Annotated in this window: 112 protein-coding genes, 1 tRNA gene and 2 pseudogenes (1 of these 115 running past the window's edge); 77 read left to right on the top strand and 38 right to left on the bottom strand. The window is 66.7% G+C overall.

All coding sequences use genetic code 11. The features are described 5' to 3' along the window. From CRM90_RS11385 to CRM90_RS11415, 7 genes are all read right to left on the bottom strand, one after another. Positions 1–988 carry the 5' portion of a DUF4012 domain-containing protein gene (locus CRM90_RS11385; RefSeq protein ID WP_102807081.1) on the bottom strand. Its footprint begins 839 nt before the window's first position, so only the first 988 of its 1827 coding nucleotides appear in the window; the start codon lies at positions 986–988; its stop codon lies beyond the left edge, outside the window. A gap of 119 nt (positions 989–1107) precedes the next feature. Next, positions 1108–1614, bottom strand: coding sequence for a hypothetical protein (locus CRM90_RS11390; RefSeq protein WP_102807082.1), 507 nt, complete (start codon positions 1612–1614; stop codon positions 1108–1110). A gap of 277 nt (positions 1615–1891) precedes the next feature. Continuing rightward, positions 1892–2953 (bottom strand): alpha/beta hydrolase, encoded by a 1062-nt coding sequence (locus tag CRM90_RS11395; protein WP_102807083.1) that lies wholly within the window; start codon positions 2951–2953, stop codon positions 1892–1894. Positions 2954–3016: 63 nt separating this feature from the next. Further along, entirely contained in the window at positions 3017–3910 is an 894-nt protein-coding gene (locus CRM90_RS11400) for a cyclopropane mycolic acid synthase family methyltransferase (RefSeq protein ID WP_102807084.1), read from the bottom strand. Between the two features lie 138 nt (positions 3911–4048). After that, positions 4049–4933, bottom strand: a complete 885-nt coding sequence (locus tag CRM90_RS11405) for a cyclopropane mycolic acid synthase family methyltransferase (protein WP_102807085.1) — start codon at positions 4931–4933, stop codon at positions 4049–4051. Positions 4934–5070: 137 nt separating this feature from the next. Then, entirely contained in the window at positions 5071–5979 is a 909-nt protein-coding gene (locus CRM90_RS11410) for an alpha/beta fold hydrolase (protein WP_102807086.1), read from the bottom strand. Further along, entirely contained in the window at positions 5979–7325 is a 1347-nt protein-coding gene (locus tag CRM90_RS11415; RefSeq protein ID WP_102807087.1) for an ABC1 kinase family protein, read from the bottom strand. The genes CRM90_RS11410 and CRM90_RS11415 overlap by 1 nt, the downstream gene beginning before the upstream one ends. Before the next feature lie 98 nt (positions 7326–7423). On the opposite strand from CRM90_RS11415, the gene CRM90_RS11420 reads away from it, so the two are divergent. Continuing rightward, a complete protein-coding gene (locus CRM90_RS11420) occupies positions 7424–7768 on the top strand; it encodes a nuclear transport factor 2 family protein (protein ID WP_102807088.1) in 345 nt (114 codons plus the stop codon). A gap of 4 nt (positions 7769–7772) precedes the next feature. Here the strand turns inward: CRM90_RS11420 and CRM90_RS11425 are convergent, their stop codons facing one another. After that, the gene (locus CRM90_RS11425) at positions 7773–8369 is read right to left on the bottom strand and encodes a DinB family protein (RefSeq protein WP_102807089.1); all 597 of its coding nucleotides are present in this window, start codon (positions 8367–8369) and stop codon (positions 7773–7775) included. Positions 8370–8395: 26 nt separating this feature from the next. Then, entirely contained in the window at positions 8396–8944 is a 549-nt protein-coding gene (locus CRM90_RS11430) for a DinB family protein (protein WP_102807090.1), read from the bottom strand. A gap of 61 nt (positions 8945–9005) precedes the next feature. Between CRM90_RS11430 and CRM90_RS11435 the strand changes: the two genes are divergently transcribed. The 12 genes from CRM90_RS11435 to CRM90_RS11495 all read left to right on the top strand — a co-directional run bounded on the left by CRM90_RS11435 (position 9006) and on the right by CRM90_RS11495 (position 30870). Continuing rightward, positions 9006–9959: a helix-turn-helix transcriptional regulator gene (locus tag CRM90_RS11435; RefSeq protein ID WP_102807091.1), complete on the top strand. Its 954-nt coding sequence runs from the start codon at positions 9006–9008 to the stop codon at positions 9957–9959. Positions 9960–10006: 47 nt separating this feature from the next. Continuing rightward, positions 10007–10774, top strand: a complete 768-nt coding sequence (locus tag CRM90_RS11440) for an endonuclease/exonuclease/phosphatase family protein (protein WP_102807192.1) — start codon at positions 10007–10009, stop codon at positions 10772–10774. 27 nt (positions 10775–10801) lie between these two features. Next, on the top strand, positions 10802–14965 hold the full coding sequence (locus tag CRM90_RS11445; RefSeq protein WP_102807193.1) for a glycoside hydrolase family 38 N-terminal domain-containing protein: 4164 nt from the start codon (positions 10802–10804) through the stop codon (positions 14963–14965). Next, positions 14962–15567 (top strand): DUF7158 domain-containing protein, encoded by a 606-nt coding sequence (locus CRM90_RS11450; RefSeq protein WP_199189862.1) that lies wholly within the window; start codon positions 14962–14964, stop codon positions 15565–15567. The genes CRM90_RS11445 and CRM90_RS11450 overlap by 4 nt, the downstream gene beginning before the upstream one ends. Then, the gene (locus CRM90_RS11455) at positions 15567–16466 is read left to right on the top strand and encodes an ROK family protein (RefSeq protein WP_102807092.1); all 900 of its coding nucleotides are present in this window, start codon (positions 15567–15569) and stop codon (positions 16464–16466) included. Before CRM90_RS11450 ends, CRM90_RS11455 begins: the two co-directional genes overlap by 1 nt. 244 nt (positions 16467–16710) lie before the next feature. Continuing rightward, positions 16711–17250: a 50S ribosomal protein L10 gene (gene rplJ, locus CRM90_RS11460; RefSeq protein ID WP_036343445.1), complete on the top strand. Its 540-nt coding sequence runs from the start codon at positions 16711–16713 to the stop codon at positions 17248–17250. Positions 17251–17287: 37 nt separating this feature from the next. Continuing rightward, positions 17288–17680, top strand: a complete 393-nt coding sequence (gene rplL / locus CRM90_RS11465) for a 50S ribosomal protein L7/L12 (protein WP_099249671.1) — start codon at positions 17288–17290, stop codon at positions 17678–17680. A 234-nt stretch (positions 17681–17914) separates the two neighbouring features. Further along, positions 17915–18937 carry an ABC transporter ATP-binding protein gene (locus tag CRM90_RS11470; protein WP_102807093.1) on the top strand — a complete coding sequence of 341 codons (1023 nt, stop codon included), beginning with the start codon at positions 17915–17917 and terminating at the stop codon, positions 18935–18937. A gap of 332 nt (positions 18938–19269) precedes the next feature. Then, a complete protein-coding gene (locus CRM90_RS11480; protein ID WP_142391360.1) occupies positions 19270–22197 on the top strand; it encodes a lipocalin family protein in 2928 nt (975 codons plus the stop codon). Positions 22198–22580: 383 nt separating this feature from the next. Continuing rightward, entirely contained in the window at positions 22581–26069 is a 3489-nt protein-coding gene (gene rpoB, locus CRM90_RS11485) for a DNA-directed RNA polymerase subunit beta (RefSeq protein ID WP_370509322.1), read from the top strand. Positions 26070–26106: 37 nt separating this feature from the next. Continuing rightward, positions 26107–30063 carry a DNA-directed RNA polymerase subunit beta' gene (locus tag CRM90_RS11490; RefSeq protein ID WP_102807097.1) on the top strand — a complete coding sequence of 1319 codons (3957 nt, stop codon included), beginning with the start codon at positions 26107–26109 and terminating at the stop codon, positions 30061–30063. Between the two features lie 159 nt (positions 30064–30222). Further along, entirely contained in the window at positions 30223–30870 is a 648-nt protein-coding gene (locus tag CRM90_RS11495) for a dihydrofolate reductase family protein (RefSeq protein ID WP_102807098.1), read from the top strand. A gap of 1159 nt (positions 30871–32029) precedes the next feature. Here CRM90_RS11495 and CRM90_RS11500 read toward each other — a convergent pair. After that, positions 32030–32425 (bottom strand): hypothetical protein, encoded by a 396-nt coding sequence (locus CRM90_RS11500; RefSeq protein ID WP_102807099.1) that lies wholly within the window; start codon positions 32423–32425, stop codon positions 32030–32032. A 13-nt stretch (positions 32426–32438) separates the two neighbouring features. Between CRM90_RS11500 and CRM90_RS31560 the strand changes: the two genes are divergently transcribed. From CRM90_RS31560 to CRM90_RS11520, 4 genes are all read left to right on the top strand, one after another. Continuing rightward, complete coding sequence (locus tag CRM90_RS31560; protein ID WP_199189863.1) at positions 32439–37241, top strand: beta strand repeat-containing protein; 4803 nt, start codon at positions 32439–32441, stop codon at positions 37239–37241. Positions 37242–37355: 114 nt separating this feature from the next. Next, positions 37356–38291, top strand: a complete 936-nt coding sequence (gene purU, locus CRM90_RS11510) for a formyltetrahydrofolate deformylase (protein WP_199189864.1) — start codon at positions 37356–37358, stop codon at positions 38289–38291. Between the two features lie 26 nt (positions 38292–38317). Next, the gene (locus CRM90_RS11515) at positions 38318–39070 is read left to right on the top strand and encodes a deoxyribonuclease IV (RefSeq protein WP_102807101.1); all 753 of its coding nucleotides are present in this window, start codon (positions 38318–38320) and stop codon (positions 39068–39070) included. Between the two features lie 2 nt (positions 39071–39072). Then, positions 39073–39903, top strand: coding sequence for an extracellular catalytic domain type 1 short-chain-length polyhydroxyalkanoate depolymerase (locus CRM90_RS11520; RefSeq protein ID WP_102807102.1), 831 nt, complete (start codon positions 39073–39075; stop codon positions 39901–39903). Between the two features lie 32 nt (positions 39904–39935). Here the strand turns inward: CRM90_RS11520 and CRM90_RS11525 are convergent, their stop codons facing one another. Beyond that, complete coding sequence (locus tag CRM90_RS11525) at positions 39936–40271, bottom strand: cupin domain-containing protein (RefSeq protein WP_102807103.1); 336 nt, start codon at positions 40269–40271, stop codon at positions 39936–39938. 62 nt (positions 40272–40333) lie between these two features. On the opposite strand from CRM90_RS11525, the gene CRM90_RS11530 reads away from it, so the two are divergent. Genes CRM90_RS11530 through CRM90_RS11545 form a run of 4 tightly spaced genes read left to right on the top strand, consistent with a single transcriptional unit; the run spans position 40334 to position 44395 of the window. Then, entirely contained in the window at positions 40334–41962 is a 1629-nt protein-coding gene (locus tag CRM90_RS11530; protein WP_102807104.1) for an acyl-CoA dehydrogenase family protein, read from the top strand. Next, positions 41959–42867, top strand: a complete 909-nt coding sequence (locus tag CRM90_RS11535; protein WP_102807105.1) for a crotonase/enoyl-CoA hydratase family protein — start codon at positions 41959–41961, stop codon at positions 42865–42867. The genes CRM90_RS11530 and CRM90_RS11535 overlap by 4 nt, the downstream gene beginning before the upstream one ends. A 23-nt stretch (positions 42868–42890) precedes the next feature. Beyond that, entirely contained in the window at positions 42891–43604 is a 714-nt protein-coding gene (locus CRM90_RS11540) for a PaaX family transcriptional regulator C-terminal domain-containing protein (RefSeq protein ID WP_102807195.1), read from the top strand. Further along, positions 43601–44395 (top strand): crotonase/enoyl-CoA hydratase family protein, encoded by a 795-nt coding sequence (locus tag CRM90_RS11545; protein ID WP_102807106.1) that lies wholly within the window; start codon positions 43601–43603, stop codon positions 44393–44395. The genes CRM90_RS11540 and CRM90_RS11545 overlap by 4 nt, the downstream gene beginning before the upstream one ends. A gap of 11 nt (positions 44396–44406) precedes the next feature. Here CRM90_RS11545 and CRM90_RS11550 read toward each other — a convergent pair whose 3' ends face one another. Further along, entirely contained in the window at positions 44407–44805 is a 399-nt protein-coding gene (locus CRM90_RS11550; RefSeq protein ID WP_102807196.1) for a DUF3060 domain-containing protein, read from the bottom strand. Between the two features lie 23 nt (positions 44806–44828). After that, a pseudogene (locus tag CRM90_RS30950) lies at positions 44829–44984 on the bottom strand (DUF3060 domain-containing protein); the annotation flags it as partial. 219 nt (positions 44985–45203) lie between these two features. On the opposite strand from CRM90_RS30950, the gene CRM90_RS11560 reads away from it, so the two are divergent. From CRM90_RS11560 to CRM90_RS11600, 9 genes are all read left to right on the top strand, one after another. Then, positions 45204–45842 carry a TetR/AcrR family transcriptional regulator gene (locus CRM90_RS11560; RefSeq protein WP_102807107.1) on the top strand — a complete coding sequence of 213 codons (639 nt, stop codon included), beginning with the start codon at positions 45204–45206 and terminating at the stop codon, positions 45840–45842. Positions 45843–46173: 331 nt separating this feature from the next. Further along, positions 46174–46548: a 30S ribosomal protein S12 gene (rpsL, locus tag CRM90_RS11565; RefSeq protein WP_036343468.1), complete on the top strand. Its 375-nt coding sequence runs from the start codon at positions 46174–46176 to the stop codon at positions 46546–46548. Further along, positions 46548–47018, top strand: a complete 471-nt coding sequence (gene rpsG / locus CRM90_RS11570) for a 30S ribosomal protein S7 (RefSeq protein WP_036343469.1) — start codon at positions 46548–46550, stop codon at positions 47016–47018. The genes rpsL and rpsG overlap by 1 nt, the downstream gene beginning before the upstream one ends. 82 nt (positions 47019–47100) lie before the next feature. Continuing rightward, positions 47101–49203: an elongation factor G gene (gene fusA, locus CRM90_RS11575; protein ID WP_102807108.1), complete on the top strand. Its 2103-nt coding sequence runs from the start codon at positions 47101–47103 to the stop codon at positions 49201–49203. A 77-nt stretch (positions 49204–49280) separates the two neighbouring features. After that, complete coding sequence (gene tuf / locus CRM90_RS11580) at positions 49281–50471, top strand: elongation factor Tu (protein ID WP_036343471.1); 1191 nt, start codon at positions 49281–49283, stop codon at positions 50469–50471. Between the two features lie 115 nt (positions 50472–50586). Further along, positions 50587–50886: a hypothetical protein gene (locus tag CRM90_RS11585; protein WP_102807109.1), complete on the top strand. Its 300-nt coding sequence runs from the start codon at positions 50587–50589 to the stop codon at positions 50884–50886. A gap of 104 nt (positions 50887–50990) precedes the next feature. Further along, on the top strand, positions 50991–51842 hold the full coding sequence (locus CRM90_RS11590; RefSeq protein WP_102807110.1) for an SHOCT domain-containing protein: 852 nt from the start codon (positions 50991–50993) through the stop codon (positions 51840–51842). Between the two features lie 3 nt (positions 51843–51845). Continuing rightward, complete coding sequence (locus CRM90_RS11595; protein ID WP_102807111.1) at positions 51846–53291, top strand: basic amino acid/polyamine antiporter; 1446 nt, start codon at positions 51846–51848, stop codon at positions 53289–53291. Positions 53292–53308: 17 nt separating this feature from the next. Continuing rightward, positions 53309–54556: an arginine deiminase gene (locus CRM90_RS11600; protein ID WP_102807197.1), complete on the top strand. Its 1248-nt coding sequence runs from the start codon at positions 53309–53311 to the stop codon at positions 54554–54556. A 6-nt stretch (positions 54557–54562) separates the two neighbouring features. Here the strand turns inward: CRM90_RS11600 and CRM90_RS11605 are convergent, their stop codons facing one another. Continuing rightward, positions 54563–54814, bottom strand: a complete 252-nt coding sequence (locus CRM90_RS11605; protein WP_102807112.1) for a hypothetical protein — start codon at positions 54812–54814, stop codon at positions 54563–54565. 252 nt (positions 54815–55066) lie between these two features. On the opposite strand from CRM90_RS11605, the gene CRM90_RS11610 reads away from it, so the two are divergent. Beyond that, positions 55067–55921 (top strand): mycofactocin-coupled SDR family oxidoreductase, encoded by an 855-nt coding sequence (locus CRM90_RS11610; protein WP_102807113.1) that lies wholly within the window; start codon positions 55067–55069, stop codon positions 55919–55921. A gap of 3 nt (positions 55922–55924) precedes the next feature. Here the strand turns inward: CRM90_RS11610 and CRM90_RS11615 are convergent, their stop codons facing one another. The 4 genes from CRM90_RS11615 to ddaH are packed head-to-tail and all read right to left on the bottom strand — an operon-like array spanning position 55925 to position 60414. Then, positions 55925–56806, bottom strand: coding sequence for a universal stress protein (locus tag CRM90_RS11615; protein ID WP_102807114.1), 882 nt, complete (start codon positions 56804–56806; stop codon positions 55925–55927). Then, a complete protein-coding gene (locus CRM90_RS11620; protein ID WP_102807115.1) occupies positions 56803–58299 on the bottom strand; it encodes an amino acid permease in 1497 nt (498 codons plus the stop codon). The genes CRM90_RS11615 and CRM90_RS11620 overlap by 4 nt, the downstream gene beginning before the upstream one ends. A 34-nt stretch (positions 58300–58333) precedes the next feature. Beyond that, positions 58334–59572, bottom strand: a complete 1239-nt coding sequence (gene rocD, locus CRM90_RS11625; protein WP_199189865.1) for an ornithine--oxo-acid transaminase — start codon at positions 59570–59572, stop codon at positions 58334–58336. Further along, entirely contained in the window at positions 59569–60414 is an 846-nt protein-coding gene (gene ddaH, locus CRM90_RS11630) for a dimethylargininase (protein WP_199189866.1), read from the bottom strand. Before ddaH ends, rocD begins: the two co-directional genes overlap by 4 nt. Positions 60415–60537: 123 nt before the next feature. Between ddaH and CRM90_RS11635 the strand changes: the two genes are divergently transcribed. Together CRM90_RS11635 and CRM90_RS11640 are read left to right on the top strand one after the other, a co-directional pair. Beyond that, positions 60538–60984 carry an Rv2324 family transcriptional regulator gene (locus CRM90_RS11635; protein WP_036343479.1) on the top strand — a complete coding sequence of 149 codons (447 nt, stop codon included), beginning with the start codon at positions 60538–60540 and terminating at the stop codon, positions 60982–60984. A 59-nt stretch (positions 60985–61043) separates the two neighbouring features. Continuing rightward, on the top strand, positions 61044–62231 hold the full coding sequence (locus CRM90_RS11640; protein ID WP_102807118.1) for an NAD(P)/FAD-dependent oxidoreductase: 1188 nt from the start codon (positions 61044–61046) through the stop codon (positions 62229–62231). On the opposite strand, the gene CRM90_RS11645 is transcribed toward CRM90_RS11640, so the two are convergent. The 3 genes from CRM90_RS11645 to mftR all read right to left on the bottom strand — a co-directional run bounded on the left by CRM90_RS11645 (position 62228) and on the right by mftR (position 64707). Next, a complete protein-coding gene (locus CRM90_RS11645; RefSeq protein WP_102807119.1) occupies positions 62228–63484 on the bottom strand; it encodes a VOC family protein in 1257 nt (418 codons plus the stop codon). The genes CRM90_RS11640 and CRM90_RS11645 overlap by 4 nt on opposite strands. Beyond that, on the bottom strand, positions 63481–63996 hold the full coding sequence (locus CRM90_RS11650; RefSeq protein ID WP_036343482.1) for an RNA polymerase sigma factor: 516 nt from the start codon (positions 63994–63996) through the stop codon (positions 63481–63483). Before CRM90_RS11650 ends, CRM90_RS11645 begins: the two co-directional genes overlap by 4 nt. Before the next feature lie 69 nt (positions 63997–64065). Next, positions 64066–64707: a mycofactocin system transcriptional regulator MftR gene (gene mftR / locus CRM90_RS11655; RefSeq protein WP_102807120.1), complete on the bottom strand. Its 642-nt coding sequence runs from the start codon at positions 64705–64707 to the stop codon at positions 64066–64068. Between the two features lie 92 nt (positions 64708–64799). Between mftR and mftA the strand changes: the two genes are divergently transcribed. The 7 genes from mftA to mftG all read left to right on the top strand — a co-directional run bounded on the left by mftA (position 64800) and on the right by mftG (position 71301). Beyond that, positions 64800–64895, top strand: a complete 96-nt coding sequence (gene mftA, locus CRM90_RS11660; RefSeq protein ID WP_102807121.1) for a mycofactocin precursor MftA — start codon at positions 64800–64802, stop codon at positions 64893–64895. Positions 64896–64897: 2 nt separating this feature from the next. Further along, on the top strand, positions 64898–65212 hold the full coding sequence (gene mftB, locus CRM90_RS11665; protein WP_370509344.1) for a mycofactocin biosynthesis chaperone MftB: 315 nt from the start codon (positions 64898–64900) through the stop codon (positions 65210–65212). Next, complete coding sequence (mftC, locus tag CRM90_RS11670) at positions 65209–66378, top strand: mycofactocin radical SAM maturase (RefSeq protein ID WP_036343488.1); 1170 nt, start codon at positions 65209–65211, stop codon at positions 66376–66378. Before mftB ends, mftC begins: the two co-directional genes overlap by 4 nt. A 3-nt stretch (positions 66379–66381) precedes the next feature. Continuing rightward, positions 66382–67575 (top strand): pre-mycofactocin synthase MftD, encoded by a 1194-nt coding sequence (gene mftD / locus CRM90_RS11675; protein WP_102807122.1) that lies wholly within the window; start codon positions 66382–66384, stop codon positions 67573–67575. A gap of 126 nt (positions 67576–67701) precedes the next feature. Next, a complete protein-coding gene (gene mftE, locus CRM90_RS11680; protein WP_102807123.1) occupies positions 67702–68445 on the top strand; it encodes a mycofactocin biosynthesis peptidyl-dipeptidase MftE in 744 nt (247 codons plus the stop codon). Next, entirely contained in the window at positions 68442–69854 is a 1413-nt protein-coding gene (gene mftF, locus CRM90_RS11685) for a mycofactocin biosynthesis glycosyltransferase MftF (RefSeq protein WP_102807124.1), read from the top strand. The genes mftE and mftF overlap by 4 nt, the downstream gene beginning before the upstream one ends. Positions 69855–69858: 4 nt before the next feature. Next, positions 69859–71301, top strand: a complete 1443-nt coding sequence (mftG, locus tag CRM90_RS11690; protein ID WP_102807125.1) for a mycofactocin dehydrogenase MftG — start codon at positions 69859–69861, stop codon at positions 71299–71301. A 45-nt stretch (positions 71302–71346) separates the two neighbouring features. On the opposite strand, the pseudogene CRM90_RS11695 reads toward mftG, so the two are convergent. Next, positions 71347–71577 (bottom strand): annotated as a pseudogene (locus CRM90_RS11695) (MFS transporter); the annotation flags it as partial. A 153-nt stretch (positions 71578–71730) separates the two neighbouring features. Between CRM90_RS11695 and CRM90_RS11700 the strand changes: the two are divergent. Beyond that, positions 71731–72381: a TetR/AcrR family transcriptional regulator gene (locus tag CRM90_RS11700; protein WP_102807126.1), complete on the top strand. Its 651-nt coding sequence runs from the start codon at positions 71731–71733 to the stop codon at positions 72379–72381. On the opposite strand, the gene CRM90_RS11705 is transcribed toward CRM90_RS11700, so the two are convergent. Further along, entirely contained in the window at positions 72347–73597 is a 1251-nt protein-coding gene (locus CRM90_RS11705) for a cytochrome P450 (protein WP_102807127.1), read from the bottom strand. The two genes, CRM90_RS11700 and CRM90_RS11705, sit on opposite strands and share 35 nt — an antisense overlap. 179 nt (positions 73598–73776) lie before the next feature. Here CRM90_RS11705 and CRM90_RS11710 point away from each other — a divergent pair, with 179 nt between their 5' ends. Further along, positions 73777–75360, top strand: a complete 1584-nt coding sequence (locus CRM90_RS11710; protein WP_102807128.1) for a carboxylesterase/lipase family protein — start codon at positions 73777–73779, stop codon at positions 75358–75360. On the opposite strand, the gene CRM90_RS11715 is transcribed toward CRM90_RS11710, so the two are convergent. Genes CRM90_RS11715 through CRM90_RS11730 form a run of 4 tightly spaced genes read right to left on the bottom strand, consistent with a single transcriptional unit; the run spans position 75357 to position 78281 of the window. Next, complete coding sequence (locus CRM90_RS11715) at positions 75357–75971, bottom strand: TetR family transcriptional regulator (protein WP_102807129.1); 615 nt, start codon at positions 75969–75971, stop codon at positions 75357–75359. The genes CRM90_RS11710 and CRM90_RS11715 overlap by 4 nt on opposite strands. Continuing rightward, entirely contained in the window at positions 75968–76753 is a 786-nt protein-coding gene (locus tag CRM90_RS11720; protein ID WP_102807130.1) for an SDR family NAD(P)-dependent oxidoreductase, read from the bottom strand. The genes CRM90_RS11715 and CRM90_RS11720 overlap by 4 nt, the downstream gene beginning before the upstream one ends. Then, entirely contained in the window at positions 76740–77207 is a 468-nt protein-coding gene (locus CRM90_RS11725; protein ID WP_286145628.1) for a VOC family protein, read from the bottom strand. Before CRM90_RS11725 ends, CRM90_RS11720 begins: the two co-directional genes overlap by 14 nt. A 3-nt stretch (positions 77208–77210) precedes the next feature. Continuing rightward, a complete protein-coding gene (locus tag CRM90_RS11730; protein ID WP_233209285.1) occupies positions 77211–78281 on the bottom strand; it encodes an NAD(P)H-dependent amine dehydrogenase family protein in 1071 nt (356 codons plus the stop codon). A gap of 109 nt (positions 78282–78390) precedes the next feature. Between CRM90_RS11730 and CRM90_RS11735 the strand changes: the two genes are divergently transcribed. The 25 genes from CRM90_RS11735 (at position 78391) to rplO (ending at position 93552) form a co-directional block, all read left to right on the top strand. Further along, positions 78391–79074, top strand: coding sequence for a hypothetical protein (locus CRM90_RS11735; RefSeq protein WP_102807132.1), 684 nt, complete (start codon positions 78391–78393; stop codon positions 79072–79074). Positions 79075–79515: 441 nt separating this feature from the next. Then, positions 79516–79821: a 30S ribosomal protein S10 gene (rpsJ, locus tag CRM90_RS11740; protein WP_003883485.1), complete on the top strand. Its 306-nt coding sequence runs from the start codon at positions 79516–79518 to the stop codon at positions 79819–79821. A 19-nt stretch (positions 79822–79840) separates the two neighbouring features. Further along, a complete protein-coding gene (rplC, locus tag CRM90_RS11745) occupies positions 79841–80494 on the top strand; it encodes a 50S ribosomal protein L3 (RefSeq protein WP_036343506.1) in 654 nt (217 codons plus the stop codon). Continuing rightward, positions 80491–81147 (top strand): 50S ribosomal protein L4, encoded by a 657-nt coding sequence (gene rplD, locus CRM90_RS11750; RefSeq protein WP_102807133.1) that lies wholly within the window; start codon positions 80491–80493, stop codon positions 81145–81147. Before rplC ends, rplD begins: the two co-directional genes overlap by 4 nt. Next, positions 81147–81449 (top strand): 50S ribosomal protein L23, encoded by a 303-nt coding sequence (gene rplW, locus CRM90_RS11755; protein WP_036343508.1) that lies wholly within the window; start codon positions 81147–81149, stop codon positions 81447–81449. Before rplD ends, rplW begins: the two co-directional genes overlap by 1 nt. 40 nt (positions 81450–81489) lie before the next feature. Then, entirely contained in the window at positions 81490–82326 is an 837-nt protein-coding gene (gene rplB, locus CRM90_RS11760) for a 50S ribosomal protein L2 (RefSeq protein ID WP_036343509.1), read from the top strand. A gap of 15 nt (positions 82327–82341) precedes the next feature. Next, positions 82342–82623 (top strand): 30S ribosomal protein S19, encoded by a 282-nt coding sequence (gene rpsS / locus CRM90_RS11765; RefSeq protein WP_003892827.1) that lies wholly within the window; start codon positions 82342–82344, stop codon positions 82621–82623. Next, the gene (gene rplV, locus CRM90_RS11770) at positions 82620–83126 is read left to right on the top strand and encodes a 50S ribosomal protein L22 (protein WP_102807134.1); all 507 of its coding nucleotides are present in this window, start codon (positions 82620–82622) and stop codon (positions 83124–83126) included. Before rpsS ends, rplV begins: the two co-directional genes overlap by 4 nt. Next, positions 83126–83968 carry a 30S ribosomal protein S3 gene (rpsC, locus tag CRM90_RS11775; protein WP_102807135.1) on the top strand — a complete coding sequence of 281 codons (843 nt, stop codon included), beginning with the start codon at positions 83126–83128 and terminating at the stop codon, positions 83966–83968. Before rplV ends, rpsC begins: the two co-directional genes overlap by 1 nt. A 3-nt stretch (positions 83969–83971) precedes the next feature. After that, on the top strand, positions 83972–84388 hold the full coding sequence (rplP, locus tag CRM90_RS11780; RefSeq protein WP_036343514.1) for a 50S ribosomal protein L16: 417 nt from the start codon (positions 83972–83974) through the stop codon (positions 84386–84388). Beyond that, a complete protein-coding gene (gene rpmC / locus CRM90_RS11785) occupies positions 84388–84621 on the top strand; it encodes a 50S ribosomal protein L29 (protein ID WP_036343516.1) in 234 nt (77 codons plus the stop codon). The genes rplP and rpmC overlap by 1 nt, the downstream gene beginning before the upstream one ends. Further along, entirely contained in the window at positions 84621–84917 is a 297-nt protein-coding gene (rpsQ, locus tag CRM90_RS11790) for a 30S ribosomal protein S17 (RefSeq protein WP_036343518.1), read from the top strand. Before rpmC ends, rpsQ begins: the two co-directional genes overlap by 1 nt. Positions 84918–85048: 131 nt before the next feature. Beyond that, positions 85049–87400 (top strand): arylsulfatase, encoded by a 2352-nt coding sequence (locus CRM90_RS11795; protein ID WP_102807136.1) that lies wholly within the window; start codon positions 85049–85051, stop codon positions 87398–87400. A gap of 21 nt (positions 87401–87421) precedes the next feature. Beyond that, complete coding sequence (locus CRM90_RS11800; protein ID WP_102807137.1) at positions 87422–88126, top strand: hypothetical protein; 705 nt, start codon at positions 87422–87424, stop codon at positions 88124–88126. Positions 88127–88130: 4 nt separating this feature from the next. Continuing rightward, a complete protein-coding gene (locus tag CRM90_RS11805) occupies positions 88131–89009 on the top strand; it encodes a formylglycine-generating enzyme family protein (RefSeq protein WP_102807138.1) in 879 nt (292 codons plus the stop codon). Between the two features lie 262 nt (positions 89010–89271). Then, positions 89272–89640: a 50S ribosomal protein L14 gene (rplN, locus tag CRM90_RS11810; protein WP_003892852.1), complete on the top strand. Its 369-nt coding sequence runs from the start codon at positions 89272–89274 to the stop codon at positions 89638–89640. Then, positions 89641–89958 (top strand): 50S ribosomal protein L24, encoded by a 318-nt coding sequence (rplX, locus tag CRM90_RS11815; protein ID WP_036343525.1) that lies wholly within the window; start codon positions 89641–89643, stop codon positions 89956–89958. A gap of 5 nt (positions 89959–89963) precedes the next feature. Further along, the gene (gene rplE, locus CRM90_RS11820) at positions 89964–90527 is read left to right on the top strand and encodes a 50S ribosomal protein L5 (protein ID WP_036343526.1); all 564 of its coding nucleotides are present in this window, start codon (positions 89964–89966) and stop codon (positions 90525–90527) included. A gap of 4 nt (positions 90528–90531) precedes the next feature. Then, positions 90532–90717, top strand: coding sequence for a type Z 30S ribosomal protein S14 (locus CRM90_RS11825; protein WP_019510998.1), 186 nt, complete (start codon positions 90532–90534; stop codon positions 90715–90717). Positions 90718–90805: 88 nt separating this feature from the next. Next, positions 90806–91204: a 30S ribosomal protein S8 gene (rpsH, locus tag CRM90_RS11830; protein WP_071947464.1), complete on the top strand. Its 399-nt coding sequence runs from the start codon at positions 90806–90808 to the stop codon at positions 91202–91204. Positions 91205–91225: 21 nt separating this feature from the next. Continuing rightward, positions 91226–91765 (top strand): 50S ribosomal protein L6, encoded by a 540-nt coding sequence (gene rplF / locus CRM90_RS11835; RefSeq protein WP_102807139.1) that lies wholly within the window; start codon positions 91226–91228, stop codon positions 91763–91765. Between the two features lie 3 nt (positions 91766–91768). Further along, positions 91769–92176, top strand: a complete 408-nt coding sequence (gene rplR / locus CRM90_RS11840) for a 50S ribosomal protein L18 (RefSeq protein ID WP_036343534.1) — start codon at positions 91769–91771, stop codon at positions 92174–92176. Positions 92177–92201: 25 nt separating this feature from the next. Continuing rightward, a complete protein-coding gene (gene rpsE, locus CRM90_RS11845) occupies positions 92202–92915 on the top strand; it encodes a 30S ribosomal protein S5 (RefSeq protein ID WP_172507332.1) in 714 nt (237 codons plus the stop codon). Positions 92916–92917: 2 nt separating this feature from the next. After that, on the top strand, positions 92918–93112 hold the full coding sequence (gene rpmD / locus CRM90_RS11850; RefSeq protein WP_102807140.1) for a 50S ribosomal protein L30: 195 nt from the start codon (positions 92918–92920) through the stop codon (positions 93110–93112). After that, complete coding sequence (rplO, locus tag CRM90_RS11855; protein ID WP_102807141.1) at positions 93109–93552, top strand: 50S ribosomal protein L15; 444 nt, start codon at positions 93109–93111, stop codon at positions 93550–93552. Before rpmD ends, rplO begins: the two co-directional genes overlap by 4 nt. Positions 93553–93610: 58 nt before the next feature. Here rplO and CRM90_RS11860 read toward each other — a convergent pair whose 3' ends face one another. Then, on the bottom strand, positions 93611–94537 hold the full coding sequence (locus tag CRM90_RS11860; RefSeq protein WP_102807200.1) for an LLM class flavin-dependent oxidoreductase: 927 nt from the start codon (positions 94535–94537) through the stop codon (positions 93611–93613). Positions 94538–94596: 59 nt separating this feature from the next. Here CRM90_RS11860 and sppA point away from each other — a divergent pair, with 59 nt between their 5' ends. Further along, a complete protein-coding gene (sppA, locus tag CRM90_RS11865; protein WP_102807142.1) occupies positions 94597–96402 on the top strand; it encodes a signal peptide peptidase SppA in 1806 nt (601 codons plus the stop codon). On the opposite strand, the gene CRM90_RS11870 is transcribed toward sppA, so the two are convergent. The 4 genes from CRM90_RS11870 to CRM90_RS11885 are packed head-to-tail and all read right to left on the bottom strand — an operon-like array spanning position 96383 to position 100050. Continuing rightward, the gene (locus tag CRM90_RS11870) at positions 96383–97297 is read right to left on the bottom strand and encodes a class I SAM-dependent methyltransferase (protein ID WP_102807143.1); all 915 of its coding nucleotides are present in this window, start codon (positions 97295–97297) and stop codon (positions 96383–96385) included. The genes sppA and CRM90_RS11870 overlap by 20 nt on opposite strands. After that, the gene (locus tag CRM90_RS11875) at positions 97297–98223 is read right to left on the bottom strand and encodes a class I SAM-dependent methyltransferase (RefSeq protein WP_102807144.1); all 927 of its coding nucleotides are present in this window, start codon (positions 98221–98223) and stop codon (positions 97297–97299) included. Before CRM90_RS11875 ends, CRM90_RS11870 begins: the two co-directional genes overlap by 1 nt. A 4-nt stretch (positions 98224–98227) precedes the next feature. Beyond that, positions 98228–99133, bottom strand: coding sequence for a class I SAM-dependent methyltransferase (locus CRM90_RS11880; RefSeq protein WP_102807145.1), 906 nt, complete (start codon positions 99131–99133; stop codon positions 98228–98230). Next, a complete protein-coding gene (locus tag CRM90_RS11885) occupies positions 99130–100050 on the bottom strand; it encodes a class I SAM-dependent methyltransferase (protein WP_102807146.1) in 921 nt (306 codons plus the stop codon). Before CRM90_RS11885 ends, CRM90_RS11880 begins: the two co-directional genes overlap by 4 nt. A gap of 284 nt (positions 100051–100334) precedes the next feature. Between CRM90_RS11885 and secY the strand changes: the two genes are divergently transcribed. From secY to CRM90_RS11915, 6 genes are all read left to right on the top strand, one after another. Continuing rightward, complete coding sequence (gene secY / locus CRM90_RS11890; RefSeq protein WP_102807147.1) at positions 100335–101660, top strand: preprotein translocase subunit SecY; 1326 nt, start codon at positions 100335–100337, stop codon at positions 101658–101660. Then, positions 101657–102202, top strand: a complete 546-nt coding sequence (locus CRM90_RS11895) for an adenylate kinase (protein WP_102807148.1) — start codon at positions 101657–101659, stop codon at positions 102200–102202. The genes secY and CRM90_RS11895 overlap by 4 nt, the downstream gene beginning before the upstream one ends. A 6-nt stretch (positions 102203–102208) precedes the next feature. Next, positions 102209–103006 (top strand): type I methionyl aminopeptidase, encoded by a 798-nt coding sequence (map, locus tag CRM90_RS11900; protein WP_102807149.1) that lies wholly within the window; start codon positions 102209–102211, stop codon positions 103004–103006. A 141-nt stretch (positions 103007–103147) separates the two neighbouring features. Continuing rightward, a complete protein-coding gene (locus CRM90_RS11905; RefSeq protein WP_083120617.1) occupies positions 103148–103663 on the top strand; it encodes a sigma-70 family RNA polymerase sigma factor in 516 nt (171 codons plus the stop codon). Beyond that, positions 103660–104379: an anti-sigma factor family protein gene (locus CRM90_RS11910; RefSeq protein WP_102807150.1), complete on the top strand. Its 720-nt coding sequence runs from the start codon at positions 103660–103662 to the stop codon at positions 104377–104379. Before CRM90_RS11905 ends, CRM90_RS11910 begins: the two co-directional genes overlap by 4 nt. A gap of 148 nt (positions 104380–104527) precedes the next feature. Then, positions 104528–105037, top strand: coding sequence for a MarR family transcriptional regulator (locus CRM90_RS11915; RefSeq protein WP_102807201.1), 510 nt, complete (start codon positions 104528–104530; stop codon positions 105035–105037). Here CRM90_RS11915 and mmsB read toward each other — a convergent pair. The 5 genes from mmsB to CRM90_RS11940 form a co-directional block, all read right to left on the bottom strand. After that, positions 105034–105903 (bottom strand): 3-hydroxyisobutyrate dehydrogenase, encoded by an 870-nt coding sequence (gene mmsB, locus CRM90_RS11920; RefSeq protein WP_102807151.1) that lies wholly within the window; start codon positions 105901–105903, stop codon positions 105034–105036. The two genes, CRM90_RS11915 and mmsB, sit on opposite strands and share 4 nt — an antisense overlap. A gap of 16 nt (positions 105904–105919) precedes the next feature. Then, positions 105920–107086 carry an acyl-CoA dehydrogenase family protein gene (locus CRM90_RS11925; protein WP_102807152.1) on the bottom strand — a complete coding sequence of 389 codons (1167 nt, stop codon included), beginning with the start codon at positions 107084–107086 and terminating at the stop codon, positions 105920–105922. Between the two features lie 7 nt (positions 107087–107093). Then, entirely contained in the window at positions 107094–108614 is a 1521-nt protein-coding gene (locus tag CRM90_RS11930) for a CoA-acylating methylmalonate-semialdehyde dehydrogenase (protein WP_102807153.1), read from the bottom strand. Positions 108615–108755: 141 nt separating this feature from the next. Next, complete coding sequence (locus CRM90_RS11935) at positions 108756–109433, bottom strand: response regulator (protein ID WP_102807154.1); 678 nt, start codon at positions 109431–109433, stop codon at positions 108756–108758. Further along, entirely contained in the window at positions 109430–110902 is a 1473-nt protein-coding gene (locus CRM90_RS11940) for a sensor histidine kinase (RefSeq protein ID WP_233209292.1), read from the bottom strand. The genes CRM90_RS11935 and CRM90_RS11940 overlap by 4 nt, the downstream gene beginning before the upstream one ends. 165 nt (positions 110903–111067) lie before the next feature. On the opposite strand from CRM90_RS11940, the gene CRM90_RS11945 reads away from it, so the two are divergent. Continuing rightward, positions 111068–112444, top strand: a complete 1377-nt coding sequence (locus CRM90_RS11945) for a cation:dicarboxylate symporter family transporter (protein ID WP_102807156.1) — start codon at positions 111068–111070, stop codon at positions 112442–112444. Positions 112445–112571: 127 nt separating this feature from the next. On the opposite strand, the gene CRM90_RS11950 is transcribed toward CRM90_RS11945, so the two are convergent. Beyond that, positions 112572–113469, bottom strand: a protein-coding gene (locus tag CRM90_RS11950) for an IS5 family transposase (protein ID WP_502693261.1) whose coding sequence is annotated in 2 segments (ribosomal slippage) — positions 112572–113124 and positions 113123–113469 — 900 coding nt in all. Because the reading frame shifts where the segments join, the coding sequence is not laid out codon by codon here. Between the two features lie 271 nt (positions 113470–113740). Between CRM90_RS11950 and CRM90_RS11955 the strand changes: the two genes are divergently transcribed. Next, positions 113741–113815 (top strand) — tRNA-Leu (locus tag CRM90_RS11955). A 234-nt stretch (positions 113816–114049) separates the two neighbouring features. Continuing rightward, the gene (locus CRM90_RS11960; protein WP_233209286.1) at positions 114050–115201 is read left to right on the top strand and encodes a tyrosine-type recombinase/integrase; all 1152 of its coding nucleotides are present in this window, start codon (positions 114050–114052) and stop codon (positions 115199–115201) included. Positions 115202–115343: the final 142 nt, after the last annotated feature.

Genomic DNA, 115343 nt, shown 5'->3' on the forward strand with positions numbered 1-115343 from the left:
CATCGACTTTCATACCCGACTCCTGGGCCCACATCTCCCTCCAGATCTGGGCCGCGTACGGGAAGTGCGAGCTCTGATTGCTGTTACGGAAATCTGTGGTGGGGTTGGTGAACCCGTACTGCTCGTCGAACTCCTGGTTGATCGAGAAGGGTTTGAACGGTTTGGCGAGATCCCAGTTCGGCCCCAGGTTGTCGACGCTTGGCTTGCCCGCGTCGAAGCGGAGGACCCCGAATCCGCCGAGTAGTCCACCAGTTCCCCGCGCCTCCGCGTTGGTCTGGAAGGCCATGAAGTACGACCTCGGGCCGTCAGCGCCCATCATGGATGGTGCGATCTGCGCGGCCAGGGCCGTGTTTCCCAGCAACTTGGCCAGATCGGATGTCTGCGCTTGAAGCTGTGTCCGTGCCCCGGCGATGGCAGAGACGTACCGCGGATCCGAAATTGCCTGTGCGGCGTCGTTGAGGCGAGCTGCGTCTGCCGCGATCTTGCTCAGCACAGGTTCTTCTTTGCGCAGCGCCGCCACATCCAGCCGGCCGTTGGCGAGCAGTTGGTCAGGCGCGACAGTGGTACCGGCATCGGCGGTGGGCTTCAAGACTTCCGCGGCCAAGCCCAGGACCACGTCCGATATCTGCTGCCCGGTCTTGAAAGGACTCCCGATCCAGGGGAGCGCGGACACGATGTTCCACGGCACCGAGTGGGTTGCGTCCCGCGCGTCCTGCGCATGTGACTTCGCGTCGGACGCGTAGCGTGACGCATCCTTCGTATTTCCTTGCAGCAGTGCCTCTTTGGCTTGCTGCGCACTGCTGCGGGCTTCTTCGAGACTGATTTTGGCTGCTTGTGCGCGGATGCCGAGCCAGCACACGAACGCGACCGCTACGGCCAAGATGCCAACCGCGCCGTAGACAACCTCGCGCCGCCGAAACCAGCGCCGCTCGTCGCCGTGGTCTTCGCCCGGCTCATCATTGGACGGTCGTCGCGAAAAGAACTTCACTCAGTCAATTCCCCATGCTCCAGTGCGTCTGCGTTAGTGCAGCCGCGTCGGCCGACCAACAAAAAACGACTCGGCAGCTGTCGATTGACAACAACTGACGAGTCGTTTTCGTAGATTGCTTAGCTCGATGTGGAGTAGGGGCCGATCTTGATGGCCTTCGCAACATTGTTGGCCGCGTTGTCGAATCCGTTGCCAATATTCGTGAACGCGTCACCGAGCGGGCCCGGAAGGATCTGGCCGGCGAGGTTGAAGGCAAGCCCAGTGAAAGCCAACCCGCCGTAGACGAACGTTCCGAAGTACTGGACGCCTGCCTTAACGGCGCTCTGCGCGGCATCGACGAACCCGGAGATGAAGGTCTGGATGACCTGCGCGGGAGGCGTGGCGTTGGCCGCCGCCTTCTTGTTGGAGCCGGGTGTTGCGACCGCGGCACTCGGAGTGTCGACGATGACCACGGGGTCGACGAGGAGTTCGGCGGAGTTACCCAGGCCCTCGGAGATTGACGCCAGACTCGGTGCGGCATGGGCGACAGCCGGCGTGATCGCAGCAGCAGTGGCGACCGCCACGGCCGCAGTACCCACCTGAAGCTTGGTCGACATGGCCGAGATCTTGCTTGCTGCAGTACTCATCTGAACCCCCCTTATAAATTTTGCTGTGGATTCCTGAGGCTGTTGCTAGGCAGTGCCTTAGAAGTCAAGGAAAGAGTCCCATACCACCCAGGTCCTGTCAACCGAAAAGTGGCGCCCGTTGCCAGGAATTTTCCTGCGTAACAACCCTCGATCGCGTTGGCGCAGGGTGTGCGGATTGACGGTAAGCGGCCTACGGCCACCCTCTTCCAGCACCGTCTCGTGAGCCGGTATTTTGTTAACTAGGCGGTTGGCTGGCGAGAAGGGGTGCGACAGACCATCACCGCGTCAGCGACCATGCGAAGCCGCTGACATCGCGCACGGACGCGTCGAAGACGTCCGGCATAGTTGCTGGGAACAGCAGATCTCCCCCGTGACAGGTTCCCGCTACGACTCGGCCGACGGCCGGAACACCGGCCGTCAGCAAACGTCGGTAGTACAGCAAGCCTTCGTCGCGCAGCGGATCAAGTTCGTTCACCGAAATCACGTGCGGTGGTAAACCAGCAAGATCCGGGTCGGTGGCCGCACCGGCCCAGCAGGTGGCGTCTCCGGCGTGCGTAGTGTTGGGATCGTAGATCGAGCCCAGCAGGGCGGCCTGCTGACAACTGATGAAGTATCCGTCGTTCTCCCGAAGCGACGGCAGATCGTCGGGGTAGTTCAGCCAGCGGTTGGAGATATAGGGGCAGTGGGCGTAGGCGCCGGCGATCTCGTCGAGCCATCCCTCTCGCTTGGCCTTGTGGACGGTGGTCAGCGTGAGGTTCCCGCCGCCGGACTCGCCGCACACGATCAGCCGGCTCACGCCGAGGTCCGCGGCATTGGCGTGCACCCACCGGGTCGCGGCCGCGCAGTCGTTCAGTCCGGCCGGGTACGGATGTGCGCCGAGGCGGCCGCCGGAGTTGCGGAATTCCACGCCGACCACCACCAGGCCGGTCGCGGCCATGCTCTCCCGTATGTGCCGGTACCCGGCGTCCGCGGCGCTGGCGATCGCCATTGCACCGCCGTGGAAATGCACCACCGCCGGAAGAGGACCGTCGGCGCGATCCGGCCGACTGACGAACAGCGTGATCTCGTGGCCCTCGGCGCCCGGGATGGTCACCGTGGTGGTGCTGACACCTGCCGGCGACGGAGCCGCGGAAGCCAGCATCGAGATCACTCCACCGACCGCTTCCTCGGCGGCCGCCGCGTACGCCAACCGATCCGTCAACGGCGAGTCGATGGTCAGCGGCGCATCCGGAAGCACGTCAGCCAGCCCGAGTGGGGCGAGCGCCGCCACCATCCGGGGATCCGATCGCGGATCGGTGCCCAGGGTGCAATTCGGATCAGCGAGCCGCCCAACAGCCATGGGCCCGAGATTAACTCGGGCCCATGGACTGCACTCGGAGATTCGCCGAGGGAGAAATCCCTGCTAGGCGGCGGCCCCCGGCTTGAGGTAGGTGACGAGACTGACGTCGAGCGCCTCGTCGACGTAGTAGTACTGGCAGCCGGTCAGATACCGCATGTAGTTGTTGTAGCTGTCCTCGCCGGCCGCGGCGATCGCCTCATCCTTGTGCTGCTCCAGGCGCGCGGCCCAGATGCCCAGGGTCTTGATGTAGTGATTGCGCAGCGACAGCGGCTCGGGGACGACGAAGCCCGCCTTCTGGCCGTGCTCGACGAGCATCTTGGTGCTCGGGATACGGCCGCCGGGGAAGATCACGTCGACCATGAATTTGGCGAAGCGGGCCAACTCGAAGGTCAGCTTCTTGCCCCGAGCCTGCAGATCGTACGGGTGGTAGCCGCAGCTGCTCTGTATCGTCATCCGGCCGTCCTCGGGCAGGATGTCGAAGCTGTTCTTGAAGAAGTCGTCGAAGCGCTCGAATCCGAAATGCTCGATGGCCTCGATAGAGACGATCCGGTCGACGGGTGAGTGGAACTGCTCCCAGCCCTCGAGACGGACGTCGAACGATCGCTCGCTGTCGATCCCGGCCAACAGCTGATCGCAATAGGCCTTCTGGTTCTTGGACAACGTCAGTCCGATGACGTTGACGTCGTACTTCTCCATTGCGCGCTGCAACGTCAGGCCCCAGCCGCAGCCCACCTCGAGCAGCGTCATTCCCGGTTTGAGCTCGAGGGCGTCGAGATGCTGATCTACATTGGCGACCTGCGCCTCGGAGAGGGTGACATCGGGCCCGGTGAAGTACGCACAGCTGTACTTGCGGGTCGGATCTTGGAACAACCCGAAGAAGTCATCCGAGAGGTCGTAGTGAGCCTGGATGTCCTCGAAATGGGGCCGCATGTCCTTGGTTTCAGTTGCCTCGGGCATGAGAGTTACAGCCTTCCTGATTCTGCTTATCTGCCTGCATCACGGCCCCCGCACGTGATTTTTGCGCGCGCACCAGTATGCACTTTGTGATCTGGACCATACCGTCTCGGCTCACCTAAACGATGGCCAAACAGTGCCCTAACCGGGCGTTTCTTTCGCCTGCTTCTCAAGCGTGAACTGGTCAACGTCGATGTACCCTACCCGGAATCCGTGCGCGCAGCCGGTGAGGTACTTCATGTACCGGTCGTAGACCTCCTCGGACTGCACCTCAATGGCCTTGTCGCGGTTGGCCTCCAGCGCCTCCGCCCAACAATCCAGCGTGCGAGCGTAGTGGGGCTGCAGCGACTGGACCCGCGTGAGCGTGAAGCCGGCCTTGGTCGAATGCTCTTCCACTTTCTCGACGGTCGGCAGCCGCCCGCCCGGGAAGATCTCGGTGAGCATGAACTTCACGAACCGCGCGATCTCGAACGTCAACGGCAGACCGCGCTCCGTCATCTGCGGAAGCGTGAACGAGGTGATGGTGTGCAACAGCATCACGCCGTTGTGGGGCAAGACTTTGTAGGCCATGGAGAAGAAGTCGTCATAGCGGTCGAAGCCAAAGTGCTCGAAGGCGCCGATCGACACGATCCGGTCGACGGGCTCGTGGAATTCTTCCCAGCCCATGAGCTCGATGCGCTTGTCCCGAGGACTGCCGGACTCGGCGAACGCCTGCTCGACGTGATCACGCTGATTCTTCGACAGCGTGAGGCCGATGACGTTCACGTCGTACTTCTCCAGCGCGCGCAACATCGTTGCGCCCCAGCCGCAGCCCACGTCCAGCAAGGTCATCCCTGGCCGCAAGCCCAGCTTGCCCAGAGCCAGGTCGATCTTGGCGATCTGAGCCTGCTCGAGGGTGTAGTCCTCTTTCTCGAAGTACGCGCAGCTGTACGTCTGAGTGGGGTCAAGGAAGAGTCGGAAGAAATCATCAGACAAGTCGTAGTGGGCCTGTACATCCTCGAAGTGAGGTTTCAGCCGTTTGGCCATGTCGGTGTGCCTTTCGCATGAATGCTTTAGGCAGCAACCACAAATCCCCCCCGTGGGATGGGCGATCACCGCTGTGCAACCCCGATGCTAGCCGGTCAGGCTGGGAGCAGACGATTCCGAAAGATAACCGTCATTACCTAGCTGACCTCGGCAAACGTGGTCTTGAGCTCGCCGGCGATGTCGTCCCAGAGGGCTTCGGGCAGGTCATGCGCCATGCCGTCGAACAGCACCAGGCGCGCATTCGGGATCGTCGAGGCGATCGAGCGACCACCCGAGGGGCGCATCAGCTTGTCGGCGCGGCCGTGGATGACGACGGTCGGTGCGGTGATCTGACGGTCGTAGTGCTTCAGGCTGCCGCTGCCCAGTATCGCGGCGAAATGCCGTGCGATTCCTTGCGGATAGTGACACCGGTCATAGGCCTCGATCGCATTGGCGCGCGCCTGCTCGTCGGGAACGGGATAGCCGGGGCTACCGAGAATCCTGCCGACCCGCACCACGTTTTCGACGATCACATCGCGCGGTGCATTCGGTGGCGGACCGGTGATCAACGACAGCAGTGACCGGGGCGCCGGGGGAGGAAGGAACGCAGAGTTGTTGGACGAGAAGATGATTCCCAACGCTTTGGTGCGCCGGCTGTATCGCGCCGCGAAGATCTGCGCGATCATCCCGCCCATTGAGGCGCCGACGATGTGCGCCTGTTCGACCCCGAGGTGATCGAGCAATGCCGCGGCGTCGTCGGTCATATCCTCCAGCGTGTACACCGATGAACTGGGCCGCCCGACATAGGACTTCGCCAGCTTGGGCACCAAACCGCCGCCGGCCCGTTGACCGTGCAGCTTGGTGGACAGCCCGACATCGCGGTTGTCGTAGCGGATCACCCGGTAGCCTTGGTCGACCAGCTTCTCGCAGAAACCGTTGCGCCACAACAGAAGCTGTGCGCCGAGCCCCATGATCAGCAACACTGCCGGGTCGCCGGGGTTGCCCAGTTCCTCGTAGTACAGCTCGATGTCTTCGGCGACGGTGGCTGTGCCGGTGCGGATTTCCATCAGACCTCGACGTCGCTCTGGTGCTCGCGGCTGACCTCGACCATGAAGTTGGCGAAGTATCCGCCGAACTGCGGGTCGTTCATCATCTGCCACTTGGGTGCCAGCAGTTTCATGTACCGCTCGACATACAGGAACTGCTTACCGATCAGCACCAGCTCGCGCGGCAGCTTGACGTCATAGGCGTCGGCCAGGGTGGAGAGCTGTTTGCCGATCTCGGCGTAGGACATGTCGCCGAGCGTCTTCAGCGTGAGGGGAGCCGCGAACTCTTCGAGATCTTTGGCGGCTTCCTTCTCCGGTTTGGTGGTGCCCACCGCGCCCAGCAGCACGACGATCTTGCCCGCCGCCGCGTGATCCTTCTTGACCAGAAGTGCATACACGAGTTCGCGCAGCAGCCAGCGGGTCCGCGGGTCGATGCGACCCATGATCCCGAAATCCAGAAAGACGATCCGGCCGTCGTCGTCGACCAGCAGGTTGCCGGCGTGCAGGTCACCGTGGAACAGGCCGTGCCGAAGGCCGCCCTCGAACGTGGAGAACAGCAGCGCCTTGACCAGCGCGGTGCCGTCGAACCCCTTCTTGCGGATCTCCTTCACGTCATCGATACGCACGCCGTGCACGCGTTCCATGGTCAGCACGCGCTCGCTGGTGAACTCCCAGTGCACCTGCGGAACCCGGATGTTGCGGCCCAGCGGCGACCCGTGCAGACCCGAGACCCACGCCTCCATCGACTGCGCCTCGATACGGAAGTCGAGCTCTTCGGCGAGATTGTCGGAGAAGTCGGCCACCACATCCTGGGCCGACAACCGCCGGCCCAGCTTGGCGAGCTCGACGAGCTGGGCGAAGCGCTTGAGGATCTGCAGGTCGGCAGCCACCCGGCGGCGGATGCCCGGCCGCTGGATCTTGACCACGACCTCCTCACCGGTGTGCAGCGTCGCGAAATGCACTTGGGCGATCGAGGCCGACGCGAACGGCTGCTCGTCGAACTTCGCGAAGAGCTTGGCCGGGTCTCCACCGAGCTCCTGTTGCAGCAGCTTGTGCACCTCGACGGTGTCCGCGGGCGGCACCGAGTCCAGCAGGCCGCGGAACTCCCGGCTCAGATTCTCACCGAAGGCACCGGGGCTGGACGCGATGATCTGACCGAACTTCACATAGGTGGGTCCGAGGTCGGAAAAGGTCTGCGGGATCTCCTTGATGACCTTGTCCTGCCAGCGGCCACGCCCGGGCAGTTTGGTGAGCACTCGTGCGCCGGTGCGGGTGAGCTGCCACCCGGTTGTGCCGATGCGGGCAGCCTCGACCGGCAACGGAACGCGATCGAGCTTGGCTACTTCGCGGTGTTTGGTCGAATTCATTCTTGCCAGTCTGCCAAAAATGCACGTGGTACCCCAATTTCTGCTGGCACATTGGGGTAGTGGATTGTGCGCAAACCCATGAATTCGCATGTCGTCTGATGGACGAAATCTGGCGCCGGCTGGACTCGACCGACGTCGCCGACTTCTACCACCACGACGTGGTGGGACACCACGACAGCCCGCGTGGATCGGATCAATTGGGGTATGACGACGTGGTCCACCGGCTGGATTTCGACCGGAAAACGTTTATCGACCCGGTTTATGAGATCGGCGATCTGATTGCCGGCGACGACCGCTTCGCAATTCGCTTTCACTACAGCGCCACGTTGATCAGCACCGGCGAGCGATATCGATCAGAGGCCGCGTACTTCTACCATCTGCGGGACGGCAAGATCGCCGAATTCTGGCTGCTGGCCGACGTCGACTTCGATTACAAGGAGTGACCCGTCACCCGTTGGCGCGCCACGGGGCCAGCCACGGCTGGGGTGCCATGCCTTCGGCCGCCGCGACCAGCTCGTACATCGTTGCGCCGTCGATGGATTCACGGATGATGTCGGCATGGCCCGCGTGCCGCGCCAACTCCGAGATCAGGTGCTCGAGGACCCACCTCACCGACCAGGCGTCGACATCTTTCGGGAACCACGGTGCGTCGCGCGGCACCGGCACCGCGGCGTCGAGATCGGCGGTCTCGACCAACCGCAGCGACGCGGCGTTCTGGGCAACGAGATTCTCCATGAGCTGGGCCAGGGTCTCGTCGGGCTGCATCAGGTATTGCTCCTGGTACTCCTGCGCACGCTCCTCGAACGGGCGGTCATCGGCCTGCGGTTCGTCAGGGGCCGCGGCCACCCGCTGCATCCAGGACTGCTGCACCCCGGTCACGTGTTTGATCAACCCTCCGATCGACAGCGAACTGACGGTCGGCGTCGCTCGAGCCTGCTCATCGGTGAGGCCGTACGCGACGGCTACGAACGCGCTCTGGTGGTAGGCGAGGAATTCGCGCAGCGCGTGCCGTTCATCGCGGACAGGTGGGGCGAGGGTGGGCATGACGGTCCTTTCGGTGGTTCCCGGGGTCATCGATGGGCGTAAATATCTCGGAGACAAGCAATTTCGGCACCGTGATGGATGACCTCACGGTTGATGTGCAAGACCAGTTCGGATAGCGCGTAATCGGCGTAGGGGCCTTCGGCCGGCCCGCACGGTCGGGCGAGGTCGTCGTCGGACAACCCCCGTACGCCGGTGATCCAACGCGTGTAGGCGTCGTCGAGTTGGACCAGTGCCGTCCCCGCGTCCGTGGCGTAGGGCCAGCTCTGATAATCGGCAGCCGGGCCGCCGAAGTGCGAGTGATTGCGCATCGCGAGAACGCCGACGACGACATGGGCCAGGCGCCACGCGATCGTGGTGACGGGTTCGGGCTGCGGCGGCGGGTAGGCGAAGTCGATCCGAATTGGCCCCGGGTCGCTTCGCTCCAGCCCGCCGGGGCGCCCTTCCCCGTGCACGGTCCAGCAGTCGGCGACCGGCTCCCAGAAGTACTCGTCATCGGTCAGCCCGTCCAGGCGGGGCCGCAGGGCGTTGGACCAGTGCCAGTCCAGCTGGTCGGCAAGCTGCGTCGTCCACGTCATATCCCTAGGCTTGCACGTATTGCGGACAGCTTCTGTCCGCAGAGTGCGCGAGACTGAAGCAATGTCCGCCACGACGAGCCGGGTGCTGCAGCTGCTGGGCCTGTTGCAATCACGCCGGGTGTGGCCCGGAGCGGAGCTGGCAGAGCGGCTCGGGGTGACCGCCCGAAGCGTGCGCCGCGACGTGGAGCGGCTGCGCGACCTCGGGTATCCCGTCCACGCCAGCACCGGCCACGGCGGTGGCTACCAACTCGGTGCGGGGGCCGCGTTGCCGCCGCTGCTGCTGGACTCCGACGAAGCCGTCGCCATGGCCGTCTGTCTGCGGCTGGCCGCGGGTGGCAGCGTCGCCGGCGTGGGGGAGGCGGCGCTGCGCGCACTGACCAAGCTGGATCAGGTGATGCCGGGCAGGCTGCGTTCACAGGTCGCCGCCGTGCACGATGCCACCGTCACGCTGACCCCCGAAGCCGAGTCGCCGGTGGATCCCGAGGTGTTGATGACGCTGGCGCGGGCCTGCCGGGACTCTGAACACGTCGGCGTCAACTACGTCGACCGGGCTGGTGCCTCGACCAGCCGGCGCCTGGAGCCCTACCAGCTGGTGACCACCGGCCGGCGGTGGTACCTGCTGGCCTACGACCGCGACCGCGACGACTGGCGCAGCCTGCGGCTGGACCGGATGGCCCAGGTTCACGCGAAAGGGAGCACCTTCATCGCGCGGGACGCCCCCGACGCCGCCGCCTACGTCCGTCGCGCCATCACCGCGTCGCCCTACCGCCATGTCGCCCGGGTGCGCTACCGGGCCGCGAAAAGCGTTATGGAACAGCACTTCTCGCCTACCACGGTAACCATCGAGGATGACGGGCCCGGCACCTGCATCGTCGTCACCGGTGCCGACAACCCCATGGCGTTGGTGCTGTATCTGGCGATGCCCGGTATCGCGTTCGAGATCCTCGAACCCGCCGAGGTCGTCGACGCGGCGCGGGCGGTGTCGGCGTTACTTGCCGCCGCCGTCAGGCGGTGATGCCGAGCGAAGTCTTCAACTCGGGCCTGCACGGGTACCTGGTACCCATGCGGATGGCCACCTTCAACATCTTGCACGGTCGCAGCTTGGATGACGGGCAGGTCAATCTGGAGCGGTTGTCCGAGTGCATTCACCGGCTGAACCCTGACGTGCTGGCCCTGCAGGAAGTCGACTGCGATCAACCGCGCTCGTCGCTCGCCGACCTCACCGCGATCGCGGCCGCGGCGATGGGCGCCGTCGCGCACCGATTCGTCGCCGCGATCTCCGGCACGCCGGGAGCGACCTGGATGGCCGCCACCGGCAGCGAGCAACCGGGGACGGCCGGCTACGGCATCGCGCTGCTGTCGCGCTATCCGGCGATCTCCTGGCAAGTGCTACGGCTGCCCCGGATTCCGGCGCGCTTCCCGATGTATCTCCCCGACCCCAACCGGGTGCAGATCGTTCACGAGGAGCCGAGGGCGGCGATGCTCGCACAGCTGGACACCCCGCTCGGCGTGATGACCGTCGCCAACACACACCTGTCGTTCGTGCCGGGGTGGAACCGAGTCCAGCTGCGCCGCCTCACTCGTGACCTGAAGGGCCTGCCCGGGCCGCGGGTGCTGATGGGCGACCTGAACATGTCGGGGGCGTCGCCGAGCCGGCACACCGGTTTGCGTTCGCTGGCCAGCGCGCCGACGTTTCCGCTGCACTGCCCGGACCGTCAGCTCGACCACATCCTCACCGACCACGACGGTCTGGTGGCCCGCGAGGCGGGCACGCCGGTGCTGCCCATCTCCGACCATCGCCCGCTCGTGATCGACGTGTCGCTCCGCTGACCGATGGTGGGGCCGTACATTGCTGGCGTGCGGATAACCTCCGCGGAGTCGACGGAGCTCTTCGTCGGACCGCCCGATGCGCCGCTTCAGGTGGTCCGTGTCGGCTACCGCGCGGCCGACGCCGGCGTCGTGCGGATTCTCGGCGACGGCGTGCACTCCGAGGACGTTGCGGTGCCGCGCGGCGACGGCGTGGTGGAGGTCCCGGTCCGGATCGAGCGCCCGGTGCCCGGCGCGCGTCGAACAGCCCGCGCCGTCGGCCACGATGCCGAATTCCCATTCCAGCTCACCGTCGCCGAGCCGGGCTGGACCATGTACATGGTCAGCCACTTCCACTACGACCCGGTGTGGTGGAACACCCAGGCCGCCTACACCAGCGTGTGGACCGAGAACCCGCCAGGACGTGCCCGGCAGAACAACGGGTTCGCGTTGGTGGCCGCCCACCTCGAAATGGCCCGCCGCGACCCGGATTACAAGTTCGTGCTCGCCGAAGTGGACTATCTGAAGCCCTATTTCGACACCCACCCGCAAGACCGTGCCGATCTGCGCCGGTTCATCGCCGACTCGCGGGTGGAGGTGATGGGCGGGACCTACAACGAGCCGAACACCAACCTGGTCGGCGCCGAGACCGCGATCCGCAACTTCGTGCACGGCGTCGGCTACCAGCGCGACGTGCTGGGTGCCGACCCCGCGACCGCCTGGCAGCTCGACGTGTTCGGTCACGACCCGCAATTCCCCGGCATGGCCGCCGACGCCGGGCTGACGTCGAGCTCGTGGGCCCGCGGACCGCACCATCAGTGGGGGCCGATGGCAGCCGAGGGCGACCCCAGACGTATGCAGTTCCCAAGCGAGTTCGAGTGGATCGCGCCGTCGGGACTCGGGCTGCTGACGCACTACATGCCCGCGCACTACTCGGCCGGCTGGTGGATGGACTCCGCGGCGACGCTCGCCGACGCCGAGCAGGCCACCTATCACCTGTTCGCCGAACTGAAATCGGTGGCACTGACCCGCAATGTGCTGCTGCCGGTCGGCACCGACTACACCCCGCCCAATGCCTGGGTCACCGAGATCCATCGTGACTGGAACGCCCGCTACACCTGGCCGCGGTTCGTCTGCGCCCTGCCGTCGGAATTCTTCGCCGCCGTGCGCGCCGAGATTGCACAGCGCGGGGTGACGCCGTCACCGCAGACCCGGGACATGAACCCGATCTACACCGGCAAGGACGTGTCGTACATCGACACCAAGCAGGCCAACCGGGCCGCCGAGGATGCGGTGCTGGGCGCCGAGCGGTTCGCGGTGTTCGCGGCGCTGCTCTCCGGTGCCCGCTATCCGGAAGCCGCCCTGGCCAAGGCCTGGGTACAGCTGGCTTACGGCGCCCACCACGACGGCATCACCGGCTCGGAATCAGATCAGGTGTACCTCGACCTGCTGACCAGCTGGCGCGACGCGTGGGAGCTCGGCTCGACCGCCCGATCCGGGGCGCTGGATCTGCTGTCGCGGGCCGTCGCGCCCGAGCCTGGTTCGGTCGTCGTATGGAATCCCTTGGCGCACAAGCGAACCGATATAGTGACCGCCCGGCTGACGACGCCGTTCGGCCCCGGAGTGGCGGTGGTGGACTCCGCGGGGGTGACGCATCCCGCCGTCGTCTCCGCCGACGGCCACCTGGTGAGCTTTCGGGCCGACGGCGTCGATTCCCTCGGCTGGCGCAGCTACCAGCTGGTGGCCACGTGGGAGCCGACCGGGTGGTTTCCCGTCGACGGCGTCGAGATCGCCAACTCCCGCCACAGGTTGCGGGTCGACCCGGCTCGCGGGGGCGCCGTGGTGTCGCTGGTGGAGGTGGCGACCGATCGCGAACTCATCGCCAAGGGTCGCGTCGGCAACGAACTGGCCGTCTACGAGGAGTATCCGGCGCACCCGCAGGCAGGGGAGGGGCCATGGCATCTGCTGCCGACCGGCCCCGTGACGTGTTCGTCTGCAGCCGTTGCGGATTCGGTTCAGGCGTATCACAGCCCGCTCGGTGAGCGGATCATCGTGACCGGCCGCATCGGCGAGCTGCTGCGCTACACCCAGGTGCTCACGCTCTGGCACGGCATCGACCGGGTGGACACCAGCACCACCATCGACGAGTTCACCGGAGCCGACCGGCTGGTGCGGCTGCGCTGGCCCTGTCCGGTACCCGGTGCGCTGCCGGTCAGCGAGGTCGGTGACGCCGTGATCGGACGCGGGTTCGGGCTGCTGCACGACCACGCGTCGGGGGAGGATCGCGCTGTCGACTCCGCTGAACATCCATGGACACTGGACAATCCGGCGCAAGGCTGGTTCGGCCTCTCGTCGGCGGCCCGCATCCAGGTCGGCTCCGGCATACGGGCCGTGTCGGTGGCCGAAGTGATCGTCCCCACCGAGGACACCTCCGAGGCCCGCGAGCTGATGGTCGCCCTGGTGCGCGCCGGAGTGACGGCGACTTGCAGCGCTGCCGGACACCCGCGCTACGGGCACCTCGACGTCGACTCCAACCTGCCGGACGCCCGGATCGCGGTCGGCGGCCCCGAGGACAACGCGTTCACCGCGGCGGTGCTCGCCGCGGCCGATCCCGCCTACACCACCGAACTGCGCCAACAACTTTCGCAATCCGGGCGGGCGCGGGTGTGGGTCCCGGCGCGTGAGTCGCTAACGGCGGTATGGCAGCCCGACGCCGACCTTCGCGGCGTGCTCGCGTTGCCGGTGCTGATCGTCGCAGGGGACGGGGCCGTCGCCACCGTCGTCGAGGACCTCGGCGACGCCCAGATCGACGTCAGCCAGGACGCGCCGTCCGGCCTCGGCGAGTTCGAATCACGCACCGTCGCCCTGCTCAACCGCGGCGTGCCGGGCTTCGCCGTCGAACCCGACCAGACGCTGCACAGCTCGCTGATGCGCTCGTGCACCGGCTGGCCGTCCGGGGTGTGGATCGACCCGCCGCGGCGCACAGCTCCCGACGGATCCAACTTCCAGCTGCAGCATTGGACCCACACCTTCGACTTCGCCCTGGTGTCCGGACGCGGTGACTGGCGGTCCTGTGAGATGCCCTCTCGCAGTGCCGAGTTCGCCCACCCGATGGTGTGCGTGGTGGCGGATCAGGGGGTCGAAACCCTCTCTGCCGACGGCTCGTTGCTGCGCGTCGAACCGGCCGGCGCACTTCATCTTGCCGCGCTCAAGATCGGGGGCAACCCGACCGCCACCGGAAGTTCCGCCGCCGTCGACCCCGAGGACGTCACCATCCGGCTGGTCGAAACTCGTGGTACGACAACCCAAGTCGCACTGTCGTCCGGGGTGGGCGCAGTGTCGGCGGTGGTGTCAGCCGACCTGCTGGAAGCTGCCCGTGGTTGCGACGAGCCACCCCTGCGGCTGCACGGCTACCAGATCGCGACCCTGCTGGCCCGGCTGAACGTCCACGCCGTGCTGGACGCCGACGGTGCCGCACTGGCCCCGGACACCGAGAACGCGCAGCCGTTGTACGCCCGCTACTGGCTGCACAACCGCGGCCCGGCCCCGCTGGGCGGTCTACCTGCCGTCGCGCACCTGCACCCCGAGGCCGTCACCGTCGAGCCCGGCCGCCAGGTGCGGCTGCGACTGACCGCCGCCAGCGACTGCAGCGACGCCACCCTGGCCGGGCAGGTGCGCCTGCGCGGACCGCGCGGGTGGACGGTCGAACCCGATGTGCTGCCCTTCGAACTGACCACCGGCCATCACCGCGAAGCGGAGGTCGCGGTGACCGCGCCGCCGGATGCGGAATCCGGCGACTACCCCATCCGCGCACAGCTCACGTTGTCCGGTGACGTGCCCGCGGCGTGGAAACAACCGGTCGAAGACGTCTGCGTGGTCTCGGTGGGTAGCCCCGGCACGCTGGTGGGCTTAGTCGGTGAACCGTCCGACATCGTCGTCACCGCGGGGGAGCAGGCCCGCCTGGCCGTCACCGTCGCCAGCGCCGCGCGCACCGACCTGTCCCTGGAAGCCCACGTAATCAGCCCGTGGGGGACCTGGGAGTGGATCGGGCCCGCGTCGTGCGGCGCCGTCGTCGGCGCGGGATCGGAAATCGAGGTCGCCTTCGATGTTGCGCCGCCGCCGTGGACGACACCCGGGCAGTGGTGGGCGGTGGTCCGGATCGGATGCGCGGGCCGGCTGCTCTACACACCGGCGGTGGCGGTGACGGTCCGATGAGTTTGGTCGCGACCGTCGCCGGGGTGGATGTCGCGGTCGGCGAGGTCGACGACCGCGAAGCCGCACTGCGCGCCGCACCCCAAGTCGTGGCACTGCCCCGACCGCACACCAGTGAAGGACGCCAGCTGCGGCGCTGGCTCACCCAACTGCTGGTCGCCGAGAAGCTGGTGGCCCGCGAAGCGGAGGCGCTCGGGGTGAGCGTGACGGAGTCGACGCCCGACGAGGACGACCTGCTGCCCGACTCCACCGCGCGGCTGGAGATCGGCAGCATCGCCGCCGCGGTGCTGGCGGCCCCGATCGCCCGGGCGGTTTTCGCGCACATCACCGGTGCCGTCGAGGTCGACGCCGACGCCGTGACGGACTTTCACGCCAGAAATCCGCGGCGGTTCCTGCGCTTCGCCGACACTGGTGGCTGGCGGGTGGCCAGCGAGCCCGCTCTGGCCGACGTTCGCCCACTGATCGCGGCGGTGCTGCTCGGTGCGGCCCGGCGGCGCCACTTCCGGATGTGGCTCGGTCAGCGTCATGCCGACCTGGTGTGGCTGGCCCCCGGCTACGAACACCCCGGCGACCCGCGCCAGCCCGACAACACCCACAAACACTGATGGTCACGACACTCGCAGTCGACATCGGCGGCACGAAGATCGCCGCCGGCCTCGTCGACGCCGACGGCAAACTGTCGTACGAAACCCGGCAACCCACCCCGCACACCGACGACCCCGATCAGGTGTGGGCCGCGGCCGGTCGCGCCATCGCCGACGCGCTCACCGCCGCCGGCGGCCCCGTTGACGGTGTCGGCATCTCGTCGGCCGGCCCGATCCACCTGCCCGACGGAACCATCAGCCCCATCAACATCCCGGCATGGCGCAACTTCCCGGTCGTCGAACGCGTGGTCGCGGCGGTCCCCGATGTGCCGGTGCGCCTCGGCGGCGACGGGCTGTGCATGGCGCTCGGCGAGCATTGGCGCGGGGCCGGCCAGGGTGCGGCGTTCCTGCTCGGCATGGTCGTGTCCACCGGGATCGGCGGCGGACTGATCCTCGACGGTGCGCCCTATCACGGGCGCACCGGCAACGCCGGTCACGTCGGCCACGTCGTCGTCGACACCGACGGACCGCCCTGCACCTGCGGCGGCCGCGGCTGCGCGGAAGCGATCGCCAGCGGACCGCATCTGGCGCAGTGGGCCCGCGCGCAGGGCTGGGACGGTGCCGACGCCAAGGAACTGGCCGAGGTCGCTGCCACCGGAAATCAGGTGGCCGTGGCGGCGTTTCGCCGTGGCGCCCGTGCCATCGCCGCGATGATCGCCTCGGTGGGTGCGGTCTGCGACCTGGACCTCGTCGTCCTCGGTGGTGGCGTGGCCAAGGCCGGGCCGGTGCTATTCGACCCGCTACACGAGGAACTGCGCACCTTCGCCGGACTGGAGTTCCTGTCCGGGCTGCGGGTGGTCCCTGCCGCGCTGGGCGGGGAGGCGGGCCTGGTGGGGGCGGCCGCGCTGCTGCGTGGTTGACCAGCTGTTCCCGTCCGTTTTGGCTGATCCGGGGAGTGCACGCTATTCTTGCTCAGTTCCACCGAAGACCGTCGGTCACCGAGCAATCGGTTGAAGGTCCCGGATTCCCGGGCGGCCCGCGCAGGAGGACGAGGTAACAGTATTTTTCTGTGCGCCCCGACCAGTCCTGTGTCGGGGCGTTTGTGATTTCTGGCTTTCTCGCTCGTCGGTTGGTGGACGTCCCAACCATCACGAGGAGGCAAGCATGGCTAAGCCTGAAAAGGCCACCGCGGTCGCCGACATCGCCGAGAAGTTCAAGGAGGCGACGGCCACCGTCGTCACCGAGTACCGCGGCCTGACGGTGTCCAACCTTGCCGAGCTGCGTAGGTCGCTGGGTGCCGGAACCAGCTACACCGTTGCCAAGAACACCTTGGTGAAGCGGGCGGCGTCCGAGGCGGGTGTCGAGGGTCTCGACGAACTCTTCGCCGGTCCGACCGCCATCGCGTTCATCCAGGGCGAACCCGTTGACGCCGCCAAGGCGATCAAGAAGTTCGCCAAGGAAAACAAGGCACTGGTCATCAAGGGCGGCTACATGGACGGTCGCGCGCTGACCGTCTCCGAGGTCGAGCGCATCGCCGATCTCGAGTCGCGCGAGGTGCTGCTGTCCAAGCTGGCCGGCGCAATGAAGGCGAAGCAGTCCCAGGCCGCGGCGCTGTTCGTGGCGCCCGCGTCCCAGGTCGCACGCCTGGCCGCAGCTCTGCAAGAGAAGAAGGCTGCAGAGGGTTCCGCCGAACCCGCTGCCTAAGACAAACCACCACAAAGCACACAGATAAGGAATCACCATGGCAAAGCTGTCCACCGACGAACTGCTCGACGCGTTCAAGGAAATGACCCTGCTGGAGCTCTCTGAGTTCGTGAAGCAGTTCGAGGAGACCTTCGACGTCACCGCCGCCGCTCCGGTCGCCGTTGCGGCTGCCGGCCCCGCCGCCGGTGGCGCTGCCGCCGAGGCCGCCGAGGAGCAGTCGGAATTCGACGTCATCCTCGAGGGTGCCGGCGACAAGAAGATCGGCGTCATCAAGGTCGTCCGTGAGATCGTCTCCGGCCTGGGCCTCAAGGAAGCCAAGGACCTCGTCGACGGCGCCCCCAAGCCGCTGCTCGAGAAGGTCAACAAGGAGGCCGCCGACGACGCCAAGGCCAAGCTCGAGGCCGCTGGCGCGACGGTCACCGTCAAGTAGTTTCGGTATCACCGAAGGAGGCCCCCGGATTCGTCCGGGGGCCTTCTCGTTGTCGGCGCTTTTGTGCAGTTACCGCAACGGCTCGCGCGGGGGCCGGACGCGACCATCACAGTTTTACGAGCGTCAATAACCGTAGTGACACAACCCGAGTGGCAGGAGTGGCCGTGCGCTACAGTGACTCAAACCACAGGCCATCGAGGCAGTGGCTGACCGGTGTGGGCGGAAGGATCTGGCGTGGGTATTGCTATTCAGGTCGAGGGGCTGACTAAGTCATTCGGTTCCCAGCGAATTTGGGAAGACGTCACCCTCGATATCCCCGCCGGTGAGGTCAGCGTGCTGCTGGGCCCGTCGGGTACCGGTAAATCCGTGTTCTTGAAGTCGTTGATCGGTCTGCTGCGCCCCGAGCGCGGCAAGATCATCGTCGACGGCACCAACATCATCGAGTGCTCGGCCAAGGAGCTCTACGAGATCCGCACGCTGTTCGGCGTCATGTTCCAGGACGGCGCGCTGTTCGGCTCGATGAACCTCTTCGACAACACCGCCTTCCCGCTTCGTGAGCACACGAAGAAGAAGGAAAGCGAAATCCGCCAGATCGTCATGGAAAAGCTCGACATGGTCGGCTTGGGTGGCGACGAGAACAAGTTCCCCGGTGAGATCTCCGGCGGCATGCGCAAGCGTGCCGGCCTGGCCCGCTCACTGGTGCTCGACCCGCAGATCATCCTCTGCGACGAGCCCGACTCCGGTCTGGACCCGGTCCGCACCGCGTACCTGAGCCAGCTGCTGATCGACATCAACGCTCAGATCGACGCCACGATCCTGATCGTGACGCACAACATCAACATCGCCCGTACGGTTCCCGACAACATCGGCATGCTGTTCCGCAAGCACCTGGTCATGTTCGGTCCCCGCGAGGTGCTGCTGACCAGTGACGAGCCGGTGGTGCGTCAGTTCCTCAACGGTCGCCGTATCGGCCCGATCGGCATGTCGGAGGAGAAGGACGAGTCGACGATGGCCGAGGAGCAGGCCTTGGTCGATGCCGGTCACCACGACGGCGGTGTCGAGGAAATCGAGGGCGTGCCGCCGCAGCTGACGGTCACCCCGGGCATCCCGGAACGCGACGCCGTTCGACGCCGCCAGGAGCGGGTGCGCCAGATCCTGCACACCCTGCCCCCGGCCGCCCAGGAGGCCATCCGCGATGACCTCGACGGCACCCACAAGCTGCCCAGCCATACCTTCGCCGGCGAAGAGGGCAACTGACCTGAGCTAACTATCAGCGAAAGGCCCCAACCGAAATCGGTTGGGGCCTTTCGCTTTTCGGGTGAGAATCCGGATCCGCACGTTCGACTGCGGCGCTCGCAGGAAATGACGCTTTGGCCAATTCGCATTATTGCGGCGATTTGCTGGGTTAGCGTTTGGCCCGATCGCGCAGGAGGAGGCGACTAGGTGCTACGCGACCGTCGGGTTTGGTGGGCTCGATCGCCGCCTGACGAATCGATGACATCCCGGCCCGCGGATGGGATTTCGATCCCGAAATGGGCTGGCACTGAGTAGCTTTTGCCGGATCGTCAATTTGGGGAGGCGGGTCAGCGATGACGCAACGTCAGGTCTTGTTGGGCACCGGCGCGATGGTGGTGGGGTTGGGTGCGGCCCTGCTGTCCGGCTCCGCGGTGGCCCATGCCGACAACGGCGACAGCTCCGGTTCGAAAGCGTCGTCGAAGGCGTCGTCCTCGGCTGCGGGCAAGTCCACCGGCGCGAGCAAGCGGACGTCCACGCCGTCGTCGGCCACGCGCACCGCGCGCTCGTCTCTCGCCGCCCAGAAAGCCGGCCCCACGGCTGCCGCCACATCCGCGCCGACGACCGTCACCGCCGGCGTCGCCACCTCACGTCGCGCCGGGATGCGATCGCTGGCCGCGGCACCCTCGGCACCGGCATCCGATCTTCTGGCCAGCGCGGCGCTCAGCGTGCTCGCCAACCTGGGGGCGGTGCCGCGCACCACCATCCCCGCCGCCACGACCGCGCCGAGCGCTCCGGTGAGCACAGCGACCACGCTGCCGGTGGCACCGACCAACGGCGTGACCGGTGTGCTTGTCGGTCACTCCCGGCTGGACCTGCCCGGGGCATTCATCGGTAAGACCGTCGCCGCCGATTGGTACTTCCCGACCCAGGCCGACGGCAGCGTCGACGCCCAGGGCGTCATCTGGCTCCAGCACGGCTTCGGGGCCACCAACACCTTCTACTCGGCGCTGGCCAAGGACTTGGCGCAGCAGACCAACAGCATCGTGGTGGCGCCGACCCTGTCCTCTATTCCGATGACATTCTCGGGCGGCTGCCTCACCTGCGTGGTCACCGAACAGGACGCGGCGGCTCTGCTCGGACCGAACCGCGCCACCCTGCTGAGCAGCGCCACCGCGGCCGGCTTCACCGGGGCGGCACTCCCGGAGCGCTTCCTCCTGGCCGGCCACTCGGCAGGGGGCGGCTTCGCCACCGCCGTCGCCGACGACTATCTGGACGGCGCCGACGCCCAGTACGACCCGTCCGATCTGGTGGGCGTGCTGATGTTCGACGGCGTGTCCAACGGCGCGCTGACCGGATCCTTCGCCAGCCAGGTCGCCGACCTGGCCGCCGCGGGCAAGCCGATCTACCAGATCGCCGCACCGGCGCAGAGCTGGAACCTGTTCGGCGCGACCACCAATGTCCTGGCGGCGACCCTTCCCGACACGTTCATCGGCGTGGTCCTGCAGAACGGCTCGCACGTCGACTCCATGCTGGGGGTCAACCCACTGTTCAACGTGGTGCTGCAGTTGGTGACCAAGCGGGTGCCCGCCGGAAACACCGCGGCCGTCTACACCCTGAGCAACGGCTGGATCAACGACATGTACGCCGGGGCGACCCCCGAGGCCCCGCAGTACGGCTTCTATCCGGCGGCCAACCAGCAGATCATCATGGGACCGACCGCCGCGGTCGGGCTGCCCGCCGCGGAGGCCAACCAACTGGGACCGGTCGACAAGCTCGTCAAAGGGTTGGTCGACACGGTCGCCAGACTTTTCGGCGCCCAGCTGCCTGCGCCGGTCAACAGCGGTGACAACGGGCAGAACCCCGACAATCCCGTCGTCTCGGTCGGCAACGGCGTCACCGGAGTCCGGTTCGGGTCGTCGGTGCTGAACATCCCGTGCGGCCCGAACGGCTACGCCGCCCCGGCCAACTGGTACTTCCCGACGCAGGCCGACGGCACCGTCGCAGCCAACGGGGTGATCTGGCTTCAGCACGGGTTCCTCGGCTTCAACGACTGGTACGGCACCGCGGCCCAGCAGTTGGCCCAGGAGACCAACAGCATCGTGGTGGTGCCGGACATCTTCTGGTTCAACACCCCGCTGTGCCCGGGCTGCTACCTGGGCGGCGCGGAGATGCGCGAGGCGGTCGCCGGCATGTTCCAGGGCAGCCGCTCGGCGCTGAACATCAGCGCCAACGCTGCCGGTCTCAGCGGCACCCTGCCGGAGAAGTTCCTGCTCACCGGCCATTCCGCCGGCGGCAATTTCGCCACCGCGGTCGGCGCGCTGATCACCCAGACCGACCAGGTGGACAACCTGCTCGGCGTGGTGATGTTCGACGGCGTCTCGCGCGACCCGTTGTTCACCGACTCGCTGACCGCCCTGGCCGGTGCCGGTATCCCGGACTACCAGATCGCCGCGCCGCCGCAGCGCTGGAACGCCTACGGGGTGGCCACCGAATTGATGCAGGCGTTCTACGGCAACCAGTTCTACGGCGTGCAGATCGACAACGGCTCACACACCGACGTCATCGCCGGCAACAACCCCTTCGGGCTGCTCGGCGAGCTGCTCAGCACCATCATCGTCAAGCCGTCCCCGCCCGGCGGCAAGACGGCGGTACGAACGTTCGCGTCGGGCTGGATCAATGACATCTATGCGGGCAAGGGTCCGACCGATCCGGTCTACGGCATCTACGGCAGCCCCAACGACGGCACGTACGTCCCCAACCAGCCGATCGTGATGGGCCAGGCCGGGGCGGCCACCCTGCCGGCGCCGCCGCCGGTCGACGTCACCCAGTACGCCAACGGTCAGCCCTGGTACGAGCAGGGCAGTGTGAAGCTGCCGTTCGCCTGGGGGCTGGTCAACACCAAAGCGGTGTATACCCTGAACACCGACGGCTCGGTCGGGGTGCAGAACTCCGGCAACTACATCGGACCCAACGGCCCGGCGAGCCAGATCACCGGAACCGCGGTCTCGGTCAACGCCGGCGTGAACACGCGTCTGGACGTCGCCTTCTTCAACCAGACGCCGAACACCGCCGAACCCGGGAACTACTGGATCCTCGACTACGACCCCAGCTATCAATGGGTGATCGTCAGCGATCCGACCGGATTCTCCGGCTACATCCTCACCCGGGACCAGAGCGTCCCGAGCGACGAGTACAGCGCGCTGGTGACCCGGGCCCGGCAACTCGGGGTGTGGGGACCGATCACCCGGACGCGGCAGTACCCGTCGACGGTGAGCGTCTGAGGCGGTCCAACCGGCAATTTTCCACACCAAACGCCGCGTTATCCCTTGACGGAAAGGCGCAAACGGGTCAGTCTGTTCCCAGCATGTGTGCATGGGTAGCTAGATCGCCAGCCAGCGCCAGCCCGCCCGGCATGAGCTTGTTGAGGAATGCGCCGTCTTCCGCTATTGTTGGACGTTGCGCTGGCTGCCTCCTGCCCACCTCAACCTGCACCTGACAAACCGGTCCTCAAGTCTGAGTCACGACGTTCCAGCTCGAGACCTGTTTCATGTCGCGTGCGTCCCGGGGAAAGGCCGGGCCTCGAGTAGGCCAGCCGAACCGACGCAGATATCGCGACCTCCCGGATGCTTCCGGTCTGTCGCATTAGGTGCTGGAAGGATGCATCTTGGCAGTCTCTAGCCAGAGCAAAACGACTACTACTTCTAACTCCGTTCCCGGAGCACCAAAACGAATTTCATTCGCGAAGCTGCGCGAGCCGCTAGAAGTACCCGGCCTGCTCGACGTCCAAACGGAGTCGTTCGAGTGGCTGATCGGCTCGCCGCGCTGGCGTGCGATCGCGGAGGCGCGCGGTGACGTCAACCCGGTGGGTGGCCTCGAAGAGGTCCTGACCGAGCTGTCGCCGATCGAGGACTTCTCCGGCTCGATGTCGCTGAGCTTCTCCGACCCGCGTTTCGACGAGGTCAAGGCTCCGGTCGACGAGTGTAAAGACAAGGACATGACGTACGCGGCCCCGCTGTTCGTCACGGCCGAGTTCATCAACAACAACACCGGCGAGATCAAGAGCCAGACGGTCTTCATGGGCGACTTCCCGATGATGACCGAGAAGGGCACCTTCATCATCAACGGCACCGAGCGTGTCGTGGTGAGCCAGCTGGTCCGTTCGCCGGGTGTGTACTTCGACGACAGCATCGATAAGTCCACCGAGAAGACGCTGCACAGCGTCAAGGTGATCCCCGGCCGCGGTGCGTGGTTGGAATTCGACGTCGACAAGCGCGACACCGTGGGTGTGCGCATCGACCGCAAGCGCCGCCAGCCGGTCACCGTGCTACTCAAGGCGCTCGGGTGGACCAACGAGCAGATCCGGGAGCGCTTCGGCTTCTCCGAGATCATGATGTCGACGCTGGAGAAGGACAACACCGCAGGCACCGACGAGGCGCTGCTGGACATCTACCGGAAGCTGCGCCCGGGCGAACCGCCGACCAAGGAGTCGGCGCAGACCCTGCTGGAGAACCTGTTCTTCAAGGACAAGCGCTACGACCTGGCCCGGGTGGGTCGCTACAAGGTCAACAAGAAGCTGGGCCTCAACGCGGGCCAGCCGATCACCAGCTCGACGCTGACCGAAGAGGACATCGTCGCGACCATCGAGTACCTGGTGCGCCTGCACGAGGGCCAGACCACGATGACCGCTCCCGGCGGCGTCGAGGTCCCGGTCGAGGTCGACGACATCGATCACTTCGGCAACCGTCGCCTGCGCACCGTCGGCGAGCTGATCCAGAACCAGATCCGGGTCGGCCTGTCCCGCATGGAGCGTGTCGTCCGCGAGCGGATGACCACTCAGGACGTCGAGGCGATCACGCCGCAGACCCTGATCAACATCCGTCCCGTCGTGGCGGCGATCAAGGAGTTCTTCGGCACCAGCCAGCTGTCGCAGTTCATGGACCAGAACAACCCGCTGTCGGGTCTGACCCACAAGCGCCGCCTGTCGGCGCTGGGCCCGGGTGGTCTGTCCCGTGAGCGCGCCGGCCTCGAGGTCCGCGACGTGCACTCCAGCCACTACGGCCGGATGTGCCCGATCGAGACTCCTGAGGGTCCGAACATCGGTCTGATCGGCTCGCTGTCGGTGTACGCCCGGGTGAACCCGTTCGGCTTCATCGAGACGCCCTACCGCAAGGTCGAGGGCGGCAAGGTCACCGACGAGATCCACTACCTGACCGCCGACGAGGAGGACCGCCACGTCGTGGCGCAGGCCAACTCGCCGACCGACGGCGACGGCCGCTTCACCGAGAGCAAGGTGCTGGTCCGCCGTAAGGGCGGCGAGGTCGAGTACGTCGACGCCACCGAGGTCGACTTCATGGACGTCTCGCCGCGCCAGATGGTGTCGGTCGCGACGGCGATGATCCCGTTCCTCGAGCACGACGACGCCAACCGTGCCCTGATGGGTGCCAACATGCAGCGCCAGGCGGTTCCGCTGGTGCGTAGCGAGGCACCGCTGGTGGGTACCGGCATGGAGCTGCGTGCGGCCATCGACGCCGGCGACGTCATCGTCACCGACAAGGCCGGTGTGGTCGAGGAGGTCTCCGCCGACTACATCACCGTGATGGCCGACGACGGCACCCGGCACACCTACCGGATGCGCAAGTTCGCCCGCTCCAACCACGGCACCTGCGCCAACCAGCGTCCGATCGTGGACGCCGGGCAGCGCGTCGAGTCGGGCCAGGTGCTCGCCGACGGTCCGTGCACCGAGAACGGTGAGATGGCGCTGGGCAAGAACCTGCTCGTCGCCGTCATGCCGTGGGAGGGCCACAACTACGAGGACGCGATCATCCTCTCCAACCGTCTGGTTGAGGAGGACGTGCTCACCTCGATTCACATCGAAGAGCACGAGATCGATGCCCGCGACACCAAGCTGGGCGCCGAGGAGATCACCCGGGACATCCCGAACGTCTCCGACGAGGTGCTGGCCGATCTCGACGAGCGCGGCATCATCCGCATCGGCGCCGAGGTCCGCGACGGCGACATCCTGGTCGGCAAGGTCACCCCGAAGGGTGAGACCGAGCTGACCCCGGAGGAGCGGCTGCTCCGCGCGATCTTCGGTGAGAAGGCGCGCGAGGTCCGCGACACGTCGCTGAAGGTGCCGCACGGTGAGTCCGGCAAGGTCATCGGCATCCGGGTGTTCTCCCGCGAGGACGATGACGAGCTGCCCGCCGGCGTCAACGAGCTGGTCCGCGTCTACGTGGCCCAGAAGCGCAAGATCTCCGACGGCGACAAGCTCGCCGGACGCCACGGCAACAAGGGCGTCATCGGCAAGATCCTGCCCGTCGAGGACATGCCGTTCCTTCCGGACGGCACCCCGGTGGACATCATCCTGAACACCCACGGTGTGCCGCGCCGGATGAACATCGGCCAGATCCTGGAGACCCACCTCGGGTGGGTGGCCAAGGCCGGCTGGAACATCGATGTGGTCGGCGGGACGCCCGAATGGGCTGCCAACCTGCCGCAGGACATGCTCGCGTCGGAGCCGAACAGCATCGTCTCGACGCCGGTGTTCGACGGTGCTCGTGAAGAGGAGCTGCAGGGTCTGCTGAGCTCGACGCTGCCCAACCGTGACGGCGAGGTTCTCGTCAACGGTGACGGCAAGGCTGTGCTGTACGACGGCCGCAGCGGCGAACCGTTCCCGTACCCGGTGACGGTCGGCTACATGTACATCCTCAAGCTGCACCACCTGGTGGATGACAAGATCCACGCCCGCTCGACCGGTCCGTACTCGATGATCACCCAGCAGCCGCTCGGTGGTAAGGCGCAGTTCGGTGGTCAGCGGTTCGGTGAGATGGAGTGCTGGGCCATGCAGGCCTACGGCGCGGCGTACACGCTGCAGGAGCTCTTGACCATCAAGTCCGACGACACCGTCGGCCGGGTCAAGGTCTACGAGGCGATCGTCAAGGGCGAGAACATCCCCGAGCCGGGCATTCCGGAGTCGTTCAAGGTGCTGCTCAAGGAGCTGCAGTCGCTGTGCTTGAACGTTGAGGTGCTGTCTTCGGACGGCGCGGCAATCGAGATGCGTGACGGTGACGACGAGGACTTGGAGCGGGCTGCCGCGAACCTCGGAATCAACCTGTCCCGCAATGAATCTGCGTCCGTCGAGGATTTGGCCTAATTAGTATTTCTAGTCCCGAAAGGGGAAAGGGAGTTACGTGCTAGACGTCAACTTCTTCGATGAACTCCGGATCGGTCTTGCGACCGCGGACGACATCCGCACCTGGTCCTTCGGTGAGGTCAAGAAGCCGGAGACCATCAACTACCGCACGCTCAAGCCAGAGAAGGACGGCCTGTTCTGCGAGAAGATCTTCGGACCGACTCGCGACTGGGAGTGCTACTGCGGTAAGTACAAGCGCGTCCGCTTCAAGGGCATCATCTGCGAGCGCTGCGGCGTCGAGGTCACTCGCGCCAAGGTGCGCCGCGAGCGGATGGGCCACATCGAGCTGGCCGCACCGGTCACGCACATCTGGTACTTCAAGGGCGTTCCGTCGCGCTTGGGCTATCTGCTGGACTTGGCGCCGAAGGATCTCGAGAAGATCATCTACTTCGCCGCCTACGTGATCACCGCGGTCGACGACGAGATGCGCCACAACGAGCTCTCCACTCTCGAAGCCGAGATGGAGGTGGAGAAGAAGGCTGTCGCCGATCAGCGTGACTCCGATCTGGAGGCCCGCGCCCAGAAGCTCGAAGCCGACCTGGCCGAGCTCGAGGCCGAGGGTGCCAAGTCCGACGTGCGCCGCAAGGTGCGCGACGGTGGCGAGCGCGAGATGCGTCAGCTGCGCGACCGGGCCCAGCGTGAGCTGGACCGGCTCGACGAGATCTGGACGACCTTCACCAAGCTGGCCGTCAAGCAGCTCATCGTCGACGAGAACCTGTACCGCGAGCTGGTCGACCGCTACGGCGAGTACTTCCAGGGCTCGATGGGTGCGGAGTCGATCCAGAAGCTCATCGAGACCTTCGACATCGACGCCGAGGCCGAGAGCCTGCGCGACACCATCCGTAACGGCAAGGGGCAGAAGAAGCTTCGCGCCCTCAAGCGCCTGAAGGTGGTCGCCGCGTTCCAGCAGTCGGGCAACTCGCCGATGGGCATGGTCCTCGACGCGGTGCCGGTGATTCCGCCGGAGCTGCGCCCGATGGTCCAGCTCGACGGTGGCCGCTTCGCGACCTCCGACCTCAACGATCTGTACCGCCGCGTGATCAACCGCAACAACCGGTTGAAGCGACTGATCGACCTCGGGGCTCCCGAGATCATCGTCAACAACGAGAAGCGGATGCTGCAGGAGTCGGTCGACGCGCTGTTCGACAACGGCCGTCGCGGCCGGCCCGTCACCGGGCCGGGCAACCGTCCGCTGAAGTCGCTGTCCGATCTGCTCAAGGGCAAGCAGGGCCGGTTCCGTCAGAACCTGCTCGGTAAGCGCGTCGACTACTCGGGCCGTTCGGTCATCGTGGTCGGTCCGCAGCTCAAGCTGCACCAGTGCGGTCTGCCGAAGCTGATGGCTCTCGAGCTGTTCAAGCCGTTCGTGATGAAGCGTCTGGTCGATCTCAACCACGCGCAGAACATCAAGAGCGCCAAGCGGATGGTGGAGCGTCAGCGTCCCCAGGTGTGGGATGTCCTCGAAGAGGTCATCGCCGAGCATCCGGTGCTGCTGAACCGTGCACCCACGCTGCACCGCCTCGGTATCCAGGCCTTCGAGCCGCAGCTGGTGGAGGGTAAGGCCATCCAGCTGCACCCGCTGGTCTGTGAGGCGTTCAACGCCGACTTCGACGGCGACCAGATGGCGGTTCACCTGCCGCTGAGCGCCGAGGCGCAGGCCGAGGCCCGCATCCTGATGCTGTCGAGCAACAACATCCTGTCCCCGGCGTCGGGCAAGCCGCTGGCCATGCCGCGTCTGGACATGGTCACCGGGCTGTACTTCCTGACCACGCTGGTTGCCGGCGAAAAGGGTGAGTACACCGCTGCCGCCAAGGATGCGCCGGAGACCGGTGTGTACAGCTCGCCGGCCGAGGCGATCATGGCGATGGACCGTGGTGCACTGTCGGTTCGCGCTCAGATCAAGGTGCGCCTGACGCAGCTGCGTCCGCCGCACGAGGTCGAGAACGAGCTGTTCGGCGAGAACGGCTGGCGCCCGGGCAATGCCTGGACCGCCGAGACCACGCTGGGCCGGGTGCTCTTCAATGAGCTTCTGCCGCAGGGGTATCCGTTCGTCAACGAGCAGATGCACAAGAAGGTCCAGGCCCGGATCATCAACGATCTGGCCGAGCGCTACCCGATGATCGTGGTCGCGCAGACCGTCGACAAGCTCAAGGATGCCGGTTTCCACTGGGCCACCCGTTCGGGTGTGACGGTGTCGATGGCGGACGTCATCGTGCCGCCGGAGAAGCAGGAGATCCTCGAGCGTTACGAGGCCGAAGCCGACGGGATCGAGAAGAAGTACCAGCGCGGCGCGCTCAACAAGCAGGAGCGCAACGACGCTCTTGTCGAGCTGTGGAAGGAAGCCACCGAAGAGGTCGGTAACGCGTTGCGGGCGCACTACCCCAACGACAACCCGATCATCACGATCGTGGATTCCGGTGCGACGGGTAACTTCACCCAGACTCGGACGCTGGCCGGCATGAAGGGTCTGGTGACCAACCCGAAGGGTGAGTTCATCCCGCGGCCGATCAAGTCCTCGTTCCGCGAGGGCCTGACGGTGCTGGAGTACTTCATCAACACCCACGGCGCCCGAAAGGGTCTGGCGGACACCGCACTTCGTACCGCCGACTCGGGTTACCTGACCCGTCGTCTGGTGGACGTCAGCCAGGACGTGATCGTGCGTGAGCACGACTGCGGTACCGAGCGCGGCATCCTGGTCGACCTGGCCGAGCTCCAGGCCGACGGCAGCCTGATCCGGGATCCGCACGTCGAGACCTCGGCGTACGCCCGCACGCTGGCCGCGGACGCGGTCGACGAGAAGGGCAACGTCGTCGTCACGGCCGGGCACGATCTCGGCGATCCGGCGATCGACGCCCTGCTGGAGGCCGGCATCACCTCGGTCAAGGTCCGCTCGGTGCTCACCTGCACCAGCGCCTCGGGTGTGTGCGCGATGTGTTACGGCCGTTCGATGGCCACCGGCAAGCTGGTGGACATCGGCGAGGCCGTCGGCATCGTGGCCGCGCAGTCCATCGGTGAGCCCGGCACTCAGCTGACCATGCGCACCTTCCACCAGGGTGGTGTCACCGGTGGCGCCGACATCGTCGGCGGTCTGCCCCGCGTGCAGGAGCTGTTCGAGGCGCGTATTCCGCGGAACCGCGCACCGATCGCCGATGTCGCCGGTCGGGTCCAGCTGGAGGAGACCGACAAGTTCTACAAGATCACCATCGTTCCCGACGACGGGAGCGAGGAGGTCGTGTACGACAAGCTCTCCAAGCGTCAGCGGTTGAAGGTGTTCAAGCACGACGACGGTTCCGAGCGACTGCTGGTCAACGGTGACCATGTCGAGGTGGGCCAGCAGCTCCTCGAGGGCTCGGCCGACCCGCACGAGGTGCTGCGGATCGAGGGCCCGCGCAAGGTGCAGATCCACCTTGTCAAGGAAGTCCAGGAGGTCTACCGGGCGCAGGGCGTGTCGATCCACGACAAGCACATCGAGGTCATCGTCCGGCAGATGCTGCGGCGCGTCACGATCATCGATTCGGGCGCAACGGAGTTCCTGCCCGGCTCGCTGACCGAGCGCGGCGAGTTCGAGTCGGAGAACCGGCGTGTCGTTGCCGAGGGCGCCGAGCCCGCGGCCGGCCGTCCGGTGCTGATGGGTATCACCAAGGCGTCGCTGGCCACCGATTCGTGGCTGTCGGCGGCGTCGTTCCAGGAGACCACTCGCGTGCTGACCGATGCGGCGATCAACTGCCGCAGCGACAAGCTGCAGGGTCTGAAGGAGAACGTGATCATCGGCAAGCTGATCCCGGCCGGTACCGGTATCAACCGCTACCGCAACATCCAGGTGCAGCCGACCGAGGAAGCCCGCGCTGCGGCGTACACGATCCCGTCCTACGAGGATCAGTACTACAGCCCGGACTTCGGCCAGGCCACCGGTGCCGCGGTGCCGTTGGACGATTACGGCTACTCGGATTACCGGTAGGACTACCGCTAGCTGATCAAGGAAAAGCCCCCGCTTCGGCGGGGGCTTTTTCTATTGCCGAACGTAACGCCAGGGCGGGTTTCGGCGGCGAATGTGACCCTGGCGTTACGCTCGGCCACCGCGCGATGAGTTCGGGGGGCCGCCGGAGTCCACACACACGTGACGCAACTACTCAGAGTCCACAACTTCATGCTGTCGCGCGACGGTTTCGGCGCGGGCCTCAACCAGTGTTTCGAGCGGCCTTTCGGCGACGCCGATCAGCCCGCTCTGTTCGCCTGGGTGGGTGCGACGGCCAGCTGGGTGGGCCGGCGCGACCCGGGCGGTACTCGCGGACTCGACGACTACTTCACCCGTGACTATTACAACAACATCGGCGCGGAGATCATGGGCCGCAACAAGTTCAATCCCTACCGCGGCGCATGGGAGGACCACCCCGAGTGGCAGGGCTGGTGGGGCGAGGAGCCACCGTTCCACACGCCGGTGTTCGTCATGACCCACCATGAACGGCCGTCGCTGACGTTGGGGGAGACGACGTTTCACTTCGTCTGCGACAGCCCGGCGCGCGTCGCGGAGCAGGCGAAGGCGGCCGCCGGCGGCAAGGACGTGAGGCTCGGCGGGGGTGCGACGACGGTTCGGCAGTTTCTCGACGCCGGCTTGGTGGACACGCTGCACGTGGCGGTCGCCGACCTGACGATCGGCGCCGGATCGCGACTGTGGGAGTCGCCCGACGAGCTCGACGACCGGTTCCACCACGAGGTTGTCCCCAGCCCGAGTGGGGTCACCCATCACCTGTTCTGGCGGCGATGACGGCTGTGCGCGGCGGGGTTCATTCAGCCGAGTATCCCGACGTATCCGGGGAACACCGCCGACGCTGATCAAGCGACAGCGCGCAACTTCGACGCTGTCGTGCCGAGAAGTTGATCGCCGCCGCTGGGTCAGAGCGGCAAATCTGCGCCAACCCGTGGGGGATGCGACGTGGCAAAGACTTCTCGGCGATGTTAACAACGCAAATACAGTCTGTAGCAAGGCTGACGGAGCGTCCCGCGAGATTACCGCCCGCCAATGCGGTCCGATTCGACTGCCCCGGTCCTCAAGGAGCGTCCCGCACAACTCCTCAGGCCGGGCTGTGGGCTTGAGCTGGTTAAGGGCTGCCCGAACCGGGTGAGCGCGGTCACCGACCAGTCGATCGTGACTTGTGCGCGAACGTTGAACCGTCGCTGAGCAGCCAAAACATAAGTCGAGTCATGGTAGCGAGTGATCCTGGGTGTTCCATGGGCGATGGCTGGGAGGGCTCACGGAGCTGGTGGCGGGAATTTGCCGCACCCGCCTCAGTGACTCAAACCACACTGGCCAGGCCTTCATAGAGTACGGCACTACCTATTTGCCTCATGCGTCAATAAGTCGACCTATGGAAGCGTTCTACCGACGTTCTGTAAGTTTGCTAGAAGACGCCGTCGCTGACGGTTCGGCATTTTGCAGCTGAGGTCCGTGCGATGCCGTGCGTCACAAGTCGCACGCGATCCCGCGAGAGACGGGTCGATAAAAGACAGCTAATTAGCGTCGCGAAGGAAAATTTTGACGGACCAGACAGATATGCTTTGACGTGCTGTAACTCGTCAGATGAACAGCAGAGGCTATGTTCGGTGCGGCGGTGCGGCGGTGGGGCCGACTGATGGGCGCCTCGCCAGCTGGGACCGTTGTCATCGCAAGGTGTGACTTTGACTACTGCGACATTATTTGCGGCGCGGCGGCGCACATCGTGCTAACTTTGCTGCGGCCTGTCGACAACAGGCAAATTCCTATGGTGAACAGGGAACTGGTTAAGGGGCAACACCGAACGTGTTTAAACATCGCAAGCACAACGTCAGCGAGCCGAAGAAGTCGACTCGCGAGTCAGCACTGAATGGTTGGGGGTTCTAATGGGACAACATCGAGCGGTCCGTCAGTCGGACATCGCATCGTCTGCTTACGTGGGTCGCGTTGGCGCGCTGGCGGTGGCGCTAGGCATCGGTGCTGCGATTGCGTGCATGCCTTCGGTCGCGTACGCGGATACGACAGGTTCGGCAGGTTCGACGGGCGGAGCTAGTTCCTCGTCTGGCGCGTCGAAGTCGCAGGGATCGTCAGGGCGGCGATCGTCGTCGACTGGCTCCTCGACCTCGAAGGGTTCGAAGTCTTCGCCGAGCAGCGCTAGCGGGTCGACGGGGCGGACTTCGGCGCCATCGACGTCGAGCGCGTCGGAGCCTGACAAGACTTCTTCGAGTGGCAGCACGAGTGTGGCCGAGACCCCGACATCGGGAGGCTCGAACTCGTCGAGTAGCGACTCTGCACCGGTCAGCGCCGTTGAGTCTGTTGCGGCGGTCACTCCTGATCAGCCGGTGACCAGCAAGGCGGCGATATCTGCCAAGGTCGCGGGCGCGAACCTCGTTATCGGGATCGGTTCGCTGTGGCTGATCGGTGATGGCACCTCGACGCATCCGAACGCGGGCATCCTGGCCGGTAATGGCTACAGCTGGACGGCTGCGACCTGCGCAACCACCTGCAACGGTGGCAACGCAGGCCTGTTCGGTTCGGGTGGCGCCGGTTGGGGCGGCGGCAACGGTGGTTCCGGTGGTGCGCTCCTGGGCAACGGTGGTGCTGGTGGTGCGGGCTTGGCCGCGACCACGGCTGGTGCCGCGGGCGGTAAGGGCGGTAACGGTGGTAGCGCAGGCATCTTCGCCCTTGGCGGCCGTGGTGGCGCCGGTGGCGCCGGTGGCGCGGGCGCGGCTGGGGCTGCTGGCACGATCAGCACCGTCCCCGGTGGCACCGGTGGAGCCGGTGGCGTCGGTGGTAACGGCGGCAACGGCAGCCGGATCTTCGGTACCGCGGGTGCGGGCGGCCAGGGTGGCGTCGGTGGCGTCGGTGGCGGTGGTATGGACGGTGCCAATGGCCAGGACGCTACCCAGCCCGGTGCTACCGGTGGTGACGGACTTAATGGCGGCATCGGCGGAATCGGTGGTGCCGGCGGTGCCGGCGGCAACGGCGGCACGGCCGCGAGCCTGCTGCTGCTGACGACGATCGGAGCCAGCGGAAGCGGTGGCGCCGGTGGCAAGGGCGGTAAGGCCGGCAACGGCGGCAACGGCGGCGCCGGTGGAAACGGTGACGAGGACAACCCCGACGGTGGCGACGGCGGCAACGCCGGTGATCGCGGAACTGCTGGCGCCGGTGGTGAAGGCGGTGCCGCGGGCAGTGTCGGCAGCGGTGGTACCGCTGGTGCGCACGGCGCCACGGGTGATGCTGCGACCGGCACCGGAAACGGTGGCGCCGGTGGCGACGGTTGGGACAGCACCGTAGCCGGCAAGGCTGGCGGCAACGGCGGCAACGGCGGTGACGCCGGTCTGAACGGCGACGGTGGCGTGGGTGGTGCCGGCGGCGACGGCTTCACGGGCGCCAATGGCATCGACGGCGGACTGCCCGGATCGGATGGCGGCGACGGTGGCACGGGTACCGCTGGTGGTAACGGCGGTTCCGGTGGCAACGGCGGCACGGTGTCCGGTGACGGTGGTGCCGGTGGCGTCGGCGGAACCGGCGGTGCCGGTGGTGCTGGTGGTAACGGCGCGAGCGGCCTGAACGCCGTCCTGGCTGGTGCGACCGGTGGAACCGGTGGCAACGGTGGGCACGGCGGTAACGGTGCGGCCGGTGGTACCGGCGGTAGCGGCGGCCTGGCGCTCGGCACCGGCTCGGACGGCGCCGATGGCGCTGACGGCAGCCAGGGTGTTGGCGGTGTCGGTGGCGACGGCGGCAAGGGCGGCATGGGCGGCCAGGGCACGACCGGCGCTGATGGTGTCGCACCGGGTGACGACGGCGGCGCCGGTGGTACCGGTGGTACCGGTGGTACCGGTGGCAACGCCGGCCTCGGCGGCACCGGCTTCGGCGGGACTGCCTCCTCCGGTAAGGCCGGCGACGGCGGCGACGGTGGTACCGGTGGTACCGGTGGTACCGGCGCCGACGGCCTGGCAGGTGTCACCGACCCCGGTAACGGTGGCGCTGGTGGTACGGGCGGTAACGGCGGAGCTGCCGGTAACGCCAACGGTGGCACCGCGGGTGTCCAGGGTGACGGCGGCACTGGCGGTATCGGCGGCACGGGCGGCAACGGCGACTCCGACTACAACGATTACCAGTACGGCGGTATCGGCGGCGCCGGTGGCCAGGGCGGCTCCGGCGCTCACGGTGGCACGGGCGGCGCAGGCGGTGCTGGCGGTGAGGGCAGCTACTTCGACAACAGCGGCAACCCGAACACCATTGTCGTGGGCAAGGGTGGCGTCGGCGGCGTTGGTGCCGCGGCAACCGGTGGTGCCGGCGGCTTCGGCGGTGGCGGCGGCGGTGGCGGCGGCCCGGTCTGGCTCGGCCAGGACACCGGCTCCGGCGGCACCATTTCGGGCAACACCGTCACCGGTGGTGACGGCGGCCAGGGTGGTGCTGGCAGCTCAACGGCAGCCGGCAGCGCGGGCGGTTACGGCGGCTACGCCTACGTCTACGTTTACGACGGTGGGGCAGTCACAAATACCGTTGTAACCGGTGGTGACGGTGGCCAGGGTGGTTCCAGCGTGGCTGGCGCGCCCGGCGGCGTGGGCGGTGACGGTGGCGGCGCGTACGTCTACGCCGAATACGCCGGCAGCGAGGTCACAGGCAGCACCGCAATCGGTGGCAATGGCGCCCAGGGCGGTGCTGGTACCGCTAGCGGAGCCGGCGGCACCGGCGGTGACGGCGGCTACGCCGAAATCGGGGCCTACGACCCATCCCAGGTCACCAACAGCACGGCGCTTGGCGGTGACGGTGGTGCCGGTGCGGACGGCGTGCAGATCGGTGGCGGCGGTGACGGTGGTAGCGGGGAGATCTACGCCTACTACGACTCGTCGGTCACCAACGGCACCGCGATCGGTGGCGATGGAGGCGCGCAGAGTGGCGTCACCTATGCGGGCGACGGTGGTTACGCAGAGATTTACGCCTACGACGGCGCAACGATCTCCGATACCACGGCAACCGGTGGCCACGGTGGTCCGGCTACGTCTGCCGACGGCGGATATGCCTACGTCTATGCCGATGGCGTGAGTTCCAGCGTGGCGCACGTCGACGCGACCGGTGGCGACGCAGGCACCGCTGGAGCTGGCGGCGATGCCAACGTCTACACCTACGCCGGCGGGGCAATCACGTTCAGCGACGCCAAGGGTGGCAAGGGTAGCGACTACGGCAATGGCGGAGCCGCGTATCTCCTCGCGAACTCCGACAGCAACGGCAGTGCCACTGGCGGCACCGACGGCAGCATCTACCAGAGCCATGCGGTCGGTGGCGATGCTGGTGCGCAGTACGCCGACGGCGGTGACGGGACGGTCCAGGTTGATTACGCCGGTCTGGTGGCCAACAGCACCGCAACCGGTGGTAACGGCGGGACGGGCTACGAGGCCTACGGCGGCGACGCATCGGTCTACGGCTACGACGGCGGCAGTGTCAGCGGTAGCGATGCCACTGGTGGTAACGGTGGTTCGGGCGACTACGCCGATGGCGGCGACGCCGACGTCGAGGCTCTGTACGACCTGTCCGAAGTCTCCGACAGCACGGCTACCGGTGGTAACGGCGGTTCGGGGTACGACGCCAATGGCGGCTACGCCGAGGTTTACGCCGAGAACGGCTTCGCCAGCGTCGCCAACAGCACCGCTACCGGTGGTAACGGCGGTTCGGGTGATTACTCCGACGGTGGTTACGCCTACACCTGGGCCTATGACACCAACGGGTCGAACGAGGCCAGCACTGTCACCGACAGCAGTTCGACCGGTGGTAACGGCGGTTCGGGTTACGACGCCAATGGCGGCGGCGCCTACGCCGGGGCTGAGTACGACTCGGCGCTAGCTGCGAGCCATTCGACCGGTGGTGCCGGCGGTGCGGGTGACTACTCGGATGGCGGCTTCGCTGAGGTGGAGGCGGACAACGCCTCCAGCGTCTCCGGCAGCACGGCGGACGGCGGCCAAGGCGGTGCGGGCTACGACGGCAACGGTGGCGAGGCATACGTCTATGCCGACGAGGACGGCACTGTGGTCAACGGTGCCGCGACCGGTGGCAATGGCGGTTCCGGCGACGGCACCGGCACTGCTGGCGACGGCGGCGGCGCGTATGTCCAGGCCGGCTATGGCGGCACCATCGGGATTGATCCTTCTGATGGCTCCGTCCAGGGTGCAACTGCGACGGGTGGCACCGGCGGTGCCGCCACGAACAGTGGCTCCGGCGGTGTTGGTGGCGACGCCACGATCGACGCCGGCTACAGCACCGGTGACGGTGGCTGGGCCTGGGGTGATGCGACCGGCGGCGCCGGCGGTTACGGCAACGCCGCTACCGGCGGCGATGGCGGTGCAGCCAACATCCTCGCCGCATGGGATCCGCCTGGCCCGCTCGGCGGCAACGACGGAATCGCTCACGGCAGCGCGACCGGCGGTGATGGCGGCAACGCCGACACCTCCGGAACCGGTGGCACCGGCGGCACCGCAACCATCGAGGCAGGCGGGTTCTTCGGCCTGGTGGATTCGCTCGCCAGCGGCAACGCTGCCGGTGGAGACGGCGGATACGCCAACTACGGTGGTTCGGCCGGCGATGGTGGCGACGCCACCATCCAGGCCTCCAGTGGCGGACAGGTCGCAGGTAGCACCGATACCCCGACCGCGACTGGTGGTAAGGGCGGTGACAGCACGGATAGCGGCTTCGCCGTCAGTGCCGTCGTCGGTGACGGTGGTGATGGCGGCAACGCCATCCTCAGTGCCACCATCGATTCCTCCAGCGTCGACGCATCTGCCACGGGCGGTAACGGCGGCAATGGCGGATTGACCGGTGTCGGCGCGGGTGGTCATGGGTCGAACGGCGGTGACGGCGGTAACGGCGGTAACGCGTCGATCCTCACCACCTTCTTCGGTGTGTCGACGTCCGGCACCGCGGTCGGTGGTGACGGTGGCACCGGCGGCAACGGTGACTACTGGGTCAACAACGTCCTCGATTCTCATGGCGGTAACGGCGGCAACGGCGGTTCTGCCACGGCGCTCAATGCGAATCAGAATGTCGGGCTCCAGGCCGGTGACGGACAACCTGGCAACCCCGGCCTCGATAACGGGACGCCCGGCACCAACGGCGGGAACGGCACTCCGGCAACCGCTCCGTAGTCAGGGAAGCACAACAACGCAGTAACACGAAGCTCCCCCGTCCTATGGGCGGGGGAGCTTTGTGCTGGTCACAGTGTTTAAGCTGCCAATTGTGCATGACGACGACCGCCCAGTATGGAGGTAAGAATGAGCGGCACCACCGCATCCGAGGGCACCGCCGCCGACCCGTATCCGCCCGGGCATCACCCGCTGCCGGCGCGCGACATCGGGCGTCTGCTACTGCGGTGTGACGATCGCCCGGGCCTCGTCGCCGCGGTGACCACGTTCCTGGCCGCGGCGGGCGCCAACGTCATCTCGCTGGATCAGCACTCCACGAGGCAAAGCGGCGGAACCTTCATGCAGCGCACCATCTTTCATCTCCCGGGATTGACGGCCGCCGTCGACACCCTGCGACGCGATTTCGCCGACCAGGTCGCGTCCCCGTTTGGCATCGACTTCCGTCTCTCAGAAGCCGCCAAGCCAAAACGGGTGGCCATCTTGGCCTCCAAAGAAGATCACTGTCTACTCGATCTGCTGTGGCGCAACCGGCGCGGGGAATTGGACATGGCGGTGGTGATGGTGATCGCCAACCATCCCGACCTAGCCGATCAGGTACGCCCGTTCGGTGTGCCGTTCATCCACGTGCCGGCCCGCAAGGAGATCAGAGCGCAGGCCGAGGAGCGCATGCTGGAACTGCTGCGCGGCAACGTCGACCTGGTGGTTCTCGCCCGCTACATGCAAATCGTGACACCAGGTTTCATCGAGGAAGTGGGCTGCCCACTGATCAACATCCACCACTCGTTTCTGCCGGCGTTCATCGGCGCGGCGCCCTACCGCCGGGCCAAGGAGCGCGGCGTGAAGTTGGTGGGGGCCACCGCGCATTACGTCACGGACGACCTCGACGAAGGGCCGATCATCGAACAAGACGTGGTGCGGGTCGACCATCGTCACAGCGTGGATGACTTGGTGCGGCTCGGCGCTGATGTGGAGCGCGCAGTTCTGTCGCGAGCCGTGCAGTGGCATTGCGAGGACCGGGTCATTCGGTACGAGAACCAGACGGTCTGCTTCTGATCGCTGCGCGCGCCTAGACTCGACCCGTGCTCATTGGTTCCCATGTCCACGGCGATGACCCGCTGGCGGCCGCGGCCGCCGACGGCGCCGAGGCGGTGCAGTTCTTCCTCGGCAATCCGCAGAGCTGGAAGAAGCCCAAACCGCGCGACGATGCCGAGACGCTGAAGGCGTCGCCGGTCCCGCTGTACGTGCATGCGCCGTACCTGATCAATGTGGCGTCGGCCAACAACCGGGTTCGTATCCCGTCGCGAAAGATCCTGCAGGACACCTGCGATGCCGCCGCCGAGATCGACGCAACCGCGGTGATCGTGCACGGGGGTCACGCCGATGACAACGACATGGCGGCCGGCTTCGAGCGCTGGGCCAAGGCTCTCGCGCAGCTCGAGACCACTGTGCCGGTGTATCTGGAGAACACCGCAGGCGGCGATCACGCGATGGCGCGCCACTTCGACACGATCGCCCGGCTGTGGGAGCGCATCGCCGACACCGGCATCGGGTTCTGTCTCGACACTTGCCATGCCTGGGCGGCCGGCGAGGAGCTGATCGACGCCGTCGAGCGGATCAAAGCCATCACCGGCCGCGTCGACCTGGTGCACTGCAACGATTCCCGCGATGCCAAGGGGTCCGGCGCTGACCGGCACGCCAATTTCGGTACAGGACAGATCGATCCGCAACTTCTGGTCGCGGTCGTGCGGGCGGCCGACGCGCCGGTGATCTGCGAGACGGCCGACGAGGGCCGCAAGGACGACATCGCCTTTCTGCGGGAACACCTCAGCTAGCCGTGTGGGCTCGTCGAGTCGCGCTGCTGGTCGCGCTGTGCCTGGTGGCCGCCTGCGCACCCGCGACCGGGTTCACGCCGGGTGTCAGTGCGCACACGATCCAGGTCGGCGGTGTCGACCGGGACTACCGGCTCTACGTTCCCGACGGTCTGCCGAAGTCGGCCCCGCTGGTCGTGATGCTGCACGGGTGGACCGGTAGCGCCAAACAGGCGCAGCGGGAGTACGGCTGGGACGAGCAGGCCGACTCCGCCAAGTTCGTGGTCGCCTATCCCGATGGGGTGGGCGGATCGTGGAACGCCGACGGGTGTTGCGGGCAGGCGAGCAAGGACAACGTCGACGACGTCGGTTTCATCACCGCCGCGGTCCGCGACATCACCGAGAAACTGGACATCGACAAGACGCGTATCTATGCCGCCGGGATCAGCAACGGCGGCATCATGGCGTACAAATTAGCCTGCAACACCGACCTTTTCGCGGCCATCGGGCCGGACGCGGCCACTCAACTTGCTGCCTGCCCGGCGCCGCGGCCGACGTCGGTGCTGCACATCCACGGCACCGACGACCGCCTGGTCCGCTACGACGGGCAACCTGGGACCGCTCTGCCGATCGCGACCATGACGCCGCCCGACGTCAGTGCGTTCTGGCGCAACGTCGATCACTGCGACCCTCCCGCGACGACCGTCGACGGCGATCTCACAACGTCGGTCGCCAGCTGTCCGAGTGGGCGCAGCGTCGAGCTGATCACCGTGGCCGGCGGTGAACACGACTGGCCATCGTTCGCCACTGAGCGGATGTGGGATTTCTTCGCCGCGCACCCCGGCCGGCGCGCCTAGTTCCCCGGGTCGCGTCGCTCCTGCCCGCCGAGCTAGACGAGATACACCTTTCGCAGCGTCTCGGTCACCGTCCACACGGTCGGGGTGTCCTTGGCCAGCCGCACCACGTCGCCGGCGCCCAGCGTGAGCGTCGGGCTGCCGTCGTCGAATTCGACGGTGGCAGCGCCGGAGAGCACCACGAACAGTTCGTCGGCTTCGACATCACGCATGACTCCGGGCGTCATCTCCCACACTCCGACCTCCAGGCTGCCGAACGATCCGAGTTCGGCTGTGCCGGTGTGCGGCTCACCGCGCACCGACTGGTCGACGGGCACCGGTTCGTGTTCGAGCCATTGGGTGGCGACGTGGATGACGGAGTTCGGCTTCACGCCATCCAGCCTGCCATATTACGAATCTTGTGCGATTGTCGTAGAACTGTAATAGTGGTGTCATGTCGGATACGCATGTCGTCACCAACCAGGTCCCGCCGCTGACGGACCACAACCCGGCCAGCTCGCCGGTCCTGATCGAGGCGCTCATTCGCGAGGGCGGCCAGTGGGGCGTGGACGAGGTCGCTGAGCTCGGTGCGCTGGCGGGCAGTGCCCAGGCGCAGCGCTGGGGCGAGCTGGCCGATCGCAATCAGCCGATCCTGCACACCCACGACCGCTACGGCTACCGCGTCGACGAGATCGAATACGACCCCGCTTACCACGAGCTGATGCGCACGGCGATCGCCCACGGCGTGCACGCCGCGCCGTGGGCCGACGACCGTCCCGGCGCCCATGTGGTCCGCGCGGCGAAGATGGGGGTGTGGACTCCCGAGCCCGGGCACGTCTGCCCGATCTCGATGACCTACGCCGTCGTCCCCGCGCTGCGGCACAACCCCGAACTCGCCGCGATCTACGAGCCGCTGCTGACCAGCCGCAAGTACGACCCCGACCTGAAAGTGCCTGCCACCAAAGTCGGTATCACCGCGGGAATGTCGATGACCGAGAAGCAGGGCGGCTCCGACGTCCGGGCCGGCACCACCCAAGCCGTCCCCAACGGCGACGGCAGCTACACCATCACCGGTCACAAATGGTTCACCTCCGCGGCGATGAGCGACATCTTCCTGGTGCTGGCGCAAGCGCCCGGCGGCCTGAGCTGTTTCATGCTGCCGCGCGTTCTTCCCGACGGCACCCGCAACCGAATGTTCCTGCAGCGCTTGAAGGACAAGCTCGGCAACCACGCCAACGCCTCCAGCGAGGTGGAGTACGACGGCGCCGTCGCCTGGCTGGTCGGCGAGGAAGGCCGCGGCGTGCCCACCATCATCGAGATGGTCAACCTCACCCGGCTGGACTGCACCCTGGGCAGCGCCACCAGCATGCGCAACGGCCTGACCCGCGCCGTGCACCACACTCAGCATCGCAAGGCGTTCGGCGCATATCTGATCGACCAGCCGTTGATGCGCAACGTGATTGCCGACCTCGCCGTCGAGGCCGAGGCGGCCACCGTCGTAGCAATGCGGATGGCCGGCGCCACCGATGCCGTCGTCCGCGGCGACGAACGCGAGACCCTGCTGCGCCGGATCGGCCTGGCGGCCGCCAAGTATTGGGTGTGCAAACGTGCGACCCCGCACGCTGCCGAGGCGATGGAATGCCTTGGCGGCAACGGCTATGCCGAGGAATCCGGAATGCCGCGGCTGTACCGCGAGGCGCCGCTGATGGGTATCTGGGAAGGGTCGGGCAACGTCAGCGCGCTGGACACGTTGCGCGCCATGGCAACCCGCCCCGAGTGCGTCGGTGTCCTCTTCGACGAGCTGGCGACGACCGCCGGGCAAGATGCTCGTCTGGACACCCACGTGGCCGAATTGCGTTCGGAGCTGGAGGACCTCGACGGCATCGAGTACCGCGCACGCACCATCGCCGAGGACATCACAGTGGCGCTGCAGGGTTCACTGCTGGTCCGCCACGGTCATCCCGCGGTCGCCGAGGCGTTTCTGGCCTCGCGGGTCGGCGGCAACTGGGGCGGTGCGTTCGGGACGCTGCCTGCCGGACTCGACCTGGCGCCGATCATCGAACGCTGCCTGGTGAAGGGATGACCGAACTCACGACGATGACCTACGAGGTCACCGATCGGGTTGCCCGCATCACCTTCAACCGGCCCGAGAAGGGCAACGCGATCGTCGCGGAGACCCCACAGGAGTTGGCCGCGCTGGTGGAACGCGCCGACCTGGACCCGGACGTGCATGTCATCTTGGTGTCGGGCCGCGGCGAAGGATTCTGCGCCGGTTTCGATCTCGGCGCGTACGCCGACGGCTCGTCGTCGGCAGGCGGCGGGGACCGGCAGGGCACCGTGCTCGACGGTAAGACGCAGGCGGTCAACCACAAGGCTGACCGACCGTGGGACCCGATGATCGACTACCAGATGATGAGCCGCTTCGTGCGCGGCTTCTCCAGCCTGATGCACGCTGACAAGCCGACGGTGGTGAAGATTCACGGGTATTGCGTGGCGGGCGGTACCGATATCGCGCTGCACGCCGACCAGGTGATCGCCGCCTCAGACGCCAAGATCGGTTATCCGCCGACCCGGGTGTGGGGCGTTCCGGCGGCCGGGCTGTGGGCGCATCGGCTGGGTGATCAGCGGGCCAAACGCCTTCTGCTGACCGGGGATTGCATCACCGGCGCCCAAGCCGCCGAGTGGGGCCTGGCGGTGGAGGCGCCGGATCCGGCCGACCTCGACGAGCGCACCGAACGGCTGGTGGAGCGGATCGCGGCGGTGCCGGTGAACCAGTTGATCATGGTGAAGCTGGCGATGAACACCGCGCTGTATCAGCAGGGCGTGGCGACCAGTCGCATGGTCAGCACGGTGTTCGACGGGATCGCCCGGCACACCCCGGAGGGGCACGCGTTCGTGGCGGACGCCCGCGAGCACGGCTTCCGGGAGGCGGTCCGGCACCGCGACGAGCCGTTCGGTGACCATGGGCGTCGCGCCTCGGGAGTGTGAGCGTGCCGCAGTCGTTGGCGAAGATGACCGCCCGGTCGGTGGTGCTGAGTGTCTTGCTCGGCGCTCACCCGGCCTGGGCCACGTCGGCCGAATTGCTGCAGCTGACATCGGATTTCGGCATCCGCGAGCAGACCCTGCGGGTGGCGTTGACCCGGATGGTGGCCGCCGGGGATCTGGTGCGTTCCGACAACGGGTATCGACTGTCCGACCGGCTGTTGACCCGCCAGCGCCGCCAGGACGATGCGCTCTACCCGCGCATGCGCGACTGGAACGGCGACTGGGTGATTGTGGTGATCACTGCGGTCGGTATGGATGCCCGAGCGCGCGCCGCGTTGCGAACCACTTTGCAGCTCAAGCGGTTCGGTGAGATCCGGGAGGGCGTCTGGTTGCGTCCGGACAACCTCGATGACGAGCTGCCCGCCGAGGTCGGCGAACGGGTGCGGGTGCTGCACGCCCGCGACGACGACCCGGCCGAGCTGACCGGTCGGCTGTGGGATCTGGGTGGCTGGGCCGATACCGGACGTCAGCTCCTGGATGACATCGCCGCGGCGGACGACATTCCGGCGAGATTCCGTGCCGCCGCCGCGATTGTGCGCCACCTGCTCACCGATCCGGTGCTGCCGGAAGAACTGCTGCCGGCGCGCTGGCCGGGCGCCGCGCTGCGGCGGGCCTATGCAGACTTCGCCGCCGAGCTGGTCGCGCGGCGGGATGAGGGACAACTGGTGGAGGCAACATGACGGATCCGGTACGCGTCGAAAAGAATGGGCCTGTCACGACGGTGATCATCGACCGTCCGCAGGCCCGCAACGCTGTCAACGGTCCCACCGCGATGGCCTTGTTCAACGCTTTCGACGAGTTCGACAACGACGACTCGGCATCGGTGGCGGTGCTCTGGGGTGACAACGGAACCTTCTGCGCCGGAGCCGATCTAAAGGCGATCGGCACGCCGGATACCAACCCCACGCACCGACCTCGGACTGGATCCGATGTCGCCGGCCCAGCGGCTCCGGGCCCCATGGGACCCAGCCGCATGCAGCTGTCCAAACCGGTGATCGCCGCGGTCAGCGGCTACGCCGTCGCCGGCGGCCTCGAGCTGGCGCTGTGGTGCGATCTGCGGGTCGCGGACGAAGACGCCGTGTTCGGGGTGTTCTGCCGCCGGTGGGGGGTTCCGCTGATCGACGGCGGCACCGTGCGCCTACCTCGTCTCATCGGCCACAGCCGGGCGATGGACCTGATCCTCACCGGCCGCGCCGTCGGCGCCGAGGAAGCCCTGGCGATCGGCCTGGCCAATCGGGTGGTGCCGCCAGGTCAGAGCCGCCAGGCCGCCGAGGAATTGGCCGCCGAACTGGCCCAGCTTCCGCAGCTGTGCCTGCGTTCGGACCGGATGTCGGCGCTCAACCAGTGGGGTCGGTCCGAAGCCGACGCCATGGACTTCGAATTCGGCAGCCTGTCGCGGGTGGCTGCCGAGTCCCTTGCCGGTGCGCAGCGATTCGCCAAGGGCGCCGGCCGGCACGGTGCGAAGGCGTGAGCCGCGACCACCTACGACTTGTTGAGCGTGTTCCCCGAGCCGAGGTTGTTCACCTTCGGGTCGCCCTTGTAGGTGATCGTGTTGTTGAGGCCGACGACGGACAGTTCCTTGTCGATGGTGCCGAAGGTGATCTTGTTGTCCGCGCCGCCGATGTTCACCGACGCGCACGTGCCTTTGACCGTCAGGGTGTTGTTGGACCCGCCGACGTTCAGCGACTTTCCGTCGGCGCAGTCGATCTCGGCGGTCGTGCCGAACGAGCCGTAGTTGATGGTGTTGCCCACCTCAACCTGTGCTCCCGAGCTTCCGGCCGTCGCCGTCGGTGAGGTGGAGTCCTTGCTGGTGGATCCGCAGCCCGACAGCGCGATGGCGGCGATAACGCTGATCCCAGCGATGAGGGTGGGGGAGTTCATCGGCATTCGTCCGTCCTTCACGATTACGCCGGAACGCGGTCGATCCGGTTCGTCATTCCTAACTCGCGGCCGCGGTCGAGGACGACTGGCTCGCCGCTCGTGTGCAGGACCGTCTGGTCCCAGCCGTAGACCGTGATGTCATTGACGACGTTATCGGCGATCACCGTCTTCGACGAGCCTTATGGGGTCACGGCCCGCCACGATGCCGCAGCCGGGGATGTGACCGTTCCGGTGATACCCGCCGTGAGGGCGGCAACGCAGGTCATGATGAACGCGCCGCCGCGGTGTCCCCAGCTCACCGACATGCTTCACTTGGCAGCCAACCTGAGTTGGAAACTGCGTCGCAGCCGGTCGGTCAACTAGAGTTCTCCGTCGATCCACCCAGGGAAGGGCGTGCAATGACATCTCGGCCGGAACCGGAGTCGGCGGCTGCCCGCCCGCGCCCCGGAAACCGGTCGTCGGCGAGGTCGAACAAGCTCAGCCGCGAGGTCATCGTCAACGCGGCCCTGACCTTCCTCGATCGGGAAGGCTGGGACGGACTCACCATCAATGCACTGGCCACCCAGTTGGGTACCAAGGGGCCGTCGCTCTACAACCACGTGCACAGCCTCGACGATCTGCGTCGCACGGTCCGCATGCACGTCATCGACGACATCCTGCAGATGCTGTCCACCGTCGGGCAGGGCCGCACCCGCGACGACGCCGTGACCGCGATGGCCAGCGCCTACCGCAGCTACGCGCACCATCACCCGGGCCGCTACTCGGCTTTCACCCGTATGCCGTTGGGCGGTGACGACCCGGAGTTCACGGCCGCGTCGCATGCCGCCGCGGCCCCGGTGATCGAGGTACTCGCCTCGTACGGCCTGGACGGCGACGACGCCTTTTATGCCTCGCTGGAGTTCTGGGCCGCGCTGCACGGGTTCGTGCTGTTGGAAATGACGGGCGTGATGGACATGGTCGACACCGATGCGGTGTTCTCGGACATGGTCCTGCGCCTGGCTGCCGGGATGGCGCGCCGGAACGGAGCGCACGGCTGAGCCCACCTCGGGCACCCGAATATCGGTGCTGTCGGGAACCGATGCCGACATTCACGCGTTGACCTGCGGTAAGGCCCATCAGGAGCCCCGTGCACCGAGTTTGGAGGGGCGTGCCGCGCCTGGTATCGTGGGAGCTCGTGCCTGGCCGTTAGGGGCGCTTGCGGGGACGCATGCGCGCACGCCGGGCAAATTCGCATGTCCAGTATGCATCGGATTCGACTGGTGCACAGTGTGTGCGACACGCCCGGCAGCGGGGTACGCGGCGGGGTGAAAACAGCAGTACAGAGACTTGAGAAGCGCCGAAAGACGTACGAGAGAAGAAAGCCGGTAGATGCCAACCATTCAGCAGCTGGTCCGCAAGGGTCGCACCGACAAGGTCGCGAAGGTGAAGACCGCGGCCCTCAAGGGCAGCCCGCAGCGCCGCGGCGTGTGCACCCGCGTGTACACGACCACCCCGAAGAAGCCGAACTCGGCACTTCGCAAGGTCGCGCGCGTGAAGCTGACGACCGGCGTCGAGGTGACCGCCTACATCCCCGGTGAGGGCCACAACCTGCAGGAGCACTCGATGGTGCTGGTGCGCGGCGGCCGTGTGAAGGACCTCCCCGGCGTTCGCTACAAGATCATCCGCGGTTCGCTGGACACCCAGGGTGTCAAGAACCGCAAGCAGGCCCGTAGCCGTTACGGCGCGAAGAAGGAGAAGAGCTAATGCCGCGCAAGGGTCCCGCGCCGAAGCGCCCGTTGGTCAATGACCCGGTCTACGGCTCGCAGCTGGTCACCCAGCTGGTGAACAAGGTCCTGCTGGACGGGAAGAAATCGCTGGCAGAACGCATTGTTTATGGTGCGCTCGAGCAGGCTCGTGACAAGACCGGCACCGATCCGGTCATCACCCTGAAGCGCGCTCTCGACAACGTCAAGCCCGCCCTCGAGGTGCGCAGCCGTCGTGTCGGTGGCGCCACCTATCAGGTGCCCGTCGAGGTCCGCCCGGAACGCTCCACCACTCTGGCCCTGCGCTGGTTGGTGAGCTTTTCCAAGGCGCGCCGCGAGAAGACCATGATCGAGCGGCTGGCGAACGAGATTCTCGACGCCAGCAATGGCCTGGGTGCAGCCGTGAAGCGGCGCGAAGACACCCACAAGATGGCCGAGGCGAACCGGGCCTTCGCGCACTACCGCTGGTGATTGCACTGCCGGCGGCCACCGCGTGGCGGCTGCCGGCGCATGACCACACCAAATTGAGAAGCGAAAGAGTGGGAATTTAGCCGTGGCACAGGACGTGCTCACCGACCTGAACAAGGTCCGCAACATCGGCATCATGGCGCACATCGATGCCGGCAAGACGACAACGACCGAGCGCATCCTCTTCTACACCGGTATCTCGTACAAGATCGGTGAGGTGCACGACGGTGCCGCCACGATGGACTGGATGGAGCAGGAGCAGGAGCGGGGTATCACCATCACCTCGGCCGCGACCACCTGCTTCTGGAACGACAACCAGATCAACATCATCGACACCCCGGGCCACGTCGACTTCACCGTCGAGGTGGAGCGCTCGCTGCGCGTGCTCGACGGTGCCGTCGCCGTCTTCGACGGCAAGGAAGGTGTCGAGCCGCAGTCCGAGCAGGTCTGGCGTCAGGCCGACAAGTACGACGTGCCGCGCATCTGCTTCGTCAACAAGATGGACAAGCTGGGCGCCGACTTCTACTTCTCGGTGCAGACGATGAAGGACCGCCTCGGCGCGAACGTCGTCCCGATCCAGCTGCCGATCGGCTCCGAGGGCGACTTCGAGGGCGTCGTCGACCTGGTCGAGATGAAGGCCAAGGTCTGGCGCGGTGAGACGAAGCTCGGCGAGAAGTACGACGTCGTCGACATCCCGGCCGATATGCAGGAGAAGGCCGAGGAATATCGCACCGCGATGATCGAGTCCATCGCCGAGACCGATGACGACCTCATGGAGAAGTACCTGGGCGGCGAAGAGCTCACCGTCGAGGAGATCAAGGGCGGTCTGCGCAAGCTGACCGTCACCAGCGCGGGTTACCCGGTGCTGTGCGGTTCCGCGTTCAAGAACAAGGGCGTGCAGCCCATGCTCGACGCGGTCATCGACTACCTGCCGACCCCGCTGGACGTTGCGGCCGCCGAAGGCCACCGCCCGGGCAAGGAAGACGAGATCGTCTTGCGCAAGCCGTCGGCCGACGAGCCGTTCTCCGGGCTGGCGTTCAAGGTTGCCACCCACCCGTTCTTCGGCAAGTTGACCTACGTCCGGGTGTACTCGGGCAAGGTCGACTCCGGCGCACAGGTCATCAACTCGACCAAGGGCAAGAAGGAGCGGCTGGGCAAGCTGTTCCAGATGCACTCCAACAAGGAGAACCCGGTCGAATCGGCATCCGCCGGCCACATCTACGCGGTGATCGGCCTCAAGGACACCACCACCGGTGACACCCTGAGCGATCCGAACGACCAGGTTGTGCTCGAGTCGATGACCTTCCCGGATCCCGTCATCCAGGTCGCCATCGAGCCCAAGACGAAGAGTGACCAGGAGAAGCTGTCCCTGGCCATTCAGAAGCTGGCCGAAGAGGATCCGACCTTCAAGGTCAACCAGGACCACGAGACCGGCCAGACCATCATCGGCGGCATGGGCGAGCTCCACCTGGACATCCTGGTGGACCGTATGCGCCGCGAGTTCAAGGTCGAGGCCAACGTCGGCAAGCCGCAGGTCGCCTACAAGGAGACCATCAAGCGCGCAGTCGACAAGGTCGAGTTCACGCATAAGAAGCAGACCGGTGGCTCCGGCCAGTTCGCGAAGGTTCTCGTCGCCATCGAGCCGTTTGTCGGCGAGGACGGCGCAACCTACGAGTTCGAGAACAGGGTCACCGGTGGCCGCATCCCCCGCGAGTACATCCCGTCGGTGGATGCCGGTGCGCAGGACGCCATGCAGTACGGCGTGCTGGCCGGTTACCCGCTGGTGAACTTGAAGCTCATCCTGCTCGACGGCGCGTACCACGACGTCGACTCGTCGGAAATGGCCTTCAAGATCGCCGGTTCCCAGGCGCTGAAAAAGGCTGCCGCGCAAGCGCAGCCGGTCATCCTGGAACCTGTTATGGCCGTCGAGGTCACGACGCCCGAGGATTACATGGGCGACGTGATCGGCGACCTGAACTCCCGCCGTGGTCAGATTCAAGCCATGGAGGAGCGCAGCGGTGCTCGCGTCGTCAAGGCGCACGTGCCGCTGTCGGAGATGTTCGGCTATGTCGGGGACCTGCGGTCCCGGACCCAGGGCCGGGCGAACTACTCCATGGTGTTCGATTCGTACGCCGAAGTTCCGGCGAACGTGTCGAAGGAGATCATCGCGAAGGCGACGGGTCAGTAATCCGTTGCTGCGGCAACACAACTGAAAACATCAACACTGCTTAACCAAAGCAACAACAAGTCCAGGAGGACACAGAAGTGGCGAAGGCGAAGTTCGAGCGGACGAAGCCGCACGTCAACATCGGGACCATCGGTCACGTTGACCACGGCAAGACCACGCTGACTGCAGCAATCACCAAGGTTCTGCACGACAAGTACCCGGAGTTGAACGAATCGCGCGCATTCGACCAGATCGACAATGCGCCCGAGGAGCGTCAGCGCGGTATCACCATCAACATCTCCCACGTGGAGTACCAGACCGAGAAGCGTCACTACGCGCACGTCGACGCCCCCGGTCACGCTGACTACATCAAGAACATGATCACCGGTGCCGCCCAGATGGACGGCGCGATTCTGGTGGTCGCCGCCACCGACGGTCCCATGCCGCAGACCCGCGAGCACGTGCTGCTCGCCCGCCAGGTCGGCGTCCCCTACATCCTGGTGGCGCTGAACAAGGCCGATATGGTCGACGACGAGGAGCTCCTGGAGCTCGTCGAGCTGGAGGTCCGCGAACTGCTGGCCGCCCAGGAGTTCGACGAGGAAGCACCGGTCATCAAGGTGTCCGCACTCAAGGCCCTCGAGGGTGACCCGCAGTGGGTCAAGAGCGTCGAGGATCTGATGGACGCCGTCGACGAGTCGATCCCGGACCCGGTCCGCGACACCGACAAGCCGTTCCTGATGCCCGTCGAGGACGTCTTCACGATCACCGGCCGCGGCACCGTGGTCACCGGTCGTGTCGAGCGTGGCGTGATCAACGTGAACGAGGAAGTCGAGATCGTCGGCATCAAGCCGACCGTCACCAAGACCACGGTCACCGGTGTGGAAATGTTCCGCAAGCTGCTCGACCAGGGCCAGGCCGGCGACAACGTCGGTCTGCTGGTTCGTGGCGTCAAGCGCGAGGATGTCGAGCGCGGCCAGGTCGTCGTGAAGCCCGGCACCACCACCCCGCACACCGAGTTCGAGGGCAGCGTCTACATCCTGTCCAAGGACGAGGGCGGCCGTCACACGCCGTTCTTCAACAACTACCGCCCGCAGTTCTACTTCCGTACCACGGACGTGACCGGCGTGGTGACCCTTCCCGAGGGCACCGAGATGGTGATGCCCGGTGACAACACCGACATCTCCGTCAAGCTGATCCAGCCCGTGGCCATGGACGAGGGCCTGCGGTTCGCGATCCGTGAAGGTGGCCGCACCGTCGGCGCCGGCCGGGTCACCAAGATCATCAAGTGATCTGACACAGCAGTTCCGCGAAGCGGCGCTCACCTTCGGGTGGGCGCCGCTTTCGTTTGTCCGAAACCCCTCGTGCCCCGGTGCTAGGCTGCGGAATCCACAACGGGGTGGGGCGATGGACGACGACGATTTTCAGCAGCCGGCGTATCCGCCGTCGGTTTTGTTCGGCGGCGCGGCACTGCTGGCTGTGCTCGGTGGCATCGTCGCGTCGGTACTCATGGTCAGCGCGGCGAGCGTCGGCAGCCACCAGTCACCCCCGGCGCCTCGCAGCCAGCCGGCCGCCCACCCGGCGTCCCCGGCACCCGTGCGGCCCGCGCCGCCGGCCCAGCCCGAGGCCCAGAACAGTCTCGAGGTGTTCGTCAATCGACTCGTCCCGCAGTTGCCGGGCTTGGATCAGCTACTGCAACCCCCCTGAGCAGGGCGGTCTGAAGCTCGTCGCAGACTGCGACAAGTGGTCCCAAGCGGATGTCGTGGAGTTAGTCTGATCGCGACATTGCTGGCCGAAAAGGGGTGTGCCAAATGTTGGGTCGGTATCTCAAAGCGCAATTGACCGTCCTGCTGTTCGGCGGCCTCGTCGGTCCGATCTTCCTGATCGTGTACTTCGCCCTCGGGCCGTTCGCGCGGCCATACATCGGATGGATGTTCTGGGTCGGCCTGCTGATCACGGCGGGCGACGTGCTCGCCGCCCTGTGGTTGACCAACTCCGGGATGAAGTCCGCGGCCAGGCACGAGGAGCTGAACCAGCGTGGTGTTCTGGTGCTGGCGCAGATCACCGGTATCTCGGACACCTCGTGGTTCGTCAACGACCAACAGATGATCAAGGTGAACCTCCACTTCGAGGTGCCCGGCTATCAGGGTTTCGACACTCAGGAGACCATGGCGTCGAGCCCCACCCGCATGCAGATCCTCAACGCCCACAAGTTGGTCGCGCTCGTCGAGCCGGGCACGCAGAAGTACGAAATCGACTGGAACGCCAGCGCTTTGATTGCCGGCGTGGTGCCCGCGCAGTTCACCCTCGCCGAGGACAACAAGACCTACGACCTGCGGGGGCAGGCCGGCCCGCTGATGGAGATCATGCAGATCCTGCGCGCCAACGGCGTGCCGATGAACGGCACCATCGACATCCGATCCAATCCTGCTGTGCGCCAGCAGGTGATGGCCGTCGTCCGGCGGGCCGCCGCCGGGCAGCCGGTGGCCGCCACACCACCGGCGGCCGCGCAACCCGCCACCACTACGCCGTACGTGCCGCCACCGATGCCGGAAGTGTCGACCGCGCAACGTCTTCAAGAGCTCGAGACCCTGAGGGCGACCGGCTCGATCACCGAGGCGGAATACACGGCCAAACGACAGCAGATCCTGGCCGATCTCTAGCTGATGGCCTCGACCGAAGCGCCGACGCAGGCCGACGGGAAGGTCAGCCTGCCGACCCTGACCGCCATGGTGGTCGGGTCCATGGTCGGGTCGGGGGTCTTTCTGCTGCCGCGACGCTTCGGAGTCGAGACCGGGGTGCTCGGGGCGCTGATCGCCTGGGCGATCGCCGGCAGCGGAATGCTGATGCTGGCCTTCGTCTTCCAGCGACTGGCCACCCGTAAGCCAGATCTGGATGCGGGCATCTTCGCCTACGCCAAGGCCGGTTTCGGTGACTACGTCGGCTTCAATTCGGCGTTCGGGTTCTGGGCGTCGGCGTGCGCGGGCAACACCTCTTACTGGGTGTTGATCATGGCGACCACCGCGGCGCTGTTCCCGTCGCTCGGCACGGGAGACACCGTGCTGGCGGTCGTCTTGGCGTCGATCGGGGTGTGGTTGTTCTGCTTCCTGATCCTGCGCGGTGTCAAGGAGGCGGCGATCATCAACCGGATCGCCACCGTTGCCAAGATCATCCCGATCCTGCTGTTCATCGTCATCGCACTTGTCGCGTTCAAGGGCGGCGTCTTCGCGGATAACTTCTGGGGTGGCGACGGGAACTACTCCCTGAGCTCGGTCTTCGAACAGGCCAAGGGGACGATGCTGATCACGGTGTTCGTCTTCCTGGGCATCGAAGGCGCCAGCGTGTATTCGCGTTTCGCCCGTAAACGGGAGGACGTCGGGCGCGCCACCGTGATCGGTTTCCTCAGTGTGCTCAGCGTGTTCATGTTGGTCACCCTGGTGTCCTACGGCATCCTGCCGCAGCACGAGCTGGCCCAGGTTGACCAGCCGTCGATGGCTTCGGTCTTGGAAACGATTGTCGGACATTGGGGTTCGGTGTTCATCCGGGTCGGGGTGATCGTCTCGGTGCTGGGTGCATATCTGGCCTGGACGTTGATGGCCGCCGAAATCCTCTACCTTCCGGCCAAATCGGACGACATGCCGAGGTTCCTGGCCCGCACCAACTCTCATGGCGCCCCCGTCGCAGCACTGATCATGGCGGGCGGCCTGGTCCAGCTGCTCCTTATCCTGCTGCTGTTCACTTCCGACGCACTGAATTTCATGCTCGACCTGACCGCGGCGCTGTCCCTGGTTCCATACCTGCTTGCGGCGGCGTACGCGCTGAAACTGACGATCACCGGCGAGACCTACGGCCACGGCGATCCGCGCCGGTCCGACCTGGTGGTCGCCGTCCTCGCCACCGTCTACACGCTGTTTCTGGTCTACGCCGCCGGGGTGTCTCATCTGATGCTGTCCTGCATCCTCTACGCACCGGGGGCGATCCTGTACGTGATCGCGCGCCGGGAACGCCGGCTCCCGCTGTTCCGCCCGGCGGAGGCGGTCTTGTTCGTCATCATCCTCGTCGGCGCGGTCTCGGGTGTGGTCTCGCTGGCCACGGGCGCAATCGAACTCTAGGGAAGGGAAGTGGTGTGGTGACGTCTGCATCTGCTTCATACGGCGTGCATTCCGAAGTGGGAACGCTGCGCAAGGTGCTGGTGTGTTCGCCCGGCCTGGCCCACGAGCGGCTCACCCCGACCAATTGCGACGACCTGCTGTTCGACGACGTGCTGTGGGTGCAGAACGCCCGCCGGGACCACTTCGACTTCATGGACAAGATGCGCGAGCGCGGTGTCGAGGTGGTCGAACTGCACAACCTGCTGTCCGAGACGATGGAGATCCCGGACGGCCGCACGTGGCTGCTCGACCGCAAGATCGTCGCCAACGAGGTAGGGATGGGGCTGGTCGACGATACGAGGGCGTTCCTCGACGAGCTGCCCGCCCGTCGGCTGACCGAGTTCCTGATCGGCGGGCTGTCGACCCGCGACCTGCCGGTCGACCTCGGCCGGGGCTACCGCGCTCTGGCCCGCGAGCATGCCGGAATCACCGAGTATCTGATGCCGCCGCTACCCAACACGTTGTACACCCGGGACACCACCTGCTGGATCTACTCGGGTGTGACGCTGAACCCGCTGTTCTGGCCGGCGCGGCACGACGAAACGCTGCTGATGAAGGCCATCTATGAGTTCCATCCCGATTTCACCGGCTCGACAGTGTGGTGGGGTGACCCCGAAAAGTCCTGGGGGATGGCCACTATCGAGGGGGGCGACGTCTTGGTGCCCGGCAACGGCGTGGTGTTGATCGGGATGAGTGAACGCACCTCGCGGCAGGCGATCACCCAGGTGGCGGCGACGCTGTTCGAACGCGGCGCGGCCGAACGCATCATCCTGGCGGGGATGCCCAAGCTGCGCGCCGCCATGCACCTCGACACCGTGTTCACCTTCGCCGACCGCGATATCGTGACGATCTACCCCGAAATCGTCGACAACATCCAGACTTTCACGCTGCTCCCCAGCGATTCGGCCCCCGGCCTGGACGTCATCGAGGAGACCAAGCCGTTCGTTGAGGTGGTCGCGAGCGCCTTGGGCCTCGGCGCCTTGCGGGTGGTCGAAACCGGGGGCAGCGCCTACGACTCCGAGCGGCAGCAGTGGGACAGCGGCAACAACCTGGTGGCGGTCGAGCCGGGCGTGGTGTTCGCCTACGACCGCAACACCCACACCAACTCGCTGCTGCGTAAGGCGGGCGTCGAAGTCATCACCATCGTCGGCGCCGAACTGGGTCGCGGACGAGGCGGCGGTCACTGCATGACCTGCCCGATCGTCCGCGACCCGGTCAGCTACTGAGCCCGGTCAGTTATTGCCCCCCACCGGGGGAGTGTTGCCGCTGGGCCCATAGGCACCGTTCTGGTCGTTGGCGTTGCCGGCGCCCCCGGCGGGGTCGGGCGGCGTCGCCAGGTTGCCGGAGGTTTGGCACGTCGACGTGGCGGTCTGCGGAACCACGCAATCGTTCTGCGGTGCGGCGGACGCGATCGGAGCGGCAATCAATGCGGCGGCCGCACCGGTCAGCAGTGCTGGGGCGATGCTACGGATGGTCAATGCCATGTGGTCCCTACTTTCGTGCTGAGGGGTGTTGCTAGCCCGTGGCTAGGGGCGAGCTGTGAAGCGGGCCTATGCGATGCGGCTCGAAATCCGCTGCGTCTCTGCTAATCAAGGCCTCCCGGCCCGCCCAGCAGAAATACCCGAGTGACCCGTGGGCAAACACGACGTCACATTTGCGACCGCTGGCTGGGAAGTATTTAGAACACGTTCCAGTTCTCTTGCTAGCCTGGCCTGAGCTGACTGAAAGGACCATTGATGACAACATCGTCGGGGACCCTCGAGGGGCGAGTGGCGTTCGTCACCGGTGCCGCGCGGGGCCAGGGCCGCGCCCACGCTGTCCGGCTGGCACGCGAAGGCGCCGACGTGATCGTCTCCGATATCTGCGCCTCGGTCAGTGACACCATTCCCTATCCCGGGACCACCGCTGAGGACCTGAACGAGACGGTCCGGTTGGTGGAGGCCGAGGGGCGCAAGGTCCTGGGACGCGAAGTCGATGTCCGCGACGACGCCGCGGTACGCCAGCTGGTGGCCGACGGCGTCGAGCAGTTCGGCAGGCTCGACATCCTGGTCGCCAACGCCGGTGTGCTGTCCTGGGGCCGGTTGTGGGAGTTGACCGACGAACAGTGGAACACCGTCATCGACACCAACCTCACCGGGACCTGGCGCACGCTCCGTGCCGTCGTCCCGGCGATGATCGAGGCCGGCAACGGCGGATCGATCATCGTGGTGAGTTCGTCGGCCGGGGTGAAGGCCACCCCGGGCAACAGCCACTATGCCGCGTCCAAGCACGGGCTGACCGCCCTGACGAACTCGCTGGCGTTGGAAGCCGGTGAGTACGGTATCCGGGTCAACTCGATCCACCCGTACTCGGTGGCCACCCCGATGACCGAAAACGATGCCATGCTGGGCGTTTTCGGCGCGCACCCGAGCTACCTGCACGGCTTCGCCCCGATGCCCTACCTTCCGGTGGGCCAGAACGCGACCGGCAAACGGTCCGATTTCATGAACGTCGACGAGGTCGCCGACGTGGTGGTGTGGCTGGCCGGCGATCAATCCGCCACTCTGTCGGGTTCGCAGATCAGCGTCGACCGCGGCGTGATGAAGTACTAGCGATCAGCCCGGCAGTACCAGCACCGGAACAGGGCTGTGCCGCAGGATCTTCGAGCCCCGCGAGCCCAGGAACACCCGCGCAATTCCGCCCACCGGCGATGTCCCGATAGCCAGCAGATCACCGTCTTGCCAATCGACCGCGTCCAGAGCATCGTCCCAACCGTTGCCGGTGGCCACCTGAAGATCCACGTCCGGACCCACCACTGCGTCGGTCTTCAACTGCGCCAACGCTTCCCGCGCGTAGCCGGCCAGCTGGTCGAGGATCGAATCCTCGGCGCTGAGACCGACTTCCGGCGGGTACATCGTTCGGCCCCGAACCGCGAACGTGATCACTCGCATCGGCACGTCGAGCCGGCGAGCGAGATCGGCGACCCGCTGTACGACGTGCAGCGTGTCGGCCGTTCCCGGGTAGGCGGCGGTGATCCGGGTCAGGCCGCCTGATTTCGAACCGCGATATCCGCGCGGGCTGATCGCCATCGGCACCGGCGAGGAGTGCAGTAGGCGGTCTGCCGTCGAGCCGATCACCACCTGGCCGAGCTTTCCGTCCGCGGATGAGCCCAGGATCAGCACCTCGGCATCCAGCTCGGAGATCGCCTCCAGTAGCCCACCGGACACCGAACGGTGCGACACCTTGTGATATCTGACGTCGAGCCCATCGGCTATAGATGCAACGCAGTCGCGGGCCTGTGCCGCCGAGTTCGTCGCCAATTGTTCGGCGTACTGGGCATATTCGGCGTCGATTCGGCCCAGCGACGGTGTCATCCACGGTCGCGGCACGACGGTCACCACAGTCAGCGACGTCCTCAGGGTCTTGGCGGCTTCGACCGCGAGATAGAGCGGCGACCGACCGCTCTTGCCCGCGAGGTAGCCGACCGCGACGGTCACGGCTCATCCTTGGTCATGACGTCGTCATCGCGGGGCACCGCCGCCGGGCTGTAACCGTCGGAGCCCTCTGAGTTCAGCGCGCTGTGGCGCCGTCCCCAGAACAGATAGAACAGCAACACCAGCGCGACGCAGCCGCCGAAGACCAGCCACGTCTGCCAGCGCAGACCGTAGAGCACCGCGGCGCACGCCAGGATCGACAGAACGGGTGTCACGGGGTAGCCCGGGACTTTGAACGGCCGCTCGAGGTCGGGTTGGCGGACCCGAAGGATGATGACGCCGGCCGACACCGTGATGAACGCGACCAAGGTGCCGATCGACACCGCATCGAGCAACCAGTTCAGCGGAATGAAGCCCGCCAGGATGCCGGTGACGGCGGCGACGATGACGGTGTTGCCCACCGGAGTCATGCTGCGGGGGTTGACCTTTGCGAACATCGATGGAAGCAGTCCGTCTCGCCCCATCGCGAAGAGGATGCGCGTCTGTCCGTACATCACGACAAGCGTCACCGAGAAGATGGAGAGCACCGCGCCGGCGGCCAGAACGGTGCTGGCCCAGGTGCTGCCGGTGATGTTCTCCAAGATCACCGACAGTCCCGCTTCGGCTTGTTCGTCCGATCCGAAGTCTGCGGCGTCCTGGGTGCCCAGGCCGGCGAACGCGACCAGTATGTAAAAGGTGGTGACCACCAGGAGTGCCGCGATGATGGCCCGCGGCATGGTTTTCTGCGGATTCTTCACTTCGTCACCGGCGGTCGACACCGCGTCGAGTCCGATGAACGAAAAGAAGATCATGCTCGCGGCGGTGGTGATGCCGGGTACGCCCTTGTCCCAGAAGCCGTGGAAATGGTCGGCGTTGAAGGCGGTGAGTGCGATGACGATGAACATGCCCAGCACGCTGAGCTTGATCAGCACCATGACGGTGTTGACGAGGGCCGATTCACTCGCGCCACGGATGAGCAGCGCCATGCACATCAGGATCAGGAGGACCGCGGGCAGATTGACGATTCCGGGGGCGGAGTCCCACGGGGCGGCACTCAAGGACTGCGGCAGCTGCCACCCGAACAGGTTCTGCAACAACTTATTCAGATAGCCGCTCCACCCGACGGCGACGGCCGAGATGGAGACGCCGTATTCGAGAAGCAGGCAGGCTGCCACACCCATGGCAACGACCTCGCCCATCGTCGTATAGGCGTATGAGTAGGTCGAGCCCGACACCGGTACCGACGATGCCATCTCTGCGTAGCAGATCGCCGACAGCCCGGCCGCCACGGCGGCGAGCAGAAACGAGACCAGCACCGCCGGACCGGCTTCCGGCACCGCCGCGGACAGGACGAAGAAGATACCGGTGCCGACGGTTGCGCCGACACCGAAAAGTGTCAGCTGAAAGGTGCCGATACTGCGCTTCAGCTGGTCGGAGGCGCCGTGTGCGACCGGCGCGCCTGCTACCGGGCGGCGACGGAACAGCTGCTGGGAGAGGCTCAGCGGCGGTGCGGTCATAGTGCCTCCTGGGGTCACCAAACTGAACTACTCGTTACGAGTGTGCACCTGCCTGCGCCAGCACACGTGCGAACTGCCCAACCGCCCAATCGATCTCCTCGGCGGTGATCACCAGCGGGGGAGCGAACCGCAACGTCGACCCGTGAGTGTCCTTGACCAGCACTCCGTGCTCGGCGAGGGCGAGGCTGAGCTGCTTGCCTGTCCCGAGGCGTTCGTCGATGTCGACGCCGGCCCACAGTCCCATGCCGCGTACCGCGAGCACCCCGTGGCCGATCAACGATCGCAATCGGGCATGCAGGTGCAGGCCGAGTTCGGCTGAGCGGGACTGGAATTCACCGCGCCGCAGGATGCCGACCACGGTGGAACCGATTGCCGCGGCCAGCGGATTGCCGCCGAACGTCGATCCGTGCTCACCGGGATGAAGGACCCCGAGGATGTCGCGGTCAGCCACCACCGCGGACAGCGGAACCACGCCGCCGCCGAGGGCCTTGCCGAGCAGATAGACGTCGGGCACCACACCCCAATGGTCACAGGCGAACGTGTGGCCGGTGCGCGCCAGGCCGGACTGGATCTCGTCGGCGATCAGCAGGACGTTGCGCCTGCTGCACAGTGCACGCAGCCGGGGCAGATAGTCGTCGGCCGGGACGATGATCCCGGCTTCGCCCTGAATAGGCTCGATGAGCACGGCGACCGTGTTCTCGTCGATCGCGGCTGCGACAGCGTCGACATCGCCGAACGGCACCGACCGGAAGCCGGGGGTGAACGGGCCGAAGCCGCCACGGGCGGTGTCATCGGAGGAGAAGCTGACGATGCTGATCGTGCGTCCGTGGAAGTTGTTGTCGGCCACAACGATGTTCGCCATCCCGGCGGGGACACCCTTGACGTCGGTGCCCCACTTGCGGGCGATCTTGAGGCCGCTTTCCACGGCCTCGGCACCGCTGTTCATCGGCAGCACCATGTCTTTGCCGCAGAGCCCGGCCAGCGCGGCGCAGAACGGGCCGAGCTGATCGGAATGAAAGGCCCGGCTCACCAACGTCACGGCGTCGAGCTGGCGGTGCGCGGCGGCGACGATCTCGTCGTTGTGATGGCCGAAGTTCACCGCCGAGTACGCCGCCAGGCAGTCGAGGTAGCGGCGGCCCTCGACGTCGGTGATCCACGCGCCGCGGGCGCTGCTCGCCACCACCGGAAGCGGCGAATAGTTGTGCGCGGCGTAGGCGTTGTCCAGTGCGATTGCAGCGGCGGTGGCTCCGGTAACAGTGTCGGCCATGGTCATGTAAACACCTCCAGCGTGCAACATTTCACCGAACCGCCGCCCTTGAGCAGCTCGGACAGATCGACACCGATGGGATGGAACCCGGCTCGGTAAAGTTGCTCGGCGAAGCCGGTGGCCTGCGCGGGGTACACCACATGCTTGCCGTCGGACACCGCGTTGAGGCCGAGCACGTAGGCGTCGGCGCTCGCCACTTCGATGGCATCGGGGAAAAGCCGGCGCAACTGGGTTCGGGCGTCGTCGGTGAACGCCGACGGGTAGTAGGCGATCGTGGTGTCATCGAGCACCGTCAACGCGGTATCGAGGTGGTAGAACCGCGGATCGACCAATTCCAGCGAGATCACCGGCATCCCGGTGAGCGCTCCCACCTCGGCGTGCGCGTGCAGGTGCGTGCGAAAACCAGTGCCTGCCAGGATCATTGATCCGACCACCAGCAGGTCGCCTTGGCCCTCGTTGACGTGGCGGGTGGCTATCGGATCATGTCCGTGTTGGTCCATCCAGGCGGCATATGCCACCGATTCGCCGTGCCGCTCGGCATGCTTGAACCGGGCGACGATCGCCGTCCCGTTGATGATCAGCCCGGCATTGGCGGCGTACACCATGTCCGGCAGTCCCGGTACCGGCTCGACGAGGTCGACGGTGTGGCCGAGTCGGCGGTACGTGTCGCGCAGGTGTTCCCACTGGGTGAGCGCCAACTCGGCGTCGACGGGCGTGCTGGTGTCCATCCACGGGTTGATGGCGTACTCGACGGTGAAGTACGTCGGTGGGGTCATGGCGTAGTGGCGGAGTCGCTGGGTGCGCGGTGTCCTCGTCGACCCGACGGCGACATCGGGGGATATCGTCATGAATCAACCATAGAAGTGGATTTTGACGCAATCAATCGATAACTATTGCGCGTTCATGAATGATCTATTGCGTCACCGCTAACATTGCGGTGATCTGTTGTGTGCGGGCGAGAGGGCTGCCGAATGGACCGGTTGGACGACACCGACGAGCGGATCCTCGCCGAGCTCGCCGAGCACGCCCGAGCCACCTTCGCCGAGATCGGGGAACGGGTGAACCTGTCGGCTCCGGCGGTGAAGCGGCGGGTCGACCGGATGCTCGACGCCGGGGTGATCCGCGGGTTCACCACGGTCATCGATCGCAGCGCCGTGGGCTGGAACACCGAGGCCTACGTGCAGGTGTATTGCCACGGCACGATCGCGCCAGATCGGTTGCGCGCAGCCTGGATTGACATTCCCGAGATCATCAGTGCCGCTACCGTGACGGGAACGTCGGACGCCATCCTGCATGTGCTGGCTCGCGATATGCGACACCTGGAGGCGGCGCTGGAACGCATCAGGTCGAGCGCCGACATCGAACGGAGCGAGAGCATCGTGGTGTTGTCCAACCTGATTGACCGATCACCCGCCTAACTGGTCGGTTGGCGCAGGCTGGCGAGCACTTGGCGACGGCGATCGTGTAAGAACACCACGTGAGCACGAGCGAAAACGGCATCCTCATCGTCGGTGGCGGCCTGGCCGCCACCCGCACCGCTGAGCAATTGCGCAAGTCGGAGTACACCGGCCCGGTCACCATCGTCAGCGACGAGGTGCACCTGCCGTATGACCGCCCGCCGCTGTCGAAGGACGTGCTGCACGCCGACCTCGACGATGTCGCGCTCAAGCCCGCCGAGTTCTACGCCGAGAACGACATCACCCTGCGGTTGGGCAGCGCGGTCACGTCGCTGGACACCGCCGCCCGGACCGTGACCCTCGCCGACGGCTCGGTGCTGGGGTACGACGAGCTGGTCATCGCCACCGGCCTGGTGCCCAAGCGCATCCCGTCGTTCCCCGACCTGGAGGGCATCCGCGTTCTGCGCTCGCTCGACGATGCGCTGGCGTTGCGCGCCCATGCCGGGTCTGCACGGCAGGCGGTGATCATCGGCGCCGGTTTCATCGGCTGCGAGGTCGCGGCAAGCCTGCGCAAACTCGGCGTCGAGGTGGCGTTGGTCGAGCCGCAGCCGGCTCCGCTGGCCTCGGTGCTCGGCGAGCAGGTCGGAAACCTGGTGACCCGCCTGCACCGCGCCGAAGGAGTCGATGTGCGCCCCGGCATCGGCGTGGCCGAGGTGCGTGGCGAGAACGGCCATGTGACCGCAGTCGTGTTGTCCGATGGCAGCGAGCTGCCCGCCGACCTCGTTGTGGTGGGCATCGGCTCGCGCCCGGCCACCGACTGGCTGGAGGGCAGTGGGGTGGCCATCGACAACGGCATCGTGTGCGACCAGGCGGGACGCACCAGCGCGGCGGGAGTGTGGGCGCTCGGTGACGTCGCGTCCTGGCGCGACGCCACCGGACACCAAGCCCGCGTTGAACATTGGAGCAATGTGGCCGAGCAGGCCCGGGTCATTGTGCCGTCGATGCTGGGGCAGGAGGCCCCGTCGGTGATCGTGGTGCCGTACTTCTGGAGTGACCAGTACGACGTGAAGATCCAGTGCCTCGGGGAGCCGGAGGCCACCGACACGGTGCACATCGTCGAGGACGACGGTCGCAAATTCCTCGCCTTTTACGAACGCGACGGCGTGGTGGCCGGGGTGGTCGGCGGCGGTATGCCGGGCAAGGTCATGAAGGTCCGCGCCAAGATCGCGTCCGGCGCCCCCATCGCCGACGTTCTGCCCGCGTCCTAGAACTCGCCGAGGTAGAACCGGCCACCCTGGTCGTCGGTGCACTCCGCCATCAGCCCGTAGGGCTGGCGGCTGGGTTCGGCGAGAACCGACCCACCCGCCTCGCGAACCCGGGCGACCGCCGCCTCGATGTCGGAGACCGTCCACATCGGCACCGTGCTCGGTGTGTGCGAGCCGCCGGCAGCGCCGGACATCGGGTGTGTGTTCGGTAGCGCCCAGCCGTCCTCGACCCGACCGCGTTCGAATGTCCATCCCAGCACCTGGCCGTAGAAGTCGCGGAAAGCCGCCGACTCACCGACCTCGTACGTGACATAGGACAGCTCGCCGTGGCCCGCGCCGTTGAGCAGCGGACGACGCTGACCCGGTTCCGGCCGATAGATCGCGAACGCGGCGCCCTGGTTGTCGCGGGCCTCCAGCAGTGCGCCGACCGCAGACTCGCGGGACCCGCCCACCGACCCGCCGGCGGCGAGGATCGCGGCGCGCGCCTCATCCACGTCGTCCACCGCATAGCAGCAGAACAGCGTCGTGCGCTCGGACGGCGAGAAGTCAATCGCCTCAACGGTATTGGTCACCCGACCGGATGGGTCGCACTCCCACCCCAGCACGTGGGAGTAGAAGGCGGCCGCGCGGGCGATGTCCGGGCTGTGCACCGACACGTAGCCGATGTCGCCGTGCCGGATCGGCTCGCGCACCGGCCCGCTGAGCATCCACCGATGGCCGAAAGGGTCGCGGATGGTGGCGGTGCGCGCGCCGTGTCCTTCGTAGGGTTCGCGTTGTACCTCGGCGCCCTGGGCCCTGGCGCGGGACAGGGCGGCGTCGGTGTCAGCGACGTCCACCATCAGGCTCACCGAATTGACGCCGCTCGCCGGCGCCTGCAGTCCGAGGTCGGCGAACTCGTCGGCCAGGTACAGAACGCCGTCGCTCATCGCCAGTTCGGCATGGCCGATGCGTCCGTCGCCCATCACGATCGGGTCGCCGATCAATTCCGCACCGAAGGCGTCGCGATACCAGTCGATCGCGGCACGGGCGTCGGCCACCGTCAGGTATGGCAGCGCGGCGGGGCGGGGGTTCCCGGCCTGGTTCGCCGGCTCGTTCAATTCGGCAACTGCTGCCGCGGTGCCGCTCATGGTGACTCCTCGGGTGTTCGCGGGTAAGGACAAGGCAGACTCCAGCCGCGCCCGCAACTCGGCCGCAAAAGACGGATCCGGTTGCACGGGAAGGTCTTCGGTGGTCAAGACGCGCAAGGGATCGGTCATGAGACACCTCCTTCCGGGTAGAGCTTCCTGAAGGCGCGCCGGGCGCGGACCAGTAACGCCTCGGTGGCGTGCACGCTGCGTCCGATCAACTCCGCGCACTCCGGCACCGAGCAGTCGTCCATGTAGCGCAGTGCGAGCACCACCCGGTGTGGTTCGGGGAGTCGTGCGAGCACGCTCTCGGCGACGATCCGGTCCAGTTGGGCGTCCCAGTCGTCGGCCGCTTCGCCCTCGGGCACGTCGGCGACGGCCACCGTGGGGCGGGCTGAACGACGCCGGTAGTGATCGGCCAGTTTGTGCCGAGCCACCCCGAGTAGCCACGGGACAGCCAGCGGCGGTGGCGCGGCCCGCCGGGCGGCATCCATCGCCGCGAGGAACGTCTCCGACGTGAGGTCCTCGGCGGTGGCCTGATCGCCGCACCGGCGGACGAAGTATCCGTAGACGACCGGAAGCGCGTCGTCGTAGAGCTCTAGCAGCCGGTACGGAGCATCGGGAGGTTCCGGATCCGCACTCACATCCTTATCGTCGTCGCGCAGGCCCGAACTCCGACGGGTCCGGCGCAACTTTTTTATGACACGCCGGGGTCAGCGCCCGTCGAGGTCGTCGAGTCCGTGCGCGACGACGTCGAAGGCATCGCCGATCGCCTGCGGCAGCGAGACGGCCTCGTTGGCCAGCCAGTACTCGTAGGCCGACAGGGCGACCCCGAGCATCAGCCAGGCGACCGACTGGGGAACCAGGTCGCCGGGCTTGCCGCCGGTTCGTGCGGCCACGAAGTCCGCGACCACGCCCCGCCAGCCGGCGTACATGGTCATCGAATGCGCCTGCAGTTCGGCAGTCTCCAGGATCACCCGCATCCGTTGTCGGTGCCGTTCGGTCTCCGAGGGGTCAAAAGTGTTGAATGCCAACAATGCCGACCGCAGCGCCGGGCTGATCGCCTCGGTGTCGGCGACCCGGGCGAACAGGTCGCGGAAGTGCTGCAGGTGGGCGTCGAAGTCACCCCAGGGGATCGCGTTCTTCGACGGGTAGTACCGGAACAGGGTGCGCCGGGCGATACCCGATGCAGCCGCCACGTCGTCGACGCTGACCGACCCGAACCCGTAGTTGGCGAACAGGTCGAGGGCGACGTCGGTGATGTGGTCCTGCGTGGTGGACCTGCGCCGCCCCACCCGGGCGCTCGGGGAGCCCTGCGAGAAACCCCCAGTAGTAGCCCCGGAACCAGTCGTCATCGACCCGCCCTTCCTTTTCGGCACTCGATGCCATATTCTTGCGATCTCGATCACAATTGTCGAGAACCTGGGCCGACGAAAGGGTGCTTTTCATGGAGCCGAGCCAAGCAACCGAGAACGAAACCGAACTGGTGACCGAGACGCTGGTCGAAGAAGTCTCCATCGACGGGATGTGCGGGGTCTACTGACCGTGCCCGCCCACGCTGTGGGCGATCCGGCTGTGGCCGGGTCGGCCTTCGACCCGGCACTCAGCTGGCGCCTGCATCCGCAGGTGGCCGTGCGCCCGGAACCCTTCGGCGCACTGCTGTACCACTTCGGTACCCGGAAGCTGTCGTTCCTGAAGAACCGCACCATCTTGGCCGTCGTGAATTCGCTGCCTGAGCACCCCGACGTGCGCTCCGCCTTACGAGCCGCGGGGGTGGACGAGTCCGACGAGGCGCCGTACCTGCATGCGTTGAGCGTGCTGGTGACCTCGAACATGTTGACCTGCAAGGATTCCCAATGACTTCGGTAGCACCGGTACCCCGGCTGATCGAGCAGTTCGAGCGCGGTCTCGACGCCCCGATCTGCCTGACCTGGGAGCTGACCTACGCCTGCAATCTGGCGTGTGTGCACTGCCTGTCGTCGTCCGGCAAGCGCGACCCCCGCGAGCTGTCCACTCGCCAATGCATGGACATCATCGACGAGCTCGAGCGCATGCAGGTCTTCTACGTCAACATCGGTGGCGGCGAACCCACTGTGCGCCCGGACTTCTGGGAGCTGGTGGACTACGCCACCGAGCACCACGTCGGGGTCAAGTTCTCCACCAACGGCGTGCGCATCACCCCAGAGGTGGCCGCGCGATTGGCCGCGAGCGACTACGTCGACGTGCAGATCTCGCTCGACGGCGCCACCGCGGACGTCAACGACGCCGTGCGCGGACCCGGCTCGTTCGAGATGGCCACCCGGGCGCTGGAGAACCTGGCCGCCGCCGGGTTCACAGACGCCAAGATCTCCGTGGTGGTCACCCGCCACAACGTCGACCAGCTCGATGAATTCAAAGCTCTCGCCGACCGCTACGGCGCCACCCTGCGCATCACGCGGCTGCGCCCTTCCGGGCGCGGTGCCGACGTGTGGGACGAACTGCACCCCACCCCCGAGCAGCAGGTGACGCTCTACAACTGGTTGGTCGCCAAGGGCGAGGGCGTGCTGACCGGTGATTCGTTCTTCCACCTGTCCGGCCTCGGCGCACCCGGCGCGCTGTCAGGTTTGAACATGTGCGGCGCGGGCCGGGTGGTCTGCCTGATCGACCCGGTCGGCGATGTCTACGCCTGCCCGTTCGCGATCCACGACCGCTTCCTTGCCGGAAACGTGGTGCGCGATAACGGTTTTGACAACGTGTGGAAGAACGCCCCGCTGTTCCGCGAACTGCGCGAGCCGCAGTCGGCCGGTGCCTGCGGCAGCTGCGGGCACTACGACGCGTGCCGGGGCGGCTGCATGGCCGCGAAGTTCTTCACCGGGCTGCCGCTGGACGGTCCCGACCCGGAGTGCGTCGAGGGCTACGGGGTGCCAGCCCTGGCGACCGAGCGGGACAAGCCCCGCCCCAGTGCCGACCACTCCCGGGGCAAACCGATCCTGCTGACCCTGTCCACCCGGCCGCCGGCCAAGCCCTGCAACGAAAGTCCGATCTGAGTCATGGCACGCGACACCTGGTTCGAAACCGTCGCCATCGCGCAGCAGCGCGCCAAGAAGCGTCTCCCCAAGTCTGCGTACGGCGCACTCATCGGTGGCAGTGAGAAGGGCCTCACGGTCAACGGCAACAACGAGGCCTTCAACGAGCTCGGCTTCGCCCCGCACGTCATCGGCGCCCTCGAAAAGCGGGACATGGCAACGACGGTGATGGGCCAAGAGGTCTCGGTGCCCGTGCTGATCTCACCGACCGGGGTGCAGGCGGTGCACCCTGACGGGGAGGTGGCCGTCGCCCGCGCCGCCGCGGCCCGCGGCACCGCGATGGGCCTGTCGTCGTTTGCCAGCAAGCCCATCGAAGAGGTCGTCGCGGCGAACCCGAAGACGTTCTTCCAGATCTACTGGCTGGGCGACCGGGATGCCATCGCCGCCCGCGCCGAGCGCGCCCGGGCCGCCGGGGCGGTCGGGCTCATCGTGACCACCGACTGGAGCTTCAGCCACGGGCGGGACTGGGGCAGCCCCAAGATCCCGGAAAAGATGGACCTCAAGACCATGATCAAGATGAGTCCCGAGGTTCTGACCAAGCCGAGCTGGTTCTACCAGTGGGCCAAGACTCTGCGCCCGCCCGCCCTGTCGGTGCCGAACCAGGCAGGCCGGGGCGAGGCCGGTCCGGCGTTCTTCGACGCCTACGGCCAGTGGATGGGCACGCCCCCGCCGACCTGGGACGACATCGCCTGGCTGCGTGAGCTGTGGGGCGGGCCGTTCATGCTCAAGGGCGTCATGCGGATCGATGACGCCAAACGCGCTGTGGACGCTGGCGTTTCGGCGATCTCGGTGTCCAACCACGGTGGCAACAACCTGGACGGCACGCCGGCGTCGATCCGGGCGCTGCCAGCGATCGCGGACGCGGTCGGCGACCAGGTCGAGGTGCTGCTGGACGGCGGTGTCCGGCGGGGCAGCGACGTCGTCAAGGCGTTGGCGCTGGGCGCCCGCGCGGTCATGATCGGCCGTGCCTACCTGTGGGGTCTGGCCGCCAACGGTCAGGCGGGTGTGGAGAACGTCCTCGACATCCTGACCGGTGGCATCGACTCGGCTCTGCGGGGGCTGGGGAAGGCGTCGGTTCACGACCTGACGGCCGAGGACATCTTGGTGCCGGACGGCTTCGTCCGGGCGCTCGGAGTGCCCGGCGGCGGGACGCACTGAACCCGCCATAACCCAGCCTCTGGTGCTGGCGTGACTGACGGGACGACGGTGACGGCTCCGGATGGGCGCCACCGTCCCGATTGCGAAAGAAATCCGTCTTCTCCTCGAACAATTGGCGCACAGCAGGTGAATTCGGCCTACCATCGGCGCGTGGCTTTCCGGAGCGAGCTGGGCAACTCGACATCGAGTCAGCTTCGCGATACCTCGCCAACGATCTTGATCCCGGTCGGTTCGACCGAGCAGCACGGCCCGCACCTGCCGCTGGACACCGACACCCGCATCGCCGCCGCGGTGGCCCGGGCCGCCACCGAGGACCTCAACGGTTCCGATCATGATCAGTTTCTGCTCGCGCCCGCGATCGCCTACGGTGCGTCCGGCGAGCACGAGGGCTTTGCCGGGACGGTGTCGATCGGCACCGCGGCGCTGACGACCGTGCTGGTCGAGTACGGCCGTTCGGCGTGTGGCTGGGCGCGACGGGTGGTCTTCGTCAACGGTCACGGCGGCAACCTGGAAGCAATGCGCTCGGCGGTGCGTCTGTTGCGCGCCGAGGGCCGCGACGCGGCCTGGTGCGCGTGTGTCGCCGAGGGCGGAGATGCCCACGCCGGTCATACGGAAACGTCTGTATTGCTACATATTTCGCCGGCGGACGTCCGTACCGACGCCTGGTGTAGCGGGAACAGGGCCCCACTGGCTACCCTTTTGCCGCAGATGCGTCTCGGGGGGGTGGCCGCGGTGAGTGAGGTGGGGGTGCTCGGTGACCCGACGACGGCGACTCCGGTCGACGGTGAGCGCATCTTCACGCAGATGGTCGCCGATTGTTCGCAACGCGTCGGCCGGTGGCGACCGGCCGCCGACGGGATGTTGATATGACCCAGCCGCGGTTGCCCGACGGCTTCGCGGTACAGGTCGATCGTCGGGTGCGCACACTCGCCGAGGGCTCGGCGCTGCTCGGGGGTTCTCCGACCCGGTTACTGCGCCTGGCGCCGGCGGCCCAGACCTTGCTGGACGGCGGCCGCCTCGAGGTGCGCGATGCGGTGAGCGCTCAGTTGGCCCGCACCCTGCTGGACGCCACCGTCGCCCACCCCCGCCCCGCGGGCGGTCCGTCGCACCGTGATGTCACCGTGGTGATTCCGGTGCGTAACAACCCCTTTGGGCTGTATCGGTTGATCATGTCCCTGCGTGGTATGCGGGTGGTGGTGGTCGACGACGGATCTGAGATGCCGGTTCAGCCCGACGATTTCGCCGGCGCTCGGTGCGACGTCGAGGTGATACGGCACGCCCGCAGCAAGGGTCCGGCGGCGGCCCGTAACACCGGGCTTACCTCTTGCACAACAGATTTCGTCGCCTTCCTGGACTCCGACGTCGTACCGCGGCGCGGCTGGCTCGAGGCGCTGCTGGGTCATTTCTGCGACCCTGCGGTGGCGCTGGTGGCCCCACGCATCGTCGGGCTCGGACACAGCGATCAACTGGTCGCCCGCTACGAGGCGGTGCGGTCGTCACTGGACCTCGGTGAGCGTGAGGCCCCGGTGATGCCCTACGGCCGGGTGTCCTATGTTCCCAGCGCGGCGATCATCTGTCGGCGTTCGGCGCTGGCGGAGGTCGGGGGTTTCGACGAGACCCTGCCGTCGGGTGAAGATGTCGACCTGTGCTGGCGGTTGATCGAGTCGGGCTCCCGGCTGCGCTACGAGCCGATCGCGCTGGTCGCCCACGAGCACCGCACTCAGATGCGAGAGTGGCTGGGCCGCAAGGTGTTCTATGGAAGCTCGGCGGCCCCGTTGTCGATCCGGCACCCGGACAAGATGGCCCCGGTGGTGATTTCGGCATGGAGCCTGCTGGTGTGGTTGCTGATGACCATGGGCTCGGTGAGCGGTTACCTGGCCTCGCTGGTGTTCGCCGGGGTGACCACCCGCCGCACGGCCAAGGCCATGCAGAACACCGACGCGGGCATGTCCGACGTGGTGGTCCTGGCTCTGCGCGGTATCGGCGCCGCGGCACTGCAGCTGTCGGCGGCCGTCTGCCGGCACTACTGGCCGCTGGCGTTGGTGGCGGCCCTGCTCTCCCGGCGGTGCAGGCAGGCGATCCTGGTGGCCGCGGTGCTCGACGGGGTGCAGGACTGGATCACCCGCAATCGCAGCACCGATGTCGAGGGCAAGCCGATCGGCCTGTTCGCCTACCTGCTGCTCAAGCGCCTCGACGATCTGGCCTACGGCGCCGGGCTGTGGACGGGTGTCATCCGCGAGCGCACGTTGCGGCCGCTGAAGCCGCAGATCAAAACCTGACTCGGTGGCCGACCACAGCACCCGCAGCGACGTCCTGATCGTCGGTGCCGGAAGCGCCGGATCCGTGCTGGCCGAGCGCCTCTCGGCGGATCCGACGTGCCGGGTGACCGTTGTCGAAGCCGGCCCCGGCCCGGACGAACCGGGTGTCCGGGACCTCACCCGCAACGGCTTGCAGCTGCCGATCGGCGCGGCGAGTCCGCTGGCCCAGCGCTATCGCACCCGCCTCACCGACGATCCGGCCCGAGACGCCGACATCGTCCGCGGTGTGACGGTGGGCGGCTCCGGTGCGGTCAACGGCGGTTACTTCTGCCGGGCGCTGCCCGCCGACTTCGACGGGCCTGCCCTGCCGGGCTGGTCGTGGAGCGAGGTGATACCCCACTACCGGGCCATCCAGACCGATCTGGATTTCCCCGACCGCGCCGACGGTGGCCCCATCGCCATCCGGCGCACCAACGAACTCGTGGGCAGCACAGCAGCTTTCGTCGACGCCGCCCGCGCCGCCGGACTGCGCTGGTTGCCCGATCTCAACGCCGAGCCCATCGGGGAGAACTCGCCCCCCGGCATCGGGGCCGTGCCGCTGAACATCGTCGACGGTGTGCGCGGCGGCCCGGGCGCGGCCTTCCTGGAACCGGCCGCCGCGCGCCCGAACCTGACCGTGCTACCGCGGACCCGGGTCCTGCGCGTCCGGCTCTCCGGTGGCCGCGCAGTGGGCGTCGAGATCGTCGGTCCGGGCGGGCCGGGTGTGGTGGAGGCCGACCGGGTGGTGCTCTCGGCGGGCGCCGTCTCCTCCGCGCAACTGCTGATGCTCTCGGGCATCGGACCCGCCGCGACCCTGCGCCGGCTCGGCATTGCGGTAGCGGCCGACCTTCCCGTGGGGCAGCGGACCTGGGACCACCCGGAGTGGGTGCTGCCGACAACGTGGACCGTCGCCCCGCAGCGGCCGGTGCTCGAAGTGGTGCTGGTGATCGATGGCATCGAGATCCGGCCGTACACAGGCGGTTTCATCGCCATGGTCGGCGACGGCACCGCCGGCCGTCCGGATTGGCCCCATCTCGGGGTGGCGCTGATGACCCCTCGGGCCGCTGGGCGCGTCTCGCTGCAGTCCGCGGACCCCATGGTCGCCCCGTCGATACAGCACCATTACGACAGCGCGGGTGAGGATACCGCCGCATTACGGCGTGGCTGCGAGTACGCCACCGAGGTACTCGGAACCACAACGCAGCTCGGAGAGCCGATGTGGTCGACCTCCCAGCATCTCTGCGGCACGGCGCCGATGGGTCTCGACCTCGATGAGCATGCCGTCGTCGATCCGCGGTGCCGGGTGAAGGGGATCGACCGTCTCTGGGTGGTGGACGGCTCAGTGCTGCCCCGCATCACCAGCCGCGGCCCCCACGCGACGATCGCGATGATCGGCCACCGTGCCGCCGAATTCGTCTCGGCGGGTTAACTTTCGGACCAGCCGCAGTTGGCGACCGTCACGGCCGGGAGCCCACAGCCCGATCAGCACCGCGCCGCGGCGGCCGTAGCGGTCGCCGATGGCCCCGGCCGGAAGGAGCAGGCAGGCCAGCACGAGGGTGTAGCTGTCCACGGCCCAGGTCAGCTGGGATTGGTTGGCCGACGTCGACACGGCGATGTCGCCCAGTGCGGTGTTGAGGGCGATGATCGAGGAGATCACCAGCGCCACGCCCAGGCAGGCGACAGTCAATGTCCACGTTCGCTGCAGAGTCGAGACGTCCCGGAGCCGGGTGTCGGTACCCTTGTCGGGCCGGATCAAGGTGTCCACACGGGAGCCTTCCTTCGGCCGCAGTCCAAATATGGGACTGTCCGTCTCAAAAATATTCAAACGTGCTGACCGGGCACGGGGAGGATTCCACTCATGGCGAGCCGACGCAGCGACCCCAGACCTGCGCGTTCGCGCGCGCGGTTACTGGACGCCGCAACGGCATTGCTGCGCGCCGGCGGCCCCAACGCGGTCACCGTCGATGCCGTCACCCGCGGCGCCAACGTCGCGCGGGCGACTCTGTACCGGCATTTCCCCAGCGGGAACGACCTACTGGCTGCCGCGTTCCACAGCCTGATTCCGCCCGCCCCGATGCCGCCGGAGACCGGGACGTTGCGGGAGCGCCTGCTGGCGCTGTTGCAGGCGCAGGCCGACCTCATCTCGGAAACCCCGGCCCTGCTGTCAGCGACCTACTGGCTGGCGCTGGGTCCCGACATGGAACACATGCCCGGCAAGACCGGGGACGCGGACAGCCCGGAGGTTCGCACCCTGCGCGAGCGGGTCGCTCAGCAGTACGGCGCTCCGTTCGACGCGATCTTCGACAGTCCCGATGCCCGGCGTGAACTCGGCGAGGTCGACCGCGCGCAGGCCATCATGCTGTTGATCGGCCCGCTGGTTGCCGGTCGGATCAGTACGCTCGCCGACTTCGACTACCGCGAGTGCGCACGCGCCGCGGTGGACGGCTTTCTGGCCGTCCACCGGGTCAGCGAAATCACCTCAGCGAGTAGCGAATCGGCAGGCGTTTGAGGCCGCCGACGAAGGTGGTGGCCATGAGTTCCGGCTCGCCGGCGAGTTCGATTGAGTTGATGCGCGGTACGAGTTCGGTGAAGAAGCTGTTCATTTCCATGCGGGCCAGCGCTGCGCCCAGGCAGAAGTGCACGCCGTAGCCGAAGGACAGGTGCTTGTTGGGGTCGCGGCCGACGTCGAAGCGCATCGGGTCGGCGAAGTGCTCTTCGTCGCGGTTGGCCGAGACGTAGGACAGCAGCACGGCTTCGCCCTTGGCGATGGGGACCCCGCGGACCTCGGTGTCGGCTTGGGCGGTGCGCATGAATTCCTTGACCGGCACGATGCAGCGGATCATCTCCTCGACCGCGGTGCCCATCAGGGACGGATCGTTCTGCAACCGCTGGAGCTCACCCGGGTTGCGGATGAGTTCCAGTAGCCCGCCGGCGATTCCGGCGCTGGTGGTGTCGTGGCCGGCGCTGGCGACGATGACGTAGTAGGAGGCGGTGTCCATGTCGGACAACGGTTCTCCGTTGATCGTGGCGTTCGCGATCGCCGAGCTGAGGTCCTCGGTCGGATGCTCCCGGCGCGAGGCGGTCAGCGCGTTGAAGTAGTTGAAGAAGTCCAGCAGCACCGCGAGCATGTCGTCGGTCTTGCCGCCGCGCTGGAACTCTTCGTCGTCGCCGCCGAACATCTCCTGGGTGAGCTTGAGCATCCGCGGGAAATCCGACTCCGGCAGGCCCAGCAGCGACAGGATGATGTAGAGCGGAAAGTTGACGGCGATCTCCTGCACGAAGTCGAGCTCCGGCCCCTGCTCGAGCATCTTGTCGACGTAGATCTTGGCCAGTTCGTCGCAGCGGGTCTTCAACGCGCGCATGGCTTTCGGGCGGAACCAGTCGGCGCCGATCTTGCGCATGTCGCGGTGCAGCGGGTCATCCATGTGAATCAGCGTGCGCAGGCCGATCCCGGCTTCCATCTGCGCGCGCAACACGTCGTCGGCTTCGGCGATCGCCAGCAGGGGCCGCGGATCGTTGGTGAACAAGTCGTTCTGCCGTTCGATGTCCATGATGTCGGCGTGCTTGGTGATCGCCCAGAACGGCCGGTATCCGTCGGCCTCGACCCACGATACGGGGGCATGTGCACGCAGGTGAGCAAGCGATTCGTGCATCCGCTTCTCATCGGTGTAGCCCAGCGGACTGGCCAGAACCCGGGCCGCTTTGTCCATGATCCGTGGGGTCATCGGGTCTCCTTGCTCAACTCTTACCAGAAACTTGACGGGTGTCAGGTTCCTAGTTTGGCGTCGATTCTGCCAGGTCGCAGGCAAATCGCGGGAATTGCCAGGTCATGGCTCGAGCGGGCCGCCGCGTAGGCTCGATTCTCGTGCCACACCAATCGAGGAGCCGACGAGTACAGCGCGCAATGGCGCTGCTCATGGCCTTGGTCGTGGCCGCGTGCGCGCGGAACAGCGCTGAGCCGCAACGTCAGGTCGCCGCGGCCGCCGAGCCGGGGCCGGCGGTGGTGCAGACCGCGGCCGGTGCGCTGCGCGGCGTGGTGGCGCCGGGTTACCGGGTCTTCAACGGCATTCCCTACGCGGCCGCACCGGTGGGGCCGCTGCGCTGGCAACCGCCGCAGCCGGCGGCGCCGTGGCCCGGCGTGCGTGATGCCACCAAGCCCGGCGTGCGGTGCATCCAGGACACCACGTATGACCCCGACTACGGGCGGCCCACCGGCGAGGACTGCTTGAACCTCAACGTCTGGACCCCGGATGGTGCGAGCCGCTCCCATCAGAAGCCGGTGATGGTGTGGATTCACGGTGGCGGCTTCCTCAACGGCAGTGCCGATATCTACGACGCGCGTTGGATGGCCACCCAGGGCGACATCGTCGTCGTCACCGTCAACTACCGGCTGGGGACCCTGGGGTTCCTGGCGGATCCCGCGTTGAGCCCGGCCGGCGATGTCGGCAACTACGGCCTGGCCGATCAACAGGCCGCGCTGCGGTGGGTTCGTGACAATGTCGCCGAATTCGGTGGTGATCCAACCAAAGTCACGATCGCCGGTGAATCGGCAGGTGCGATGTCGGTGTGCGATCACCTGGTCGCGCCCGAGTCGGCAGGCTTGTTCCGCGCCGCGATCCTGCAGAGCGGACCCTGCCAGGCGCAGGCCGATCGGCCCACCGCGCAACGGGTCAGTGCCGAGTACGCGTCCGCGGCGGGGTGCACCGATCCGGCCGCGGTGGCGGCGTGCTTGCGAGCGCTGCCGACCGAGGCCCTGCAACGCGCCCCGCTCTATGTCGGATTCGGCCCCGACAAGCTGACCGGTCCGGTCACCGGTACCGACCGTTTACCGGTTGACCCGATGACCGCGTTCGCGTCGAATCGGGTGCCCCGGACGCCGGTGCTCGTCGGCAGCAACGGTGACGAGTTCGCGATGTTCGCCGCAATTCAATATCTCAAGGATCGACAGTTGCCGCCTTACCCGCAGTTGATGGCGAAGACGTTCGGGGCGGACGCCGCCGCGGTCGCCGAGCGCTATCCGCTGGAACGGTACGCGGGCAGTGTGGGCCTGGCGTACTCCGCTGCGGTCACCGACAGTGTATTCGCTTGTCCCGCAGACCGAATCGCGTCGAGTCTAGCGCGCACCGGGCCGGTGTACGCCTACGAGTTCAACGACCGCACGGCCCCGGCGCCCGACCCGCTGCGCGCGGCTCCGTTCCCGGTGGGGGCCAGTCACTCGCTGGAGTTGCGGTACCTGTTCGACGTCGGCGGCGCCCGGCCTCTGGACCCGGCGCAACGCATGTTGTCCGACCAGATGGTCGCCTACTGGAGCCAGTTCGTGAAGACCGGCACTCCTGAGGTGTCGGGGTTGCCGGAGTGGCCGGAGTTCGGCTCCGACGAGGCCACCGGCAAGCGAATATCGCTGCAGACCGGGGAATTGACGGTCACCACTGACTTCAGTTCGCGGCACCAGTGCCCGTTCTGGACCAGCCGCAGCGGTGCGCGCTAGCCGCTCCAGCGCGGGTGGGCCACCACGGCCAGTGCTTCGGCTACGTCGGCCGCCAGTGGCCGACCCCGGTCTCCGTGATTCCTCACCCACTGCTGAAAGGCGAAATCTGCTGCTGCGAAGGATAATTGGACCAACAGCCCGGGGCGCAAATCCTGACTCGGGTCGACGGCCATACGCGCAGCCACGAGCTGAATCATCTGTTCGCGGTCCGCGGTGGACAGCAGCGTCGCCCGGTCGAGCAATTCGGGTGCGGTCAGGATCGCCGCGCGCCAGTTCTCCAGATCGACATCCTCGAAGGACCCGACCCGGCTGACGATCGCGGCGGCCAGGGCGACGTCGGGTGCCTCGTCGGGCGGTCGACGCACCAGCAGCGACGCGATCGCGGCGTTGCCCCGCTGGACGGCCCCGAGCAGCAGATCCTCCTTGGTCGCGACGTGGCGGAAGAATGTTCGCGGCGACACCGATGCTTCGGCGGCGATGTCGTCGGTGGTGACGTTGCCGAATCCCCGTGCGGCGAAAAGGCGGTAGGCCGCGGCGTGGATATCGGCGCGCACCTGTGCCCGTTGCCGGTCCCGCAGGGTCGGCGGCCGCTCCGCGGGCGGGCTGCTCACCGGTAGGTTCCCATCCCGCCGTCGATGTTGATGGTCTGGGCGGTCATGTACGAGGCGTCACGGCTGATCAGGAAGGCCACCACCGCGCCGATGTCGGTGTGGGTGTCGCCGATGCGGCGCAGCGGGACGCCTTTGACGATCTTGTTGTAGATGTCGGGGTGTGCGTCGCTCCATCCCGCGACGCCGTCGGAGTTGGCGAATGGGCACACCACGTTGACCCGGATGTTGTCGACACCCCATTCCAGCGCAGCGACTTTCGACATACCGCGAATCGCCTCCTTGGCTCCGGCGTAGGCCCCGAACGACTTCTGTCCGCCGGTGCCGCTGCCGGAGCCGAAGTTCACGATGGACCCGCCGCCGGCGGCTTTCAGGATCGGGTAGGCGGCCTGCATGAGGAAGAAGGTGGCCCGCGGACCGATGTCGAAGACGAGGTCGTAGTCCGCCATGGTGATGTCGGTGAACGGCTTGGGTTCATCGGTGGCGATCGCGTTGTTGATCAAAGCGTCTATTCCACCGAACGATTCGACCGCGACGTCGATGATGTGCTGATAACTGGAGTGGTCGCACAGGTCGGCGACCAGCGGGACGGCGTGCTGGTCATCGCGCAGGGCACCGGCGACCCCGATCACGCCCGGGTCGCGGTCGACCAGCAGCACCGAGGCGCCGCGTTCGAGTAGCGCCGCGCTGATTCCGCGGCCGACTCCCCGGGCCGCCCCCGTGACGATCACCCGGTGGCCGCTCAGCGATCCGGGATGCCAGTAGGTCGCCTCAGGGGACACCACGATGTAACTCCTCCGATGTGCGTGCAGTACCTGGGAACTCGATGAATTCCACCGCTGTTCCGTCGGGATCCTTGACGAAGAACATTCGAACTCCGGCGATGTCGAACGGTGCCTGATCCGGCGTGAAGCCCGCCGCCTGCACCTGCCGGTAGGTGTCGTCGAGGTCGGTGACCGACAGCGAGATGTTCTGGTTGCCGACGAACGACCGCTTCGCCGGGCGGCTCGCAGCACCCAATGACAGCAGCTCGATCGTCACTCCGCCGATCACGCCGCCCACCACCCGGCCCTGGTTCCCGTCGCCGCCGCCCAGCGCGTGGTCGAACGGCTCGCCGGCCATGGTCTGGTCGAACAGCACATCCATGCCGAGCAGCCCCCGGTAGAACACCAGCGCCCGGTCCATGTCGGTGACTCCGACCACCAGGTGTGAAAACCGAAGATCCCGAAGGCTTTCCACTCGTCACCTGGCCAGGTGCGGTGCGGCCCGGCCGGCGATCAGCGGCAGGTCGAGATACGTCTTGATGCCGGGGGCGGCTTCGCACACATAGGGGACGGCGCTGATGCAGTGGTTGGCGGTGGCCACCACGCCCGGATTGCGCTTGAGGCCCTCCTCGACCGTTTCCGGTTGCAGTCCTTTGAAAGTCAGCGACACATCGCAGTCGCCGGTGACCTCCACCTCGAAGCGTTCACCCTTCTCGCCGAGCGTCCACGGGGGGTCGAGTTCCACGTCGCACATCAGCCAGTTCACCGCGGCCGTGACGACCGGCTCGTCGTCGACGATGGCCTGCCACTTGAAGCGCCGGGCGGCCACGGTGCCCGCCTCCATCGGAACCACCAGCTGGTCGGTCCCGTGGACGGCGACGGCGACCTCCTGGGTGGAGCGGATCCGCGGATCGGACCGGAACCCCAACTGGTCGGCGACCATGCGCACCGACTGTTTGAAGCCTGCTTCCAGAAGCGCGGCAATGGGTCCGCTCATCGCCTGTTCCGGTGTCAGGCCGAACCCCATCACCTCCCGCACCACCAGCGGTGCGTTGTAGGTGCGGATGTCGGAGAACTCCTCGGCCCGGACATGGGTGATGGCAGCAGTGAGGGCGGAGATCATCAACGGGAAGCGTTCGGTGATGCCGCCGGGGTGGATACCCGACCCGTGCAATGTCGCGTTGCCTGCGGTGCACGCCTCCTCGAGCGCCTGCACGGCGGGATTCTCCCGGTCCGGGTAGACCCAACCGACGGGGGTCACCACGTTCTTGCCGGAGCGCAGGATCTTGGCGACCACCGAATCGTCGGGCAGCAGGGGGGAGTACATGACGCAGTCGGCATCCATCGCCAGCAGCTCGTCGATGTCGGTCGTGGCGGCCACCCCGATCGGGGCTTCGCCGATCACCTCGCCGACGTCGCGGCCGTGCTTGTCGGCGCTGTGGACCCAGCAGCCGACGAGTTCGAGTTCGGGGTGGCGCAGCACGCCCTGGATTGCCGCCTTGCCCACACCGCCGGTTGCCCACTGAATGACGCGATACATAAGCGGCATCGTATGTCGATATGGCAGTAACTGTCACGTATTTCAGTGTGAAACCGGGCCGACGGCCCATCGGTCGGACGTATCGTCCGGCAAGGGACCTAGCTATCGGGGGGCGGCGATGGACAACTCTCGTTTGGATCGCACCGGCGGCGGCGCCGGCATCGCATTTGTCATCGCGACCGTGGTGGCCGCGCTCCTGACGGGCCAACCCCCCGGACCTGAGGCCAGCAACCAGGCCGTCCAACGATTCTTCATCGACCACCACAGTCAGGTGGTGCTGCAGGGGTGGTTGTACGCACTGGCAACCGGGTTGGTGATCTGGTTCGCGGTCGCGGTCCGGCGGCTGCTTCACACCGCGCCGGGCGGTCGTCACCTCGGCGATCTGTTCTTCGTCGGCACGGTGGCCGTCGCCGCGTTGTCGTTCGTCTCGATGTCGATCCGGATCGTCGCGGCGGGGGCGGCGCACGAGCTGTCGGCCTCCGCGGTGCGCGCGGTGGGAGCAGACTTCAGTCTGGTCTTGTTGGCGCTGTGCGGGTTCATCGTCGCTCTCGCGGCGACCGGCTATGCGGGCTGCGTGTTCTCGCAAGCCGTTTTGCCACGGTGGACCGGGTGGCTGGCCCTCATCGCTGCGGTGGTCAATCTGGTGGGGACGTTGAGCGTGTTCGTCGACGGTGGCCCGTTCTCCATCGAAGGCGGCTGGGGGACGTTGCTGCCCGTCGCCGCCACCGGGGTGTGGTACCTCGGAACCTCGGTCAGTTTGTTCCGGGCCCACCGGACCGCCACCCCGGACCCGGCCGGGTAAGAGCGCGCGGCAATTGCCCGGTACGCCGCTGCGGTCCGGGTCGGCCGGCGGTATCGCGCGACATGTCCAAACCGACCCGCTACCAGGGTTCGGGCGGATTTAGCTGGGGCTCCGGCCGAATTTGGTTGGTGCCGCGATCTAGGGCATACTGTTCGGGTTGCCTTGAGCCGGGTTCGCCTCTCATGTGGGAGCGTCCGCCCAAGGTGTACGACCGGCGCCCGAACGGGCGCGTCCGGTCCCCATCTCGGAGTGCGGCAGATTTGTCCGTGCGTTGAGACTGCGTGAGGGCGACACACCCGACCGCGGGGGTCGGAGCACCAGAGACAGGTAAAGAGCGGCGGCGACAGCCAGCGCTGTAACTGTCCGGCCATGGCCGGCGGGAACGGCGCATGACCACCGTGTCCCTCCATGGGACCAAGCAGGAGTGAAGGTAGGAGAAGCGTGGCGGGACAAAAGATCCGCATCAGGCTCAAGGCCTACGACCACGAGGCCATTGATGCCTCGGCGCGCAAGATCGTGGAGACGGTCACCCGTACCGGTGCGAGCGTGGTTGGTCCGGTGCCGCTGCCGACGGAAAAGAATGTGTATTGCGTCATCCGCTCCCCGCATAAGTACAAGGACTCGCGGGAGCACTTCGAGATGCGCACGCACAAGCGACTCATCGACATCCTCGACCCGACGCCGAAGACCGTTGACGCTCTCATGCGCATCGATCTGCCGGCCAGCGTCGACGTGAACATCCAGTAGTAGGGGAGTCGACGAACAAATGGCACGAAAAGGCATTTTGGGCACCAAGCTGGGCATGACCCAGGTGTTCGATGAAAACAACCGGGTCGTCCCCGTCACGGTCGTCAAGGCCGGACCCAATGTGGTGACCCGCATCCGCACGCCCGAGCGTGACGGCTACAGCGCTGTGCAGCTCGCCTATGGCGAGATCAGCCCCCGCAAGGTCAACAAGCCGGTCACCGGTCAGTACGCCGCCGCTGGGGTCAACCCGCGCCGGCACCTGGCCGAGCTGCGCCTCGATGACGAGGCTGCTGCCGCCGACTACGAGGTCGGACAGGAGCTGACGGCGGAGATCTTCGCCGACGGCGCCTACGTCGACGTCACCGGGACCTCCAAGGGCAAGGGCTTCGCCGGCACCATGAAGCGTCACGGCTTCAAGGGCCAGGGCGCCAGCCACGGTGCGCAGGCCGTGCACCGCCGGCCGGGCTCGATCGGTGGCTGCGCCACCCCGGGTCGCGTCTTCAAGGGCACCCGGATGTCCGGCCGCATGGGTAGCGATCGCGTCACCACGCAGAACCTGTTGGTGCACAAGGTCGATGCCGAAAACGGCGTGCTGCTGATCAAAGGTGCGGTCCCCGGCGTCAACGGCGGGCTCGTGATGGTTCGCACGGCAGTCAAACGAGGTGAGAAGTGACTCTGAAGGTTGACGTTCGCACTCCGGGCGGCAAGACGGACGGCACGGTTGAACTACCGGCTGACCTCTTTGACGTCGAACCCAACATCGCGTTGATGCATCAGGTGGTGACCGCGCAGCTGGCTGCCAAGCGGCAGGGCACGCACGCCACCAAGACTCGCGCTCAGGTTTCCGGCGGCGGCAAGAAGCCGTACCGGCAGAAGGGCACCGGTCGCGCCCGCCAGGGTTCGACCCGCGCGCCGCAGTTCACCGGTGGTGGCGTCGTGCACGGCCCGCAGCCCCGCGACTACAGCGAGCGGACCCCGAAGAAGATGATCCGCGCCGCACTGCGCAGCGCGCTGTCGGACCGGGCCCGCAACGAGCGGATCCACGCGATCACCGAGGTGCTCGAGGGCCAGACCCCGTCGACCAAGACCGCCAAGGCGTTCCTGGCCTCGCTGACCGACCGCCGCAAGGTGCTGATCGTCATCGGCCGCACCGACGAGATCGGCGCGAAGAGTGTGCGCAACCTGCCCGGTGTGCATGTGATCTCGCCGGACCAGTTGAACACCTACGACGTGCTCAACGCTGACGACGTGGTGTTCTCGGTCGAGGCCCTGAACGCCTACATCAGCGCTAATACAAAGGACGAAAAAGAAGGAGTGTCGGTCTAATGGCAACCATCACCGACCCCCGCGACATCATCCTGGCGCCGGTCATCTCGGAGAAGTCCTACGGACTGATCGAGGACAACGTCTACACGTTCGTCGTCGCTCCCGGCTCGAACAAGACGCAGATCAAGATCGCCATCGAGAAGATCTTCAAGGTGAAGGTCGACTCGGTGAACACGCTGAACCGGCAGGGCAAGCGCAAGCGCACCCGCACCGGCTACGGACAGCGCAAGGGCACCAAGCGCGCGATCGTGACCCTGGCCCCCGGCAGCAAGCCGATCGACCTATTCGGAGCTCCCGCCTGACCCGGCGGGAACGACTGCAGATAGAACTCAGGAATAGATAATGGGAATTCGCAAGTACAAGCCGACGACCCCCGGTCGCCGCGGTGCCAGCGTCTCCGATTTCTCCGAGATCACTCGCTCGACTCCGGAGAAGTCGCTGATCCGCCCGCTGCACAGCACTGGCGGTCGTAACGCCCACGGCCGAATCACCACCCGCCACAAGGGCGGCGGGCACAAGCGTGCCTACCGGGTGATCGACTTCCGGCGTAACGACAAGGATGGCGTCAACGCCAAGGTCGCTCACATCGAGTACGACCCCAACCGCACCGCGAACATCGCGCTGCTGCACTACCTGGACGGCGAGAAGCGCTACATCATTGCGCCGCAGGGTCTTTCGCAGGGTGACATCGTGGAGTCGGGCGCCAACGCCGACATCAAGCCCGGCAACAACCTGCCGCTGCGCAACATCCCCGCCGGTACCGTGATCCACGCTGTGGAGCTGCGTCCCGGTGGCGGTGCCAAGCTGGCCCGTTCGGCCGGCTCGAGCATCCAGCTGCTGGGCAAGGAAGGCGCCTACGCCTCCCTGCGTATGCCGTCGGGTGAGATCCGCCGCGTCGACGTGCGCTGCCGCGCCACCGTCGGCGAGGTCGGCAACGCCGAGCAGGCCAACATCAACTGGGGCAAGGCCGGCCGCATGCGGTGGAAGGGCAAGCGCCCCACCGTCCGTGGCGTGGTGATGAACCCGGTCGACCACCCGCACGGTGGCGGCGAGGGCAAGACCTCAGGTGGTCGCCACCCGGTCAGCCCGTGGGGTAAGCCCGAAGGCCGCACCCGCAAGCCCAACAAGCCGAGCGACAAGCTCATCGTCCGACGCCGGCGCACCGGCAAGAAGCGCTAGGCAGGAGATTAAGACATGCCACGCAGCCTGAAGAAGGGTCCGTTCGTCGACGACCATCTGCTCAAGAAGGTCGACGTCCAGAACGAGAAGAACACCAAGCAGGTCATCAAGACCTGGTCGCGTCGTTCGACCATCATCCCCGACTTCATCGGTCACACCTTCGCCGTCCACGACGGTCGCAAGCATGTGCCGGTGTTCGTCACCGAGGCGATGGTCGGCCACAAGCTGGGCGAGTTCGCACCGACGCGCACGTTCAAAGGTCACATCAAGGACGACCGGAAGAGTAAGCGGCGATGACGACTGCAACCACCGAATACCCGTCTGCGACGGCCAAAGCGCGCCACATCGGGATCTCGGCGAGTAAAGCTCGCCGGGTGATCAACCTGGTCCGCGGCAAGAGTGTCGAGGAAGCTCTCGACATTCTTCGCTGGGCGCCGCAGCAGGCCAGCGAGCCGGTCGCCAAGGTGATCGCCAGCGCTGCCGCCAACGCGCAGAACAACGACGGTCTGGACCCGGCGACCCTGGTCGTCGCGACCATCACCGCCGACGAGGGCCCGACCGCCAAGCGCATCCGGCCACGCGCGCAGGGTCGCGCGTACCGAATCCGCAAGCGCACCAGCCACATCACGGTGATCGTCGAGAGCCGTCCGGAGCGCAAGGAGCGCTCTGCGACGTCTGCTCGCTCGCGTCGTGCTCAGGCAAGCAAGGCGGCCGCGACGGCGCCGGCCAAGAAGGCTCCTGCCAAGAAGGCTCCGGCTGCCAAGAAGACGGCCGAACAGACGAAGGAGGGCTCGGAGTAGTGGGCCAGAAAATCAACCCCCACGGCTTCCGGCTCGGTATCACCACCGACTGGAAGTCCCGGTGGTACGCCGACAAGCAGTACGCGGATTACGTCAAGGAAGACGTGGCGATCCGCCGGCTGCTGGCCACCGGTCTCGAGCGCGCCGGCATCGCCGACGTGGAGATCGAGCGCACCCGTGACCGGGTCCGCGTTGATATCCACACCGCGCGTCCGGGCATCGTGATCGGCCGTCGTGGCACCGAGGCCGACCGCATCCGCGCCGACCTGGAGAAGCTGACCGGCAAGCAGGTTCAGCTCAACATCCTCGAGGTGAAGAACCCGGAGTCGGTGGCGCAGTTGGTCGCCCAGGGTGTCGCCGAGCAGCTGAGCAACCGTGTGGCGTTCCGCCGCGCGATGCGCAAGGCCATCCAGTCGGCCATGCGGCAGCCCAACGTCAAGGGCATCCGCGTGCAGTGCTCGGGCCGTCTCGGCGGCGCCGAGATGAGCCGCTCGGAGTTCTACCGCGAAGGCCGGGTGCCGCTGCACACGCTGCGCGCCGACATCGATTACGGGCTGTACGAGGCCAAGACCACGTTCGGCCGTATCGGCGTGAAGGTGTGGATCTACAAGGGCGACATCGTCGGTGGCAAGCGTGAGCTCGCCGCCGCCGCGCCCGCCGCCGACCGTCCGCGCCGTGAGCGTCCGTCGGGCACCCGCCCGCGTCGCAGCGGTGCTTCGGGCACCACCGCGACGAGCACCGAAGCCGGTCGTGCCGCGAGTGAAGAGACCGCGGAATCTGCGGTTCCCGTCACTGCGGAGGCGCCGGCCGTCGAGCCCGCCGCTGAAAACACGGAGAGCTAACTCATGCTGATTCCCCGTAAAGTCAAGCACCGCAAGCAGCACCACCCCAGGCAGCGTGGTATCGCCAGCGGTGGAACGTCGGTGTCGTTCGGTGACTATGGCATCCAGGCACTGGAGCACGCCTACATCACCAACCGGCAGATCGAGTCCGCTCGTATCGCCATCAACCGGCACATCAAGCGTGGCGGCAAGGTGTGGATCAACATCTTCCCGGACCGCCCGCTGACCAAGAAGCCCGCCGAAACCCGCATGGGTTCCGGCAAGGGTTCGCCCGAGTGGTGGGTGGCCAACGTCAAGCCGGGTCGCGTGCTGTTCGAACTGAGCTACCCCAATGAGCAGATCGCGCGCGAAGCACTGACCCGCGCGATCCACAAGCTGCCGATCAAGGCACGCATCGTGACACGAGAGGAGCAGTTCTGATGGCTGTTGGCATCAGCGCCGGCGAACTGCGTGAGCTCACCGAAGAAGAGCTGACCGACAAGCTGCGGGAATCCAAGGAAGAGCTGTTCAACCTGCGCTTCCAGATGGCCACCGGGCAGCTGGACAACAATCGCCGGCTCCGCACCGTGCGTCAGGAGATTGCGCGCATCTACACCGTGCTGCGCGAACGTGAACTGGGTCTGGCCGCCGGACCCGCTGGTGAGGAATCGTAATGGCAGAAACAAAGGGCACCAAGCACACTGAGCGCACCGAGGAGTCGCGCGGCCGCCGCAAGACGGTCATCGGCTACGTGGTCAGTGACAAGATGCAGAAGACGATCGTCGTCGAGCTGGAATCTCGCAAGAGCCACCCGCTCTACGGCAAGATCATCCGGACCACTACGAAGGTCAAGGCGCACGACGAGAACGGCGACGCCGGTATCGGCGACCGCGTCTCCCTGATGGAGACCCGCCCGTTGTCGGCGACCAAGCGCTGGCGCCTGGTCGAGGTCCTCGAGCGCGCCAAGTAATTTCTCTGCGCGAGCAGACGTAGAAGCCCCCGCACGCCCGGCGTGTCGGGGGCCTTTGCGTCTGGTGGCCTTCATGCCAGACTCGTGTCTGCTTGGCATCCCACGGCAGCCTCGAGAAATGGGGAACGCGTATGACCACGGAGTTCAACGGCAAGATCGAACTGGATATCCGCGATTCCGAGGCGGACTGGGGCCCGTACGCGGCGCCCACCGCGCCCGACAACGCGCCCAACGTGCTCTACCTGGTGTGGGATGACATCGGCATTGCGACCTGGGACTGCTTCGGCGGGCTGGTGTCCATGCCGGCGATGTCGCGGATCGCCGAGCGCGGTGTTCGGCTCTCGCAGTTCCACACCACGGCACTGTGTTCCCCGACTCGGGCGTCGCTGCTGACCGGCCGGAACTCGACCACCGTCGGGATGGCGACCGTCGAGGAGTTCACCGACGGTTTCCCCGGCATCAACGGCCGGATTCCCGATGACACCGCATTGATCTCGGAGGTGTTGGCCGAGCGCGGCTACAACACGTACTGCGTGGGCAAGTGGCACCTCACGCCGATCGAGGAGTCCAGCCTCGCGGCCACCCGCAGGCATTGGCCGTTGTCGCGCGGCTTCGAGCGGTTCTACGGCTTCATGGGCGGTGAGACCGATCAGTGGTACCCCGAGCTGATGTACGACAGCCACCCGGTGGAGGCGCCGGCCACCCCCGAGGAGGGCTACCACCTCTCGAAGGACCTGGCGGACAAGACAATCGAGTTCATCCGCGACTCCACGATGATCGCTCCCGACAAGCCGTGGTTCACCTATCTGTGCCCGGGGGCCGGGCACGCACCGCACCACGTGTTCTCCGAATGGGCCGACCGCTACGCCGGAACGTTCGACATGGGTTACGAGCGGTACCGCGAGATCGTGCTGGAGAACCAGAAGAAGCTCGGCATTGTGCCCCCGGAGACCGAACTGTCCGCGGTGAATCCGTACAACGACGTGACCGGACCCGACGGCCAGCCGTGGCCGGAGGGCGACACCGTGCGTCCGTGGGAATCGCTGTCCGACGAGGAGAAGCGGCTGTTCTCCCGGATGGCCGAAGTCTTCGCCGGCTTCCTGTCCTATACGGATGCCCAGATCGGCCGAATCCTGGACTATCTGGACGAATCCGGCCAACTGGACAACACGATCATCGTGGTGATCTCCGACAACGGCGCCAGCGGCGAGGGCGGCCCTAACGGGTCGGTCAACGAAGGCAAGTTCTTCAACGGATACATCGACACCGTCGAAGAGAGCATGCGGTTCTTCGACGAACTGGGCGGTCCCACCACCTACGGCCATTACCCGATCGGGTGGGCGATGGCCTTCAACACGCCCTACAAGCTGTACAAGCGCTACGCGTCGCATGAAGGTGGCATCGCTGACACCGCAATCATCTCCTGGCCCAACGGAATTGCCGCGCACGGTGAAGTTCGGGACCACTACGTCAACGTCAGTGACATAACGCCGACCATCTATGAGTTGCTCGGCATCGACGTTCCGGAGACCGTGAAGGGAATTGCCCAGAAGCCGCTCGACGGAGTGAGTTTCAAAGCAGCGCTGGCGGATTCGACGGCGAAGACCGGCAAGGAGACCCAGTTCTACACGATGCTGGGCACGCGGGGCATCTGGCACAAGGGATGGTTCGCCAGCGCGGTGCACCCCGCTTCGCCGTCGGGTTGGTCGCATTTCGAGGACGACCGCTGGGAGCTGTACCACATCGAGAACGACCGCAGCCAATGTCACGACCTCGCGGCCGAACACCCCGAGAAGCTCGCGGAGTTGCAGAAGCTGTGGTTCAGCGAGGCGGAGAAATACAACGGCTTGCCGCTGTCCGACCTCAACGTGGGGGAGATGCTCGGCCGCTGGCGGCCCACCCTGGCCGGTGACCGACCGCGCTACATCTACTACCCGAACACCGCGCCGGTCGGGATGGGCGCCTGCGTCAACATCGTCGGCCGCTCGTTCTCGGTGCTGGCCGAAGTGAACATCAGCAGCCCCGACGTGCGCGGGGTGATGTTCAAGCAGGGGGCCGGCCACGGTGGCTACGTCTTGTTCGTCGACGACGGACGCTTGCAGTTCGTCTACAACTTCTTCGGGGAAGACGAACAACGGGTGATCGCCCCGGACCCGCTGCCCCTCGGGGACCACATCCTGGGGGTGGGTTACACCCGGACCGGCACGGTCGACGGCAGCCACACCCCGGTCGGTGACGCCACGCTGTATGTCGACGGGGCCGCGGTGGCCACGCTGGCCGGTGTGAAAGCCCACCCGTTCACGTTCGGGTTGGCCGGCGGCGGGGTCAGCGTCGGCCGGAATCTCGGGCAGGCGGTCTCGGCCGCCTACCAGGCACCTTTCAGCTTCACCGGAGGAACCATCGCGCAGGTTGTGGTCGATGTGTCGGGCGCTCCGTACGTCGACGCGGAGCGCGAGCTCGCGGCGGCCTTCGCCAGGGACTGAGCGCCGCGTCATACTGGAGCTGTGACTCGGCTGGTATGTGCCGCTGCGGCGGTGGTGGTGCTGGCCGTTCCAGGCGTTGCCGCCTGTGCGCGAAACAGCGGCGGGACCCCGGTCCGTGCCGAGGCGTCCACCTCCGCCGGCAGCGTCGCACCCACGTCGGCGGCGCCGTCGACCCGGGAGACCGACGAGCCCGAGTCGTCGCAACCAGGCGTACTGGAGACCACCAAGGTGCCGGTCCCGCCGAACGCCGTCGTGTGTAAGCAGGACCAGCAGGGGCAGACGGCGGTGGCCGCCGTCGCAGACCCGGCCGCGCCCAAGATCACCATTCGGGTGCCGCCTGGATGGTCGGTGACCCCCGGCGCCGGTGACGTCGGTGCGTCGCTGTCCGGGCCGGACGACATGGTCGCCAAGGTGACCATCGAGGCCACCCCGCTGGAGGCGGCCGCCGCTTTCGCCCGGTACGGCGACGACGTGATGGCCAAGTATCCGATCAGCACGCTGAGCCTGTTGCCCGGCGACTTCTGCGGATTCAGCGGGCAGAAACTGATCGGCACCTGGGCCCAGGATCCTGACGAGTCGCTGGAGTACCACGACCGCATCGCCCACATCTGGACCAACACCGGCAACTACCTGGTCGCCGTGCACGTGGAGGCGCCGGCGGGGGCCCCCGATTTCGACGAGGCCGCCTCGGTGCTGACCGACAAGTTCAGCATCGTCATACCCTGAAGCCATGCTCACCGAGCTTGTCGAGGTGCCCGGCGGGGCGTTCCGGATGGGGTCGACGAGCTTCTATCCCGAAGAGGCGCCGATCCACACGGTCACCGTGGACGCCTTCGGCATCGAGCGGCACCCCGTCACCAACGCGCAGTTCGCCGAGTTCGTCGCTGCCACCGGGCATGTCACCGTTGCCGAGAAGTCGCTTGACCCCGCGCTGTATCCCGGTGTGCCGCAAGCGGATCTGCAACCCGGCGCGTTGGTGTTCCGGTCCACAGCGGGGCCGGTGGATCTGCGGGACTGGCGGCAGTGGTGGGACTGGGCGCCCGGGGCGAACTGGCGCGCACCGTTCGGCCCCGGCAGTGCCATCGCCGACAAGGCCGATCATCCCGTCGTGCAGGTGGCCTATCCCGATGCGGCCGCCTACGCGCGGTGGGCCGGCAGGCGCCTGCCGACGGAAGCGGAATGGGAGTACGCCGCGCGGGCAGGCAGCACCACGGACTACGCCTGGGGCGCCGAGTCGACGGTCGACGGATCGTTGATGGCCAACACCTGGCAGGGCCGGTTCCCGTATAGCAACGACGGGGCGCTGGGGTGGACGGGAACTTCGCCGGTGGGGGCCTTCCCGCCGAACGCATTCGGGCTGGTCGACATGATCGGCAACGTCTGGGAGTGGACCACCACGCGATTCTCGGCCCATCACGTGCTGAACCAGAAGAACGGCTGTTGCCCGCCGCCGATCGAGCCCGATCCCGCCGTCAGCCAGGCCCTCAAAGGAGGCTCGCATCTGTGCGCGCCGGAGTACTGCCACCGGTACCGGCCCGCCGCGCGTTCACCCCAGTCGCAGGACACCTCGACCACCCACATCGGCTTCCGGTGTGTGGTGAGCGGCTGACCTGCGCCGAGATCGACGTACTGCAGGTCCCCTCTCGCGCGTTGTCGCGATAACTGCAGCCTCGCGGAGATGTGGTGAACTGCGACGATTTGGAGCTTTTTCGCTCGTCACCTAGCATGTAGGGGTTGCCTAGGGCAGACCTCGGCCGGCGTTCGTCGGCCCTGCGTGCTCTTGGGTGACAAAGACCGCGCACGACAGGCTTCATTTTGGATTGCCTTTAGGGATTTTGTCGTGCACACAGTTACCAGATCGAGGAGATCTAGTGATTCAGCAGGAATCGCGGCTCAAGGTCGCCGACAACACGGGCGCCAAGGAGATCTTGTGCATCCGTGTTCTGGGTGGCTCGTCGCGGCGCTACGCCGGCATCGGCGACGTCATCGTGGCGACCGTCAAGGACGCCATCCCCGGTGGCAACGTCAAGCGTGGTGACGTGGTCAAGGCCGTCGTGGTGCGCACCGTGAAGGAACGTCGCCGCGCCGACGGCAGCTACATCAAGTTCGACGAGAACGCCGCCGTCATCATCAAGAACGACAACGACCCGCGAGGCACCCGCATCTTCGGACCGGTCGGTCGTGAACTGCGCGAGAAGAAGTTCATGAAGATCGTCTCGCTGGCCCCGGAGGTTTTGTAAATGAAGGTCCACAAGGGCGACACCGTCCTCGTCATCGCCGGGAAGGACAAGGGCGCCAAGGGCAAGGTCCTGCAGGCCTACCCGACCCGTAACCGCGTCCTCGTCGAGGGCGTCAACCGGATCAAGAAGCACACCGCGCAGTCGGCCAACGAGCGTGGCGCATCCTCGGGCGGCATCGTCACCCAGGAAGCTCCGATCCACGTCTCGAACGTGATGGTGGTCGACTCCGACGGCAACCCGACCCGCGTCGGCGTCCGCCGCGATGAGGAGACCGGCAAGAACGTCCGCATCGCCAAGAGCAACGGCAAGGACCTCTGAGAGATATGACTACCGCAGAAAAAGTTCAGCCCCGGCTGAAGGCGCGCTACCGCGAAGAAATCAAGGACGCGCTCAACAACGAGTTCAACTACGCCAACGTCATGCAGATCCCCGGCGTGGTCAAGGTCGTCGTGAACATGGGTGTCGGTGACGCCGCCCGCGACGCCAAGCTGATCAACGGCGCGGTCAACGACCTGGCGCTGATCACCGGTCAGAAGCCGGAGATCCGCAAGGCCCGCAAGTCGATCGCACAGTTCAAGCTGCGCGAAGGCATGCCGATCGGTGCGCGGGTCACGCTGCGCGGCGACCGGATGTGGGAGTTCCTGGACCGGCTGGTGTCGATCGCGCTGCCGCGTATCCGCGACTTCCGCGGCCTGAGCCCCAAGCAGTTCGACGGCCACGGCAACTACACCTTCGGACTCGCCGAGCAGTCGGTGTTCCACGAGATCGACGTCGATTCGATCGACCGTCCGCGCGGCATGGACATCACCGTCGTCACCTCGGCGACCAACGACGACGAAGGTCGGGCGCTGCTGCGCGCGCTGGGCTTCCCCTTCAAGGAGAACTGAGCAGATGGCAAAGAAGGCACTGGTCAACAAGGCCAATAAGAAGCCGAAGTTCGCCGTGCGGGCCTACACCCGCTGCAACAGGTGCGGACGCCCGCACGCCGTGTTCCGCAAGTTCGGCCTGTGCCGAATCTGCTTGCGCGAGATGGCCCATGCCGGCGAACTGCCCGGTGTGCAGAAGTCCAGCTGGTAACAGACCCCTACAGAACAGGTGCGCAGCAGGCCCCCAAGGGAATCGACCCGAGTGGGAACCGTTGCGAGGAAGGTAGACAGGCCCAGTCATGACTATGACGGACCCGATCGCAGACTTTTTGACACGTCTGCGTAACGCCAATTCGGCGTATCACGACGAAGTGACCCTGCCGCACTCGAAGATCAAGGCGAACATCGCCGAGATCCTCAAGAGTGAGGGGTATATCAGCGATTTCCGCACCGAGGATGCTCGGGTCGGCAAGTCGCTTGTTGTCCAGCTCAAGTACGGCCCCAACCGGGAGCGCAGCCTCGCCGGGCTGCGCCGGGTGTCCAAGCCCGGTCTGCGGGTGTACGCGAAATCCACCAATCTGCCGCGGGTTCTCGGTGGCCTGGGCGTGGCGATCATCTCCACGTCCTCCGGCCTGCTGACCGACCGCCAGGCGTCCCGACAGGGCGTGGGCGGCGAAGTCCTCGCTTACGTCTGGTAGCGGGATAGGAGAAGCAGAACTATGTCGCGTATTGGTAAGCAGCCGGTGGTCATTCCCGCCGGAGTTGATGTGACGATCGACGGTCAGAATCTGTCGGTCAAGGGCCCGAAGGGCACGCTGGAGCTCTCGATCGCCGAGCCGATCACCGTGTCGCGCAGCGACGACGGCGCGATCGTGGTGAGCCGGCCCGACGACGAGCGGCGCAGCCGTTCGCTGCACGGTCTGTCCCGCACGCTGGTGTCCAACCTGGTGACCGGTGTGACCCAGGGTTACACCACGAAGATGGAGATCTTCGGCGTCGGTTACCGCGTCCAGCTCAAGGGCAGCAACCTCGAGTTCGCGCTCGGGTACAGCCATCCCGTGGTCATCGAGGCCCCGGAGGGCATCACCTTCGCGGTGGAGACGCCCACCAAGTTCTCGATCTCAGGTATCGACAAGCAGAAGGTCGGCCAGATCTCGGCGAACATCCGTCGGCTGCGCCGCCCGGACCCGTACAAGGGCAAGGGCGTGCGGTACGAGGGTGAGCAGATCCGCCGCAAGGTCGGAAAGACAGGTAAGTAAGCCATGGCTCAAGCACAGAAGGCAGCCAACGATCGGACGCCGGTCGGCACGAGTGTCTCGGCCGCGCGCCGGGTTTCGCGCCTGCGTCGGCACAACCGGCTGCGTAAGAAGGTCGTCGGCACCGCCGAGCGGCCGCGTCTCGTGGTCAACCGCTCCTCGCGGCACATCCACGTGCAGCTCGTCAACGACGCCGAGGGTGTCACGGTCGCCGCAGCGTCGTCGATCGAGGCCGACGTCCGCGCCGTCGAGGGTGACAAGAAGGCCCACAGCGTGCGCGTCGGTCAGCTGATCGCCGAGCGTGCCAAGGCTGCAGGCGTCGAGGCCGTGGTGTTCGACCGCGGCGGCAACACCTACGGCGGCCGCATCGCGGCGCTGGCCGACGCGGCTCGCGAGAACGGACTCAAATTCTAATGATGAACAACGGAAGGACCGCATGATGGCGGAGCAGACCGCAGCCGGCAGCGCGCCGGATACCGGCGCCCCCTCAGCCGGCACCCGTACCGACGTACAGCGCGGCGGACGTGACGACCGCGGTGGCCGTGGCCGCCGTGATGATCGTGGCGACCGCGGTGGACGTGGTGGCCGCGACGGCGGCGAGAAGAGCAACTACCTCGAGCGCGTCGTCACGATCAACCGGGTCTCCAAGGTGGTCAAGGGTGGTCGGCGCTTCAGCTTCACCGCCCTGGTCATCGTCGGTGACGGCAACGGTCTGGTCGGTGTCGGCTACGGCAAGGCCAAAGAGGTGCCCGCCGCGATCGCCAAGGGTGTCGAGGAAGCTCGCAAGAACTTCTTCCGCGTCCCGCTGATCGGTGGCACCGTCACCCATCCCGTGCAGGGCGAAGCCGCGGCCGGTGTCGTGATGCTGCGTCCGGCCAGCCCCGGTACCGGTGTCATCGCCGGTGGCGCGTGCCGTGCCGTGCTGGAATGCGCTGGCGTGCACGATGTTCTGGCCAAGTCGCTGGGCAGTGACAACGCGATCAACGTGGTGCATGCCACCGTTGCCGCGCTCAAGCTGCTGCAGCGTCCTGAAGAGGTGGCCGCTCGTCGCGGGCTGCCGATCGAAGATGTTGCGCCGGCAGGCATGCTGCGTGCGCGTCGGGAGAGCGAAGCGCTGGCTGCCGCAGCAGCGCGTGGTGAAGGAAGCGCATAACCATGGCAGAGCTGAAGATCACCCAGGTGCGCGGCACTATCGGTGCCCGCTGGAAGCAGCGTGAAAGCCTGCGGACCCTGGGTCTGAGGAAGATTCGCCAGACGGTGGTTCGCGAGGACAACCCGCAGACGCGCGGCCTGATCAAGGCTGTGCACCACCTCGTTGAAGTAGAAGAAGTGGTTGAGGCTAAATCATGAGCGTCATCAAGCTGCACGACCTGAAGCCGGCTCCCGGCTCCAAGACCGCGAAGACTCGCGTCGGTCGCGGTGAGGGCTCCAAGGGCAAGACGGCCGGTCGTGGCACCAAGGGCACCAAGGCCCGCAAGAACGTGCCGGTGACCTTCGAGGGCGGGCAGATGCCGATCCACATGCGGCTGCCCAAGCTCAAGGGTTTCCGTAACCGGTTCCGCACCGAGTACGCCGTCGTCAACGTCGGCGACCTGAACAAGGCCTTCCCGGAGGGCGGCACCGTCGGTGTCGACGACCTGGTGGCCAAGGGCCTCGTTCGCAAGAACGTGCTCGTCAAGGTCCTCGGCGACGGCAAGCTGACCGCCAAGGTCGACATCACCGCACACAAGTTCAGTGGCAGTGCCCGTGAGGCCATCACCGCTGCAGGCGGTTCGGTCACCGAGCTCTGACCTAGATCCACGAAGAGGCCCCCGCCGCGCATTGCGTGTCGGGGGCTTTTTTCGTTGTTCAGCTCAGCTGCGGAATGACTTCAGCGGCAAGACGTTCCATCTGCTCGCGATCCTCGGCCAGGCTCGCGCCGACCGGGTGCAACAAGAGCGTCTGCGCGCCGGCGTCGATCACCTCGCGCAGACCGCGCACGACATCCGACACCGTGCCGGATACCGGAACCGCGTCCACGCCGGGCATCGAACCGTAGATCCGGCGCAGACCGGCCAGCACCCGCTCGCGCGCTCTGGCGGCGTCGTCGTCGACGATCAGGTAGACCCGCTTGCCGATCCGGAAAGCGTTCGGATCCTTGTGCTGCTCGGCCAATTCGGTGCGCACAGTCTGCACGGCGGTCGCGAAGTTCGCCGTCGTCGAGGATCCCGCACCCATGAACGCGTCGCCGTGGCGCACCGCGCGGGCGATCGCGCGAGGGGCATTGGCGCCGAACCAGATCGGCGGGTGTGGCCGCTGCACGGGCTTGGGCGCGATCGGCAGATCATCGACGTCCCGGAACCGGCCGTGAAACGTCACCCGCGGCTCGTCGGACCACGCCGCCTTCATCAACTGCAGGCCTTCGGTGAAGCTGCTGATGAATGTGGCCGGGTCGACGCCGAACGCCTCGAACTTTCGCCGGCCACCGCCGGGCGCCACACCGAGTTCCAGGCGCCCATGGCTGAGCCGGTCCACGGCGGTCACCGTCGAGGCCAGCTGCAGCGGGTCGTGCAGGGAGGTGATCAACACGGCGACCCCCAGCCGCAGGGTGGTGGTGCTCGCCGCGGCCCAGGCCAGCAGCTCCATCGGTGCGATCATCGGCGACGGGCCGATGATCTGCTCGATCGTCCAGCCGCCCTCGAAACCGAGGTCCTCGGCACGGGTCAGATAGCTCCGCAGCCCCTCGCCGTCGAAGCCGTCGACGTCGAACTGCGGTATCGAGATCGAGTACTTCACCACTCCACCGTACGAGCGCACAGAAGGGCTGCAGCGCCGGCGTGGGTAACCTCGACTGTATGTTCGCCTTCCTGCCCGCGATTCCGGGCGCTGACGACCTCCGCGACGCGCTGCGGCGCATCGACACCGCCCGGCACCACGGGGTGCCCGATGGCTGCATCCTGGAGCTCGACCTGCAGACGGTGCCGCCGGAGTCCAGCGGCTTCGACCCGCTGACCTTCATCACCGGTGGGGGCCGGACGATGCTGCTGCGCGACGCGGTCGCCGCGATCCATCGCGCGGCAGAGGATCCGCGGGTGGCGGGACTGATTGCCCGCGTTCAGCTTTCGGCCGCGCCGGCCGGACCGGTGCAGGAACTGCGCGCTGCCATCGCCGCCTTCACCGAGACCAAGCCGTCGCTGGCGTGGGCCGAAACCTACCCAGGCACCTTGTCGTACTACCTGGCGTCGGCCTTCTCCGAGGTGTGGATGCAGCCGACGGGCACCGTCGGGCTGATCGGTTTCGCCACCAACGCCCTGTTTCTGCGCGACGCCCTGGACAAGGCCGGTATCGAGGCGCAGTTCGTGACGCGCGGCCAGTACAAGTCGGCAGCCAATCTGTTCACCCAGGACCACTACACCGACGCGCACCGCGAGGCCGATTCCCGGCTGATCGCGAGCCTGCACAGCCAGGTGTGGCAGGCCATCGCCGAGTCGCGGCACATCGACGTCGCGGCGGTCGACGAACTGGCCAACCAGGCGCCGCTGCTGCGTGACGCCGCGGTCGACGGACACCTGGTCGACCGGATCGGCTTCCGCGACGAGGCGTACAGCCGGATCGCGGAACTCACCGGCCGGGAGGGTGTTTCGCCGGAATCCGGTGATGCCGACTCGGGTGACAACGCCCCGCCACGGTTGTATCTGTCCCGCTACGCGCACGCCGGGAAGGGTGGTCCCGCGGTGCCGATGCCGTCGGTGCCGGGCCGCAAGAAGCGGCCCAGGATTGCGGTGGTCACCGTCTCCGGGTCGATCGTCAGTGGCCGCGGCGGCCCGCAGGGCCTGCCGATCGGACGGTCCAGCGCCGGCGGCGACACCATCGGAGCGGCGTTGCGCGAGGTCGCCGCCGACGGCGACGTCGACGCGGTGGTCGTGCGGGTGGACAGTCCCGGCGGCTCGGTGACGGGCTCGGAGACGATGTGGCGGGAGGTGAAGCGCCTGCGCGCCAAGGGCAAGCCGGTGGTGGCCTCGATGGGCGCGGTCGCCGCATCGGGCGGTTACTACGTCGCGATGGCCGCCGACGCCATCGTCGCGAACCCGGGCACCATCACCGGGTCGATTGGTGTGCTGACCGGCAAGCTGGTGGCCCGGGGGCTGAAGGAGCGCCTGGGGGTCGGCTCGGACAGTGTGCGCACCAACGACAACGCCGACGCGTGGTCGGTCAATGCGCCGTTCACCCCGGAACAGCAGGCACTGGTGGAGGCCGAGGCGGATCTGTTCTACACCGACTTCGTGCAGCGGGTGGCCGAGGCCCGGCACATGTCCGTCGAGGCGGTCGAGGCGGTGGCGCAGGGCCGGGTGTGGACCGGTGCCGATGCCCTCGAGCACGGCCTGGTCGACGAACTCGGTGGGCTGCGGACGGCGGTGCGACGGGCCAAGGTGCTCGCCGGGATCGACGCCGACACCAAGGCCGAACTGGTCAGCTATCCCAGCTCGTCGCTGCGGGACTTCCTGCGTCCCAAGCCTTCGTCGCAGCCGGCCGCGGCCTCACTGCCGGAAGCCATCGCGGTGCTGATGGGCCAGTCCATCAGGGGCGTGGTCGATCAGAGCGAGCGTGCGCTGACCGGAACCAGTGCGCTGTGGCTGGGGTTCAACCCAGAGTGGCGCTGACGTAGACGATTTCGCCGAACGGGTCGTTGTCGTCCCGCTCGGGCCGGGCCGGCAGTCCGAGCTGGCGGAACAGCTCCTCGTCGGCCACCCCGGTGACGTCCCAACCCTTCCCGGTCAGGTACTCCATCACGTGGCTGCGGGGGCCGGCGTAGACCAGCGATCCCATGTCGATGTCCAGCCCCTGATCACGGGCCTGGGCTGTCATCGCCGTACCCTTCGACGGGTCGAAATCCATGATCCCGGGCACGAATTCGGTGGCCACCGCGCTGCCGGGTGCACTCAACTCGGTGATCGTGTCGAACAACCGGTCCTGAGCGTCGGACGGCAGATAGACCAGCAGTCCCTCGGCCAGCCACGCGGTGGGCAGGCTCGGATCGAACCCGGCGGCGCGCAGGGCTGCGGGCCAGTCCTCGCGCAGATCGATGCCGACAGTGTGGCGCTGCACCGGGGGCTGCGCACCGAGGTCGTCGAACACGCCGGTCTTGAATGCGATGACGTCGGGCTGATCGATCTCGAACACCACGGTGCCCGACGGCCACGGCAGCCGGTATGCGCGGGCATCCAAACCGGACGCCAGGATCACGACCTGCCGGATGCCGGTGCCGGTCGCCGAGCTGAAGTAGTCGTCGAAGAACTTGGCCCGCACGCCCATTGCGTCGATCATCGACTGCACGCGCTCGGGTGCGAGGTCGCCGAATGCCGAGGTGTCGAGTTCGCCGTCGATCATCTTGATGAAGAAGTCGATGCCGACCGCGCGAACAAGTGGATCGGCGAACGGGTCGTTGACGAGCTGGCGCGGGTCCTTGGTGGCCAGCGCGCGGCCGGCGGCCACGGCTGTCGCGGTGGCGCCGACGCTGGAGGTCAGGTCCCAGCTGTCGTCATCGGTGCGTGTCATCACTGCTCCTGTGCTCGGGTCGCGGTCAGGTAACCGGTGCTGTCGCTGAACTGCACCAGTGTTTCGTCGTCGGGCATGTCAAAGCCGTTGGCGGCGTAGGACTCCCGGGTGCTCACCGTGCTGATGCGCCACCCGCGTTCGGCCAGGTAGTCTCCTGCCGAGTTGCGCTCGCCGTCGTAGAACAGGGCAGGCAGATCGATGTCGGAGCCGATCTGTGCCGAGTACTTCTTGAACCGGTCGCGCCAGCTGTCCGGCAGTGTCATTCCCGCGGCCATGAATTCGGTGGCGAAACGGCTTCCCGGTGCCGACATCGCGGTGACGTTGTCCAGCAACCTGTCCTGCGCCTCGGGGGGTAGATAGATCAACAACCCTTCGGCGATCCACGCCGTCGGCTGGGAGACGTCGAAACCATGCTCCCGCAACGCCGTCGGCCAGTCGTCGCGGAGATCGACGGCGACGGTGCGGCGATCGGCGGTGGGCGAAACTCCCAGATCGGTCATCACGCGGGTCTTGAACTCGATGACCTGAGGCTGGTCCAGCTCGAAGACCACCGAGCCGGCCGGCCAGCTCATCCGGTATGCGCGGGTGTCGAGGCCCGACGCCAGGATGACCGCCTGGGTGATGCCGTCACGGGCAGCGTTGGTGAACACGTCGTCGAAAAACCGGGTGCGCACCGCGATCTGCTCGGTCATCCGGCGGCGGTTGAGCATCGGGTCGTCCTCGATGTTGGCCTCGCCGTTGGCGACCCGGATGAGGGACTCCACGCCGACGGCCTTGACGAGTGCGTCGGCGTACGGGTCGTGGATGAGAGCGTCCGGGCCGCGGGAGGCCAGCGCGCGCGACGCCGCCACCGATGTCGCGGTGGCGCCGACGCTGGACCCCAGGTCCCAGGTGTCGCCGTCGTAGCGGGTGTGTGTCTGGCTCATGGTGTTACTTCCGGATTGCGGTGACGGACACGGAGTTCCGTAGTGATTCGGTCAGGGTGGTCTCGGGGAAGGGCCGTCCGTACGCGGCGAACAGGTCTGCGCGCGCCTGGGAGCCGACCTGCCAGCCCTGCTGTTCGAGATAGCCGATGACGGGGTTGCGTTCCCCGTCGTAGAACAGGTCGGACATGTTGATGTCCAGGCCTCGTTCGCGCCATTGGTCGCTGATCGCTTTGGAACGGTCGGCCAGACCGCGGCCGCCGTCCGGGTGGTATTCGGTGGCGATCCGGCTGCCGGGTGCCGACAGCGCGGTGATGTTGTCGAACAACCGGTCCTGGGCCTCCGGCGGTAGATAGACCAGCAGGCCTTCGGCGCTCCAGGCGGTGGGCAAGGTGGCGTCGAAACCGTTGGCTCGCAGCGCTGCCGGCCAATCGTCGCGCAGGTCGACGCTGACCGTGCGCAGGTCCGCGGTGGGGGAGGCGCCGAGCGCGGCCAGCGTCTCGGTCTTGAAGTCGATGACCTGGGGCTGGTCGATCTCGTAGACGACGGTGCCCGCCGGCCAGTCCAGCCGATACGACCGGGAGTCCAAGCCGGAGGCCAGGATGACCGCCTGCCGCACTCCTGCGGCGGCTGCAGTCAGGAAGAAGTCGTCGAAGAAGCGGGTTCGCACCGCCATCACATCGGTCATCACCCGGGCGGTCTCGGCACCGTCCATGGCTGCCATGTTGATGTCGCCGTCGACCATCTTCGTGAAGACGTCGATCCCGACTGCGCGGACCAGAGGCGCGGCGAACGGATCGTCGATCAGTGCGTTCTCTTCGCGGCTGGCCACCGCGCGGGCGGCGGCCACCATGGTGGCGGTGGTGCCGACGCTGGTGGCCAGGTCCCAGGAGTCGGAGTCGCTGCGGCTCATCGGGCGCCGCCGTAGATGGCGCTGAGGTAGTAGAGCTTGCCCATCGGCTCGTCGTCATCGAAGGTCCCGCGCCGGCCGGCGGCCAGCAGGTCGTTGACCGGGGAGCGGTCGACCTGCCATCCGTGGTCGGCCAGGTAGTCGCTGGCCTCGTTGCGCTCGCCCAGGTAGACCAGCGAGCCGAAGTCGAGGTCGAAGCCGTTGTCGCGCCAGTGCGCGGAGATGGTCTCCATCTTTTCGCGCGACTCTTCCTGTTCGTCGGGATTCGACGGCGGCGCGGTGTCGATGGCCATCCGGCTCTCGGGAGCGGACAGCTCGGTGACGGTGTCCAGCAGACGGTCCTGCGCGTCCGGCGGCAGGTAGCCCAGCAGACCCTCGGCGCTCCATGCGGTGGGCGCCTGTGGGTCGAAGCCGGCCTCGCGCAGCGCGGTGGCCCAGTCGTTGCGCAGATCCATCGCCACCGGCCTGCGGTCACACGTCGGTGCGGCGCCCTGCTCGGCCAGCGTCTGGGTCTTGAATGCGATGACGTCGGGCTGGTCGATCTCGTAGACGACCATGCCGGCCGGCCAGTCCAGGCGGTAGGCGCGCGAGTCGAGGCCGGAGGCGAGGATGACGACCTGGCGGACACCGGCGTCGGCGGCGTCCTGGAAGAACTCGTCGAAGAATTTCGTGCGCACCGCCATGTTGTCGGTCATCCGGGTGACGCCCATGGCGCTCTGGTCGTCCGGGGTGGGCAGGTCGCCGGTGGCCATCTTGGTGAAGAAGTCGATGCCGACGGCGCGCACCAGGGGTTCGGCGAACGGGTCGTCGATCAAGGGGTCGCGCTCCCGGCTCGCTGCGGCGCGGGCGGCGGCGACCAGCGTCGCGGTCGCACCCACGCTGGAGGCCAGGTCCCAAGTGTCGTTGTCCGTACGCGTCATCGTTTGACCCTCACTGCCGCCATTTATACTTAGCTGAGTTAACCACTATCGACTGTACGTTGTTCCCGCTGTGCGATTCCTGAGCGCGCGGCGGCCGGCGGTGGCCTTGATCCGCGGATTCCCGCCCTGCCTGGGCCAACTGTTACTCTCGTAGACTGTTTGAGCGAGCGGTGCCGCAGGCGGAAATCCTGGCGGCGATCGGCGCAAGGCAGGATTACCCGAACGCTGGCCAGGCCAGCCCCAATGGCACGCTGTGACTCACGTCCGGCTGCCCAGGAGGAAGAGTGCTCTCGGCTTTCATCTCTTCGCTCAGGACGGCCGACCTGAGGCGAAAGATCCTGTTCACGTTGGGTGTTGTGATCCTGTACCGGGTCGGCGCCTCGCTGCCGTCCCCCGGGGTCAACTACAAGAATGTCCACCAGTGCATCGAGCAGGTGAGCGGCGGTGCCGGAGGGCAGATCTATTCGCTGATCAACCTGTTCTCCGGCGGCGCGCTGCTGCAGCTGACGGTGTTCGCGGTGGGCGTGATGCCCTACATCACCGCCAGCATCATCGTGCAGCTGCTCACGGTGGTCATCCCGCGTTTCGAACAGCTGCGCAAGGAGGGTCAGGCCGGCCAGGCCAAGATGACCCAGTACACGCGCTACCTGGCGATCGCGCTGGCCATCCTGCAGGCCACCAGCATCGTGGCCCTGGCCGCCAATGGCGGACTACTGCAGGGCTGCACCCTGGACATCCTGCAGAGCCAGAGCATTTTCTCGCTGATCATCATCGTCCTGGTGATGACCGCGGGCGCCGCCCTGGTCATGTGGATGGGCGAACTGGTCACCGAGCGGGGCGTCGGCAACGGCATGTCGCTGCTGATCTTCGCCGGTATCGCCGCCCGCATCCCCGCTGAGGGCAAGAGCATCCTGGACAGCCGCGGCGGCCTGATCTTCGCCGCGGTCTGTGGGGCGGCTCTGCTGATCATCATCGGCGTCGTGTTCGTCGAGCAGGGCCAGCGCCGCATCCCGGTGCAGTACGCCAAGCGCATGGTCGGCCGGCGCATGTACGGCGGCACCTCGACCTATCTGCCGCTGAAGGTCAACCAGGCCGGTGTCATCCCGGTCATCTTCGCGTCGTCGCTGATCTACATCCCGCACCTGATCACTCAGCTGATCCAGAGCGGGCGCACCACCCCGAGCAACGGCTGGTGGGACCGCTTCGTCGCCAACTATCTGACCAACCCGGCCGATCCGGTGTACATCGGCATCTACTTCGGGCTGATCATCTTCTTCACCTACTTCTATGTGTCGATCACGTTCAACCCTGATGAGCGTGCCGACGAGATGAAGAAGTTCGGTGGCTTCATCCCCGGCATCCGACCGGGCAAGCCGACCGCTGACTACCTGCGGTACGTGCTGAACAGGATCACCCTGCCCGGCTCGATCTACCTGGGTGTGATCGCCGTCCTGCCGAACGTCTTCCTGCAGATGGGCAATAGCGGCGGCGTCCAGAACCTGCCGTTCGGCGGTACCGCGGTTCTGATCATGATCGGTGTCGGTTTGGATACGGTCAAACAGATCGAGAGCCAGCTCATGCAGCGCAACTACGAAGGGTTCCTGAAGTGAGAATCGTTCTGTTGGGACCGCCGGGCGCGGGCAAAGGAACTCAGGCGGTCAAGCTGGCGGACAAGCTCGGGGTGCCGCAGATCTCCACCGGCGACCTGTTCCGGCACAACATCAGCACCGGCACCGAGCTGGGGCTGGAGGCCAAGAAATACCTCGACGCCGGCGACCTGGTTCCGGCGACGCTGACCAATGCGCTGGTCGACGACCGGCTCAACGACGCGGATGTGGCCGGCGGCTTCATCCTCGACGGCTTCCCCCGCTCGGTCGAGCAGGCCGAGGCGCTCAAGCAGATGCTGGCCAAGCGCGACTTGCTGCTCGATGCCGTGCTCGAGTTCCGGGTGCCCGAGGACGAGCTGGTCGGGCGGCTCAAGGGCCGTGGTCGCGCCGATGACACCGAGGACGTCATCCGCAATCGGTTCAAGGTGTACCGGGACGAGACCGCGCCGCTGCTCGACTACTACTCCGAAGAGCTCAAGACCGTCGACGCCGTCGGCAGCCTCGATGAGGTGTTCGCCCGGGCGCTGCACGCACTCGGTCGCTGAGTTTCGATGGTTTCACTGCCCGGGCTGCGCAATCGCAAAACCGTTCCCGCCCGCACGCCGGGGGAGCTGGATGCGATGGCCGCTGCCGGCGCCGTGGTGGCGGCAGCGCTGCGCGCGGTCCAGGCGGCCGCCGCTCCCGGGGTCTCGACCAAGGACCTTGACGACGTCGCCGAATCGGTGATCCGGCAGGCCAACGGCATCCCGTCGTTCCTCGGCTATCACGGCTACCCGGCCAGCATCTGCTCGTCGGTCAATGACCGTGTGGTGCATGGCATTCCGATGGCGGACGAGAAGCTCGCCGATGGCGATCTGGTGTCGATCGACTGCGGTGCGATCATCGACGGCTGGCATGGCGACGCCGCTGTCACGTTCGGGATCGGCACCCTGATCGCGATGGACGAGGCGTTGTCGGCGGCGACGAAGCAGTCGATGGAAGCCGGTATCGCGGCGATGATCCCCGGTAACCGGCTCACCGACGTGTCGCACGCCATCGAAACGGGAACCCGCGCCGCCGAACAGACCTACGGCCGCCGGTTCGGCATCGTCGCCGGCTACGGCGGGCACGGCATCGGCCGAGCCATGCACATGGACCCGTTCCTGCCCAACGAGGGCGAACCCGGCCGCGGGCCCACTCTGGTCGCCGGATCGGTGCTCGCGATCGAACCGATGCTGACGCTGGGCACCACCAAGACCCGGATTCTGGCCGACGAGTGGACCGTCGTCACCGCCGACGGATCACGCGCCGCGCACTGGGAGCACACCGTCGCCGTCACCGACAGCGGCCCGCGCATCCTCACTGTCTGATCTGCGCCGAGACCGCCAACATGGCTGGTGATCGGCCCGGATCACGACCCTGAGGTCGATTTCGCGAGTGGACGACAGGCGCCACGCGCACACTGTGAACCAAACACCCGCCGGTTACGTGTATCAGCCGGGAGGTTGACCATGGACGACCCGGAGGCGGCGTTGGTTCGGGTGCTCTACGAGGAGCACGCGGCCGCGCTATGGCGCTATGCGCTGCGGCTGACCGGCGATCCGGCCCGCGCGGAGGACGTGGTTCAGGAGACTCTGCTGCGAGCCTGGCAGCATCCGGAGGTCGCCGGCGACGCCGAGCGTTCCGCCCGGGCGTGGCTGTTCACGGTGGCTCGCAACATGATCATCGACGAACGTCGCAGCGCCCGGTTCCGCCGGGAGACGGACTCGCTGAACACTGAGGGGGCGCCGGAGCCCGCGGGGCCTGACGAAGTCAACAGCGCGCTCGACCGGCTGCTGATCGGCGATGCGCTGGCGCAACTGTCGCCCGATCATCGCGCCGTGGTTCGCCGTTCCTACTATCTTGGCTGGACCACAGCGCAGATCGCGGCCGACCTTCAGATCGCCGAGGGGACGGTGAAGTCGAGGCTGCACTATGCGGTGCGCGCGCTACGGCTGACGTTGCAGGAGATGGGGGTGACCCGGTGACGGATCTGCACGATCCATACGAGACATGGGACGCCGCCTACGTCCTGGGGTCGCTGTCGAGCACCGAGCGCCGCGAGTACGAAGCGCACCTCAGCGGATGCGGGCGCTGCCGTTCGTCGGTCGGTGAACTCAGCGGCATGCCTGCACTGCTGGCCATGCTCACCCCCGACGAGGTGACCGCCATCGATACCGGCGGGATGGAACCGCCGCCGTTGCGCCCACAGCTGCTCGACGGCGTGCTGTTCGAGGTGCGCAGGCGTCGCCGCCGGGGACGCTGGATCACCTGGTCGGTGGCCGCCGCGGCCGCCGCCGTGCTGGCCGTGGGTGTGTTCGTCGCGATCAAGCCCGCCCCGTTCAGCGCGCCCACCCCCGCCCCGCAGGTGTCGGCCGCGACGGTCAGCATGACACCGGTGATGCCGTCGTCGTTCGAGGCGACGATCCAGGTCACTCCGATGGGGTGGGGCACTCACATCCAGATGACCTGCACCTACCACCAGGAGATCGGCGCCGACGCGACTGATGACGCGGACAAGCTGGCGATGTACGCCGTCGGTCGCGACGGCAGCCGGGTCCAGTTGGCGACGTGGATGGCGCGCGAAGGGGAGTCGGCCTCGCCGACCGGCAGCACATCGATGCCGATGGCGAAGATCGCCGCGGTCCAGGTCGTCAAAGCTGAGACCGGCGACGTGCTGCTGCAGCGCAATTTGTCGTCCTGACTGATCCGTCTACCAGTCAAAAGCATTCGCTGCAAGCACTTTTCGACCGATCAATGCGGCTGTTCCGGGCAAGCCTGAATGTTCGGCCGCGCTGGCAGCGCGACGGTAGTGCCCTACGGTGGCGGGTCGATGCGGTATGAATGTGCGGATGGCCGAATCAGTCCCACCCACCAAGCCGGACCCGATCGCCGCCGCGCGACGCAACTGGGAGCGCGCCGGGTGGGGTGATGTCGCCGAGGGCATGGTTGCGGTGACCTCGGTGATGCGGGCCCATCAGATTCTGCTGGCCCGGGTGGAGAATGCGTTGCGGCCCTACGATTTGAGCTTCTCGCGGTTCGAACTGTTGCGGCTGTTGGCTTTCAGCCGCACCGGGGCGTTGCCGATCACCAAGGCCTCGGACCGGCTGCAGGTGCACGTCACCAGCGTCACGCATGCCATCCGCCGGCTGGAGGCCGACGGATTGGTCAGGCGGGTGCCACATCCCACCGACGGGCGCACCACGCTGGTCGAGATCACCGACCTGGGGCGTTCGACGGTGGAAGACGCTACCGCAACGCTCAACGAGGTGGTGTTCGCCGACATCGGGATGGCGGCGCCGGAAGCCCGGGCGCTGGTCGCGTCGATCGAGACGCTGCGCCACCACGCGGGGGATTTCTAACGCAAGGTTTCGATGACCGCGCTGAAGTCCAGGTCGGCGTGCTCTTCGGCGAATTTGGCGTAGATCTCGGCGGCGTGGGTGCCCAGCGGGGCGGTGGCGCCGGTCGACGACACCGCATCCATCGCCAGTCCGAGGTCCTTGTTCATCAGCGCGGTGGCGAACCCCGGCTGGAAGTTGTTGTTGGCAGGTGACGTCGAAACAGGTCCGGGCACAGGGCAGTTCGTGTGGACCGCCCAGCAGTTGCCGGTGGCGCCGGTGATCACGTCGAACAGGGACTGCGCCGACAGGCCCAGCTTCTCGGCCAGCACGAAGGCTTCGCCCACGGCGATCTGCTGCACGGCCAGCACCATGTTGTTGCACAGCTTGGCGGCCTGGCCGGCACCAGAGGATCCGCAATGAATCACCTTGCTGGCCATCGGATCCAGCACGGGGCGGGCCCGATCCAGTGCGTCGGCGTCACCGCCGACCATGAATGCAAGCGTGCCCGCGGTGGCGCCCTTGATGCCACCGGAGACGGGGGCGTCGAGCTGAGCCATCCCGGCGGCAGATGCCTGCGCGTTGACTTCGCGGGCGTCGTCGACGGAGATCGTGGAGGTGTCGATGAACAGCGTGCCCGCCGTGGCGGCCGGAAGTGCTTCGGCGTAGCAGGCTTTCACGATCGCGCCGTTGGGCAGTGAGGTGATGACGACGTCTGCCTCGGCGACCGCGGCAGCGCCGGCGTCGAACACCGTCGCGCCCTGCTGCTCGGCAGCCGCACGTAGTGCCGGCACCGGGTCGAAGCCCCGCACCGTGTAGCCGGCGTTGACCAGGTTGGCCGCCATCGGACCGCCCATGTGGCCCAACCCCAGGAACGCGACCGTCGTCATGTGTGGCTCCTTTGCCTCATGCCGTTGCGCGTGCCCGGGCGGCTTCTGCTCGCCCGATGACCACGCGCATGATTTCGTTGGTGCCCTCCAGGATTCGGTGCACCCGCAGATCGCGAACGATCTTCTCGATCCCGTACTCGCGCAGGTAGCCGTAGCCGCCGTGCAGCTGCAACGCCTGGTCGGCCACCTCGAAGCAGGCGTCGGTGACATACCGTTTGGCCATTGCGCACAGCGCGACCTTGTCCGGTTCGTCGTTGTCCAGGGCGACAGCCGCCCGCCACAGCATCAGCCGCGAGGTTTCCAGCGCGGTCGCCATGTCGGCCAGCGTGAACCGAATGGTGGGCTCGTCGAGCAGCGCCCCGCCGAAGGCCTGGCGATCGGCCAGATAGCTTGCCGCTTTCTCATAGGCGGTCTGGGCGCCGCCCAGTGAGCACGCCGCGATATTGAGACGGCCACCGTTGAGGCCGTTCATCGCGATGCCGAAGCCGGTTCCTTCGCCCTCGGGTCCGCCGAGCATCGCCGATGCCGGTACCCGCACACCGTCGAGGATCACCTGCGCGGTGGGCTGCACGTTCCAGCCCATCTTCTCTTCCTGGGCGCCGAAACTGAGTCCCGGGGTGTCCTTTTCGACGATGAACGCCGAAATGCCACGCGGGCCGTCGGCCCCGGTGCGGGCCATCACGACGTACATGTCGGAGGTGCCGGCCCCGGAGATGAACTGCTTGACTCCGTCGAGCACGTAGGCGTCACCGTCGCGAACCGCCTTGGTGCGCAAGGCCGAGGCGTCGGAGCCCGCACCGGGCTCGGTGAGGCAGTAGCTGGCGATGGCTTCCATCGATGCCAGCCGCGGGATCCAGGACTTGCGCTGCTCGTCGGTGCCGTAGGTGTCGACCATCCACGCGCACATATTGTGGATCGACAGGAACGCGGCCAGCGCGGGGTCGGCGGTGGAGAGCTGCTCGAAGATCCGTACCGCGTCCAGCCGCCGCAGTCCGCTGCCGCCGACGTCTTCGGCGCAGTAGATGGCTGCCATCCCCAACTCGGCAGCCTCACGCAGGACGTCCACCGGGAACTCCTTGGAGTGATCCCAGTCCAGGGCATGCGGCGCAAGACGTTTGATCGCGAACGCGGCCGCCGTTTCGGCGATCACGCGATCGTCATCGTCGAGGGCGAAGAAGCTCATCACCCCTCTAGTTCATCGTCGGGATGACGAACTCGGCGCCGTCCTTGATGCCCGACGGCCACCGCTCGGTGACGGTCTTGGTCTTGGTGTAGAAGAGGATCGAGTGCGGTCCGTGCTGGTTGAGATCGCCGAAGCCGGAACGCTTCCAGCCACCGAAGGTGTGGTAGGACACCGGAACCGGGATCGGCACGTTCACACCCACCATGCCGACCTGAACCCGGGACACGAAGTCGCGGGCGGCGTCACCGTCGCGGGTGAAGATCGCCACGCCGTTGCCGTACTCGTGTTCGGTCGGCAGCCGCAGCGCCTCTTCGTAGTCGTGGGCTCTGACGATGCACAGCACCGGCCCGAAGATCTCATCGGTGTAGATCGACATGTCGGTGGTGACGTGGTCGAAAAGGGTGGGTCCGATAAAGAACCCGCCTTCGAGGCTGTTGTCGTCGAACGTCAACTCGTCGCTGGCTTTGTCGCGACCGTCGACCACGATCTCGGCTCCGGCGGCCACCCCAGCGTCGATGTAGTCGCGGACCCGCGTGAGGGCGGCGGCGGTGACCAGTGGGCCGTAGTCGGCCTTGGGGTCCAGGCTGTGCCCGACGCGCAGCTCGTTGATCCGCTCGACGAGCCTGCCGCGCAACCGGTTTGCTGTTTCTTCGCCGACGGGCACCGCGACGCTGATGGCCATGCAGCGCTCTCCGGCACTGCCGTAACCGGCGCCGATCAGGGCGTCGACGGCCTGATCCAGGTCGGCGTCGGGCATGACGATCATGTGATTCTTGGCGCCGCCGAAGCACTGGGAGCGCTTACCGTTGGCCGCCGCGGTGGAGTAGATGTACTGCGCGATGTCGGAGCTGCCGACGAAGCCGACCGCCTTGATGTCAGGGTGGTGCAGGATCGCGTCGACGGCTTCCTTGTCGCCCTGCACCACCTGGAAGACACCGGCGGGCAGGCCGGCTTCGAGGAACAGCTCGGCAAGGCGGACGGGAACGGAGGGGTCGCGCTCCGAGGGCTTCAGGATGAACGCGTTACCGCATGCCAGGGCGGGGCCGGCCTTCCACAGCGGGATCATCGCCGGGAAGTTGAACGGCGTGATGCCGGCGACGACGCCGAGCGGCTGGCGGATCGAGTACACGTCGATGCCGCCGCCGGCGCCTTCGGTGAACTCACCCTTCAGCAGGTGTGGGATGCCGATGGCGAACTCGATGACCTCGATGCCGCGCTGGATGTCGCCCTTGGAATCGGGGACGGTCTTGCCGTGCTCGATGGACAGCAGCTCGGCGAGTTCCTCGGTGTTGGCGTTCACCAGCTCGATGAACTTCATCAGGACGCGGGCGCGGCGCTGTGGATTCCAGGCGGCCCATTCCTTCTGGGCTTCGACCGCGGAGGCGACGGCGGTGTCGACGTCGCCGGCCGACGCCAGCAGTACCTGGGCCTGCACCTCACCGGTGCTGGGGTTGAAGACGTCCGCGGTGCGCGTGCTGCTGAGGTTGCTGCGCTTACCGTCGATGAAGTGCTGAATGGTTGTGCTCATGACTGCCCCTTGGCTGACCTTGCCGCTGAATACTAGGACATCCTAGTAATGCCGTGAGCTGCTGCGCAAGAGGCCTGGCGCAGACGGTGGGCGCAGGGCGGTGTGCGCTGCTGGGTGTCTGCTCGCCCTGGGCCGATCAACTCAACGCCACTGATAGCGAGTGCTGGGCCGGCCCGTCTTGCCGTATTCGGTCAGGCGGGTGACGGTGCCGTCGTCGGCCAGCCGTTCCAGGTAGCGCCAGGCCGTCACCCGGGAGACGCCGACCAGTTTGGCGGCCTCGTCGGCGGTCAGTCCGTCGGCGCGGTCGCGGACCGCGCGGGCGATCTCATCGGTGGTCCCCGGTGCGGCGCCCTTGGGGGCCACCGACTTGTCGGTGCTGCGAAGCTCGGCCAGCGCACGGTCCACCTCGGCCTGGCTGGCCGCCTCGGTGCCCGCAGGCAGTGCCTCGCGGTAGCGGCGGTAGCGCTCGAGGCGATCGCGGAACGCCGCGAACGTGAACGGCTTGAGTAGATAAGCCAGCGCGCCATGTGCGACGGCGGCGCGCACCATCTCCAGATCGCGCTCCGAGGTGATCGCGATGATGTCCGGCGCGGGGCGAAGACCGGACAGCGCCGAGGCCAACGCGATCCCGCTGGCGTCGGGCAGGCCGAGATCGAGCAACACCAGGTCGACGGGGGACTCGGCTTCGGCGGCGATGCGCATCGCATCGCGTGCGGTGTTGGCTATGCCGACGACCGTAAAGCCTTGCAGCCGAGACAGATACGCGTTGTGCGCTTCGGCGATGAGTGGTTCGTCCTCAACGATCAGGACGGTGATCATCGGATGGTCACCGTCACCACCGAGCCGTAGGTAACGTCGGCGCTCAGGGTGCCGCCGTGCCGGTTGACGATCTGCGCCACCAAGGCGAGCCCGAGGCCTTGGTGTCCGGCGCCGCCGTCGGACTTGGTCGAGTAGCCGCGCTCTCTGGCACGCGCGAAGGTGTCGGGGTCCATGCCCGGGCCACTGTCGGCGACCTGGATCTGCAGCCGCTCGTCGCTCTGGTTGACGGTCACCTCGACCCACGGGTCGTCGCGGTCGCAGGCATCCATCGCGTTGTCGATCAGATTGCCCAAGACGGTGACCATCTCCTGCGGGCTCAGCAGCGCCTCGGCGGGCAGGTGGGTCTCCTCGGTGATGGTCAGCTCGATGCCGCGCTCGTCGGCCTCTGCGGTCTTGCCGAGCAGCAGCGCCACCAGTGCGGGTTCGCTGACGGCGTCGGAGACGCGGTCGACGAGCTGCTGGGACAGCGCCAATTCCTGGGTGGCGAACTTGACCGCTTCGTCGGGACGGCCCATCTCCACCAGCGTGATGACGGTGTGCAGTTTGTTGGCCGACTCGTGGGCTTGGGCGCGCAGCGAATCGGTGAAACCCTGTAGCGAACTCAATTCGCCCAGCGCACCTTGTAATTCGGTGCGGTCGCGGATGGTGACCACTTCGGAGTCCGACGCGCTGACCGCAGAGCGGTTGACCACCAGCACGCGGTCGTCGGTGAGCCGAACCTCGTCGCGCACGCCGGGATCGTTGCCGCGCAGGAACTCTGGCAGATTGGCGCGTGTGATGGCTCCGGCCGGCAGGGCTAGCAGCCGTCGGGCCTCGTCGTTGGCCAGCGCGACGCCGTTGCGGTCCAACACGATCAGACCCTCGGAGACCGAGTGCAGGATGGCGTCGTGGTGGTCGTACATCACGCGAAGCTCGTCGGGTGCCAAGCCGTGGGTCTGGTGCAGGACACGCCGGCGGATCGCCCAGATGCCGACAAAGGACAGGGCCAGTGCGCCGGCCGCGACACCGACGATCATCAGCCATTGCGAACGCCAGCGCGCGGACAGGCTTTCGAGCGTGATGCCGGCGGCGACCAGGCCGATGATCTGTCCGCCCGCACTGCGGACCGGCGCGATGGTGCGCACCGACGGGCCGAGCGTGCCGGTGTAGACCTCGGTGTAGGTCTGGCCGTGCAGCGCCGGCTCGATGGTCCCGATGTACTTCTGGCCGATCTGCTCGGGGTTGGTGTGGGTGAACCGGGTGCGGTCGGGCGCCATGATCGTGATGAAAGCGATGCCGGTGCTCTTGCGGACGGCCTCGGTGACCGGCTGCAGAACCGGTGCGGCGTTGCCACTTTCGATTGCTTCCGCGGTGGACGGCGCGTCGGCCAGGGCGACGGCGATCGCCGTCACCTGCTGGCGGGCGGCCTCGTCGCCGTGGCGTTTGGCATCGAACACGGCAAACGCGCTGCCTGCCACCACCACCAGCATGATCACCGCGGCCTGCAGCGCGAACGCCTGACCCGCCAGTGAGCGCGGCAGTACGGCCACTGCTCACCTCCGCCTGAACGTAATGAACTAAAGCGTGACCTGCGTCACGTGCTGATAAACCATCCTTGCAGACCCAACGCTGTCTGTACTGGAAGGAAACCGCTCATGACCACGGTTGTGGATCGCCAAGGCGGCGACGACAAGCCCGCGCCACCCAAGCGCCGGGATCGCACCCACTGGCTGTACCTGGCTGTCATCTTCGCGGTGGTCGCCGGCGTCGCCGTCGGCCTGGCGGCTCCGTCGGTCGGCAAGGAGGTGGGCGTTCTCGGGACGATGTTCGTCAGCCTGATCAAGATGATGATCGTCCCGGTGATCTTCTGCACGATCGTGCTGGGTATCGGCTCGGTCCGAAAGGCGGCCACCGTCGGCAAGGTCGGCGGGCTGGCTTTCGGCTACTTCCTGGTGATGTCGACGATCGCGTTGGGCATCGGCCTGCTGGTCGGCAACCTGCTGCACCCGGGCAGCAGCCTCAAGCTGTCGGAGTCGACCGCCGCCAAGGGCGCCGAGCTGGCCGAAAAGGCGCATGAGTCAGGCGGTTTGATGGACTTCATCCAGCACATCATCCCGACGTCGCTGTTCTCCTCGCTCACCGACGGCAATGTGCTGCAAGGGTTGTTCGTGGCCCTGCTGGTCGGGTTCGCGATCCAGGCGATGGGCACCAAGGGTGAGCCGATCCTGCGTGGGATCGAACATCTGCAGCGGCTGGTGTTCAAAGTCCTGTCAATGGTGTTGTGGCTTGCGCCGATTGGCGCGTTCGGCGCGATGGCGAACGTGGTCGGCCAGACCGGGTGGAGCGCCGTGACCAACCTGCTGGTGCTGATGTTGGGCTTCTACCTGACGTGCGTGGTCTTCGTCTTCGGTGTTCTGGGGACGATGCTGCGGATGGTGTCGGGTGTTTCGATCTTCAAACTGGTGCGCTACCTGGCGCGGGAGTACCTGCTGATCTTTGCGACCTCGTCGTCGGAGTCGGCGTTGCCGCGGCTGATCGCCAAGATGGAGCACCTGGGCGTGCAGCAGAGCACCGTGGGTGTGGTTGTGCCGACCGGATATTCGTTCAACCTCGACGGCACGGCGATCTACCTGACGATGGCATCGCTGTTCATCGCCGATGCGCTCGGTGACCCGCTGTCGGTGGGGGAGCAGATCGGTCTGCTGGTGTTCATGATCGTGGCGTCGAAGGGGGCGGCCGGGGTGAGTGGGGCCGGGCTGGCGACGCTGGCCGGCGGTCTGCAAGCGCACCGGCCGGAGCTGCTCGACGGGGTCGGGCTGATCGTCGGGATCGACCGGTTTATGTCCGAGGCGCGCGCGGTGACCAACTTCTCGGGCAACGCGGTGGCCACCCTGCTGGTCGGCTCGTGGACCAAGACGGTGGACATGGCCAGGGTCAACGGTGTGCTGTCCGGCCGCGACCCGTTCGATGAGCTGACCATGCTCGACAACGATCATGCGCCGGCGCCGCAGAAGGAGGCTGTCGCCGCCTGATCACCAAGCCCACGACACCCCGGGAGCCCTTCCCCCGGGGTGTCGTGCCGTCGTGCGCCGTAACTGGTCGTGAAACGGAAAAAGCCCGGCTGTCGGGGGGGGCCGCCGGGCCTTTCCGCGAGAAGAGCTAGGGCGTGTCTGATAAATGCGGTAGCCAGAGGGTGATGGCCCGTAGGACTGCTGCGCCGCGGTAGACGATGGCGAGTTTGTCGTAGCGGGTGGCTAGGCCGCGCCATTGTTTGACGGTGTTGAAGTTGCGTTCAACGACGTTGCGGCCCTTGTAATCTTCGGCGTCGAAGGCCGGCGGTCGTCCGCCTTGGGTGCCGCGGCGTTTGCGGTGGGCGATCTGGTCAGACGGTTGTGGGATGACCGTGACGATCCCGCGTTGGCGCAGCCGTTGGCGGGTCGCTCGACTGGAATAGGCCTTGTCGCCTCGAAGGCGATCGGGGCGGGTGCGCGGTCGCCCCGGCCCGCAACGGCTGACCTTGAGGTGGGCGAGCAAATGTTCCAGGACAGGTCCGTCGTTGGCCTGGCCGGCGCCCACGAGCACGACCAACGGTCGTCCCCGGCCGTCGACGAGGTGATGGATCTTGCTGGTCAACCCGCCGCGAGAGCGGCCAATTGCGTGGTCAGGCGGCTCGCTCGCCAGATTCGTGTAATTCGACCCAGCCCCCTGTGTCGCGGGTGATGTTCGTGGCATGTTGATGGGCGCGCGCGATGGTGGAATCGACTGACACCGACCAGTCGATGATCTCGGCCTTGTCGGCGGTGGCCAGCAACCGCGCCAGTATGAGATCCCAGGTGCCTTCGGCGCTCATTCGTCGGTGCCAGGTCCAGATCGTCTGCCAGGGCCCAAACACCTCGGGTACGTCTCGCCATGCGATCCCGCACCGGTAGCGGTAGATGATTCCCTCGAGCATCTGGCGGGCATCTCGAAAGGGCCTGCCCTTCTTGCCGGTTCGAACCGGAAGAAGATCTTCAATCAACGACCACTGAGCATCGGTGAGTAGCTGAAACCGCGACATGCCCTAAGTCTCAGCTGAAACACCCGAAACAATTGTCAGACACGCCCTAGGCCCTGTCGCTCCTTCACCGTAGCGGAGCTGGCTGTGAATCAAGGCTCTGAACTGGGCCAAAGCTGTGAATTACCAATGACTTCAGTAGGCACACACTGCTGGGGACCGGCGGTGTTCCCGGCGGCGACCTGGAGTGGGACGCGCTCTCTGGTTGGCCCTGTGGTCGCCGGACCCCGAGGGTGGACGCGCTAACGTCAATCCCGCGCCGATCGCCCGGTGCGCCCCCATAGCCCAATTGGCAGAGGCAGCGGACTTAAAATCCGCACAAGTGTCGGTTCGAGTCCGACTGGGGGCACCGAGGAATAGCAGCTCAGGGCTTGTTTTTTGTTGTCGACCTCTATCTCTCACGCGCTGTAGCCCGCAGTTAGCCCGCAGCACCTAATATGGGGGTATGGCGACCAGGCGTAACGCACGCGCAGGAGTAGAGGACCGCTGGCACCGGCCAGCCCGCAATCGGGAGGTTGTCGTGTATCCCTCCGACGCTGCTCCTGGCGACCCAATGTGGTGCATTGATGCAAAGCACGGTCAGGTGGGCACGCTGGTGTGCACAGGTCGGCACGGACAGGGTCAACGGTGGCAGGCCCGATGGGTCGGAGACGGTGCCGAGCGGTCCAAGAGCTTCGCCAAGAAGGCCGACGCCGAGCGCCACTTGCGCGGTGTGGTGGCTGATTTGGAGACCGGCACCTACGCCGATCCGCGACGGTCGGCGGTCACGTTCGGCACCGTGGCGGAGACGTGGCTTGCCGCCAAGGCTGCCAGCCGGGAGCCGAAAACCGTTGCCAGTTACCGGGGCCTGCTCGACATCGTGATCCTGCCCAAGTGGCGAGACGAGCGACTCCGAGACATTGACCATGAGCGGTTACAGACGTGGGTCACGTGGCTGGCCACCGACCCGGCGGCGCGCCAGCAGCCCAAGCGGACCAAGGACGGCGGCGACGATGAGGGGATCGAGCAGACCGGCCTGTCAGCGGCGCGGGTGATTCACGCCTACCAGATCGTGCGCCAGGTGCTCGCCTACGCGGTGCGGTCCAAGTACCTGGCCGTGAACCCCGCCGACGACATCGAGCTGCCCCGCAAGCCGCAGAGCAAGGACACGGTGCTGACCCACGACCAGGTGGCCGCGCTGGCTTCCGAGAGCGGCGACGTGGGTGCGATGGTGCGTTTCCTGGCCTACACCGGTCTGCGCTTCGGGGAGTGCATCGCACTGCGCGTGGCCGACGTCGACACGGTGCGCCGCCGAGTCATGGTGTCCAAGTCCATCACTCACGTGCAGCGCCACGGCCACGTCGAGGGGGAGACCAAGACCCACCAGCGCCGAGCTGTGCCGATCCTGACGACCGCCCTCAACGACGAACTGGCCGCGCTCGTCGCTGGCCGTGAACCGTCGGAGTACCTGTTTCCTGGTGCTGACGGTGCCGCCATGACGTTGGGCCGGTTCCGCTGGCCATTCGACAAGGCTGTAGCCAAACTGGGCCTGACGGGCGTCACGCCGCATACGCTGCGGCACTCCGCCGGATCGCTGGCGCTGGCCGCTGGCGCGTCGGTGGTAACCGTCCAGAGGCTATTGGGCCACCGCAACGCCACAACGACTATGAATGTTTACTCTCACATGCTGCCCGACGACTTCGACAATCTGGCTGTGGCAATGGATTCCGCTATAGCCAATGGTCAGAAGGCATAAACGTTCTAGTCGGGTTTCTGTAACTATCTCGTGAAACACAATGTGTGACACTAGGATTCACATATCCAAGCTGGTGTAGACGCACAACGCGCAGTACTGTGGTGCCTGCACCTGCACGGGCCGTATGCCCGGAGCAACCACC

This window comes from Mycobacterium sp. ENV421, from assembly GCF_002887815.1.
In the GTDB taxonomy this organism is placed as follows: domain Bacteria; phylum Actinomycetota; class Actinomycetes; order Mycobacteriales; family Mycobacteriaceae; genus Mycobacterium.

Coding starts and splice junctions, on each gene's coding strand:
- CRM90_RS11735 (WP_102807132.1), top strand. CDS start 78,391: ATGGACAACTCTCGTTTGGATCGCACCGGCGGCGGCGCCGGCATCGCA.
- CRM90_RS11710 (WP_102807128.1), top strand. CDS start 73,777: ATGGCGCTGCTCATGGCCTTGGTCGTGGCCGCGTGCGCGCGGAACAGC.
- rplB (WP_036343509.1), top strand. CDS start 81,490: ATGGGAATTCGCAAGTACAAGCCGACGACCCCCGGTCGCCGCGGTGCC.
- rpsS (WP_003892827.1), top strand. CDS start 82,342: ATGCCACGCAGCCTGAAGAAGGGTCCGTTCGTCGACGACCATCTGCTC.
- CRM90_RS11585 (WP_102807109.1), top strand. CDS start 50,587: ATGGACGACGACGATTTTCAGCAGCCGGCGTATCCGCCGTCGGTTTTG.
- rplJ (WP_036343445.1), top strand. CDS start 16,711: ATGGCTAAGCCTGAAAAGGCCACCGCGGTCGCCGACATCGCCGAGAAG.
- rpsQ (WP_036343518.1), top strand. CDS start 84,621: ATGGCAGAAACAAAGGGCACCAAGCACACTGAGCGCACCGAGGAGTCG.
- CRM90_RS11705 (WP_102807127.1), bottom strand. CDS start 73,597: ATGACCCCACGGATCATGGACAAAGCGGCCCGGGTTCTGGCCAGTCCG.
- CRM90_RS11620 (WP_102807115.1), bottom strand. CDS start 58,299: ATGACCGCACCGCCGCTGAGCCTCTCCCAGCAGCTGTTCCGTCGCCGC.
- CRM90_RS11415 (WP_102807087.1), bottom strand. CDS start 7,325: ATGAATTCGACCAAACACCGCGAAGTAGCCAAGCTCGATCGCGTTCCG.
- map (WP_102807149.1), top strand. CDS start 102,209: ATGGTTTCACTGCCCGGGCTGCGCAATCGCAAAACCGTTCCCGCCCGC.
- CRM90_RS11400 (WP_102807084.1), bottom strand. CDS start 3,910: ATGCCCGAGGCAACTGAAACCAAGGACATGCGGCCCCATTTCGAGGAC.
- rpsH (WP_071947464.1), top strand. CDS start 90,806: ATGACTATGACGGACCCGATCGCAGACTTTTTGACACGTCTGCGTAAC.
- CRM90_RS11915 (WP_102807201.1), top strand. CDS start 104,528: ATGGCCGAATCAGTCCCACCCACCAAGCCGGACCCGATCGCCGCCGCG.
- rplV (WP_102807134.1), top strand. CDS start 82,620: ATGACGACTGCAACCACCGAATACCCGTCTGCGACGGCCAAAGCGCGC.
- CRM90_RS11635 (WP_036343479.1), top strand. CDS start 60,538: ATGGACCGGTTGGACGACACCGACGAGCGGATCCTCGCCGAGCTCGCC.
- CRM90_RS11870 (WP_102807143.1), bottom strand. CDS start 97,297: ATGACACGCACCGATGACGACAGCTGGGACCTGACCTCCAGCGTCGGC.
- mmsB (WP_102807151.1), bottom strand. CDS start 105,903: ATGACGACGGTCGCGTTCCTGGGGTTGGGCCACATGGGCGGTCCGATG.
- CRM90_RS11550 (WP_102807196.1), bottom strand. CDS start 44,805: ATGAACTCCCCCACCCTCATCGCTGGGATCAGCGTTATCGCCGCCATC.
- rocD (WP_199189865.1), bottom strand. CDS start 59,572: ATGACCATGGCCGACACTGTTACCGGAGCCACCGCCGCTGCAATCGCA.
- rplR (WP_036343534.1), top strand. CDS start 91,769: ATGGCTCAAGCACAGAAGGCAGCCAACGATCGGACGCCGGTCGGCACG.
- CRM90_RS11795 (WP_102807136.1), top strand. CDS start 85,049: ATGACCACGGAGTTCAACGGCAAGATCGAACTGGATATCCGCGATTCC.
- CRM90_RS11875 (WP_102807144.1), bottom strand. CDS start 98,223: ATGAGCCAGACACACACCCGCTACGACGGCGACACCTGGGACCTGGGG.
- CRM90_RS11610 (WP_102807113.1), top strand. CDS start 55,067: ATGACAACATCGTCGGGGACCCTCGAGGGGCGAGTGGCGTTCGTCACC.
- rpsE (WP_172507332.1), top strand. CDS start 92,202: ATGGCGGAGCAGACCGCAGCCGGCAGCGCGCCGGATACCGGCGCCCCC.
- CRM90_RS11395 (WP_102807083.1), bottom strand. CDS start 2,953: ATGGCTGTTGGGCGGCTCGCTGATCCGAATTGCACCCTGGGCACCGAT.
- CRM90_RS11545 (WP_102807106.1), top strand. CDS start 43,601: ATGACGGATCCGGTACGCGTCGAAAAGAATGGGCCTGTCACGACGGTG.
- CRM90_RS11530 (WP_102807104.1), top strand. CDS start 40,334: ATGTCGGATACGCATGTCGTCACCAACCAGGTCCCGCCGCTGACGGAC.
- CRM90_RS11930 (WP_102807153.1), bottom strand. CDS start 108,614: ATGAGCACAACCATTCAGCACTTCATCGACGGTAAGCGCAGCAACCTC.
- rplW (WP_036343508.1), top strand. CDS start 81,147: ATGGCAACCATCACCGACCCCCGCGACATCATCCTGGCGCCGGTCATC.
- rpsG (WP_036343469.1), top strand. CDS start 46,548: ATGCCGCGCAAGGGTCCCGCGCCGAAGCGCCCGTTGGTCAATGACCCG.
- rplX (WP_036343525.1), top strand. CDS start 89,641: ATGAAGGTCCACAAGGGCGACACCGTCCTCGTCATCGCCGGGAAGGAC.
- rplO (WP_102807141.1), top strand. CDS start 93,109: ATGAGCGTCATCAAGCTGCACGACCTGAAGCCGGCTCCCGGCTCCAAG.
- CRM90_RS11935 (WP_102807154.1), bottom strand. CDS start 109,433: ATGATCACCGTCCTGATCGTTGAGGACGAACCACTCATCGCCGAAGCG.
- CRM90_RS11730 (WP_233209285.1), bottom strand. CDS start 78,281: ATGCCGCTTATGTATCGCGTCATTCAGTGGGCAACCGGCGGTGTGGGC.
- CRM90_RS11700 (WP_102807126.1), top strand. CDS start 71,731: ATGGCGAGCCGACGCAGCGACCCCAGACCTGCGCGTTCGCGCGCGCGG.
- CRM90_RS11535 (WP_102807105.1), top strand. CDS start 41,959: ATGACCGAACTCACGACGATGACCTACGAGGTCACCGATCGGGTTGCC.
- CRM90_RS11430 (WP_102807090.1), bottom strand. CDS start 8,944: ATGACGTGGACGACGCAGCTTGCCGACCAGCTGGACTGGCACTGGTCC.
- mftD (WP_102807122.1), top strand. CDS start 66,382: ATGGCACGCGACACCTGGTTCGAAACCGTCGCCATCGCGCAGCAGCGC.
- rplP (WP_036343514.1), top strand. CDS start 83,972: ATGCTGATTCCCCGTAAAGTCAAGCACCGCAAGCAGCACCACCCCAGG.
- rplL (WP_099249671.1), top strand. CDS start 17,288: ATGGCAAAGCTGTCCACCGACGAACTGCTCGACGCGTTCAAGGAAATG.
- rplF (WP_102807139.1), top strand. CDS start 91,226: ATGTCGCGTATTGGTAAGCAGCCGGTGGTCATTCCCGCCGGAGTTGAT.
- CRM90_RS11945 (WP_102807156.1), top strand. CDS start 111,068: ATGACCACGGTTGTGGATCGCCAAGGCGGCGACGACAAGCCCGCGCCA.
- CRM90_RS11885 (WP_102807146.1), bottom strand. CDS start 100,050: ATGACGCGTACGGACAACGACACTTGGGACCTGGCCTCCAGCGTGGGT.
- rpsL (WP_036343468.1), top strand. CDS start 46,174: ATGCCAACCATTCAGCAGCTGGTCCGCAAGGGTCGCACCGACAAGGTC.
- CRM90_RS11425 (WP_102807089.1), bottom strand. CDS start 8,369: ATGCCCACCCTCGCCCCACCTGTCCGCGATGAACGGCACGCGCTGCGC.
- CRM90_RS11435 (WP_102807091.1), top strand. CDS start 9,006: ATGTCCGCCACGACGAGCCGGGTGCTGCAGCTGCTGGGCCTGTTGCAA.
- CRM90_RS11540 (WP_102807195.1), top strand. CDS start 42,891: ATGACCGCCCGGTCGGTGGTGCTGAGTGTCTTGCTCGGCGCTCACCCG.
- rpmD (WP_102807140.1), top strand. CDS start 92,918: ATGGCAGAGCTGAAGATCACCCAGGTGCGCGGCACTATCGGTGCCCGC.
- CRM90_RS11440 (WP_102807192.1), top strand. CDS start 10,007: ATGCGGATGGCCACCTTCAACATCTTGCACGGTCGCAGCTTGGATGAC.
- CRM90_RS11590 (WP_102807110.1), top strand. CDS start 50,991: ATGTTGGGTCGGTATCTCAAAGCGCAATTGACCGTCCTGCTGTTCGGC.
- CRM90_RS11410 (WP_102807086.1), bottom strand. CDS start 5,979: ATGGAAATCCGCACCGGCACAGCCACCGTCGCCGAAGACATCGAGCTG.
- CRM90_RS11805 (WP_102807138.1), top strand. CDS start 88,131: ATGCTCACCGAGCTTGTCGAGGTGCCCGGCGGGGCGTTCCGGATGGGG.
- CRM90_RS11825 (WP_019510998.1), top strand. CDS start 90,532: ATGGCAAAGAAGGCACTGGTCAACAAGGCCAATAAGAAGCCGAAGTTC.
- CRM90_RS11450 (WP_199189862.1), top strand. CDS start 14,962: ATGAGTTTGGTCGCGACCGTCGCCGGGGTGGATGTCGCGGTCGGCGAG.
- ddaH (WP_199189866.1), bottom strand. CDS start 60,414: ATGACGATATCCCCCGATGTCGCCGTCGGGTCGACGAGGACACCGCGC.
- rplE (WP_036343526.1), top strand. CDS start 89,964: ATGACTACCGCAGAAAAAGTTCAGCCCCGGCTGAAGGCGCGCTACCGC.
- CRM90_RS11645 (WP_102807119.1), bottom strand. CDS start 63,484: ATGACCGATCCCTTGCGCGTCTTGACCACCGAAGACCTTCCCGTGCAA.
- CRM90_RS11455 (WP_102807092.1), top strand. CDS start 15,567: ATGGTCACGACACTCGCAGTCGACATCGGCGGCACGAAGATCGCCGCC.
- CRM90_RS11480 (WP_142391360.1), top strand. CDS start 19,270: ATGACGCAACGTCAGGTCTTGTTGGGCACCGGCGCGATGGTGGTGGGG.
- CRM90_RS11595 (WP_102807111.1), top strand. CDS start 51,846: ATGGCCTCGACCGAAGCGCCGACGCAGGCCGACGGGAAGGTCAGCCTG.
- CRM90_RS11880 (WP_102807145.1), bottom strand. CDS start 99,133: ATGAGCCGCAGCGACTCCGACTCCTGGGACCTGGCCACCAGCGTCGGC.
- rpmC (WP_036343516.1), top strand. CDS start 84,388: ATGGCTGTTGGCATCAGCGCCGGCGAACTGCGTGAGCTCACCGAAGAA.
- mftR (WP_102807120.1), bottom strand. CDS start 64,707: ATGACGACTGGTTCCGGGGCTACTACTGGGGGTTTCTCGCAGGGCTCC.
- sppA (WP_102807142.1), top strand. CDS start 94,597: ATGTTCGCCTTCCTGCCCGCGATTCCGGGCGCTGACGACCTCCGCGAC.
- CRM90_RS11405 (WP_102807085.1), bottom strand. CDS start 4,933: ATGGCCAAACGGCTGAAACCTCACTTCGAGGATGTACAGGCCCACTAC.
- mftC (WP_036343488.1), top strand. CDS start 65,209: ATGACTTCGGTAGCACCGGTACCCCGGCTGATCGAGCAGTTCGAGCGC.
- CRM90_RS11560 (WP_102807107.1), top strand. CDS start 45,204: ATGACATCTCGGCCGGAACCGGAGTCGGCGGCTGCCCGCCCGCGCCCC.
- CRM90_RS11420 (WP_102807088.1), top strand. CDS start 7,424: ATGGACGAAATCTGGCGCCGGCTGGACTCGACCGACGTCGCCGACTTC.
- mftA (WP_102807121.1), top strand. CDS start 64,800: ATGGAGCCGAGCCAAGCAACCGAGAACGAAACCGAACTGGTGACCGAG.
- CRM90_RS11605 (WP_102807112.1), bottom strand. CDS start 54,814: ATGGCATTGACCATCCGTAGCATCGCCCCAGCACTGCTGACCGGTGCG.
- CRM90_RS11390 (WP_102807082.1), bottom strand. CDS start 1,614: ATGAGTACTGCAGCAAGCAAGATCTCGGCCATGTCGACCAAGCTTCAG.
- CRM90_RS11925 (WP_102807152.1), bottom strand. CDS start 107,086: ATGAGCTTCTTCGCCCTCGACGATGACGATCGCGTGATCGCCGAAACG.
- mftF (WP_102807124.1), top strand. CDS start 68,442: ATGACCCAGCCGCGGTTGCCCGACGGCTTCGCGGTACAGGTCGATCGT.
- rplC (WP_036343506.1), top strand. CDS start 79,841: ATGGCACGAAAAGGCATTTTGGGCACCAAGCTGGGCATGACCCAGGTG.
- purU (WP_199189864.1), top strand. CDS start 37,356: ATGGAGGTAAGAATGAGCGGCACCACCGCATCCGAGGGCACCGCCGCC.
- CRM90_RS11940 (WP_233209292.1), bottom strand. CDS start 110,902: ATGCTGGTGGTGGTGGCAGGCAGCGCGTTTGCCGTGTTCGATGCCAAA.
- CRM90_RS11905 (WP_083120617.1), top strand. CDS start 103,148: ATGGACGACCCGGAGGCGGCGTTGGTTCGGGTGCTCTACGAGGAGCAC.